111 protein-coding genes, 2 tRNA genes, 4 rRNA genes, 1 pseudogene and 3 riboswitches (1 of these 121 cut by a window edge) are annotated in these 111,023 nt (G+C 47.9%); of the genes and pseudogenes, 21 read left to right on the plus strand and 97 right to left on the minus strand.

Features of this window, described 5'->3' with window-relative positions; all coding sequences use genetic code 11:
• From ACYQ2N_RS04765 to ACYQ2N_RS04820, 12 genes are all read right to left on the minus strand, one after another.
• Window positions 1-67, minus strand: the beginning of a protein-coding gene (locus ACYQ2N_RS04765; RefSeq protein WP_459997843.1) for a DUF1292 domain-containing protein. The gene continues 251 nt to the left of window position 1, outside the view; the window shows 67 of its 318 coding nt (coding positions 1-67); it begins with the start codon at window positions 65-67; the stop codon falls past the left edge of the window.
• A gap of 78 nt (window positions 68-145) precedes the next feature.
• The gene (ruvX, locus tag ACYQ2N_RS04770; RefSeq protein WP_459997844.1) at window positions 146-613 is read right to left on the minus strand and encodes a Holliday junction resolvase RuvX; all 468 of its coding nucleotides are present in this window, start codon (window positions 611-613) and stop codon (window positions 146-148) included.
• A 52-nt stretch (window positions 614-665) separates the two neighbouring features.
• Window positions 666-1,607 carry an aldo/keto reductase gene (locus ACYQ2N_RS04775; protein ID WP_459997845.1) on the minus strand — a complete coding sequence of 314 codons (942 nt, stop codon included), beginning with the start codon at window positions 1,605-1,607 and terminating at the stop codon, window positions 666-668.
• 112 nt (window positions 1,608-1,719) lie between these two features.
• Window positions 1,720-1,968, minus strand: a complete 249-nt coding sequence (locus tag ACYQ2N_RS04780) for an IreB family regulatory phosphoprotein (protein WP_459997846.1) — start codon at window positions 1,966-1,968, stop codon at window positions 1,720-1,722.
• 322 nt (window positions 1,969-2,290) lie between these two features.
• The gene (gene alaS, locus ACYQ2N_RS04785) at window positions 2,291-4,921 is read right to left on the minus strand and encodes an alanine--tRNA ligase (RefSeq protein ID WP_459997848.1); all 2,631 of its coding nucleotides are present in this window, start codon (window positions 4,919-4,921) and stop codon (window positions 2,291-2,293) included.
• A gap of 456 nt (window positions 4,922-5,377) precedes the next feature.
• A complete protein-coding gene (locus ACYQ2N_RS04790) occupies window positions 5,378-6,409 on the minus strand; it encodes an AI-2E family transporter (RefSeq protein ID WP_459997850.1) in 1,032 nt (343 codons plus the stop codon).
• Window positions 6,410-6,514: 105 nt separating this feature from the next.
• Window positions 6,515-6,709 (minus strand): hypothetical protein, encoded by a 195-nt coding sequence (locus ACYQ2N_RS04795; protein ID WP_459997852.1) that lies wholly within the window; start codon window positions 6,707-6,709, stop codon window positions 6,515-6,517.
• Window positions 6,706-7,200, minus strand: a complete 495-nt coding sequence (locus ACYQ2N_RS04800; RefSeq protein ID WP_459997853.1) for a PRC-barrel domain-containing protein — start codon at window positions 7,198-7,200, stop codon at window positions 6,706-6,708. The genes ACYQ2N_RS04795 and ACYQ2N_RS04800 overlap by 4 nt, the downstream gene beginning before the upstream one ends.
• Before the next feature lie 92 nt (window positions 7,201-7,292).
• Window positions 7,293-8,402: a tRNA 2-thiouridine(34) synthase MnmA gene (mnmA, locus tag ACYQ2N_RS04805; protein ID WP_459997855.1), complete on the minus strand. Its 1,110-nt coding sequence runs from the start codon at window positions 8,400-8,402 to the stop codon at window positions 7,293-7,295.
• Window positions 8,403-8,408: 6 nt separating this feature from the next.
• Window positions 8,409-8,786: a Fe-S cluster assembly scaffold protein NifU gene (gene nifU / locus ACYQ2N_RS04810; RefSeq protein WP_459997856.1), complete on the minus strand. Its 378-nt coding sequence runs from the start codon at window positions 8,784-8,786 to the stop codon at window positions 8,409-8,411.
• Window positions 8,787-8,800: 14 nt separating this feature from the next.
• Window positions 8,801-9,985, minus strand: coding sequence for a cysteine desulfurase NifS (nifS, locus tag ACYQ2N_RS04815; RefSeq protein WP_459997857.1), 1,185 nt, complete (start codon window positions 9,983-9,985; stop codon window positions 8,801-8,803).
• A gap of 71 nt (window positions 9,986-10,056) precedes the next feature.
• Entirely contained in the window at window positions 10,057-10,509 is a 453-nt protein-coding gene (locus ACYQ2N_RS04820) for an RrF2 family transcriptional regulator (RefSeq protein WP_459997859.1), read from the minus strand.
• A 262-nt stretch (window positions 10,510-10,771) separates the two neighbouring features.
• Here ACYQ2N_RS04820 and ACYQ2N_RS04825 point away from each other — a divergent pair, with 262 nt between their 5' ends.
• Window positions 10,772-12,076 carry a replication-associated recombination protein A gene (locus tag ACYQ2N_RS04825; RefSeq protein ID WP_459997860.1) on the plus strand — a complete coding sequence of 435 codons (1,305 nt, stop codon included), beginning with the start codon at window positions 10,772-10,774 and terminating at the stop codon, window positions 12,074-12,076.
• Window positions 12,077-12,082: 6 nt separating this feature from the next.
• Here the strand turns inward: ACYQ2N_RS04825 and ltaE are convergent, their stop codons facing one another.
• The 6 genes and pseudogenes from ltaE to ACYQ2N_RS04855 all read right to left on the minus strand — a co-directional run.
• On the minus strand, window positions 12,083-13,123 hold the full coding sequence (gene ltaE / locus ACYQ2N_RS04830) for a low-specificity L-threonine aldolase (protein WP_459997861.1): 1,041 nt from the start codon (window positions 13,121-13,123) through the stop codon (window positions 12,083-12,085).
• 207 nt (window positions 13,124-13,330) lie between these two features.
• On the minus strand, window positions 13,331-13,660 hold the full coding sequence (gene trxA, locus ACYQ2N_RS04835) for a thioredoxin (RefSeq protein ID WP_459997862.1): 330 nt from the start codon (window positions 13,658-13,660) through the stop codon (window positions 13,331-13,333).
• Window positions 13,661-13,697: 37 nt separating this feature from the next.
• Window positions 13,698-13,976 (minus strand): metal-sensitive transcriptional regulator, encoded by a 279-nt coding sequence (locus ACYQ2N_RS04840; protein ID WP_459997864.1) that lies wholly within the window; start codon window positions 13,974-13,976, stop codon window positions 13,698-13,700.
• A gap of 99 nt (window positions 13,977-14,075) precedes the next feature.
• Complete coding sequence (gene aspS / locus ACYQ2N_RS04845) at window positions 14,076-15,857, minus strand: aspartate--tRNA ligase (protein WP_459997865.1); 1,782 nt, start codon at window positions 15,855-15,857, stop codon at window positions 14,076-14,078.
• On the minus strand, window positions 15,854-17,131 hold the full coding sequence (hisS, locus tag ACYQ2N_RS04850; protein WP_459997867.1) for a histidine--tRNA ligase: 1,278 nt from the start codon (window positions 17,129-17,131) through the stop codon (window positions 15,854-15,856). The genes aspS and hisS overlap by 4 nt, the downstream gene beginning before the upstream one ends.
• Window positions 17,132-17,547: 416 nt before the next feature.
• Window positions 17,548-17,634 (minus strand): annotated as a pseudogene (locus tag ACYQ2N_RS04855) (prolipoprotein diacylglyceryl transferase); the annotation flags it as partial.
• Window positions 17,635-18,167: 533 nt separating this feature from the next.
• Between ACYQ2N_RS04855 and ACYQ2N_RS04860 the strand changes: the two are divergent.
• The 12 genes from ACYQ2N_RS04860 (at window position 18,168) to ACYQ2N_RS04915 (ending at window position 27,081) form a co-directional block, all read left to right on the plus strand.
• Entirely contained in the window at window positions 18,168-18,545 is a 378-nt protein-coding gene (locus tag ACYQ2N_RS04860; RefSeq protein WP_459997869.1) for a BlaI/MecI/CopY family transcriptional regulator, read from the plus strand.
• A gap of 144 nt (window positions 18,546-18,689) precedes the next feature.
• Complete coding sequence (locus ACYQ2N_RS04865) at window positions 18,690-19,679, plus strand: hypothetical protein (RefSeq protein WP_459997870.1); 990 nt, start codon at window positions 18,690-18,692, stop codon at window positions 19,677-19,679.
• Between the two features lie 53 nt (window positions 19,680-19,732).
• Window positions 19,733-20,173 (plus strand): cytochrome c maturation protein CcmE, encoded by a 441-nt coding sequence (locus ACYQ2N_RS04870; protein WP_459997872.1) that lies wholly within the window; start codon window positions 19,733-19,735, stop codon window positions 20,171-20,173.
• A gap of 28 nt (window positions 20,174-20,201) precedes the next feature.
• On the plus strand, window positions 20,202-22,223 hold the full coding sequence (locus ACYQ2N_RS04875; protein WP_459997874.1) for a heme lyase CcmF/NrfE family subunit: 2,022 nt from the start codon (window positions 20,202-20,204) through the stop codon (window positions 22,221-22,223).
• Complete coding sequence (locus ACYQ2N_RS04880) at window positions 22,220-22,696, plus strand: cytochrome c-type biogenesis protein (RefSeq protein WP_459997876.1); 477 nt, start codon at window positions 22,220-22,222, stop codon at window positions 22,694-22,696. The genes ACYQ2N_RS04875 and ACYQ2N_RS04880 overlap by 4 nt, the downstream gene beginning before the upstream one ends.
• A 15-nt stretch (window positions 22,697-22,711) precedes the next feature.
• Complete coding sequence (locus ACYQ2N_RS04885) at window positions 22,712-23,131, plus strand: hypothetical protein (protein WP_459997878.1); 420 nt, start codon at window positions 22,712-22,714, stop codon at window positions 23,129-23,131.
• A 25-nt stretch (window positions 23,132-23,156) separates the two neighbouring features.
• Entirely contained in the window at window positions 23,157-24,185 is a 1,029-nt protein-coding gene (locus ACYQ2N_RS04890; protein WP_459997880.1) for a hypothetical protein, read from the plus strand.
• A complete protein-coding gene (locus ACYQ2N_RS04895) occupies window positions 24,182-24,883 on the plus strand; it encodes an ABC transporter ATP-binding protein (RefSeq protein ID WP_459997882.1) in 702 nt (233 codons plus the stop codon). The genes ACYQ2N_RS04890 and ACYQ2N_RS04895 overlap by 4 nt, the downstream gene beginning before the upstream one ends.
• Window positions 24,884-25,558: a heme exporter protein CcmB gene (locus ACYQ2N_RS04900; protein ID WP_459997885.1), complete on the plus strand. Its 675-nt coding sequence runs from the start codon at window positions 24,884-24,886 to the stop codon at window positions 25,556-25,558.
• Window positions 25,559-25,563: 5 nt separating this feature from the next.
• Entirely contained in the window at window positions 25,564-26,259 is a 696-nt protein-coding gene (locus ACYQ2N_RS04905) for a cytochrome c biogenesis protein (protein ID WP_459997887.1), read from the plus strand.
• 53 nt (window positions 26,260-26,312) lie between these two features.
• Window positions 26,313-26,468 (plus strand): CcmD family protein, encoded by a 156-nt coding sequence (locus tag ACYQ2N_RS04910; RefSeq protein WP_459997888.1) that lies wholly within the window; start codon window positions 26,313-26,315, stop codon window positions 26,466-26,468.
• A gap of 1 nt (window position 26,469) precedes the next feature.
• Entirely contained in the window at window positions 26,470-27,081 is a 612-nt protein-coding gene (locus ACYQ2N_RS04915; RefSeq protein WP_459997889.1) for a hypothetical protein, read from the plus strand.
• 92 nt (window positions 27,082-27,173) lie between these two features.
• Here ACYQ2N_RS04915 and ACYQ2N_RS04920 read toward each other — a convergent pair whose 3' ends face one another.
• Window positions 27,174-28,856, minus strand: coding sequence for an IS1634 family transposase (locus ACYQ2N_RS04920; protein ID WP_459997890.1), 1,683 nt, complete (start codon window positions 28,854-28,856; stop codon window positions 27,174-27,176).
• Between the two features lie 121 nt (window positions 28,857-28,977).
• Here ACYQ2N_RS04920 and ACYQ2N_RS04925 point away from each other — a divergent pair, with 121 nt between their 5' ends.
• Window positions 28,978-29,622 carry a Fe-S-containing protein gene (locus tag ACYQ2N_RS04925; protein WP_459997892.1) on the plus strand — a complete coding sequence of 215 codons (645 nt, stop codon included), beginning with the start codon at window positions 28,978-28,980 and terminating at the stop codon, window positions 29,620-29,622.
• A 114-nt stretch (window positions 29,623-29,736) separates the two neighbouring features.
• Here ACYQ2N_RS04925 and ACYQ2N_RS04930 read toward each other — a convergent pair whose 3' ends face one another.
• The 29 genes from ACYQ2N_RS04930 to ACYQ2N_RS05070 all read right to left on the minus strand — a co-directional run bounded on the left by ACYQ2N_RS04930 (window position 29,737) and on the right by ACYQ2N_RS05070 (window position 56,605).
• Window positions 29,737-30,645 carry a M56 family metallopeptidase gene (locus ACYQ2N_RS04930; RefSeq protein WP_459997894.1) on the minus strand — a complete coding sequence of 303 codons (909 nt, stop codon included), beginning with the start codon at window positions 30,643-30,645 and terminating at the stop codon, window positions 29,737-29,739.
• Window positions 30,646-31,183: 538 nt separating this feature from the next.
• On the minus strand, window positions 31,184-31,678 hold the full coding sequence (locus tag ACYQ2N_RS04935; protein WP_459997895.1) for a transposase family protein: 495 nt from the start codon (window positions 31,676-31,678) through the stop codon (window positions 31,184-31,186).
• 42 nt (window positions 31,679-31,720) lie between these two features.
• Window positions 31,721-31,909, minus strand: coding sequence for a hypothetical protein (locus tag ACYQ2N_RS04940; protein WP_459997897.1), 189 nt, complete (start codon window positions 31,907-31,909; stop codon window positions 31,721-31,723).
• Window positions 31,910-31,940: 31 nt separating this feature from the next.
• Entirely contained in the window at window positions 31,941-32,582 is a 642-nt protein-coding gene (locus ACYQ2N_RS04945) for a Druantia anti-phage system protein DruA (protein WP_459997898.1), read from the minus strand.
• Between the two features lie 197 nt (window positions 32,583-32,779).
• Window positions 32,780-33,496 (minus strand): GGDEF domain-containing protein, encoded by a 717-nt coding sequence (locus ACYQ2N_RS04950; RefSeq protein ID WP_459997899.1) that lies wholly within the window; start codon window positions 33,494-33,496, stop codon window positions 32,780-32,782.
• A 181-nt stretch (window positions 33,497-33,677) separates the two neighbouring features.
• A complete protein-coding gene (gene lgt, locus ACYQ2N_RS04955; protein ID WP_459997901.1) occupies window positions 33,678-34,472 on the minus strand; it encodes a prolipoprotein diacylglyceryl transferase in 795 nt (264 codons plus the stop codon).
• Window positions 34,473-34,567: 95 nt separating this feature from the next.
• Window positions 34,568-35,467, minus strand: a complete 900-nt coding sequence (locus ACYQ2N_RS04960; RefSeq protein ID WP_459997903.1) for a C40 family peptidase — start codon at window positions 35,465-35,467, stop codon at window positions 34,568-34,570.
• Window positions 35,468-35,470: 3 nt separating this feature from the next.
• A riboswitch (cyclic di-AMP (ydaO/yuaA leader) is annotated at window positions 35,471-35,608 on the minus strand.
• Between the two features lie 126 nt (window positions 35,609-35,734).
• Window positions 35,735-36,388, minus strand: a complete 654-nt coding sequence (locus ACYQ2N_RS04965; protein ID WP_459997904.1) for a hypothetical protein — start codon at window positions 36,386-36,388, stop codon at window positions 35,735-35,737.
• Window positions 36,366-36,479 (minus strand): transporter substrate-binding domain-containing protein, encoded by a 114-nt coding sequence (locus ACYQ2N_RS04970; protein WP_459997905.1) that lies wholly within the window; start codon window positions 36,477-36,479, stop codon window positions 36,366-36,368. Before ACYQ2N_RS04970 ends, ACYQ2N_RS04965 begins: the two co-directional genes overlap by 23 nt.
• A 214-nt stretch (window positions 36,480-36,693) precedes the next feature.
• The gene (locus tag ACYQ2N_RS04975; protein WP_459997906.1) at window positions 36,694-38,211 is read right to left on the minus strand and encodes a B12-binding domain-containing radical SAM protein; all 1,518 of its coding nucleotides are present in this window, start codon (window positions 38,209-38,211) and stop codon (window positions 36,694-36,696) included.
• Window positions 38,212-38,248: 37 nt separating this feature from the next.
• Window positions 38,249-39,586, minus strand: a complete 1,338-nt coding sequence (bzaD, locus tag ACYQ2N_RS04980) for a B12 lower ligand biosynthesis radical SAM protein BzaD (RefSeq protein WP_459997907.1) — start codon at window positions 39,584-39,586, stop codon at window positions 38,249-38,251.
• 6 nt (window positions 39,587-39,592) lie between these two features.
• Window positions 39,593-41,146 (minus strand): DUF2284 domain-containing protein, encoded by a 1,554-nt coding sequence (locus ACYQ2N_RS04985; protein WP_459997909.1) that lies wholly within the window; start codon window positions 41,144-41,146, stop codon window positions 39,593-39,595.
• Entirely contained in the window at window positions 41,146-42,228 is a 1,083-nt protein-coding gene (cobT, locus tag ACYQ2N_RS04990) for a nicotinate-nucleotide--dimethylbenzimidazole phosphoribosyltransferase (protein WP_459997910.1), read from the minus strand. The genes ACYQ2N_RS04985 and cobT overlap by 1 nt, the downstream gene beginning before the upstream one ends.
• 280 nt (window positions 42,229-42,508) lie before the next feature.
• The gene (gene cobS, locus ACYQ2N_RS04995; protein WP_459997912.1) at window positions 42,509-43,243 is read right to left on the minus strand and encodes an adenosylcobinamide-GDP ribazoletransferase; all 735 of its coding nucleotides are present in this window, start codon (window positions 43,241-43,243) and stop codon (window positions 42,509-42,511) included.
• Between the two features lie 60 nt (window positions 43,244-43,303).
• Complete coding sequence (bzaB, locus tag ACYQ2N_RS05000; protein ID WP_459997914.1) at window positions 43,304-44,581, minus strand: B12 lower ligand biosynthesis ThiC-like protein BzaB; 1,278 nt, start codon at window positions 44,579-44,581, stop codon at window positions 43,304-43,306.
• 82 nt (window positions 44,582-44,663) lie between these two features.
• Complete coding sequence (gene thiC, locus ACYQ2N_RS05005; protein ID WP_459997915.1) at window positions 44,664-45,962, minus strand: phosphomethylpyrimidine synthase ThiC; 1,299 nt, start codon at window positions 45,960-45,962, stop codon at window positions 44,664-44,666.
• A 97-nt stretch (window positions 45,963-46,059) separates the two neighbouring features.
• A riboswitch (cobalamin riboswitch) is annotated at window positions 46,060-46,230 on the minus strand.
• A 26-nt stretch (window positions 46,231-46,256) separates the two neighbouring features.
• The gene (locus tag ACYQ2N_RS05010; protein WP_459997916.1) at window positions 46,257-47,000 is read right to left on the minus strand and encodes a hypothetical protein; all 744 of its coding nucleotides are present in this window, start codon (window positions 46,998-47,000) and stop codon (window positions 46,257-46,259) included.
• A complete protein-coding gene (locus tag ACYQ2N_RS05015; RefSeq protein WP_459997918.1) occupies window positions 46,997-47,731 on the minus strand; it encodes a hypothetical protein in 735 nt (244 codons plus the stop codon). Before ACYQ2N_RS05015 ends, ACYQ2N_RS05010 begins: the two co-directional genes overlap by 4 nt.
• Window positions 47,712-48,614 (minus strand): ATP-binding cassette domain-containing protein, encoded by a 903-nt coding sequence (locus tag ACYQ2N_RS05020; protein WP_459997919.1) that lies wholly within the window; start codon window positions 48,612-48,614, stop codon window positions 47,712-47,714. Before ACYQ2N_RS05020 ends, ACYQ2N_RS05015 begins: the two co-directional genes overlap by 20 nt.
• Entirely contained in the window at window positions 48,611-49,006 is a 396-nt protein-coding gene (locus tag ACYQ2N_RS05025; RefSeq protein ID WP_459997920.1) for a GntR family transcriptional regulator, read from the minus strand. The genes ACYQ2N_RS05020 and ACYQ2N_RS05025 overlap by 4 nt, the downstream gene beginning before the upstream one ends.
• Before the next feature lie 274 nt (window positions 49,007-49,280).
• A complete protein-coding gene (locus ACYQ2N_RS05030; protein WP_459997922.1) occupies window positions 49,281-49,532 on the minus strand; it encodes a helix-turn-helix transcriptional regulator in 252 nt (83 codons plus the stop codon).
• A 1-nt stretch (window position 49,533) separates the two neighbouring features.
• The gene (locus ACYQ2N_RS05035; protein ID WP_459997923.1) at window positions 49,534-49,845 is read right to left on the minus strand and encodes a type II toxin-antitoxin system MqsA family antitoxin; all 312 of its coding nucleotides are present in this window, start codon (window positions 49,843-49,845) and stop codon (window positions 49,534-49,536) included.
• 145 nt (window positions 49,846-49,990) lie between these two features.
• Entirely contained in the window at window positions 49,991-50,254 is a 264-nt protein-coding gene (locus ACYQ2N_RS05040) for a DUF4258 domain-containing protein (protein ID WP_488199453.1), read from the minus strand.
• A gap of 348 nt (window positions 50,255-50,602) precedes the next feature.
• Window positions 50,603-50,950: a cupin domain-containing protein gene (locus tag ACYQ2N_RS05045; RefSeq protein WP_459997926.1), complete on the minus strand. Its 348-nt coding sequence runs from the start codon at window positions 50,948-50,950 to the stop codon at window positions 50,603-50,605.
• A 219-nt stretch (window positions 50,951-51,169) separates the two neighbouring features.
• Window positions 51,170-52,645 carry a peptidoglycan DD-metalloendopeptidase family protein gene (locus ACYQ2N_RS05050; RefSeq protein WP_459997927.1) on the minus strand — a complete coding sequence of 492 codons (1,476 nt, stop codon included), beginning with the start codon at window positions 52,643-52,645 and terminating at the stop codon, window positions 51,170-51,172.
• A gap of 416 nt (window positions 52,646-53,061) precedes the next feature.
• Window positions 53,062-53,280 carry a hypothetical protein gene (locus ACYQ2N_RS05055; protein ID WP_459997928.1) on the minus strand — a complete coding sequence of 73 codons (219 nt, stop codon included), beginning with the start codon at window positions 53,278-53,280 and terminating at the stop codon, window positions 53,062-53,064.
• Window positions 53,281-53,298: 18 nt separating this feature from the next.
• The gene (locus tag ACYQ2N_RS05060; protein WP_459997996.1) at window positions 53,299-55,869 is read right to left on the minus strand and encodes a heavy metal translocating P-type ATPase; all 2,571 of its coding nucleotides are present in this window, start codon (window positions 55,867-55,869) and stop codon (window positions 53,299-53,301) included.
• Between the two features lie 69 nt (window positions 55,870-55,938).
• On the minus strand, window positions 55,939-56,277 hold the full coding sequence (locus ACYQ2N_RS05065) for a metal-sensitive transcriptional regulator (protein ID WP_459997930.1): 339 nt from the start codon (window positions 56,275-56,277) through the stop codon (window positions 55,939-55,941).
• Window positions 56,278-56,371: 94 nt separating this feature from the next.
• Entirely contained in the window at window positions 56,372-56,605 is a 234-nt protein-coding gene (locus ACYQ2N_RS05070) for a CopZ family metallochaperone (protein ID WP_459997997.1), read from the minus strand.
• A 339-nt stretch (window positions 56,606-56,944) separates the two neighbouring features.
• Here ACYQ2N_RS05070 and ACYQ2N_RS05075 point away from each other — a divergent pair, with 339 nt between their 5' ends.
• The gene (locus tag ACYQ2N_RS05075; protein ID WP_459997931.1) at window positions 56,945-57,667 is read left to right on the plus strand and encodes a cytochrome c biogenesis CcdA family protein; all 723 of its coding nucleotides are present in this window, start codon (window positions 56,945-56,947) and stop codon (window positions 57,665-57,667) included.
• A gap of 36 nt (window positions 57,668-57,703) precedes the next feature.
• Here ACYQ2N_RS05075 and ACYQ2N_RS05080 read toward each other — a convergent pair whose 3' ends face one another.
• A complete protein-coding gene (locus ACYQ2N_RS05080; RefSeq protein WP_459997932.1) occupies window positions 57,704-58,567 on the minus strand; it encodes a M23 family metallopeptidase in 864 nt (287 codons plus the stop codon).
• A 301-nt stretch (window positions 58,568-58,868) separates the two neighbouring features.
• On the opposite strand from ACYQ2N_RS05080, the gene ACYQ2N_RS05085 reads away from it, so the two are divergent.
• Complete coding sequence (locus ACYQ2N_RS05085) at window positions 58,869-59,228, plus strand: transposase (RefSeq protein ID WP_459997934.1); 360 nt, start codon at window positions 58,869-58,871, stop codon at window positions 59,226-59,228.
• Window positions 59,229-59,427: 199 nt separating this feature from the next.
• On the opposite strand, the gene ACYQ2N_RS05090 is transcribed toward ACYQ2N_RS05085, so the two are convergent.
• The 3 genes from ACYQ2N_RS05090 to ACYQ2N_RS05100 form a co-directional block, all read right to left on the minus strand.
• Window positions 59,428-60,441: a HoxN/HupN/NixA family nickel/cobalt transporter gene (locus ACYQ2N_RS05090; RefSeq protein WP_459997935.1), complete on the minus strand. Its 1,014-nt coding sequence runs from the start codon at window positions 60,439-60,441 to the stop codon at window positions 59,428-59,430.
• A 126-nt stretch (window positions 60,442-60,567) separates the two neighbouring features.
• A riboswitch (cobalamin riboswitch) is annotated at window positions 60,568-60,758 on the minus strand.
• 37 nt (window positions 60,759-60,795) lie between these two features.
• A complete protein-coding gene (locus ACYQ2N_RS05095) occupies window positions 60,796-60,963 on the minus strand; it encodes a cytochrome b5-like heme/steroid binding domain-containing protein (protein WP_459997937.1) in 168 nt (55 codons plus the stop codon).
• Window positions 60,964-61,204: 241 nt separating this feature from the next.
• A complete protein-coding gene (locus tag ACYQ2N_RS05100; RefSeq protein WP_459997938.1) occupies window positions 61,205-61,369 on the minus strand; it encodes a hypothetical protein in 165 nt (54 codons plus the stop codon).
• A gap of 334 nt (window positions 61,370-61,703) precedes the next feature.
• On the opposite strand from ACYQ2N_RS05100, the gene ACYQ2N_RS05105 reads away from it, so the two are divergent.
• Entirely contained in the window at window positions 61,704-62,096 is a 393-nt protein-coding gene (locus tag ACYQ2N_RS05105; protein WP_459998004.1) for a hypothetical protein, read from the plus strand.
• Window positions 62,097-62,263: 167 nt separating this feature from the next.
• Here ACYQ2N_RS05105 and ACYQ2N_RS05110 read toward each other — a convergent pair whose 3' ends face one another.
• From ACYQ2N_RS05110 to ACYQ2N_RS05160, 11 genes are all read right to left on the minus strand, one after another.
• The gene (locus ACYQ2N_RS05110; protein ID WP_459997940.1) at window positions 62,264-63,229 is read right to left on the minus strand and encodes a DUF1186 domain-containing protein; all 966 of its coding nucleotides are present in this window, start codon (window positions 63,227-63,229) and stop codon (window positions 62,264-62,266) included.
• Between the two features lie 129 nt (window positions 63,230-63,358).
• A complete protein-coding gene (locus ACYQ2N_RS05115; protein WP_459997941.1) occupies window positions 63,359-63,631 on the minus strand; it encodes a hypothetical protein in 273 nt (90 codons plus the stop codon).
• A 126-nt stretch (window positions 63,632-63,757) separates the two neighbouring features.
• Window positions 63,758-64,510 carry a cytochrome c biogenesis CcdA family protein gene (locus ACYQ2N_RS05120; RefSeq protein WP_459997942.1) on the minus strand — a complete coding sequence of 251 codons (753 nt, stop codon included), beginning with the start codon at window positions 64,508-64,510 and terminating at the stop codon, window positions 63,758-63,760.
• A gap of 16 nt (window positions 64,511-64,526) precedes the next feature.
• Window positions 64,527-65,015 (minus strand): hypothetical protein, encoded by a 489-nt coding sequence (locus ACYQ2N_RS05125; protein WP_459997944.1) that lies wholly within the window; start codon window positions 65,013-65,015, stop codon window positions 64,527-64,529.
• A 96-nt stretch (window positions 65,016-65,111) separates the two neighbouring features.
• The gene (locus ACYQ2N_RS05130; protein WP_459997945.1) at window positions 65,112-65,525 is read right to left on the minus strand and encodes a helix-turn-helix domain-containing protein; all 414 of its coding nucleotides are present in this window, start codon (window positions 65,523-65,525) and stop codon (window positions 65,112-65,114) included.
• A gap of 218 nt (window positions 65,526-65,743) precedes the next feature.
• Entirely contained in the window at window positions 65,744-68,449 is a 2,706-nt protein-coding gene (locus ACYQ2N_RS05135) for an FAD-binding and (Fe-S)-binding domain-containing protein (RefSeq protein ID WP_459997946.1), read from the minus strand.
• A gap of 392 nt (window positions 68,450-68,841) precedes the next feature.
• Window positions 68,842-69,612, minus strand: coding sequence for a helix-turn-helix domain-containing protein (locus tag ACYQ2N_RS05140; RefSeq protein WP_459997947.1), 771 nt, complete (start codon window positions 69,610-69,612; stop codon window positions 68,842-68,844).
• Window positions 69,613-69,795: 183 nt separating this feature from the next.
• Window positions 69,796-70,071, minus strand: coding sequence for a heavy-metal-associated domain-containing protein (locus ACYQ2N_RS05145; RefSeq protein WP_459997949.1), 276 nt, complete (start codon window positions 70,069-70,071; stop codon window positions 69,796-69,798).
• 22 nt (window positions 70,072-70,093) lie between these two features.
• Window positions 70,094-71,083, minus strand: a complete 990-nt coding sequence (locus ACYQ2N_RS05150) for a peptidase (RefSeq protein WP_459997951.1) — start codon at window positions 71,081-71,083, stop codon at window positions 70,094-70,096.
• A 126-nt stretch (window positions 71,084-71,209) separates the two neighbouring features.
• Window positions 71,210-71,881 carry a hypothetical protein gene (locus tag ACYQ2N_RS05155; protein ID WP_459997953.1) on the minus strand — a complete coding sequence of 224 codons (672 nt, stop codon included), beginning with the start codon at window positions 71,879-71,881 and terminating at the stop codon, window positions 71,210-71,212.
• 30 nt (window positions 71,882-71,911) lie between these two features.
• Window positions 71,912-72,619 (minus strand): PspA/IM30 family protein, encoded by a 708-nt coding sequence (locus tag ACYQ2N_RS05160; protein ID WP_459997955.1) that lies wholly within the window; start codon window positions 72,617-72,619, stop codon window positions 71,912-71,914.
• Between the two features lie 437 nt (window positions 72,620-73,056).
• Here ACYQ2N_RS05160 and ACYQ2N_RS05165 point away from each other — a divergent pair, with 437 nt between their 5' ends.
• From ACYQ2N_RS05165 to ACYQ2N_RS05175, 3 genes are all read left to right on the plus strand, one after another.
• On the plus strand, window positions 73,057-73,311 hold the full coding sequence (locus ACYQ2N_RS05165; RefSeq protein WP_459997956.1) for a hypothetical protein: 255 nt from the start codon (window positions 73,057-73,059) through the stop codon (window positions 73,309-73,311).
• A 127-nt stretch (window positions 73,312-73,438) separates the two neighbouring features.
• Window positions 73,439-73,843, plus strand: a complete 405-nt coding sequence (gene tnpA / locus ACYQ2N_RS05170; RefSeq protein ID WP_459997998.1) for an IS200/IS605 family transposase — start codon at window positions 73,439-73,441, stop codon at window positions 73,841-73,843.
• Between the two features lie 29 nt (window positions 73,844-73,872).
• Window positions 73,873-74,679 carry an RNA-guided endonuclease InsQ/TnpB family protein gene (locus tag ACYQ2N_RS05175; RefSeq protein WP_459997957.1) on the plus strand — a complete coding sequence of 269 codons (807 nt, stop codon included), beginning with the start codon at window positions 73,873-73,875 and terminating at the stop codon, window positions 74,677-74,679.
• A gap of 179 nt (window positions 74,680-74,858) precedes the next feature.
• On the opposite strand, the gene ACYQ2N_RS05180 is transcribed toward ACYQ2N_RS05175, so the two are convergent.
• The 28 genes from ACYQ2N_RS05180 to ACYQ2N_RS05315 all read right to left on the minus strand — a co-directional run bounded on the left by ACYQ2N_RS05180 (window position 74,859) and on the right by ACYQ2N_RS05315 (window position 103,902).
• Window positions 74,859-76,679 carry a CHASE2 domain-containing protein gene (locus tag ACYQ2N_RS05180; RefSeq protein ID WP_459998000.1) on the minus strand — a complete coding sequence of 607 codons (1,821 nt, stop codon included), beginning with the start codon at window positions 76,677-76,679 and terminating at the stop codon, window positions 74,859-74,861.
• Window positions 76,680-76,737: 58 nt separating this feature from the next.
• Complete coding sequence (gene hemZ / locus ACYQ2N_RS05185) at window positions 76,738-78,339, minus strand: coproporphyrinogen dehydrogenase HemZ (RefSeq protein ID WP_459997958.1); 1,602 nt, start codon at window positions 78,337-78,339, stop codon at window positions 76,738-76,740.
• 91 nt (window positions 78,340-78,430) lie between these two features.
• Entirely contained in the window at window positions 78,431-79,048 is a 618-nt protein-coding gene (locus ACYQ2N_RS05190; protein ID WP_459997960.1) for an MBL fold metallo-hydrolase, read from the minus strand.
• An 11-nt stretch (window positions 79,049-79,059) separates the two neighbouring features.
• Window positions 79,060-79,509, minus strand: coding sequence for a D-aminoacyl-tRNA deacylase (dtd, locus tag ACYQ2N_RS05195; protein ID WP_459997961.1), 450 nt, complete (start codon window positions 79,507-79,509; stop codon window positions 79,060-79,062).
• A gap of 1 nt (window position 79,510) precedes the next feature.
• Window positions 79,511-81,691: a RelA/SpoT family protein gene (locus ACYQ2N_RS05200; RefSeq protein ID WP_459997963.1), complete on the minus strand. Its 2,181-nt coding sequence runs from the start codon at window positions 81,689-81,691 to the stop codon at window positions 79,511-79,513.
• A 31-nt stretch (window positions 81,692-81,722) separates the two neighbouring features.
• On the minus strand, window positions 81,723-82,235 hold the full coding sequence (locus tag ACYQ2N_RS05205; protein WP_459997964.1) for an adenine phosphoribosyltransferase: 513 nt from the start codon (window positions 82,233-82,235) through the stop codon (window positions 81,723-81,725).
• 155 nt (window positions 82,236-82,390) lie between these two features.
• Window positions 82,391-84,487 carry a single-stranded-DNA-specific exonuclease RecJ gene (gene recJ / locus ACYQ2N_RS05210; protein ID WP_459997965.1) on the minus strand — a complete coding sequence of 699 codons (2,097 nt, stop codon included), beginning with the start codon at window positions 84,485-84,487 and terminating at the stop codon, window positions 82,391-82,393.
• Window positions 84,488-84,547: 60 nt separating this feature from the next.
• Window positions 84,548-84,868 (minus strand): LapA family protein, encoded by a 321-nt coding sequence (locus ACYQ2N_RS05215; protein WP_459997966.1) that lies wholly within the window; start codon window positions 84,866-84,868, stop codon window positions 84,548-84,550.
• Between the two features lie 51 nt (window positions 84,869-84,919).
• Window positions 84,920-85,876 carry a cation diffusion facilitator family transporter gene (locus tag ACYQ2N_RS05220; protein WP_459997967.1) on the minus strand — a complete coding sequence of 319 codons (957 nt, stop codon included), beginning with the start codon at window positions 85,874-85,876 and terminating at the stop codon, window positions 84,920-84,922.
• A gap of 228 nt (window positions 85,877-86,104) precedes the next feature.
• Window positions 86,105-86,551, minus strand: coding sequence for a hypothetical protein (locus ACYQ2N_RS05225; RefSeq protein ID WP_459997968.1), 447 nt, complete (start codon window positions 86,549-86,551; stop codon window positions 86,105-86,107).
• Window positions 86,552-87,166: 615 nt separating this feature from the next.
• Window positions 87,167-87,292, minus strand: a complete 126-nt coding sequence (locus ACYQ2N_RS05230) for a hypothetical protein (protein ID WP_459997969.1) — start codon at window positions 87,290-87,292, stop codon at window positions 87,167-87,169.
• A gap of 303 nt (window positions 87,293-87,595) precedes the next feature.
• Entirely contained in the window at window positions 87,596-88,246 is a 651-nt protein-coding gene (locus ACYQ2N_RS05235; protein ID WP_459997970.1) for a DUF1638 domain-containing protein, read from the minus strand.
• Window positions 88,247-88,412: 166 nt separating this feature from the next.
• Window positions 88,413-88,907: an acetolactate synthase small subunit gene (gene ilvN, locus ACYQ2N_RS05240; protein WP_459997971.1), complete on the minus strand. Its 495-nt coding sequence runs from the start codon at window positions 88,905-88,907 to the stop codon at window positions 88,413-88,415.
• Between the two features lie 2 nt (window positions 88,908-88,909).
• Window positions 88,910-90,604, minus strand: coding sequence for a biosynthetic-type acetolactate synthase large subunit (gene ilvB / locus ACYQ2N_RS05245; protein WP_459997972.1), 1,695 nt, complete (start codon window positions 90,602-90,604; stop codon window positions 88,910-88,912).
• A 281-nt stretch (window positions 90,605-90,885) separates the two neighbouring features.
• A complete protein-coding gene (secF, locus tag ACYQ2N_RS05250; protein ID WP_459997974.1) occupies window positions 90,886-91,866 on the minus strand; it encodes a protein translocase subunit SecF in 981 nt (326 codons plus the stop codon).
• Window positions 91,866-93,098 carry a protein translocase subunit SecD gene (gene secD, locus ACYQ2N_RS05255; RefSeq protein WP_459997975.1) on the minus strand — a complete coding sequence of 411 codons (1,233 nt, stop codon included), beginning with the start codon at window positions 93,096-93,098 and terminating at the stop codon, window positions 91,866-91,868. The genes secF and secD overlap by 1 nt, the downstream gene beginning before the upstream one ends.
• Window positions 93,099-93,258: 160 nt before the next feature.
• Window positions 93,259-93,921 (minus strand): HD domain-containing protein, encoded by a 663-nt coding sequence (locus tag ACYQ2N_RS05260; protein WP_459997976.1) that lies wholly within the window; start codon window positions 93,919-93,921, stop codon window positions 93,259-93,261.
• Complete coding sequence (locus ACYQ2N_RS05265) at window positions 93,914-94,681, minus strand: EcsC family protein (RefSeq protein ID WP_459997977.1); 768 nt, start codon at window positions 94,679-94,681, stop codon at window positions 93,914-93,916. Before ACYQ2N_RS05265 ends, ACYQ2N_RS05260 begins: the two co-directional genes overlap by 8 nt.
• Window positions 94,682-94,869: 188 nt before the next feature.
• Window positions 94,870-95,229 (minus strand): preprotein translocase subunit YajC, encoded by a 360-nt coding sequence (gene yajC / locus ACYQ2N_RS05270; protein WP_459997978.1) that lies wholly within the window; start codon window positions 95,227-95,229, stop codon window positions 94,870-94,872.
• 124 nt (window positions 95,230-95,353) lie between these two features.
• Window positions 95,354-96,508: a tRNA guanosine(34) transglycosylase Tgt gene (gene tgt, locus ACYQ2N_RS05275; protein ID WP_459997979.1), complete on the minus strand. Its 1,155-nt coding sequence runs from the start codon at window positions 96,506-96,508 to the stop codon at window positions 95,354-95,356.
• 99 nt (window positions 96,509-96,607) lie between these two features.
• Window positions 96,608-97,633 carry a tRNA preQ1(34) S-adenosylmethionine ribosyltransferase-isomerase QueA gene (gene queA, locus ACYQ2N_RS05280; RefSeq protein WP_459997980.1) on the minus strand — a complete coding sequence of 342 codons (1,026 nt, stop codon included), beginning with the start codon at window positions 97,631-97,633 and terminating at the stop codon, window positions 96,608-96,610.
• 103 nt (window positions 97,634-97,736) lie between these two features.
• On the minus strand, window positions 97,737-99,101 hold the full coding sequence (locus tag ACYQ2N_RS05285; protein ID WP_459998002.1) for a SpoIID/LytB domain-containing protein: 1,365 nt from the start codon (window positions 99,099-99,101) through the stop codon (window positions 97,737-97,739).
• A gap of 144 nt (window positions 99,102-99,245) precedes the next feature.
• A complete protein-coding gene (gene ruvB / locus ACYQ2N_RS05290) occupies window positions 99,246-100,271 on the minus strand; it encodes a Holliday junction branch migration DNA helicase RuvB (RefSeq protein WP_459997982.1) in 1,026 nt (341 codons plus the stop codon).
• A 73-nt stretch (window positions 100,272-100,344) separates the two neighbouring features.
• Window positions 100,345-100,950 (minus strand): Holliday junction branch migration protein RuvA, encoded by a 606-nt coding sequence (ruvA, locus tag ACYQ2N_RS05295; protein ID WP_459997984.1) that lies wholly within the window; start codon window positions 100,948-100,950, stop codon window positions 100,345-100,347.
• Complete coding sequence (ruvC, locus tag ACYQ2N_RS05300) at window positions 100,947-101,444, minus strand: crossover junction endodeoxyribonuclease RuvC (protein ID WP_459997986.1); 498 nt, start codon at window positions 101,442-101,444, stop codon at window positions 100,947-100,949. The genes ruvA and ruvC overlap by 4 nt, the downstream gene beginning before the upstream one ends.
• A 145-nt stretch (window positions 101,445-101,589) precedes the next feature.
• A complete protein-coding gene (locus ACYQ2N_RS05305; RefSeq protein WP_459997988.1) occupies window positions 101,590-102,345 on the minus strand; it encodes a YebC/PmpR family DNA-binding transcriptional regulator in 756 nt (251 codons plus the stop codon).
• Between the two features lie 81 nt (window positions 102,346-102,426).
• Window positions 102,427-103,341: a cysteine synthase A gene (gene cysK, locus ACYQ2N_RS05310; protein WP_459997990.1), complete on the minus strand. Its 915-nt coding sequence runs from the start codon at window positions 103,339-103,341 to the stop codon at window positions 102,427-102,429.
• Between the two features lie 135 nt (window positions 103,342-103,476).
• Complete coding sequence (locus ACYQ2N_RS05315) at window positions 103,477-103,902, minus strand: DUF3842 family protein (RefSeq protein WP_459997992.1); 426 nt, start codon at window positions 103,900-103,902, stop codon at window positions 103,477-103,479.
• 510 nt (window positions 103,903-104,412) lie between these two features.
• On the opposite strand from ACYQ2N_RS05315, the gene ACYQ2N_RS05320 reads away from it, so the two are divergent.
• On the plus strand, window positions 104,413-104,631 hold the full coding sequence (locus ACYQ2N_RS05320; protein ID WP_459997994.1) for an alpha/beta-type small acid-soluble spore protein: 219 nt from the start codon (window positions 104,413-104,415) through the stop codon (window positions 104,629-104,631).
• A 185-nt stretch (window positions 104,632-104,816) separates the two neighbouring features.
• Here ACYQ2N_RS05320 and rrf (ACYQ2N_RS05325) read toward each other — a convergent pair.
• The 6 genes from rrf (ACYQ2N_RS05325) to ACYQ2N_RS05350 form a co-directional block, all read right to left on the minus strand.
• Window positions 104,817-104,936: ribosomal RNA gene (gene rrf / locus ACYQ2N_RS05325) — 5S ribosomal RNA — on the minus strand.
• A gap of 181 nt (window positions 104,937-105,117) precedes the next feature.
• Window positions 105,118-105,234: ribosomal RNA gene (rrf, locus tag ACYQ2N_RS05330) — 5S ribosomal RNA — on the minus strand.
• Between the two features lie 111 nt (window positions 105,235-105,345).
• Window positions 105,346-108,254 (minus strand): 23S ribosomal RNA (locus ACYQ2N_RS05335).
• A gap of 417 nt (window positions 108,255-108,671) precedes the next feature.
• Window positions 108,672-108,747, minus strand: a tRNA-Ala gene (locus ACYQ2N_RS05340).
• Window positions 108,748-108,835: 88 nt separating this feature from the next.
• Window positions 108,836-108,912: transfer RNA gene (locus ACYQ2N_RS05345), tRNA-Ile, on the minus strand.
• A 375-nt stretch (window positions 108,913-109,287) separates the two neighbouring features.
• Window positions 109,288-110,854 (minus strand): 16S ribosomal RNA (locus ACYQ2N_RS05350).
• Together the 16S, 23S and 5S rRNA genes with 2 tRNA genes alongside form the textbook arrangement of a ribosomal RNA operon.
• Window positions 110,855-111,023 lie beyond the last annotated feature (169 nt).

A 111,023-nucleotide genomic window follows, 5' to 3' on the forward strand; every position in this document is an offset into this window, starting at 1 on the left:
TATCGAATTCTTCCGCCTCGTGGTCATGCTCGTGCTCGTGCTCGTGGTCGTGATCGTGCTCAGTCATTCGTTTCACCTCTTATAAAAGATAATGTCATTTTACTACCCGCAGGTAATGTTTGTCAAATCGCCGGAGTTGGTGGGTTTACTGGAGATTTTCGTCATCAGGGAGTAACGTGTCCATTTTCATCCTGTTCTTTGTTTCCTCTGCCTGTCGGCGGTCTAAGTAACCCTGCAGGATCACGACCGCAGCCATCTTGTCCACGACCTTTTTGCGTTTAGCCCGTGACAAGTCAGCTTCCAGGAGGGAGCGCTGCGCGGCCACCGTACTGAGACGTTCATCCCAAAACTCTACCGGCAGTCCGAAGCGTTCACGCAGAACTTGGGCAAACTCCTCTGTCAATAGGGCGCGCGGACCGATCGTGCCATTCATATTTTTAGGATAGCCCAGCACAATCTCGCTGACCTCATATGACTTAATTATGTCCTCAAGCTGCTCAAGCTCGGCGCGGGAGCGTCGAATGGTCGTTACCCCTTGAGCCGTCCAGAGCAAGGAGTCGCTCACAGCCACCCCAATCGTACGTTCCCCATAATCCAGACCCATTATACGCAAGCTTCTACAACCTCCACACATCGCTTCTTACTCAGGCTTTTTTTCAAGCTTCTTACACAATCTTTAAGCAAAAATGCGGGCAAACCCGGCCACAGTATCCGCAGAGCACACACTCAGCTGCTTTGACTTTGGCCTGCCCCTCCAGATATAAAGCCCCTTGTGGGCAAACCTCGACACAGCGGCCACAGCCTTGGCACCAGTCTGCTATATAAAGCTTACGCTCCCGTTTGTGCACAACCTGACTAAGCTCCGGCGGAACATCTTGGCCGGCAAGCAGGAGCAAATTAAAATCTACTTCTGCTTTGCTCGACATCCCCAAAGCCATGGCCTGGACTCCTTTGACCTGGCGGATAAAATCAAATGCCTGAACCGGGTCATGAGCAAGGTGTCCGCCGCCCAGAACCTTCATGGCATAAATGCCGATCCCCAGCTCGGCTGCAAAAGAGATAGCATTAAGCATATCCTCAAGTGTGCCATCAATGATCCCGATTCCCTGGTAATTAAGAATTGGATGAATAACATCCAAGCCCGGCTGGAGAGCCCCTGCCCGCACGCCACCCGCCGCATGGGTAGAAATCCCTAGGTAGCGCACTATCCCTTGGGCTTTGGCCTCCAACAGTTCGTCCCAGGCCGCCTGATGCCCGCGCAGAGTTAAGGCGCTTTCCTGTTCATGCAGCAGGAAAAAGTCCAAGACATCCCGATTCAAGCCCCTGCGCGCCTTCTCCAGGCTCGCGCGCATCTCAGCCGCCGTCACCGCATAAGACTTACTAGCCACCATTACCTCTGGATTCCCGGCAATAGCCTTGGCCAACTGAGGATAATTATCGTAAATTTCCGCTGTGTCGACCCAGTTTATCCCCTGCTCAATGGCATAGCGCAAAATTTCCGTGCCCTCACCGGCTGTAACACGCCCTTGAAGAGGGGAGATGGCTAAACTGCCAAAGCACACTTCGGACACAAGCGGTCCTTTCAAACCTAATTTAACCTGACGCATACTCTTTCCTTTTCCTGCCTGCTTGTAAGCTACGATTTAGATTCCGCTGATTCCCTGTTCTCGAACTGAGGAGCCCTTTCTCATTAACTGAGAAAGGGCTCTTGGCAAGTCCTTATTTTTCGAGGTAAGAACGGACAAGTTCTTCCAAAAGCTCATAGCGTTCAAGCTTACGGATTAAAGTGCGGGCTTGCTTATGGCTGGTAATATACACGGGATCACCGGACATGAGATAGCCTACCAACTGGTTGATTGGGTCATAACCTTTTTCCTGCAAAGCCGCATAAACCTGTTGTAAAATTTCCCGGGCGGGAACATCCTCCCCCTGGGTCTTAAACATCATGGTATGATCCAAGCCGTCCATTAAGCCACTCCCCTTTCGCAATCCCCAACTCACATTAGAATTATATTCCATGTCCAGCCCAGCGAATACTGAATGCAATAACTTTCCTCATACTACCAAGAGTATTCTCCAAAGCCGTCGCATTTTCCTCCTTAAAGCCATGCGTTCGCAATTTCCAAGTGAATCCCTTCGCAGCGATAAATCAAGGTGCGACTTTGACTCGGGAAAGCAGACGCCATCAACGGAAAACGCATACCCTTAACGCTTTGGCGTCTGCCCGCAGTCAAACAAAGCACATTCCTTTGTCACGCTGCATTGGTGAGCGGGAAATTCGAACGCTACCCTACTTACCCATAAGCTTGCGCACGATTGCCGGAACCTGATCCAGAGCCTCTCCGAGCTTAGCCGGGTCTTTGCCGCCGGCCTGAGCCATATCCGGCCGACCACCACCGCCGCCGCCGGTAATTTTCGCCACTTCCTTAATAATCTGCCCGGCATGCAGCCCGCTTAAACCTGCAGGGCTAACAGCAGTGACCCAGTTCACTTTCCCTTCGGCCACAGCCCCTAAGACCAAGACTCCATGCTTAAGCTTGGCGCGCAGAAGATCAGCCATCTGGCGCAAGCCTTCCATGTCTGCAGCGTGCACCTGGGCCGCCAAGAGCGAAACCCCTTCTACCTCTGTCACTTTTCCGAGCAGACTGTCCACTTCGGATTTGGCCGCCTTGGAATTCAGCTGCTGGATCTCACGCTCCAAATCTTTTACTTGCGCCAGCAACCCTATCACCCGTTTAGGCAGATCGTTAGGATGAACTTTCAGCAGGGCAGCTGTTACTTCAAGCTGGTCGGTTAGAGAACGCACCAATTCCAAGGTTTCCAGCCCTGCGACAGCCTCAATCCGGCGCAGCCCTGCGCCAATCCCTCCTTCGGTAAGAATCTTAACCAGTCCTATCTCCCCGGTGGCGCGCACATGCGTACCACCGCACAGTTCTTTGCTGTAATCTCCCATACCTACAACCCGCACAACATCCCCGTATTTCTCCCCGAACAGGGCCGTAGCCCCGCCTGCTTTCGCCTCTTCCAAGCTCATTTCCTGGGTTTGCACTTTGAAGTTAGCCAAGACAGCTTTGTTTATTTCCTTTTCGACCTTCTCCAGTTCTTCCGGAGTAAGAGGAGAAAAATGGGTAAAGTCAAAACGCAGGCGCTCCGGAGTTACGAGCGACCCGGCCTGCTGCACATGTGTACCCAAAACTGAGCGCAGAGCAGCCTGCAGCAAGTGAGTGGCACTGTGGTGGCGAGCTGTGGCCTCGCGGTCAGTGGTATCGACAACAGCCTCTACCGCTTCACCGGAATGAAGAACCCCTTGCGTCACCAGGATACGATGATAGACTGTGCCTGTGACCCCTTTCTTTACCTCCAAGACTTTCCCTTCCGCGCGCGCACTTTTAATTACCCCGGAGTCTGAGACCTGACCGCCGCTTTCTGCATAAAAAGGAGTCTGGGACAGGAAACAGAGCACTTCCTCTCCTTCGCCGGCATCGCTAATTTCTTCCCCGCCGGCAAAAATCCCTTCGATTCGGGCCTCAGCCGTGAGTTCCCCGTAGCCCACAAACAGGGTTGCTCCCAGTTTCTTTGCCCTCTCCGCTAAAGCCGGACTTTCATTGACCGCCCGCATTTGCTGGGACTGTTCTTTCGCTTTACGCCGGTGTTCTGCAGCCGCTTCTTGGAAAGTGAGCATGTCAACGCTTAATCCTTGTTCGACCAACATTTCCTCCGTAAGTTCTACCGGGAAACCGTAAGTTTCATAGAGATAAAAAGCATCAGTTCCGGATAAGATCCCGTTCCCCTGAGCTACAAGTTCACGCACCTTTTCCTGGAGAATCAGTGTCCCCTGTTCAAGCGTCGCTTGAAAGTTTTTCTCCTCCAAGCGCAGATGATTTAGAATAAAATTCTCATTCTCTTTAAGCTCAGGATAATGATGGGCATAGTCTCTCTGAATGACTTTAAACACGATTTCTAAAAATGGTTTCTCTATTCCCAGGAGGCGGGCATAACGCACCGCCCGGCGCAGAATCCGGCGCAGAACATAACCACGCCCTTCGTTATCAGGCCTAATCCCGTCTCCCAGCATAAAAGATACAGCCCTGGTATGGTCGGCAATCACCTTCAAAGCCAAGTCGTTCTTGGGATTTTCTTTATAGCGGACTCCCGCGATGTCTGCAACCTTGTCGATAATTGGGCGGAAAAGGTCCGTATCGAAATTAGACTCTACCCCTTGCATCACTGAAGCAATCCGCTCCAACCCCATCCCGGTGTCAATGTTTTGCTTTGGCAGCGGAGTAAGGGTGCCTTCTTCATCCCGGTTGTACTGCATGAACACAAGATTCCAGATCTCAAGGAACCGGTCACAGTCGCACCCCACACCACAGTCAGGGCTGCCACAGCCGCGGCTTTCTCCTAAATCCACATAGATTTCAGAGCAGGGTCCACACGGTCCGGTCGGACCTGCCGCCCAAAAGTTGGTTTCATCATCAACGATCCGCTCCGGGTTTACTCCTGCTTTCTCAGTCCAGAGCTTTCTGGCCTCATCATCTTCCGGATACACGGAAACCCACAGTTTCTCTGTCGGAAGCTTCAGCACTTGGGTCACATATTCCCAGGCCCAGCTAATTGCCCCTTCTTTAAAATAATCTCCAAACGAGAAATTCCCAAGCATCTCAAAGAAAGTATGGTGGCGGGCAGTCTTGCCCACAATTTCCAAATCAGGAGTCCTTACGCACTTCTGCGATGTAGTGGCGCGGGGAAACGGCGGTTCCACTCTTCTTTGGAAATAAGGTTTGAAAGGAACCATCCCTGCCACTGTAAGCAAAAGCGTAGGGTCATCTTTCGGAATCAAAGAAGCGCTGGGCAGCATCTTATGCCCTTTGCTTTCAAAGAATTTAAGAAACATAGTGCGTAGTTCGTTGCCAGTGTACATGATGTGTTCCTCCTATGCTATGTATTCATGACGGGCTGCAGCCCGCCTATTTGACCACTTCCGGCCTACCAGCCGGTGGCAAGCCAAAATAGAAAAACCCCTCCCTAAAAGCAGGGACGGGATTACCGCGGTACCACCCTGGTTACCGTTCCTGAGACGCATAATATTCACGACTGTCTCAGGTCAGGTCAACTCAGCCGACAGCGTACTGCTGTTACCCTCAACACTCAAATCGTGCCAGACAACAGGAGGCTGCCCCTGCACTTAACGCGTGCCACGGCAAGTTTTGCTTGCCCTCAGAACTAGCTTTCATATCAAGAGTTGAGCCCCTCACACCCACCGGAGCCTCGCTGCACACAACCCCAAAATACTACTCATTTCCTCATCGGTTTTTAACAATTTTTCTCAAGTATATACGAAATCCGACTTTCTTGTCAACACGCAGCCATTTCGCCATTAAATCTCCGGTGCCACCAAGCGCAGGTAAAAATGCCGGATCACCACTCTTAGTACCGCTGCCACAGGTACTGCTATGAGCATTCCCCAAACCCCGGCAATCTCCCCTCCTGCGAGCAAGGCAAAAATAATCCACAGGGGATGAAGCCCGACACTTTCTCCCATGATTTTAGGGGAAATTACATTTGATTCCAACTGCTGTACAATTAGAATAACAAGCAATACCTTTAACGCCATCCAGGGAGAGTTAATCAAGCCTAAAGCCACCGATGGCACCGCTCCGATCACCGGCCCAAAATACGGAATTAGGTCAGAAACTCCACAAATCACTCCAATCAGAAGGGCATATTCCATCCCCAGCAATTTAACCCCGATACCTGTCAGAACCCCGACGATCACCGCAACCACCAAATTCCCGCGCACAAAACGTCTGATCACGTGGCTTATATCCCGCCACACCCGCTGCCATTCCAAACGCCAGCGTTGCTGAACCAGCCGGGCAAATCCTGCTTCCAGCCGATGCCAATCCGCCAGAAAATAAATCGCTAAGACCGGGGAGAGTATGAATAAGCTCAGGGAAGCCAAAAACTCAGGCAGATGGCTTAGAAAATATTGCAACTTCTCAGCCAGGTAGTCCTCCCCCCGCCCGAGGTGCTGATCAAAAACCGTGACCACTCGATTCGGCAAGCCTGTACTGCGGAAGGCCTTGCGCAGATCCTGAACCTGCTTATCCAGGGACTGCATGAATTGGGGGAGGACCACTGATAATTTAGCAAGCTCATTATAAAGGAGTGGGAGTACCAGAAAAATAACAAGCGCTAAGGCAGCGAGAATCCCGACAAAAACTACAGCAATCGCCGTACGCCTGCTTAAGTGATGGCGTTCAAGCCAGTTCACCAGCGGGCAGAGCAGATACGCCAAGACAAAGGCCGCGATGAAAGGGCCTAGAATTTCGCGCACCCTAAAGAGCAGAAACACTCCTAACACCATTAGGACTGCAAAGAAAATCCAGCGCCAGCTCTCTTTCTTCATACTTATCCGCCCCCGTTCTCTACCAAGAAAAAAGCGCGCCAAGCGCGCTCAAGTTCAATTCATCTGATTTTCTGTGCCCACCAAGGAAGGTCTGATGCATTTTCCTCATTCTACAGCCGTCTGTGTAATTCCCGGATCCATAATCGGCTCATCCCAAGCAACGAGAGAACCGTCTTCAGCCAGGTCGTAAATTACAACCCGGTCTTCCTGGGTAGTGAATTCAACATAACAATCCCAGCAGTAAAACTGCTCCACACCGACCTTGCCAATGGCACGGCCTCCGCACACTGGACAGTTCATGACAGTGAACCCCCTTTGTTATCTTCTTCCCAGGGGGATACCTGGTCATCAACGATCAAGATATCTTTCCCGTCCACCATAACTTGTTGCTCCAGAATAGCTCCCCTACCGTGGATGAGATCCGCAAAAAGCCCATCCGAGACTTCAAATCCTACAATGTGTTGTGCCGAATCATCGAGGAAAACATCTTCAATCGTTCCCCTTGAGTCCCCACCTTGGGTGTAAACCTGGTTACCTACCTTCTCAGACCACTTGGTGCCGCTTAACTCGTCGACAGTGTAGTCATTGACAGTCAGAGCGTCTTTACCCACGGCAGCCACGGTTAGGCGCGGAATTCCTTTATTATTCTGGAAAAAGTGCGCACCTTCCAGCAGAAAGCCGGTCACCTCATCAGTTTCTTCGTTAAAGGTGAGATCTTGCACCCATCCTACCTGTTCTCCGGTCTTCAAGTCAAGAACCGGCAACCCCACGATTTCCCGCGTACGCCGCATACTCCTCCTCCTTGTAAAAGCCTTTTCTTAAACTAAAGCATGCCCAGACATTCAAATATTCATGCATAATATGGAAAAAAATCTTCTTTAGCTTATCTTACAACTCCCCTCGGATCAGAAACAATCTTCCCGCCCCCTATCACAATATCTCCTTGATAAAAGACTATCGCTTGGCCAGGGGTCACCGCCCGCTGGGGGGAATCAAAAACTACTTTTAAGGGTTGAGTTAAACCCGGCGGGTACACAACCGCCGGAGCCGGGTGGGCTTTATAGCGGATTTTACCTTCCACTTCAAGCGGCTCTACGAGATCCTCGATCGCAATCCAGTTCAAATCCGTTACCCAGAGCGTGTCCGTGTAAACTTCCGGGTCTTCCCCCAACACCACTTCATTACGCTCCGGATTAAGGCCAATAACAAACATCGGCTTGCCAAAGGTTACGCCCAGCCCTTTGCGCTGCCCGATCGTGTAGTTAATAAGCCCGCGGTGCTGCCCCAAGATACGCCCCTCTTTGTCCACAAAATTCCCGGGTACTGTTTTTTGCCCCACCCGTTCCTGGACGAAGGAAGCATAGTCATCATCCGGAACAAAGCAAATCTCCTGGCTGTCAGGCTTGTCAGCCACGGCTAAAAGCCCTCTTTCCCTCGCCATTTCGCGCACATGTTCCTTCGTATACTCGGCCAGTGGAAAAAGGGTGTGGGCAAGCTGTTCCTGAGTCAGCATATACAGAGCATACGTCTGGTCTTTAGACTCATCCGCACCTTTGCTTAAGAGAAAGCGCCCTGAGTCCGGATCCCGTAAGACCTGGGCATAGTGTCCGGTCGCTATGTACTCGGCCCCCAGCCCGCGCGCCTTCCTTAGCAATTCCCCAAACTTGACATAGCGGTTGCAAGCCAAGCAGGGATTGGGCGTAAATCCGGTTAAGTAAGACTCAGTAAAATAGTCCACTACTGTTTCTTCGAAGTAAGAGCGAAAGTTAAGGACATAATGGGGAATACCTAGCTGGAAAGCCACCCTGCGCGCATCATCAATCGCTGAGATGGAGCAGCAGCCCCCCTCGACTTCGGGCCCGGCCGACTTCCAGATTTGCAACGTAACCCCGATCACATCATATCCTTCTTTTTTAAGCAAAGCGGCGGCCATGGAACTGTCCACACCGCCGCTCATTCCCACTACTACTTTAGGTTTGTCCGACAGGGTCATACAAATCTATCCCTTTTGCTTTTCTTTTTCATGGTAATCTTTAATCGCTTCGTGAAGAGCATCGGCTGCGAGATTAGAACAGTGCAATTTATTGGCAGGCAGGCCGTCCAAGGCCTCAGCAACCGCAGCATTCGTAATTGTCAAAGCTTCCTCGATCGTTTTTCCTTTGACCATTTCTGTCACCATGCTGCTGGTAGCAACAGCTGCACCACAGCCGAAAGTTTTAAACTTAACATCCTTAATAGTGTTGCCTTCAATATCCAAGTAGATACGCATAATATCGCCGCATTTGGCGTTCCCTACTTCCCCTACGCCATCAGCGTCCGGAATCTCACCCACATTGCGCGGATTCATGAAATGATCCATTACTTTAGCTGAGTACATCTCTTTTCACCCCTCTACAGTGCTTGTTTAGCTTTAGCCTGATCATAAAGCGGAGACATCATGCGCAGACGCTCAACTATTTTTGGCAGCTGCTCTAAGACATAATCCACATCTGCTTCCGTATTCTGCCTGCCTAAAGAAAACCGCAGGGAGCCGTGGGCAATCTCATGAGGCATGCCCATGGCCAACAAAACGTGGGAGGGATCAAGCGAGCCGGAAGTACAGGCTGAACCGCTCGAAGCCGCGATTCCTAGCATGTCAAGGCTTAAAAGCAGGGATTCCCCTTCCACAAATTGAATACTGACATTAACATTGTTCGGCAGGCGGGAGTCGCCTTGGGGGCCGTTCACTTTTACATAGTCTATCCTCTCAAGTATCCCTTGCAAAAGCCTGTCCCGCAGGACTTTTAGTTCTGCGGTCTCTGCCGCCAGCCGCTGGCCGGCTAACTCACACGCCTTGCCAAAGCCAATGATGCCGGGCGCATTTTCCGTCCCTGAACGGCGTTTTTTCTCCTGCCCGCCTCCGTGAAAGAGGGGAGCAAGCCGTACGCCTTTACGAATATAAAGCGCGCCTACACCCTTCGGTCCATAGATTTTGTGACTCGAGATCGTCATAAGATCAGCATTTATTTCTTTGACATTTATCGAAATCTTACCTAGAGACTGTACGGCATCCACGTGGAACAGAACGTTATGCTCTTTAGCAAGCTTCCCGATTTCCGCCACCGGCTGAATTGTTCCAACTTCATTGTTGGCGTGCATCACGCTTATGAGGATAGTATCCGGTCGTATTGCCTTAGCCACATCTTCAACCGAGATGATCCCGTCCTCATTCACGGGAAGTATTGTCAGTTCAAAACCGTTCTTGGCTAAATATTCACAGGTGTCGAGGACCGCGTGGTGCTCTACCGCACTGGTTATGATATGTTTTCCTTTCTTGCGGTAAGTGTCCGCAGCACCCAAGATAGCCATATTGTCTGCCTCGGTGCCACCGCTGGTAAACGTTATTTCCTCAGGCTTAGCTCCAATAAGCTCTGCCACCTGACACCGCGCCTCTTCCACGGCATGCCTGACCTCTTGGCCGAAACTATGGATACTGGAAGGATTTCCGTACTTCTCGGTATAATAGGTCATAATTAAAGATGCAACTTCCGGGTCAACGGGTGTAGTCGCACTATGGTCCATATATACACGCCGCATCTTCATTCCTCCTTCGAATTCCGGTATACTAATTTGGTAATTAAAACCCCTCATTGCCTAACACCCGAGTGTTAGATATAGTACATATAAAGCCTGCGGTCGGCTTCCTTCTGTTCTGAGTCCTTAACCATATCTTCGAGCGTAATAGAATCAAGCACCTCCGCAATGGAATCGCGGACCTTCTCCCACACTGACCTAGTCACGCAATAGTCCGCCTTGGAGCAACATTCCGGATCTTCTTCCGCGACACAGTCCACAGGCGCAATCGGCCCCTCCAAGACGCGGATTACATCCCCAATTCTAATCTTGCCTGCTTCCCGTCCCAGAACATAACCGCCTTGGGCTCCGCGTACACTCTTAACCAAGCCGGCCTTGCGCAAACCGGAAATAAGCTGTTCTAAATAGTGTTCGGAAATCTCCTGGCGCTCAGCAATACTTTTAAGGGAAATCGGCCCTTCCCCGAAATGCTGGGCTAAATCAAACATGGCCTTCAGTCCGTAACGACCTTTGGTCGAGAGCTTCAACACCCTCACCTCTTTTCCGTTACTTTATTTTTCTCTTACTTTAATGATAGATAATTTTTATATTGATATCTTATTAAAGTAGTCGGGATTTGTCAAGGCAATTCTTATCAATATGCTATAATATGTTCGGACAAGCATCTTCCTATGCTGCCTATCTAACTTTTACATAACAATGTTCAGGCTAGCGCAAATCCTTTTGCATATGAGACAAAGTTTATTGCTGTTTTATTAAATCTAAACTCTTACGAAAGGAATGCTTACTATGGATCTGTTTTCAAGCAGTTTTGACCAAAACCAGGTGGCCCCTCTGGCGGAACGTATGCGCCCGCGCACTCTGGACGAATATATCGGACAAAGCCATATTCTTGGACCGGGCAAGCTTTTACGGAGGGCTGTGGAGGCAGACCGCGTCACTTCTCTCATCCTGTACGGACCGCCCGGAACAGGAAAAACATCCTTGGCTTATGTCATTTCGCAGCAAACAGCTTCGCGTTTTGTCAAAATTAACGCCGTCGCGGCCGGAGTAAAAGAAATCCGGGAAATAATCCAGGAAGCCACGGACCAGCTGCACCTATATGGCAAACGCACCTTGGTTTTCTGTGATGAGGTTCACCGCTTTAACAAAGGCCAGCAAGACGCCCTGCTTCCTGCTGTGGAAAACGGGACCATAACTTTTATCGGGGCTACTACGGAAAACCCTTTTTTCGAACTCAATTCCGCACTCCTCAGCCGCTCGACTCTTTTCCGGTTAGAAACTTTATCTGCGGATGAAATCCGGCGCGGGCTCGAACTTGCCCTGTACGACCAGGAAAGAGGCCTTGGGAATTATCATGTTGAAATCCTGCCCGAGGCCTGGGAGCACTGGATGAATTACGCCAACGGGGATCTGCGCCGCGCCCTTAATGCCCTGGAACTAGCAGTGCTTACCACTTTACCCGTTGACGGCACCCGCCGCATTGATCTCAAGGTTGCCGAGGAATCGATTCAACAACGGGCTTTGCGCTACGACAAAAGCGGAGATTATCACTATGACATAATCTCCGCCTTCATTAAAAGTATGCGCGGCTCTGATCCGGATGCCGCTCTGTATTGGCTCGCAGTCCTGCTGGAGTCCGGAGAAGATCCCCGTTTTATCATGCGCCGGATTTTAGTCCATGCTTCTGAAGATGTCGGCCTCGCCGACCCGCAGGCGATGCTGCAAGCCCAGGCGGCTGCCATCGCTTTAGAGTGGCTCGGCCTGCCGGAGGCACGCATCCCGATGGCCCAGGCTGTCCTTGCCATCACCACTGCTCCCAAGAGTAACAGTGCGATTGTGGGCATCGACAGTGCCCTCGAATATGTCCGCACCCATCCTAGCGGAGAAGTCCCCCTCCACCTGCGCGACTCCCATTACCCGGGGGGCCAGAAACTTGGACATGGCAAAGGATATCTCTATCCCCATCCCTACCCGGGACATTGGGTTGCACAGGATTACCTCCCATCTGATGTTAAAGGCCAGGTCTTTTTTACCCCTTCCGGGATGGGAAAGGATCAATTCCAGAACCCTGGGGGAAAGCCGAAACTCTGACACTCTCTATTCTGACATTATCTCCTTCAAAGCTTTTATAAGTTTGACGGCATCCTCTTCTCCCACATCCTCATGCGTCACAAAGCGTACTTTTTGTGGTCCGAAATCAGTTGCCAAGATTCCGTGTTCACGCAGCTTATTTAGTAGGGCTTGCGCAGTGCCCCAGGCCGGATCCACAGACGCAACCACAATATTTGTTTGAAGCCGCTCCAAGTCTACTTCAAGCGCGGGCATTTGTGGCAATTCCCGCCCGATATTACGGGCCAAAGCGTGGTCTTCAGCCAAACGGTCCACCATCTTTTCCAGGGCTATGATCCCTGCTGCCGCCAGGACTCCCGCCTGGCGCATACCGCCCCCCAGCATTTTGCGCCATTTGCGTGCCCGCGCGACAAACTCCTTGCTCCCGGCTACCATGGACCCGACCGGAGCCCCCAACCCTTTGGATAGGCAAAACTGCACGGAATCTACCGGAGCAGTTAGCTCCCTGACGTCGACCCCTTGGGCGACAGCGGCGTTAAAGATGCGGGCACCGTCCACATGTACCCTAAGTCCCGCTTCTTTGGCAGCAGCGGCAACCTCAGCTACTTGAACAGGCGTCCAGTATGTCCCACCGGCCCGGTTATGCGTGTTTTCCAGGCACAGCAAAGAAGTCCTGGGAAAATGGATGTTGTCTCCGCGCAAGGCCTCGTGCACAGCTTCGGCGCTGAAAATTCCCCCTTCACTTTCTAAGAGCCTGGGAATCAACCCGCCCAAAGCGGACATGCCCCCGACTTCGTAATAATATATATGCGACTCCTTTTCGAGCAGCACTTCGTCCCCTTTTTGCGTATGGGCCAACACCGCCACCAGGTTGCCCTGCGTGCCGCTGGTCACGAACAGAGCCGCTTCTTTTCCTACTTTTGCCGCTGCTAAGGCTTCCAGGCGGTTAACGCTCGGATCCTCCCCGTAAACATCATCCCCGACTTCCGCTTGTGCCATCGCTTCCCGCATTTCAGCCGTTGGCAGCGTCACCGTGTCACTGCGAAAGTTGATCCAATTTTGCTCCATCTCCGGTTCCCCTTTCTGTATTCCTCTGTTGCCATAAATGCAGTGCTAGCTTTTTGTTAATTGTACTACTTTTTTGGGTTTAACCCCAGTGTCGAACATTGTTTTTATGTCTCTATCTCTTAATGACTTAAATAAGGCGATGCCAGAAGCGGCACCGCCTTAAACAGCATATTAACATATTTTTTATTAAGACTATAGCAACTCTATTTAAGCGTGGGCATTGAGCATTTTAGCAAGTTCGGCTTTCGGACGGAAGCCGATGATCTTGTCTACCATCTTGCCACCTTTGAAGATGCCGAGGGTAGGAATGCTCATAATTCCGTACTGACTGGCTACCGGGCCGTGCTCATCCACATTAAGCTTACCGACGACGATTTTGTCCACATATTCATCAGCCAATTCTGCCACGATCGGAGCTACCATGCGGCAGGGGCTGCACCATTCAGCCCAAAAATCCACCAGTACCGGTTTGTCACAATTCAGAACGTCTTGATTCCAATTTGCTGTCGTAAAAGTTTTAATGTTTGCTCCTGCCATGCAAAATCCCTCCTTAGTTATACCGTAACGTCAATTATTACTTGACAAACTTGGTCAGTACCCCAATCAGTTCTTCAATTGCGCCTTCCTTATTTTGAACATCCACCGCATTTGTTAAACATTGACGGGAGTGGTTTTCGAACACAATCGTGCCCACTTTATGAACGGCAGCCCGCACTGCTGCCACTTGAACCAGGACATCCACACAGTTCTTGTCACTTTCCACCATGCGCTGCAGCCCTTTAACCTGTCCCTCAATTTTTTTCAGGCGCCGGATAAGATCGTCTTTGGAGTCTGTATACGGTGTAGTATCCATAAATATCCCTCCGATACCCTTAGGGGGTAACTCCTTTATCATTATACTGGTAAAGTTTTCTGCTGTCAAACAGTTCTTTTACTTTTCCTACTCGTACTATTATTTTGTGCTAACCGTTACAATATCCGTCTTGATGTGTAATTCTTTTAGTTGTTTGAGTGCCACGGCTGAGGGTGCCTGCGTGAGCAAGTCGGTCGCACTCTGAGTTTTGGGAAAAGCGATGACATCCCGGATGCTTTCCCTTTCTGTCAGCAGCATCACCAGGCGGTCCAGGCCAAAAGCAATCCCGCCATGGGGAGGAGTTCCATACTCAAAGGCTTCCAACAAGAACCCGAATTTAGAGTTGGCCTCCTCTTCCGACATCCCAAGTAAACTGAACATTTGCTCCTGAACTTCCCGGCGGTAAATCCGGATGCTGCCGCCGCCAAGTTCAACCCCGTTTAAGATAAGGTCATAAGCCTTGGCCCTGGACCTTAACGGTTCAGAATCAAGCAGCGGCAAGTCCTCATCCATGGGAGCAGTAAATGGATGATGAATCGCTACATAACGTTTTTCCGCCTCATCATATTCAAGCAAAGGAAACTCTGTGACCCAAAGGAAATTACGCACCCCTTCCGGAATTAAGTTCAAGCGTTTGCCGAGTTCGAGGCGCAAATGGCCCAAGGCATCAGCGACGATCCCGTCCTTATCCGCGACAAAGAACAGGATGTCCCCGGTTTCCCCCCGCATCTGTTTAATCAGCCTTTGCATTTCCTCATCCGCAAAGAATTTGGTTATGGGTGATTTGAGACCTTCCTCGGCAATGACAATATAGGCCAAGCCCTTGGCCCCGTACTGGCTGACAAACTTCACCAAGCCGTCTAATTCCCGGCGCGGCATGTCGGCGCAGCCTTTGGCGCAAATCCCTTTGACCCTGCCGCCTTTGGCAATGACATCGGCAAAGACCTTGAAATTGCAGTCTTTTACTACTTCCTCGACATCGATGAGCTCCATGCCAAAACGGGTATCCGGCTTATCTGAGCCGAACCGCTCCATCGCCTCCCGGTAAGTTAAGCGGGGAAACGGGATCTGAACACTGATGCCCGCCGCTCCGGAAAATATCTCTTTAATAAGCTCTTCCATAAGCGGGAGGATGTCCTCCACCTCGACAAAAGACATCTCCACATCTAGCTGGGTAAACTCCGGCTGCCGATCCGCTCTTAAATCCTCATCCCTGAAACAGCGTGCAATTTGGAAGTACTTCTCCATCCCGGAAACCATTAAGAGCTGTTTAAAAAGCTGGGGAGACTGGGGCAGAGCATAAAACTCCCCGGGATGCACCCGGCTCGGAACCAGGTAATCCCTGGCTCCTTCAGGCGTTGATTTCGTAAGCATGGGAGTCTCGATCTCCCAGAATCCCTGCTTGTCTAGGAAGGTGCGCATAATTTGCGTCACTTGGTGCCGGGTTTTGAATACTTCCTGCATTTCCGGCCTGCGCAAATCCAGGTAGCGATGTTTAAGGCGCAGCATTTCATCCACATCAACCTCGTCCTGAATATAGAAAGGAGGGGTTTTGGAGGAGTTCAAAACCTGGAGGGACTCTGCATAGACTTCGATTCCCCCGGTGGGCAGGCTGGAATTTTCCGTTCCTTCCGGACGGGCACTGACCTTGCCGTAAATGGATACCACATATTCGTTGCGCAAACCCTCAGCTTTGGCAAAATCCGCGCCGATATCCGGATCAAATACGACCTGAACTAAGCCTGAACGGTCCCTTAAATCGACGAAGATGAGGCCGCCGTGATCGCGCCGCCGCTGAACCCAGCCCAAGAGACGGACTTTTTGTCCTAAATCTTCAATTCTTAAAGATCCACCTTCTACTCTTTCCTGCAGCATTGTCATGCTTTTACACCCTCTCCGAATTTATCTTTAAGCACGGATACAACTTGACTTAGGGCAACTTCTTCCTGTTCTCCGACCCTTAAATTCCTAAGGATCGCCCTGCCTTTACTGAGTTCTTCTTCCCCTAAGATCAAGGCAAATTTAACACCTTCACGGTCAGCCGCTTTGAGCTGGGCCTTAAGACTGCGCCCTAACAGGTCGATACTCGCAGGAATCCCGGCTTCCCGCAGCGCATTCACTAAGGCAAACCCATGTCTCTGGGCTTGTTGTCCGAGAGCGATAATCATTGCATACCCCGCTTTTTCGAATTCCGGCATCTTCTGTTGCACTTCAATCGCTGCTAACGCCCGCTCCATACCCATGGCAAAGCCGATTCCCGGTGTTGCCGGTCCCCCGATCTCCTCCACCAGCCCGTCATAGCGGCCACCGCCGCAAATGGCGCTCTGAGCCCCAATTTCCTCCACCAAGACTTCAAAAGCGGTCTTGCGGTAATAATCGAGGCCGCGCACCAGGCGGGGATCTACTTTATAAACAACGCCGGCTGCCTCCAGCAGTTCCTTGAGTTGTTCAAAGTGGCTCTTGCAATCATCGCAGAGCATGTCCAAGGTCGTAGGAGCCCCTTTGGTAATCTCCTGGCAGGACGGGTTTTTGCAATCCAAAATCCGCATGGGATTGCGTTCCAGCCGATCCTGGCAGTCCCGGCAGAGTTCATGACTGCGGGGCTTCAGAAACTCTAACAGCTTGTCTTTATGTTGAGCCCGGCAAGTCGGGCAGCCGACAGAATTAATATGCACTTCCAGCCCTGTAAGCCCTAAGCGCTGATACAGGGTCCACACCAGGCTGATAACCTCCGCATCGACCACAGGCTTGTCCGCCCCTAAAACCTCAATTCCGAACTGGTGGAATTGGCGAAAGCGCCCAGCCTGAGGCCTTTCATAGCGAAACATCGGCCCGATATAATAAAGCTTTACCGGCTGAGGCCAGGCATAAAGCTTATTTTCCGCATAGGCACGGCAAACCGCAGCCGTCAGCTCCGGGCGCAGCGTAATCGAGCGCTCCCCTTTGTCCAGAAAAGTGTACATCTCTTTGTTTACAATGTCTGTCGTTTCTCCCACTCCGCGCTGGAAAAGTTCAGTAGCCTCGAAGAGAGGAGTGCGGATTTCTTCATAGCCGTATTCACGGCAAACTGCACGAATTGTGTCCTCAAGGTACTGCCACTTTTCAACCGTTCCCGGCAGTATGTCCTGAGTCCCTTTTGGGCGCTGAATTGCCATACCTGTTCCCCCTTATCAAAGAGTAATAAAAGTTATTAGTTACGTGCTTAGTGTTTTACACACTTCATATTATAAAAGGGCTCTGGGAAAAACATTAAAAAAAGTCCCCTCCCTTGCCTATTGCAAGGGACGAGAACTTCTCGTGGTGCCACCCTCATTGACGGATACTTTCCGTCCACTCTTACGGTTGTTAACGAAACCACCCGGACTAAAATCCCCTCCTCAGGCTGTCCCGCGCTGCGTCTCCCAGGCCGGTCTCAGTTAGTCGGCCTTCCCTGGAGAGAGATGATGCATTGCCTTGTCCCAAGGGTTAATAGGTCATTTAGTTATACCTTATCATGTATTTTTCATAATATCAAAGGAGAGGAAAGCTGTCAACACGCATGCACGCATATAAACCCGCACAATGTCTGACGACTGCTCCACTGGGCGGCAGTCCACTGGAACAAATAGCGCGGTCCGTCCCCTCGGAGGAACTCCAGCGCAAACCTGCCGCTGGAATACTCCAACGAAGGTTTTTCGAGGCTCAATCACACAGCTTTCGCACTCGCTGTCTACGCTTCACGCTAGAAATCGCTTCCTACCGCGCAAAACTCGCTTCCGGCTGTTGACCAAACTTTACCGGGCAGGGTACTTCCTCCCTGCTAGGTTCCTACTAAAGGTTTCAGCCTAAAGGCATTCCCCTTTACCAGACTTATCCTAGCGCAATGACGCTTACGACCCAAGTGATTCTTAATTGCGCTCTGCAGAAGGTGCGTGTAACTCTAGTGCTTCCCTCGCCATCATAAATGCTTCTTCCAAATGAATCTCCTTCGGTAATACACAAGACCATTTGCATTAAACCCTTTCAAATTCAATTTTTATTAGTTTAGTTGATAATTGACATGAAGAGAGTTATAATACAATTACTACATTGCGTAGTACCATAGCATGTAGTATTACAGGTAATCGTATTCGTGTTAGGAGCGCAACTGCAGAAGAGAGGTGATTGTTCATGACTCCCTTTGGTTTTGATTTTAGAACCAGGAAACAAGGCTTGGAAAAAGTATTGGGACCGTTAGAAAGTGAGATCATGGACCTTATCTGGTCCAAAGGTCGGGTGACCGTACGAGAAATTCATGAGGCATTGTTAGCTAATTCGGACAAAAGTATTGCTTACACGACAGTAATGACAACAATGACTCGCTTGGCAAAGAAAGATATTCTCAAAGCTTTCACAGAGGGAAATGCTTATTCTTACGAAGCGGCCTACCCTAAAGAAGAATTTCTGAATACGGTTGTAGGTGAAGTAGTTGACGGGTTGATTGATGATTTTTCCGAACCGGCTGTAGCGCATTTTATCGAGAAAATCAAGTCAGTCGATCCGATCAAACTAAAGCAGCTTGAGGATCTCATTCATAAACAGAAAGACTAATAACTTCACTAATCTATAGACGCTTACGATTACTAAAGATTTTACCAGTGTTCATAAAGAAGAGAATTCTCTTTTGTAGATTAGTAAATCTTATCACATTAATAATAGTCATATAAAAATTATTGCAGAAAGAGGTGAGAGCCTATGATAAAGTCTCTAATAAAAATAAAGTCCGTCTCGATTATCCTCGTACTAACCCTTCTCCTCCCCATTGTGTCTCCATCATCCGTTCTCGCAGAAACCTCCGGACTTAAGGCAGTGGATTTCAATGTCATGGTTAAACCTGAGTACGACGATCCAAGAACACTGGTCATTTATGAAGGCAACTTCATCAATTCGGGAACAGAGATTATCAAGAAAAACACCCCTATTTCTTTTATTATCCCAAAGGATGCCACTGTTGGCATGGCGTGTGAGCTCAACGCCCAAGGTGGGCATGAGTGTCAACCTTACACGACGAAGGACCTTGGAGATAACAAAGTCCAACTCAGTTGGAATATTACTAAAGATCTTCAACCCAATCAAAAGTACCCTATTTTCCTCGAATTTTATTACGACAATAAAGCTGTAGCACCGAACAAAACATTCGATTATACCTTCACCCCGACTTACAATTTGGATAGTTTAAATCTCACCGTAACTGCTCCAAAGGCCTCTTCAAGCTTTGCGATTTCTCCTTCTGCTCCAACAACTCAACGCGATCAGGAGGGGCTAAACAACTACCTTTATAATTTCACGAATAAAGTTTCAGGCGATGCCGTAACGCTCAAGGTGAGTTATACCAAAAATGATAACAAACCCACGTTTGACAAACCTCAGACAGGCAACACCGACTCATCTACGGGTAGCAAGAGTACAAGTCCCCTAAACAATCCAGCGCTTTTAGTAGGCATGCTTATCTTTATAGGACTATTGGGTGTTTTGTTAGTGTACGGTTTGAAAAAGCCGGGCAAACCTCCCGTACCACCCAAAGGAAAATCGGACAAGAATCTATCGAACTCCAAGGGCACAAACACAAATAAAAATAAGAACAGTATTGCTACTCAGAAGAAAAAAATTCGTCAGATGCTTCTGGACGGCAAAATTAACGAAGAGACCTACAAAGAATTACTGCAGGATCTGAAAGAGGAGTAGGACTTATTCCTGGTCTGGAGGTGGTTTTTCTGAAAAACAAAAATGTAAAGATCATGTTAGGGATGGGCCTTATTGTCCTGGCTATTGCTTATCTTATCTTCTCTAGTATGCAAACGGCTACTGCAGCTTATTACATGACCGTTGAAGAGGCCTTAAACGGAAGTATCGAAGCAGGTAAATACTACCGCGTCGAAGGAAAAATCAATCTGGATGAGGTTAGCTATAATACAGCTAAAACCCCGGTTGAACTTAAATTCCAAATTTATGACGAAAAAGACGCGAGCAAGAAAATTACTGTGATTTTCAACGATGTCAAACCCGACAATTTCCAAGATGCAACGGCAGCTATCGTTCAAGGAAAATTTAATTCGGATGGGACTTTCCAAGCAGACACCCTAAACCTTAAATGCCCATCCAAATATGAACAGGAAAACCCCTCTCAAAATGAAGGAGTCATTACAAAATTCTTAAGATCCCTAGGGCTTAAACGCTAATTAAACCGCAAAGAAGGAGCGCTTATGAATGGCTGAAGCCGGTTATTTTTCCCTTGTCCTCGCCCTCATGCTAAGCCTCTATAGCATCATCGTCTTTATCATCGCTGCCCGGCGAGATAATCCCATTTTCCTGGCGAGCGCCAAAGGGGCTTCCCTTGGTGTTGCATTTTTCAGCTCAGTTGCTACAGTCATCTTGCTTTATTTTTTGATGACAGGGGAATATTCGATCAAATACGTTCATGACTATACCAGTAATGACCTCCCTATATTTTATCGTTTCGCTGCCTGGTGGGCTGGTAATGCCGGTTCCCTACTTCTCTGGCTTTTCTTACTCTCCTGGTATACCGTAATGGTTGCTTTCTCCAAAAAAGCTCAAAACCTCACACCCTACGCCAGCACAATCCTGCTTTTTAACTCCGCCTTTTTCCTCTTTATCTTGACTTTTCTCGTTAATCCTTTTGAAAGAGTTCCTGGCTGGTATCCGGGAGCTATTATTCCTGACGGAGCCGGGATGAATCCCCTGCTGCAAAATCCGGGTATGGTCTTTCATCCGGTGACTACCTACTTAGGATATGTTGGTTTTGCTGTTCCTTTCGCTTATGGCATGACCGCCCTCCTAACCAAAACTACCAATGATCAATGGATCAAGGTAACAAGACACTGGACCATTATCGCTTGGCTGTTCTTAACCCTAGGTAACCTCTGGGGTGCCCAGTGGGCTTATGCGGAATTAGGTTGGGGTGGGTACTGGGGTTGGGACCCTGTGGAAAACGCCTCTTTCATACCTTGGCTCACCGGCTCAGCCTTTCTACACTCAGTCATGATTCAAGAACGAAAAAATATGCTTAAAACTTGGAATGTCGTCCTTATAAGTGTTACTTACGTGCTCACACTTTTCGGAACCTTCCTTGTACGCAGCGGGGTTCTTACCTCGGTGCATGCATTTGGGAACAATGCTCTAGGGAGGTACTTCCTTATCTTTACTCTTCTTATGTTCTTCTTTTCTCTCGGCCTAATCATCCTCCGACGTGATTTATTGGTACAGGATGGAAGCTTTGAGTCTTTCCTCTCCAAAGAGAGTAGTTTTCTCATTAACAATCTGATTCTTATCGGCCTCGCAGTCGCCGTCTTCTTCGGAACCATCTATCCCTTAGTTTCCGAAGCAGTCCGGGGTGTTAAGGTATCTGTTGGCGCAAGCTTTTTTAACCCCGTCAGTGCCCCGTTAGGCATCGCCCTTTTCCTGCTCATGGGTATATGTCCTCTAATCGCCTGGCGGAAAGCTTCGCCAAAGAACCTGATCGATAACTTCCTGTGGCCGCTCCTCACCGCTCTTCTTTGCGCAGCACTTCTCTTTTTCCTCGGTGTTAGAAAGGGCTACGCTTTGCTCGGGTATGCCACAGCTACCTTTACGATCAGCACAATTATCCTGGAAATCCTCCGCGGTACCAAAATTCGGCACAAGCTATCGGGCGAGGGCTATCCCAAGGCTTTCCTCGGTCTGATGCTTAGAAATCGCAGAAGACATGGCGGATATATCATTCACCTAGGGTTGGTACTCATGCTCATCGCTATCGTAGGCTCACATACCGCCAACCTGGACATCACCAAAACCCTAAAACCCGGAGAGAGCCTGGATGTGGGAAAATACCACCTTACCTTCAACCAATTAGGGGAAAAATCGATCGGCACCTCCCGAGATGCTGTATTTGCTGATATCTCAGTTTTTGATAAAACGAAGGGCACACTTCTCGGTAGCGTGGAACCGCAAAAAGTGTTCTACCCAACCAACGAGCAGCCCATGACCGAAGTCGGTCTCCGTTCGACCCTGAGAGAGGATCTCTACATCATCTTGTCCACTTGGGAGCAAGATGGTTCGGCGACCTTCAAAATCATTATTAATCCGCTCGTGAGTTGGCTTTGGATCGGGGGATATGTCCTGATCTTTGGTGCAATTTTTGCCCTTTGGCCCGGACGCGGCAGCCAGACCGGTTCCAAATATTTAAGCACGATGAACCTATCCCAACACTTAGAAGGAGGCCGGGGATTATGAGCAAGTTTTTCCCTCTTTTGACCTTAGTCATGATGCTTCTTGCTCCTCAATCCCTCTCAGCTCAGGAAAGCTGGGAAACCCGACCCATTCCTACAGATGTTGAGGTAGGTGTTATCTGTGTCCTTGATGGCTGCATGATGAATCTCAATGTTTGCGAAACCCCAGCTGCCGAAAAACTGCGCCTCAACATCCGCGAGAAAATGTTTAAAGACGGTCTCAGCAAAGAACAAACGTATGCTTACCTTGTCCAAACGTATGGTGAAAAGGTTCTCGCAGCCCCTCCTAAGAGAGGCTTTAACTGGACGGTTTGGCTTGCTCCCTTTGTTGTGACAATCGGCGGAGGAGCTTTAATCTATCTGGGTCTCGAAAAATGGGTCCTTTCCTCCAGGGATAATGAGGAAGAAACGAACCCCGTGCCCATTGACCCCCAATACGAAAAGAAACTTGAGGAAGAAATCAAAAAGTACCTTTAATGAGGAGGATAGGCCTTGAATATCTTTATCATGATCCTGCTGACTCTGATCGCGCTGGTCCTGGTAAGCTACCCATTTATCCGGGGTACCCGAACCGCTAAACCCTTATTCGCCGGTCCTGATAACCCCAACATACCCGATCGGGAGATCATTCTTGGTACTTTAGGCGAGATTGAATTCGATTATCATATGAACAAACTCTCCCCGGATGATTACCAGAACCTTAAAAATATTTATTCCGGAGCAGCCATTCGGATTTTACAATCCGAAGAATCAATGAATCCTGCTAAGCAGGCGAATGCTGACATCGAAGCTGAGATTGAAGCTGAAATTGAAGCCGAATTACAAGCTCTTGGTAGCCAGTGTTCATTTTGCCATGCGCATTTGAAACCGGGTCAAGAACATTGTCATAACTGCGGTGAAAGACAATTTTGACTCTACGAAGAAAGGCGGGCCAGCGATGGGCAGATTGATTTTGACTCTATTTCTGATTTTCTCCTTTACGTTCGCCCCGATTTCTGCTGCAAATGCTGCCAGCCAGACCGGGGATTCCCAGCAAATCGAACTTCTTCAAGATCATATGATTATCTATCCTCAAGACGAAGGTATCGGAATTCAAGAAATTCTCCAATTAAAAAACACAGGGTCAGAGCCTTTCAAAGGCAACTCGCTTAAAGACTCTACGGGTCAAGAAAAAACAGGTTGGCTTTTTCCCTTGCCCAAGGGTTTTACCCAAGCTGAAATTGATAGCTTATCCGATAATGAATTTTCGATCATCAGCGAAGGGGTTCAGATCTATAAACCTATACCCCCAGGCGAAACTCAAATGATTATCCTTTACCGTATCCCATCCGCCTACCCGATCTCTTTCTCGAAGAAAGTTCCTTTTCCGACCCAGTCTTTTTTCCTGATCTCCCCTGACGCTTACCCTGTACAATCAGATACCCTGAAAACAGGGGACACGTTCCAATTCGACGGAACTTCGTATATTCAACTGGCGAGCGAAAATGTGGCAACAGGCACCCGCCTGAACTTCACCGTGGTTAAAGGGACAAGTTCTCTCACTCAAAATGGGAGTCGACTCGCGAATGGGTATAAAGTTACAGGTCATCCGAGTACCCATGTTGCGTTGTTCAATTCCGAACCGCTGGTCTATACAAATCCCCATATCTGGGCAATCTATCTTTTCGTCATGCTGGGTTTAGCTGTTGCAGCCTCCATACTCTTCTTCCGCCAAAAACGGAAGGGAAAAACCGAATTAAACTCAGTCGCCAATTCCGGAGTCGATCAGGAGGATCTTCTCTTCTTGAAACTGAAGCTTAAGCAAGATCGTCTCTTAGGGCGCCTCGAAGCTTTAGATGAAGATTATCAGTCCGGCAAAATTCCTGCCGACGAATATGAAGGAATTCGGAGCAACTATAAAAAGCTCCTCGTCCAGGTTAAACTTCAACTGAGGGAACTAGCCGAGGGTGAGGAGGCCAATTCATGATCGTTGCTCAAGGCCTCACGAAACGTATTGGCTCTAAACAAATCCTAAAAAGCATTGATCTCGAGATCAGACCTGGCGAGTTTGTCAGTTGTTTTGGACCCAATGGGGCCGGCAAAAGTACCACTATAAAGATTCTGGCCCTTCTCAGTAAACCATCAAACGGCGAGTTGTGGATAGCAGGTCAGAAAGCGGATACCTCCAACCCCGTTTTGCGTCGCAAAATTGGGGTGATTTCCCACAATTCTCTTCTGTATAACAACTTAACAGCACGTGAAAACCTTCTCTTCTATGGGCAAATGTACGAGGTAACAAATGTGAATAACCGGATCGCGGAACTGTTAGATGATGTCGGTTTAACTTATGCAGCCAACGACCTCGTCGGCACCTTTTCCCGCGGTATGCAACAAAGGCTTTCCATCGCCCGCTCGCTGATTCACGACCCGCCCATCCTGCTTATGGATGAACCTTATACCGGTCTGGACGAAATGGCAAAACATATCCTTAACACCATCCTGGGTAAACTCTCCGCCAGCAAGCATACGGTTTTCCTCATCACCCACGACTTTGATCAAGGCCTCGAACAAAGTGATCAGGCTCTCATCCTTGTCAGTGGCAAGATCGTTTTCCGCTGCCAACCTCAAAACACGACCCGGGAAGAATTCAGACAGCAATACTTAGCTTTCGCAGGGGGCTATTAAATGAAGGTTGTTCACAAACTTTACCTCCTGCTATGGAAGGAACTGAAAAACGAGTCCCGGGCCAAAGAAGTCCTCACTTCCATGCTCGTTTTTTCCCTGCTCGTTGTGACCACTTTTGGTTTTGCCTTGGAATTACCGCGGGAGGAAGTGGGCAAAATCCTGCCCGGTCTCATCTGGGTCACCTTGATATTTGCTGGACTCCTGGGGCTCAACCGATCCTTTGTAGCAGAAAAACAAAATGATTGTCTTTTAGGGCTGATGCTATGTCCTATTGACCGTAGTCTCATCTATTTTGCCAAAACCATCACCAACCTGGTTCTGATGGGAATCGTCGAGTTTGTCGCCATCCCCCTATTTTTTATCATGTTCAATTACCCCCTGCCCCAAAGCCCAGGCCTGTTCGTGCTTATCTTGGCTTTAGGCACCTATTGCTTTATCTCTGCCGGTACTTTTCTCGCAGCCTTAGCCGCCGGAACACGCACGAGCGAAATTTTACTGCCCGTTCTTCTCATTCCCTTAATCATTCCTGTACTTCTCAGTGCTGTTCTCATCACACAACAATCCCTCGGTTTGACCGTAACCGGTGTAAGTCTTTACCTTAAACTCCTCGTCACTTATGCAGTGGTCTTTACCGCCCTGCCAGCCCTTTTGTTCGACTATCTGCTGGAGGTGTAGCCAATATGACTAAACTCAAGAATCGCCTGCCGGAAAAACTCCTCTCTTGGTTAACTTTTTTCTCAGTATGGATTGCTCTTTACCTCGCTCTGGTTTATGCTCCTACGGAAAAAACGATGGGTGATATTCAAAGAATCTTTTATTTTCATGTGGCTTCAGCTTGGTTAGGTATGTTTGCCTTTCTCGTCGTCTTTGTGGCAAGTATCCTCTACCTGATAACGAAAGAATTCAAATGGGATATCTTTGCCAATACTTCCGCTGAAATTGGAGTTGTCTTTACCACCATCGTCTTAATCACCGGTCCCTTATGGGCCAGGCCGATCTGGCAAACCTGGTGGAGTTGGGATCCCCGGCTTACGACGACGTTAATCATGTGGTTCCTCTATTTGGCCTATGGTCGCATCCGCAAAGCAATCCCAGATGAAGAAAAGCGTGCCCGCTATGCCGCAATTTATGGGATTCTCGCCTTTATTGACGTCCCGATCGTCTTTTTTGCTATCCGTTGGTGGCGAACCATGCACCCTGGCGCCTTAATCAGCAGTAGTGGAATCGGTTTAGCCCCGGATATGAAACCTGCATTTTTCCTAAGCTTGATCTCTTTTACTCTGCTCTATTTCTACTTGATGAGTAAAAGTTATCGAATCGAGCGTCTCAGCATAGAACTCAAAACCTTACGTGAGCGTATCATTGGTGATCGGTAAAGAAAACTTACTTCAACTCATCGGATAAAAACCATAAAACGGAGGGGAGTTACTTGGATAGCTTATTCTATCTATTTATAGCCTACACTTTCATTTGGGCTCTCATCTTCTGGTATACCCGGCGCTTAGACAACCGCCTCAAAACAACTCAGGAAGAACTCACATTATTGAAAAAATCTTTACAAGACCGCTTCCCCACCGGAGGTTGATATGGAGAAAAAAGCTTTAAAACTTCTCGGGGCTGTCGCCGTGATATTGACGCTTCTCATAATCGCTTATACTATGACGGCAGCACTCAACGGAAACCGCTCAAGTAAACCTCAGGTTCAAGCAGCAACGGCTCAAAGTTCTACAAACAATCAAGCCTCTCCTGACAAAACTCAGCAAGCCAGCCAGCCTCTTGATTCTGAAACCGAGAAGTTATTTCCCTCTCAGCTGGCCGAAATGAACAGAATAGAGTTAATAGCAGGTGAGCAAGCACTTAAATCCGTATCGCTGCTCCATGGGAAGGATATCCCCATGCAGCGGGCTTATGTTGCAAACTATCAAGGCCAGGGAGACAAACAAATGACCATCTGGTACTCTGAAACCGGCAATCTCCAAGATGCCCAGCTTCTCTTCCAATCCATGGACCAGAAAATGCCCAACTCAGATGCCTTCAAGGATTATAAAACGGTTAAACTCGATAATCAGGAATACAAATTCGTCACGGGTATGGGTCAAGATCACTATTATTGGCTCAAAGGCAACCGCGTGCTCTGGATTGCTGTTCAAGGAAGCGATAGCCTGAATGTCCTGAAGGAAATCATTCCCTTGTATTAAACCTTAAAAATTCAGTTGACCTCTGGAGCTCTTGTTCCGCGAGTTCAGATTCACTCATTTTAATTTAAGACATGGTAAATCCTTACAATGTCTTACTGGATGCTTTCAGCAGGCTTTAGGTAAATTGATGGGTCAAAACCTGCCCACTGCACCATGTCCAAAGCCTGGCGATTCAAATTGCTCGGGAAATATCGTTGCCCTTGCACAACGACAACTTCTATTGTGGCTAGCACCTCCAGAATTGTTGCTATTGATGGAGTGTCAGTCTTCTTATTTCCCGGTAACTGGACAAATTCATTTCGTTCCTTAAGACTCTGTCGTACCCGATACTCAAGGTAAGATGCCAACATGAGCACCAAAATAAACACATATCCCAGCGCATGGATTCGTTTCTTGCTCTTTAGAAAAACCGGCCCTAGGTACACCGGACTTTTCAAAAACCGAAACTTCGTTTCGATCAAGATTTGACGCTTGTATTCAGCTAAAATGGCTGCCGGAGTATATTTCTGTTGATCCCGTATGGAGTAAATGAGCACGAAGGTTGATTCCAATTGGCGCAGCCGTTCAAAAAGATCAGGATTCAAGTCTCCTATTGTGCAGTTAACTCGGTAACTAACCGTCTCGATCGGTTGTTCACCTTTCTTCGGGCGTCCCTTATGTGCATAGGTTGTGACAGTCTGGCACTCCACTGTTCCAGAAAATGAGTAGCTTAGCTTAGCAACCTCTTTGGCAAAAGCTTGGAGAGCGCTCTGGGCATCCGGTTCACAGGCAAAAGCTGTGGAAGTTAGGTTTTTCGCCTTGCGTTCCAATTCTTCTTTCTGTTTGCTTATCCTCTTAATCAAGGTTTTCTCCTTGCTGGCTTCCAGCATGCTAGAGTGAACGACCAGGAAGTTGTATGCTCGATCATCCAGTTTTCTTTGTACCGGAAATACCCGATAGCGAGCTGCCTGGTTGGCATTACTACTCGCTAGCATCCCGATGTCCTGCCAATCGTCTTGGTCCCATGCCAACTGTTTTAATTCCCTGGCTAAGCCAAAGGTTTCGGGAAACCTAGAGATAAACTGCACCTCCTGTCCGGCTAAGCGCTTTAAGCCTCCGGTAGAAATCAGGGCACAATCGGCGATAAAGATGACGTCTTTGAATCCTTGCTTGGTGAAAAGCTCCTGTATCTTGAGAGCAGCATCCGGATTCCACTCTACGTCAGCTTTATTGCCGGCTAATAATTCACCCATTATGACTAATCCATGTTCCTGAACAGCGGCACCAAGTTTGAACTGTTTCAGATCGGGGCGCAGATCCTTACTAAACCCGTGATTAATCTCAAATTCATCATGGGCCTGACCGGTATACGCCCCCTGGACGGACTTTGATGTCGTATCAAAATGAACAACATTTATGCCAAGGGAGTGTGCCTGGAGTAAGGATAGGGAAACTGTACTGACCAATTGTTCCATCGATACCTCGGCAAGCTTATCCAAGGCGTGGCCATAAGCATCATCATTAAGTTGTTCAACACTGAGTTCAACATCAGCGAATAAACTTGGCAAGTCTTGTTGGGCCCAGAATTGTTCGATCTTCCACAGGGGTTTGCGGCCACAAAGAATACAAATCACCAAGGTTTCAATGAGCAAACCGGGAGAAATCTTTGAATTAGCTTCTTTCCAGTGAACCATTTGGTTTACCGTCTGAGCGATTTTTGCCGTACGGCACAGGGCCGCAGCGACAGGAACACTTGATGCTCGTATGGTGCGGATATCAGCGAATGAATTCGTCATAATGTTACCTCCATGAAAATTTAGAGATAACATTCGACACGAAATAGCTGAAATCCTTTAAATGGAATAAAATAACTTTTCCCAAAATTTAACTTGCGGAATGTGAGCTGGAGGTGAATCCATGGCTAACTTAGAAGAAAAAAGAGCCCGTTTAGCGCTCAAAAACCAACGTAGCCAGAAACGTAAAAAAATCGTCCTTAGCTCCCTAGTAGGACTGCTAATTTTAGGAATTGCCGTGATCATACTCTCTACCCGAGAGAGTATTCCGGGCTTTGATGACAAATATTCAATCGGACGAAGCATGAAATATAAAGATAATGTGAAGATAGAAATGACGGAAATCAAACCGGAAATAGAGAATGGGCAAATTAAAATTCCCCTTGCCAGCTTAGAAAAAAGCTCAATTATCTATGCCATGTATGACCCTGACCGCGAAATCGGGAACGGTCAAAAGGGCTTACCCCTCATGGCCTACCTCACCCCTGCTGGAAGAGTAATGGTTGCCTCTAGTTTTTGTGAGCCCTGCTATTCCCGCAAATTCCATATTGAGGGGGATGTTTTGGTCTGCAATGTCTGCTACACCCGTTGGGCTTTAGCCGATCTGACAGGTTTAAGTGGCGGTTGTGTCAAATACCCCCCACAAGAAGTAAAATATACCGTCAATAAAGAAAAAGGAGAAATCGTAGTTAATGAAACTGATTTAAAGAACTGGAAACCACGCGATTATGATACCTTGACAACACAGGATATGAATAAAATCAATTAGGTAGAAACAACAAAGAAACAGGTAAACTTAGTTAACCTGCCCAACCCTCATTTTCATTTTTGTTTCAGTGCAAATGCCCAACTTTTCCTATACGTACAAGGCGCATCCAAGAACCTATAGATATGTAAGATGACAAAGATAAGTCGAATGACACGATACGGAGACAAAAGATTGATTATAGGTTATCGTCATATACACAGCTGCGAGTAGAAAAGCAACATATACTCCCAAAATAGTCCAATCCTGTAGCTTTAGTGTGGGCTCAGGCAACCATTTATGGTTTAAACAATGTTCGATTCTTGCCTCCAAGACGTACGTCACGCCCACGGCGAATCGTGGAGGTGTGAATTCGAATTTTATAAGTTTCAATAAGGCTGAGGCTAGGAATTGCTGGTCTACACCTAAACTTCTTTGTGCATATTTGTCTGCCTGCAGTTCCATGGTTACAGAAAAACTTTGCATTAACCGGGTAATTACGCCTAATGCAGAAACTTTATTAAACAAAGCCCTTAGCAAAAAAATCTTAAAGGGGTCCTTCTTCATAACATGACATTTTTCATGGAGCAAGACAGCCTTTAATTCCTTGGGTTCAAGCATTTCTACTAGACAGTCTGAGATCACTATCCTTGGTTTAAATAATCCAAAGGTAAAAGCAATGGGATAAGCTTCGGTAACGAATAGTAGCTTATTTAAAACACCAATCTCCTCAGCTGTTTCCTTCAAGCCTTTAGGCAATTTTTCTTTTCGGATTATCCTTTTCATAAAATCTTGGAAAACTCTTTTCTGATGCATACCAAACCCTATTACATGCTTTAACCAAAGCAGGAAAAGGATACCCGCTAATAAGCCTACCCCCTTATAAACTGTAGGTAAAGCCACAAGTTGGGTGCATTGACGTATAAATTTAGCCATCGGAGCGATTGTGAGAAAGGAACTGAAGATTCCTAAAAAGAGCAGAGAAGATATCCCAAAGAAACCTAAAAGCAGAAAAGTTCTATTGTTAAGCTGGGATAGCCTAGACAATAACATCTCCTCCTTTCATACTTATACACCATTCCAAGCAAAAGTTGATTCGGGTATTCCCAAATAGCGAACGATCTTCGGTTGGCTGTCGTTGAGCGGTTCGAGCAACCTCCGTATCGTTTTACCATTATCGATATAACATTGATACAAAATATTGTAAAATATCCGTAGTATCATCAATTGTGTTTGTTGTTTTTTGATCATGTTTCCGGTGCCAACGACCGTTTCATTTTCTTCCTTTGTTGGCGCAGAAAATGGATCAAGCCCCGGATTCCCTTTTCCCTTACCCAGTTCATAATTTCAACCCCACGCATCACTAAATTGTTGAGTAGATGAGCTAAACGTATGAGATAGTGATACCCTTTCATGGCTTGCCAATCATAGGAATAGGTATGTTCATATTCGTAACCCTGGTGCTTTTCGACAAGAAAGTTGTTTTCTAGGCTCCAGCGATACCGAGCTTCTAAATTGCAGTAGTTATGCACGTTGTTTTTTGTGAGAGCTTGGCTGGAAAGCCAAGCATGTCGGGACTGCTTCGTTATGATCTCTCCTTTTGAATTGAGTTCTTGCCAGCTTTCATGAGTGGTAACGTCAACCCTTCCAGAGTATAGACATAGTATTCATATTGATCCTCCGTTCCGGGAAGCCGTTTCTGCAGACACTCTTCACTCCAGCGATAGGGACGGCTCATTTTTCTGGTCCCATCGATTGCGATCAGATAATGCTTGGTAACTAAATATCGCCGTAGTTTTTTCCCACGCAGCAATTTCCGTAGGATATGGATAATAGCCTCTTCAAGCCTTTCTACTTCGATGTTTTGGAGTAAACGTTCTAAGGTGTCGGCGTGAGGCAATGTTTCTAGTTCCGGGAAAAGAGCCTTCAGATTTTCCGTAAAAATGGGTTCGGTCATGATCCGGTTGGCTTCACGGCGTGACCCGATCTGGTAAACAAAGAGCAAAAGACCGTACAGGAGAACCACGGTGAGTTTGTGTTTGACCGAGCCCGGTCGACGGGGATCCTCAATTTGGGCCAAGTCCTTTAGTAATCCTGGGAGCAGGGGACGCAGTATTTTAAGCTATGCTTCGATCATTTCCTGTCGGGCCGCTAGTTCTTCTTCAGGACTGTTGAGATAGCTCTTATGGTTGGGTAATGCAGGTGTTTCTTTGGGCTTAAGCCCTTGTTCCACTTGGTTTTGGTGAAGAACCCTGTAGAGAGCGTTCCGTTGTTGACGACAACTCGGTATCTTTGTTTTCATTTTATTCATGAGAATCTCCCCCCCTTCCCAGGCTTAACCCTTAAGGCCTGGCGAAAGTCTTTAACGAGGGCGGAGAGGAAAGGTATTCTCTATAACGGTCCATCCTTCCCCGACCTATGGTTTCTCCAATGTTTTGCCAGTTCGCTGCCAGATAACAGGTGCCCCGGTATTTTTCCCGATCCACAAATGTTTCAAGGAGAACCGGTTGATAACCATAACGTGCCTGCCAGTCCGAGCGAATCCGCTTGACGGACAGAGACAAAGCACGACTTGCCAGATTCTTAATATTGACCCAAGGGAAAATGAGAAAGCGGGTATTGTTGATAACCAGATGCAGTTTTTGACTACGGTCGGCCTGAGTCCATCCAATCCAGTTAGGAGCCTCTGGATTCGTCTTTGCCCCTGGGATAACGGGTTTCTCTAGACCCTTTATCGTCTTTCTTAACTCCGGTAGCTTGAGAAAGCCCAGTGTTTCTAATTTAGTGAGTAACTTACTGCATGACTCGACTTTAAGTCGACCGTTTGGAGAAAACCACTCTAAATTCTCACAAACGGTTAACGCAAGCTCCTTTCGACTGAGGGACTGAAACATCCGTACGGTTTCCTGAATCTCCTCTAATTCCTGAAAGGTAAACTCTCGACCACAGAGTAGAACTGGCGCTGATTCAAACAGGTCAAACATAGTGGAGTCTCTCCTTTATCTACATATACCCACACTATTGTCCCATATTTGAAAAAGAATGTTCAGCCCTATTTGCGACAAAATTTCTTCATTCTGTTCACCTGAAGTCTTGGTATATCTTAGTTCTTAGATTTGTGCTTCAGCACTGCACGCCCGCATGCCCGCATGCAACGCCTACACAACGTCAGTCAGTTCCATTAACACAAAACGGTACAGTTTTTTCCTTTCCGTTTAGCCTCCAAGAGTGCCTTATCGGAGGCATTAATTACTCTCGGAATATCATTTCCGTCTTCCGGGCAACAGGCCAGACCCATAGATACCGTTATTGTTCCATATGGTGAATTATCCAGTTGACTTACTTCATCCCTCATCTTTTCCGCAATTCTTTCTGCGTTCTTCTTGTCGCAGTCTTTCAGCAACACTACGATTTCCTCGCCACCGTAACGGTATACTTTGTCTCCAACACGAAGATTTGAGCTAATCGTTTGACCAACCTTTCTCAGAACTTCATCCCCGGCCTCGTGCCCGAATTTGTTGTTAAACGAACGAAAGTCATCTATATCCAGAAACAGTACGGAACATACCGCGTCAGAACAGACATTCAATATATCTTGATCGAAAGCCCTCCTGTTTAACAATCCGGTTAAGTTATCTGTTCGGACATCTTGACGTAAACTGTGGTTATTTATGTGCAAGCGGGTGTACTTGCGGTAAAAAACTTCCGCCACTAAATAGCTGGCTATACCAAAGAGTACACCTAAGATAAGACAATGCAAGAAAACATTATCAAACAAGGGCTGAGCAATTAAATGGAACGCTACCGCAAAACTAACTCCGATAGTGAGCATACTGACGAATAGGCCAATGTGAATCATGACCAAGGCTCCTTTATTCTCGGGTATTTGTAAGTTCACAAACGTCTTCCTTATTCTAGCCCTTTTTTTTCCAAACACAAGACAATATCTGGTGAATCTTACTTTCCCACTGCCCTACGTCCTATAAAATTTTTTTATAATACTATAAAGTTAGAGTGCTTATAAATCCAGCGAACCGCTGCACGAATAAAAAGGCTAAGGAGCCACCCTTAGCCTTCGTTCACGAATTGATCTGGACTGCCTTCTCTTTAGGAAGACGCAATTTGGTTATAATGAACGCTACGATAGCAACAGCAATCATTCCGGCACTGCTCCACTGGGCGGCAGTCCACTGGAACAAGTAGCGCGGTCCGTCCCCTCGGAGAAACTCCAGCGCAAAGCGGCCGCTGGAATAGAGCACGATATACGTGAGAAACAAAACTCCGCGCGGCCATGGTCGCCAACGCGACATCATCAGGATCAAGGCGAACACCACCATGTTCCACTGCCCTTCCCAGACCTCGGCCGGCCACAGCGGTTGATTGCCATAGGCGGCATAGGCCGGTGTCCCAGGTGGATAGACCAAGCCAAACGCCGAGCCGGTGGGTGACCCGTAAGCGTCCCCGTTTAAGAAGCAGGCAATCCGCCCCACAGCCTGGCCAAAAATTAGGCCAGGCGCAGCCACGTCAGCCAAACGCCAAAAATCCAGCTTACGCATGCGCGTATAAATCCACCCCGTAAGGAAAGCTCCTGTCAGAGCCCCCTGAATGGCTAAACCCCCGTGCCAGAGCATCACAATTTCCTGTAAATTCTCCCTGTAATAAGCCCAGTCGTAAAACAGAACCTGCCACAGCCGTGCCCCCAGAATCGCCCCGATTAAGGCATAAAGCACCAAATCCACCAGGTGCATCCGGTATTCTTTTTCTTTAGACGCTAGGAAATAGGCCACACCCAGTCCCAGCACAATCGCCAAGGCAACAATAACTCCGTAAGAACGCAGGGAAAAGCCGCCGACAGTAAAGAGAATCGGAGCCATGTTTGCACTACCTCCTTCATGTAAATAATGAACTCAGTTTCCGGTCCAGGTTGCGGAAACTTAAGTTATCAAACAAATCAGTAGCTTTTCTTTTGCTACAGGACTCTTCTGGCCCCTAAATAGTGTTTAGACCAGTAACTTTCAGAAAGGCTGTGAATTGCCACACCGTCACTCGAAGCCCCTATAGTGCGGCCTCCCCCGATATAGATCCTGACATCTGAAGCCCCGCGAGCATAAGTAGAGAAGAACACCACGTCCCCAACTTGCAGCTGGTCACGCGCAACCGGGGTTCCTACCTTATATTGTTCGAAAGAGGTTCGGGGCAATTTGACACCTGAAGCGGCAAAGACATATTGCACAAAACCGGAACAATCAAACCCTTTAGGAGTCGTCCCACCCCAGAGATAGGGTACGCCGCGCAGGCTGAGAGCCCGTTCGATAATACTGCTGACTTGTGAACCTCCACGGGAGAGTTGGGCCGGATTTGAGGCCTTCGCCGTTTGCACCTGCTTGGCGGGCGCAGAATTTTTCTTCGTGCTCCCGGAAGAGGCTGGTTTTGCTTGTTGCTTTGGCCCGCTAACCGAAGCTTGTACAGATGCAGGTGTTTGAGAAGTTGAAACTGTTTTAGAAGCTGAACTATTGGTACTCGTATCCGACCCTAACTGAGCCGAGGTAGGTTTGGTTTCCAGCTCTACCGGGATGGCGCTTTTTAGTGCAAGAGTGGTTACGGCTAGACCCCTGCCCTGTGCAGGGTTTGCTGCGACATTAAGCGGTGCGGTTGTTAAGCTTTCCTGTAGAGATAGTATCCCTGGATACGTTTGTGTTTGCAAACTGTCCTTACTATTGGTATTGGTTCTAATGATGTTCGTGGCTTGAATGCCTGAAACTGCTGACGGTACCGCGGCTTGGGAAGGCGACAGACTTGTGAGGCTGCTCGAAATCAGCACGGCAGCAAACGCTGTTGCGCCCACCCACTTTTGCTTGTTTGAAAACAAAATTCCTCCACCTTTCTTAGCTTACGAGGTTAGTTGACGGATTCGGGCAGGAAGGTGTAAGCCCTACACGTTAGACGTGATTCACCCCAAAAAAAATATCCCCCGTTCTAAGGATTACCTTAGATTCAGCGCTATTTTGTTTGGATCAAATTAGCCTTGCGGCTTTTCCTAGTTTAACAGCCTGATGCGACTATGAGATGAACAAGTTATGAATTTCTGATGAATTTCTGAAGAATTCCGGTAACTTCTGATGAATTTGAGAGGTTACTAACTCATGCTAAGCCTGCGTTCAAGGTAAACTTGAACCCGAGTCATAAGCAGCACCATGATCCAGTAAAAAAGAGCCAACTCTAAAAACAACGGCATAAACACAAACCTGGCCGAACTTATTTCTTCAATGCTGCGGGTAAGTTCAGGCACAGTGACCACTGAGGCCAGCGAGGTGGATGCCCAAAGCAAAACCGGCTTCCCACTGGCCTTTATCCACCGCCCCGATCGCGCTCTGATCGTTTCCGAGATATAAGCTCCAAAATGGAAAATAAGGCCACTGAAAGCTGCGGTAAAGGGGTCAGGATCTTTCATGCCTGCAAGCGCTTTGTTAACCGCCTCAACCAGACTGGAATTCCCCTTGCGCAATGCAAAAGCATTCTGCGAAGTGTTAAATACCGGCCCTGCTGCTTTGAGACCGGAGTTCGGGTTTTTCAAAAGATACTCGGCCACAAACAAACGGTCATTGATCGCAGCATCGATCCGCCCGGCTTTAAGATCCCCAAAAATCTCGTTCGCCCCGGGGTAATGCACGATGATTGCCCCGGCGTCAGTGGCCATCGCGTCATAATTGCTTCCTTGGCTTGTACCTACCTTTTTGCCTTTTAAGTCCTCAAGTTTGTATTCAGCTTTACCCCCCCATTCTCTTGGCAACTTCATTCATCACGTCGATATCATAACCAGTCAATCTACCTTGATTGTCCTTAAAGGTAAAAGGTGGATAAGTGCCTTCAGTCCCTACCAAAATAGTACCGCGTTTTTGAATCTGAGCAAGTAAATCATAAGCAAAAAACGTAAGTGTATTTTAACTTTATTCAATATTTGCTGAATCAAATTAACAAAAATAACTTGTTAACGGTCGTTGCAAGGATTAGTTCACAGATTATAAGACGAAAGGGACTGCCCAGAAATTTGAATTCTTCTGGGACAGCCCCATGCGTGATTCCTTAAACATACACCTACGCTATAACGCCGTATCCCGGCAACATTTCTCTTATTTTTTTGATGACTTCATTTACCAATGAATCTATTTGCTGATCCGTCAAAAGTTCGCCGGCTTCCAGCGTCTTTAAGCTATTCTCAAAAGTTTCCAGCAAAAAGCTGTTGGCTTGCTGGTATTTTTCCCTGGCGCCTATGGGTTCAATCAATTTTTCGCTCCAGATCTCAGCCATATAGTCAAAAATGAAATTCGTAATTTCTCTCATTATTTTGGCTAAAACCGCTACCTTGGGGACGGCAATCGAGGTCGTGCCTTCATAAGTCAAAGAGGGATCGGTTTGCAGGCGGCCTTCCTGCTCAAGTCTATGGTAAGCCGGGGTTCCTTTCAAAATAATCTGGTGGTGATATAATACATTAGCCGTGATCGACAGATTTTTGAGCAGGTCATTGCGCTTAAGAAATTCATAGTTTGTGCGAACATCACCCAATGATGAATCGGGCTCAAACATGATAAACCCGACATTGGGTTCAATTCCGTGTTGGCGAAGAATCCGGATGGCCCTCTCATTTTGGGCTACGGTGGTCATTTTGTTCAACCTTTTGAGAGATTCATCCCTCCCGCTTTCCAGGCCAATCAGGATATCACGGAGACCCGCATCGACCAGCGCAGCGATCGTTTCTTCATGGATATCATTGACCCGGGCTTCGATGCCAAAGCGAATATTTCTGGATTTCAGGAGAGAAGCCAAACGTAATGCTCTTTCCTGGCCTCTGGGCCCGGGGCCGAAAAAGTTGGGATCGGTAAAATAGAAATCTCTTTTCCCCGTTTCAGCAATAATACTATCTATTTCCGCTACAATATTCTCTGGACTTCGCGCCCGCCAGCGCGACCCCTGGCCATAAAACGGGTTAATGTAGCAAAAAGTGCACCCGCCATAACATCCCCTGCTTCCCAGCAGGTTGACTTCAGTCATCCGGAGCATGGCTTCCGTGCGTACGGGAAAAGGAAGTTCATCCAGGTTTTCTGCCAATTCACGCCTCCGGGAAACAATTTTGACGGATTCGTCTCTCAGAGCCAGGCCAGGAATGAGTTCAGGATTAATTAAAGCATATGAAGATGTAGCTGCATGATTAATCCCGCCGGAAACTGCTTCGGCAATTTCAGCAAACGTAAATTCCGGTTCGCCCAGGATGACTGAATCAACAGCCTGACATTTCGCCAAAATATCTTCCGCAGCAATCGTGGGATAAAACCCGTAAACCGTAATATATGAAGCAAACTCCTTTGTCTTTACCTGTTCCAAAAAGGCGTAGAGAGCCGTATCGTTCTGCCAGTGATAGACCATGTGTACACCCAGAATATCCGGTTGGAAAGCACTGATCCTGTTGTCAAGCTCCCGGTAGGAAAGCCTGTCCAGAAATCCCTCAACAATCTCAACCTCGTGTCCTTTGCTCTTTAGCATACCGGCAACATAACCGGAATGCAGGCAGGAAGAAAGTGGTGTATTGGCGATATCGTTACACCGTTCTGCACTCACGTTCCGAGGGTGCTCCAATAATAGTATCTTCATCGTACTACTCTTCATGATCCTGCCTCACTTCCTGCCACATGAACACATTTTGGCATAGATGGAGTGTTTCTAACCGGTATCTTAGGGTATCAAAAGGTTTCGGGTTGTAATAAACCGGATAGAGTAAGTCGGTTTCATCATCTATAACTCCCTGCGTCCTGGCTATGGCCTCTATCGGTGTGCCGGGTAAAATACGGATATTGTTTAAAATAATTGTGCCCAGGTTTTTTTTCACGCTGTACACTTCATAGAGCCTATCCAGGAGACGGATTCCTTTGTCAACGGTTTTTTCTGTTTCCCCGGGTACATTCACCATAAAATGAAATACGCTAAGCACGTCAGTACGGGCGGTAAGAGCGGCCGCTTTTAAAATGTCCGCTTCACTGAGGTGTTTGCCAAGGATATCCAGGGATTCCTGGCACAAACCATCAGGAGAGAAGGAAAAACATTCACACCCGGCCTGTTCAAACAGGGCCACATTTTGTTCATTCAGTTGGTCTTCCCGCATAAAACCATCCCAGCGGACTTTAAGTTTACGGCGCAATATCTCCCGGCAAATTTCTTCCAGGTGGCCATGGGGCATATTCAGAACCGGATCGGTAAAATGAAAACTCTCAATGCCATATTCCTTGTGCAGGAGTTCCATTTCATCCACTACTGCCGCCGGCGGGCGGCAGCGCAATTTCTTGCCCTGGAGTTTCGGATAAACACAATAGGAACAGTTGATCGGGCATCCCCGTTTGGTCTCTATGCCGATGGTAGGAACATAGTTGTTAATCCCCGCGTAGAGCGAAGGATCGAGCAGCCTCCGGTCCGGCGGGATATAGCTTGCCATGTCAAAATCTTTGGCCGGCGGTATCACTCTGATGCCGGAGCCGTCCCGCAGGCAGAGCCCCGGCAGCGGGGATGGACTGTCTATGGAAGAGAGAAGAGCCGGAAAGGACGATTCTGCTTCGCCAACAATACCGTAGTCAATTTCCGGCAACTCCCGCAGCAGGCGCTCCGGAAAAAGAGAAAACCCGGTACCGCCGGCAATCAGCCAGGCCTGGGGCCAGACAGCTGAAATCAGGCGAACCGTGACCATAAACGGTGGGATTAGTGAACTGGTTTTGTTGGCCAAAGGATCGATATTGCGCAGCGATAACCCTACGACTTCCGGCTGGAACGTTAACAGTTTCTCCTTCAGAGCACCGAAAGGGTCTGTGGCCAGATTCATATCCAGGAGCGCAACCTCATGACCATAGCCCTGAAGGCGACCAGCCAGGGAGACAATCCCGATGGGATAGACTTTTTCCTGAGAAATTCCTTCCACTGAAGGAGTTTGGATCATTAAAACACGCACGCTAATTCACTCCAATAGCACGAGTGCAAAATATTTAACGTAATCACCTTGCTGAGGTAAAGTTCTGAGGCTGAGCCCCGCTCGCCGCACTGTCTCATAGACGTCGATACCCGCTCCCTCCATCGAGGGCCGGCCATCCCGTGTATTGCGGCATGTCCCGTCAGTCGTGCAAGTCTCACATATGGCACACGGTCCGGCCCAATAAGCAAAAGCTTTGTGAAAACCTGCGGCAAAAGCTGCTTTTTCAGCCTGCAATACCTGGCGCTGGAAGGTTCTGGCCGGAGGCTCCCCTTCCAAGAGCAGTGCCTGGGTAAAGTCTTGCAGAACTTCTCTTGTTTTCCCCGGAGAAGGGCTATTGGGCGGGCAGTGAGGTTTTCCGTACCGCTCACAGCCAAACCGGCACTTAAGCTCTGCCCAATCAGGGATATGAATGTTTTCTGTAGAAATAAGAGCAACTTCCCTGAATCCCAGGTCCTTAATCCTCGCTTGCAAGCGGGACTTGGCATCGAGACGGAGAGTTCCGAAGTTCCCGTCCTTTTTCGCGGCAAAGATCACAGCCGTATCGGTTGCCAGGGGAATAAGCTCCGTCGTGAAAAGTTTTAGCCGGGCCAGTTCTTGCCGGACCCAGGTTTGGGAAAAGATTTTGCCGTTATAGGTATTGATGAACATATTCAAATCAAACAGAGCGGCCTTCTCAGGGTAATGTTCGGGAAAAAAATCGTGGATGAGCAAGAGTCCTTCCGGTTTGAGACAATGGGCAGCCCTCTCCAGGACAGCAGGAATCTCTTCCTCCGAATAAGCGTGAATGATATTGGAGAGAATGACCAGGTCAAACGCCTCGTGTTGAACGGGCCAAGGTTCCAAAATGTTAGCGGGACAATAAGTTATGCGCTCTCCAAATCCTCTCTTGTCCATAAACTCCCGGGTAAAGTCCAAAACGTGAGACAAGTCAAGAACTGTTGCCGTCAGAGATGGAAAACGTTCCAGAAAACCAGCGGCCATTGCTCCGGAACCCGCCCCGACATCAAGGATCTTTCCGGCAAGGGGTAAACCTTCCAAAAATGGAACAATCTCTTCAACTTTTGTCCGGGCTACATTGTCCATCGCGCTGATATATTTCCGGCTACGCCGGGCTAATTGCTCAGGATCTTCCTCTGGTGAAGCGTAATTAATCCTTTCACCGGCTTCCAGGCACTTCGTAAGATCCTGCCAGCCGGAAAAGAGCTGCTTGCGCCACAGGATCGAATCTCCCTGGTAATTGCTCTTGCCTGTGACGAGATACTCACTGGATAGTTTGGTATTAAAATAATATGTGCCATCACCGGTCAGCAACCCCATAGCGCAGAGGGCATGGAGAAAGCGCCCAAGCCCCCGGGGGTGGAGCTTAAGTGCTTCTGCCAGTTCGTCAGCGGTTTTTCCACATGTTTCGAGAATTGTAAAAACCTCAAGTTCAACTGCCGTAAACAGGGCCTCGGAAAACCAATACCCTATCGCCAGATCTTCCAGGTACTGGGGGCCGGCCTCCTGAGGATTATGGTTAAAATAGGGCAACCCCCTCATTATTCCTTCACCCCGGACTCATCCCGGGAAACGCCTGCATCCTCAAAAGTGAGCATCTTAGCGATCACTTGAGCGGCGGCTTCCACCAGGTTCATGGCCAGAGCGGCACCGGTACCTTCACCCAGCCGCAGGTTCAGGTTCAAAAGGGGTTTGAGGCCCAGTTCCTTGAGCATGAACCGGTGCCCAGACTCCATGGATTGGTGGGCAGCGATCATATAGTCCAGGGCATGAGGCGCTAACTTTTTGGCCAGCAGGGCTCCGGCCGAAGAGATAAATCCGTCCACCACCACCGGTACTTTATAATAAGCCGCTCCCAGAATAATCCCGGCAATCCCGCCGATTTCAAAGCCACCTACTTTAGCCAGCACATTCACCGGATCGCCGGCATCAGGTTTATTAACGGTCAAAGCCTTTTCAATCACTCTGACCTTGTTCTCCAGGGCTGCATCTGCGATGCCTGTTCCCCTGCCGGCGACCTCATGGACCGGAAGTCCCGAAAAGACAGCAAGAATAGCACTGCTGGGTGTGGTATTGCCGATACCCATATCTCCGGTGGCCAGGAGTTCAACCCCTTCCCCCACCAAGTCGCCAACCAGGTTAATGCCGCTCTCTAAGGCTTGCTCCGCCTGGGCACGGGTCATGGCCGGCCCCTGGCTTATATTGCGGGTCCCATCAGCTATTTTGCGGGAGATAATTTTTCCTTTCTGAACCAATTCACTTAGGTCGGCGGCAACTCCCATATCGACCACCAGCACACGGGCCCCTGCCACCCCGGCGAGAACGTTGATAGCTGCTCCGCCTGCCACAAAATTGGCCACCATCTGTGGGGTAACTTCCTGAGGAAAAGCACTTACTCCTTCGGCCACAACTCCGTGGTCTCCGGCCATAGTCACTATTGTTTTCTGCCGGACAGATGGTTTAAGACTCTGTTTGATGGCAGCCAGTTGTTCCGCCAGGTTTAAGAGTTCCCCCAGGCTTCCCTGGGGAATGGCCAAATTGTTCAGGTAGTCTCTGGCCTTTAACCGCCATTCAGCGCTTAAAGGTTCAATTCCTTTGATAGCTTCCGCCAGTGTTAAGCCCATTTTTATCTAACCTCCCAGGTAATAAGTATTTCTAATTAGTTAAGAACGTAAGTCTCCGGTGACGATGACATCCGGTGGATGTCATCGCCGAGAGCGAAACTCCAAAGAAAACTTATCGCCCGAGGATGACTTACGCCGTTCGGCCAAACCAAAGAGAAGTTCTTCCGGCCGAACGGAGCATGAGTCAGTAGTCAGAATAAGAGAACCATATTCTCGGGTCATACTGAATACTGAATTCTGAATTCTGAATTCTGACTTCTGAATACCTATAAAGTTAGAATTATTTTAAGATAATCTGCAGAGTGAGCAAAGCTAAGACCTCGGCCCATTCATTGAGCGCTCCCAGAGTATCTCCGGTCATGCCGCCGATCTTGCCAGAGATATAATATGCCAATCCGGCTGTGCCGATCAACACACTCCCTGCCAAAATGCTGCCCTGCCAGCCCAGCAAGAGAACAATAGGAACTAAAACAGTCAAGGAAGCCCAAACCAGTTCCCGTGCTCTGACATGTTCCGTAAAACTTCCAGTACCCCCGCCGGTACGGGCATAGGGATATAGGGTTGCACCGTACACCTGGGCCCAGCGGCCAAGAGCCAGAACCAAAACTAATGCCCATCCCTTAGATGCCAGGGGCAATTGACCCAAGAGCACGAACTTGGCCAATATTGCGAGCGTTCCGGCTATTACTCCGTGGGAGCCAACCCGGCTGTCCTTCATGATGGCTAAAATGCCTTCGAGCGGCCTGCCGCTGAACAGGCCGTCGGCACTGTCCATCAAGGCATCCCCGTGCAGGTTCCCGGTGATGATCACTAGGAACGCAATGGTTATCAGGTCGACAGTGGCGGCAGTGAAAACATAGGACAGTAAAGTGTGAATACCTCCCGCAATTGCCCCCAGCAGCAACCCAACGAGCGGGAAATAAGCCATAGCCCGGGCCAGGTCCTTTTCTTCAATGGGACCGCGAACCGTTATCGGTATTTTGGTGAGAAATTGGATGGCAAGTAAGAATTCCAAGGCGCATGTCTCCTAACTTAGATTAGGCCTGTCCGCTTCAATAGTAATTAGGGAAGGAAGTTATGCAATCCCGTAATATTTAGCCGCCACCTGGGCGGCGCAATCCGGTCCGCATACAGCACACTGGTGGTCATCCCCGGCCGCCAGAGCGGATTTTGTCTTTTCCGGATCGACGGAAGCATTGATTTGGCTGTCAATATCAAGGGCTACCCTGGCCCGCGCCATTTGCATATCTTGCTCCCAGGCGTGTTTGTTTCCCCGGGCGAGATCTGCGGCATGGGCAGCAATCCGGGCGGCGATAACCCCTTCTTTTACATCCTCTTCCGTTGGTAATCCCAAATGCTCGGCCGGAGTGACATAGCACAGGAAGTCGGCCCCGGCTGCACCGGCGATCGCCCCGCCGATGGCAGACGTGATATGGTCATATCCCGGTGCCACATCCGTAGACAGTGTGCCTAAAATAAAGTACGGCGCACCATTGCATAAACGTTTCTGAAGTTGAATGGTTGCCTCGACGTGGTGCATGGGCACGTGTCCCGGTCCTTCCACCATGATCTGAACCCCGGCTGCCTGGGTCCTGGCAACTAACTCCCCGGCAACGATAAGTCCCTGAACTTGAGCCGCATCCAACGAGTCAGCGGTAGAACCAGGACGAATGGCATCTCCCAGGCTTAAGGTGACATCGTATTTTTTCAGGATCTCCAGTAAGCGGTCAAACTGTTCGTACAGGGGGTTTTCCTTGTTGTTATGGAGCATCCAGGCAGTAAGAAATGAACCGCCGCGGCTGACCACATCGGTGACACGTCCGCTTCCCTGCAGCCGTTTAAGAACATCAAAGTTATAAGCGCTATGAATGGCCATGAAGTCAACGCCGTCCGCAGCTTGTTTCTCAATCGTCTCAAACATATCCTCTGCCGTCATGGCGACAATGCTGCCCCGTTTTTCAATAGCTTCAATTGTGGCCTGGTAAATAGGTACACTGCCAACAGCAATGTTGGCTTTTTCCAGGCTCAGACGCCTCATGCCGTCAATATTCCCTCCGGTGCTTAAATCCATAAGAGCATCACATCCTGCCTCTTCAACAAAGGCCAGTTTTCTCTCTTCCATGGACAGATCCTCACGGTTGCTGGAGGTGCCAATCAACGCATTGACTTTGATGCGCAGACCTTGTCCGATGCCACAGTAATTAAAATCTCTCCGGTTAATATTTCGGGGAATGACGATCCTGCCGGAGGCCACTCCCTCCCGGATAAAATTGACGTCAACATTTTCCCGTTTAGCGACCGCTTCCATTTCCGGAGTAATTTTACCCGCCCGGGCTGCTAATACCTGCGTCATTAATATCACCCTTTCCTATAATTGATGTTCGAAACGATATTTCCCGGTGACTATAAGTGCCACGCTAGAGCTATGGGAGTTATTAGCAAGTTACTTTGGATGTCCCTAAATATTGTGACACGATGTCCATGGCGCAGTACTTACCGCACATGGCGCAGCCGGCCACGGTATCATCACTCCTGGTCTTTCTCATATACCCGGCGCGTTCAGGATCTATGGCCAAATCAATCTGTTTTTTCCAATCCAAAGCTTTCCTGGCCCGGGAAAGCTCCAGATCCCACTCTGCCGCCCCGGGTAAACCTTTAGCTAAGTCGGCGGCATGGGCAGCGATCCGGGCAGCTACCACGCCTTCATGAACTTGATTAACATCAGGAAGACCGATGTGTTCGGCAGGCGTGACATAGCATAAGAACTCAGCCCCGGCCCAGGCGCTGATTGCACCCCCTATGGCTGCACTAATGTGGTCGTAACCGGCAGCAATATCCGTGACTACCGGTCCGAACACAAAGTAGGGAGCCCCTTTGCACAGGCTCTTTTGCAGGGTCACAGTCGCTTTTAACTGGTTCAAAGGAACGTGACCCGGTCCTTTGACCATGACTTGAACACCCGCTTCCCTGGCCCGCCTTACCAGTTCACCAATAACCACCAACTCCTGAACTTGAGCGCCGTCCAGGGAATCAGCCAAACAGCCCGGCCGCATCCCGTCGGCAATGCTGACTGTTACGTCATACTTGCGGGCAATTTCCAGAACTCGGTCGTAGTATTCATACAGTGGGTTTTCCTGCCGGTTATGTAACATCCAGCCGATTAAATGCGAGCCTCCGTAACTTACCAGAGGATCAAGCCTCTTTTCCTGTTTGGCCCGTTCCACAATGCTCATGGTCGTACCACAGTGCAGGGCCAGGAAGTCCACACCGTCGGCGGCCTGCCGTTCAATGACCTCGAATAATTCTTCAACTTCCATTTTTACGGATGTACCATACTTTTGGGCAGTTTCAGCCACCGCTTGGTAATAAGGCAGTGTTCCCACCGGCATACTTGCAGCTGCCAAACTTTCCTTGCGCATAGCATCAATATCTCCGCTTACGCTCAAATCCATGATCGCATCCGTTCCAGCTCCTACGGCCGCTTTAATCTTGGCAAGTTCACCATCCATACTTCCTTTGCTGCCGTACAAACCAATGCTGGCGCTGACTTTGGTTCTAAGACCTTTGCCAATGCCTGTTGGAATCATGTTTGGGTGCTGTGTGTTCCGAGGTATGACAATGGTCCCTTCAGCGACTCCTTGTCTTACCAATTCAGGAGCAACCCCTTCCCGGGCAGCTACCTGTTCCATTTCGGGTGTGATTATGCCTGTTAAGGCACGGCTTAATTGAGTCATAACAATCTCCTCCTCTTGTTGTAAAATAAAAAATCCACACCAAAACAAGGGCGTGGATTTTACCTTCATCCTCACCTAACCGGCCTTACCTTCGAGGCGGTATAGATCATTACAGGCAGGTCTCCTGGCTCAGGCTCATCGCTTACTCGCCCCTTCCCCCTAGTGGAGTGGTTATGGCGACAGCTTACCTTTACAGTGGCGGGTCCGTCCGGGAATTTCACCCAGTTCCCTATTCTCCCATGCGGGCACCTGTAACATTTGAAATATTATATTGCTAATTAGATTTTAACTAACTTAGTCCCGTTGGTCAAGTACCATTTGGACATTAGCCGCTCCACTGTCAATTTCCAAACTTTTAGGAACAAGAAGATATATGACCTTCCACCCAACATTCACCGAAGCCGACATGCCTTGGATTGTTTGATTAACCTGTTTGAATTGATTGATTGTAAAGTCTGCATTAAAGCGGCTGAATTCCAGTTGCTGCTGACTTGGGGCTTGAACCGATAACATCCCATTCTGCACAGAAATAATTGGGGGTAAAACCAAGTTCGTAAAATTCATACCCCCAGCCACATGGGGTGCGACATAGGTACTCACTTCGATTTCACTGTCATCGACGTCTTTTCTGGCGATGAGAATTTGATAACCCATGGTCGGCGCTTCCTTCAAAGTCAGTTTGTTCGTATCCACTTTGAATTTTTGACTGCTGTTTTTATAAACCCCTGGCAGTTGATCGAGATTTCCTTCAGGAGGAAAGCGATAATCATATACACCAGTCATATCGCCTTCCGTTCTTGCATCTGCTAAGTTTTTACCTTCACTAACTTGCATGAATCCTTGGTCCGGCAGCAGATAGTAAATAGGGACGAGTACAATGAGCAACGCAAGGTATAACCCCGCGAACCGCGCATTATTTCTCCAGGTCGTAAAATAGTTCACACGGGGTCTAATTGCCTTCACCAGCAAGAGGCCAAACCCAAAAATGATTAGCAATAACAAAGGCAGAAGAACAATATTTCTTGGCATGACATTCATTGTCTGACCTCCATTCTGTTCGAAAGAAGAATACTCATTCCAAAAAGAATGATGGATGCGCTCAGGATTTTGAGCGTAAAAAATAATAATAAATGTTCTGATGTGAAAAAGTTAAAGATCGCTATCAAGGAATCGGTATAAGATCTTAATAATCCGATCAATACTGCCGGGATAAGGATAACAAAAACCTTATGAACCTCTATTATCACCCTGATTAAATACCCGCTAGCGGCAAGGAGGATCAGATAGAGACTGGTGACGAAAGCCCCAAGCAATAGATCGGCAGGGACTGTCAAAAATCCGTCACGCATGAACATGGCTCTATCAAGCGTAAAATACATGATCATCCGCTGCAGCACACCCATCAGGGTTGAGCTAATGCCCGCCCAGACAGCGCACGTGATTAAAAAGCCGATATTTGATAGGTTACTTGAGATTCGATTCGCGACCAGAGAAAATTCCATATCTTTATACTGTTTGGTGGTTAATGAGCCGGCAATTACAATAATCCAAGCAAAGGAAAAAAAGATTATGATATTGGCGGAATACGTTTTAACCGACACGGATAATCCATCTGTGCCAGAGCCCACACTTCCATTGGGACCCAGGGAGAAAAGCAAGGCAACAATCTGCGTAATGATTAGCCCATACACTAAACCCGAATAGCCCTTCAGCTTGAAAAGATACTGCTTCAACGTAAGCGAGCGCAGGTTAATCTCGTTTAAAGACATCATCGATCCCTCCCTTGGTTTTTCCAGTCAGATAAATGCAGAGGTCATTAATCGTTACCGATACGGATTCGATTCCGCTTTGTCTTGCTCTTTCATAATCTCCCGGGGCTAAATCCCGTTTTATCACGACATATAAGCTGCCTGGCGCAAATTCCTCTTTATAGATGATTTCCCGGCCTTCAATAAAACGAAGCACCGCCTGAGCATTTCCTCTAAGGCCTATTGCAAATTCCTTCATCTCAATCAGCGGGAGCTGTAAACGCTTTCTTCCCTGATCAAGCAAGAGAACGTCTTCAAGAATTCCCTCTAGCTCTCCTAACAAATGGCTTGAAAGGATTACTGTGCGTGGGTGTTCGATGTAATCTTTGAGCAGCGCCCGGTAAAAGTCCTTTCTGACTGCGGAATCCATTCCCGTTGTCGGCTCGTCAAACAGAGTCAGAGCACACCGGGAGGCGATGCCGATTATGGTATTGAAAGTACTCTTACTCCCCTTGGATAAGCGGCTGTGGCGTTGTTGCGGATTCAAGGAAAAATAGTCGAACAAGCCTTGTGCCAGTCGGCTATCCCAATTCTGATAAAATGGAGCCACTTCGACCAAGATGTCAGCAAGGGTCAAGGAATCCGGAAAGGACATATTATCGTCTACAAAAATCGTATGGGCGCTAACCTCTAAACTATTGAATGGATTATGCGCAAACACCTTGAGTTCACCGCTTGTAGGTCTTAAATATCCGGCAATCATCTTTAACAATGTTGTTTTGCCAGCACCATTTCTCCCTATTAAACCTGTAATTTTGTTTTCCTCAATGTCAAAAGATAAGTCATCGATTGCACTTAGCTTGCCATATGTCTTGGCCAAATTCCTGCACTCGACCACATTCATGGCTGTTCCCCCTTCCATTCTTGGCTGGCCTGCTCAATCATCTGGATTAATTCATTTTCGCTCACATTCAAACGCTTGGCTTCAATAACAAGCTCCCTGATCATGTGGGCAAGCATCTGGTTACGGCGCTTGGTTAAAATAAACTCTTGCGCATTGGGGGACACAAACATACCCAGTCCCCGTTTTTTATAGACAATGTTCTCATCGGCTAAAAGGTTAAGCCCTTTTGCCGCCGTGGCCGGGTTAATATTAAACATATCTGCCAACTGATATTGCGAGTAGATCCGCTCGTCTTCTTTAAGGTTGGCGCTAAGTATTTCGGCCTCAAGCCATTCCGCAATTTGAAGATAGATGGGTTTGATGCTATCGGGATTAAAGATCACGGCTTTCACCTCCGGAACCCTAGGTCATTACTAAAATTGGGTAGGTAAGTTGGCAGGTAGGGTATTATATTGGGTAGTTTAGTGAAGTAATAATATGATGTCATCGGCTCAGTTAGTGAATTAGGGTATGTAATTACACCAGGTATGTTAGTGCATTAGTCATGTAATGTACTATGGTATATTTTATTCCACCTTCGGCGATTTGTAAATACTCTGCCAAGAGAAAAAGCTTTCCGCCAAACTCATTTTAGAATCCGCGAAAAGCTTAGTCTCAATAATTAATCTACTCGATATCCAAATAATACAAACGCTCAAGAGTTATTTTTTCAAGATATTTACCTGTACGTTCGTGATATATCTCTACTAAGGCCAGTTTTATCAGTAAGCACGTTTTTATATTTGGAACAAACTCACCCCGCTCAAGGCGGCTATAGTATGCCTTTTGCACACCAATCCTGTATGCGACTTCATTTTGAGTAATGCCTAAATGGTTCCTTACTTCTTTCAAATTATTCTTTAGCTTTATTTCTTTCATCTTACATTAGGGCGTAATTATTATTATTTAGCTCTTCAAAGTCACTATTTGGAATCCGATTTAATTCCTTATAGTCTACTACCTCTGAACCCGTTGACTGATTTTCTTTAAACCCTTCTAACATGTTACCAATAATTGATACAATCTCATCATCGATATAAACTTCTCCACAAAACTTACACACATCGGCGGGAACATTTTTAACGTAATATAGTTTGCCTTTTATCCTGCGTTCGATTGTTTCATAACTTTTCACCAAGTCTCTACCGCAAAAAACGCATTTCATTACAATTCCTCCCTCAAACTTTTCCAAACCTGGACTCCCTAAATAAGTCCCGCATATTTCTCTACAGACCCCAACCAACTTCGCATTGGCTTACAGATCTAAACTTTATTGTGTCCTTCTAAAATAATTATTATATTTATCTGATAGGTTTCGGAGGAAAAGATCCCCCGCCTTAATTATCAAAGTTACGAACTCTTGTTTTTCCATCAGTTTCAAACTTTTCGGAATCTGTAGCCAAGTATGCCGTCTTTACAAGAACATATTCGTCATTGTACAGAACTACAATATGGGTATGTGGCTTGCCAGGAACATTAAGGTGAAAAACTAATTTTGGAGACTTAAATCCATATGACCAATAAATTTCGATCAATTCGAGTGAATCAATCGAGTTTTTGATGTCCTCGGTTGACAGACCGTCAGCATCTAACTCGGTCAAAGAATGGTTGCTCCATTTGACTGTCTTATTACTTGGACCCAATTCGTAAAATTTTTTCTTCACCTCCAGCTGGCATTTCTCTTTGACTAATTCAAGTAATTCCAGTAAAGTTACCCCCTTCCTTCTACTTATCTGTCTTAAGAATAATGTAGGTATACTTATTTGTCAATATAATGTATACATATTTGTATCTGTAGATAATGTCTATACTAAACATGCGTGGACTCTATCAATATCCAAATTTCCCAATCTAACAAAGTTTCCCATAAAAAAACGGACAAAATAACTAAAAAAAGTTGGCCATTTAGCACTGTCTAACTAACGGCCAACTCTTCGTTATTTAATTTATCATTCCGCCTTTGGCTGCTTGATCACCGTGAGCAGCATTTTGAAGGGCTTGCGTGCTTCCAAGCTATGCGGAATATCTGATGGCATAATCACCGTTTCGCCCGCTTTAACAGTTAGCGTTTTCTCACCTATCGTAATTTCCGCTTCCCCGTCGAGAATCTGCACCATCGCATCCCCAGAGGTTGTATGCGTACTTATTCCTTCCCCTTCATCCAGGGAAAATAACGTGATGTTTACCGCAGGAATCTGAGCAACCGTCATGCTTACCACTTGACCCTGCTGATAGGAAATGAGTCCTTTGAGATTGAGCGCCTGAGAGAATTCAATATTTTTCATGATATTAACCATATTACAGCCCCCTTTTAAACACTTAATTCTTATGAGTCTATTCTAATCTTCTTAACCGATAGTGTATGTGATTCGAATCACTATTATTTAATCTTTACCTGAAAATGCCGACCCAGCATACAGCAATATTATTGTTGCATGATCTTAATTTCTCCTTCCCTATAAGATATTGTATACTTTTGCCGGAATCTTTGCGTCCAAGTGAATTAGCCCCTTTCATTAAGGCAAATAGTTAAGAGGATTCAAATTTGTACCGTTTAGAATGACTTCAAAATCCAGATGGGAACCGGTTGAGTTGCCGGTAGACCCTACCAAAGCAATTTTCTGTCCTTGCTTAACACTTTGCCCTGGTGTAACGAGCAATTTCGAGGCATGTGAATAGCGCGTGGAAATCCCGTTTCCATTGTCAAGCAGAACGCTAAGACCGTAAGCACCGTTCCAGCCCGCTGAAATCACTTTCCCGGCTGCTGCTGCCACAATTGGGTCACCGGTATAACCGTCAATATCAATTCCATTGTGGAAGCCTCGGGATCGCCAACCAAAATAGGAAGTGATCGAGCCGCGCAGGGGCCAGATAAAACCGGTATTCTTCCCGGTTCCACGCGCAATAGTGGAACTGTCTCCCTTGGCCACACTGACAATCGCTTTTGGTCCTTGAGCGATAACTTGATCGACCGGTTCTTTTAATGTCTTTTCGGCTAAAACACTTTTCTCGGTAATTTTGCCATTCGTTTGTACAAAGCTGTAAGTTACCTCCTTACTTCCGTCACTTCCTTGCTCTCTGATCTTAGTTTGTCCGCTCGCTAAATTATAGTCGTTCTTAGTTATGACATCGAAGGGAATCGTTTCCGTGACCGAATATTCTCCCTTGCTTATGACATTAATATACGGTGTGACTGCAACCAAACTGATCTTTTGACCCGGCTTGAGGACTGTATCTTCAGCTATATCAGGATTGCTGCCAAGTACTTCTTGAGTAAGCATGTTGTTCTTGCGCGCAATAAGCCACCAGGAATCATTGTCCTCGACCGTATACTCTTTGACGCTTTCTTTTCCTTTTTCTAACATGGCAAGAACTTGATCCGGGAATTGGATATTTCCTGGTTCTGTCTCCATCTTTTCAACCGTAACATTTTCCTGGAATTCCACAGAAGTTACTTTGCTCGAGTCACTAGGTTGGGCATAATAGCTTTTCAAATCTGCAAGCACTTTGTCTGCATTGCCCTGGGAAGGTAAGACAGCTACCGTTTCACCCGCAACTTGTATGGCGTATCCTTCAACATAAGGGTTTAACTTATCTCTTAATTCTTCTTTACTCAGGCTCTCTTTAAGCAAGGTGCTATCATCTACCCAAACGCTTCGGTAGTCAATCTTGTGCTTCGTTTTGGCTATCTGTCCTATGGCTTGACCAGAATCCTCAAGAACTGACTGGACCAGACTTTTTCCGTCAGCCACACTCGAAACCAAGCCAGCCTGTTGCCCATCTATAACTATGTAAGCGGCAAAAGCATAATTAGTAAAGTAATAGAGCGAACCACTTATGGTTAAGGTTAAGGCTAAAGCCAATAATCCTCCTCTAACCTTCCAAGATTTAAGGTTCATGTTCCGGAAAAGCCTTTTGGCGGTTTCGCTAATGTTTCCTGCTTTTAAAGTTAGCATCTTTTTAACTTCATCAATTATGTTTGTCCTTTTCATTTTCAGCCTCCTGAAGTATTGCGTATTATGGCACAAAGCAACTGCAACTTAATAGCAACCTTAAAGTTGTTACCGACAAATATTTTAGTATATAGATGTGAAGAAGTTATGAATGTCCAAAAAAAAGATACAAAAAACCCGGTGTTCTCTTCAAGTGAGTACCGGGTTTTTGAAAAACAGTTACCTATTTGCCTATTTCAAGGGGGAGAGGCGATACTGTCCGGTGGACAGTATCGCCTCTAGGGTAATGCGGAGTAAACTCCTCAAAGCCCGCTAATGCCCGCCGCTGCAGTGGGCAACTGCCCTCAGCATCCATTGTCTCTTAAGCATCATTACCCCTCCTCTCTTCTTTCTTATCTTAATCTACCGACCGCAGCCGGTAGAAAATCAACTCCAAACAATTATGCGCTCCCCATTTAGCCCATGACCTTTTTCTTCACCACTGGAATGATGATGGGCATAGTGACAATCATAGCCAGGATGAATACCCAAATCATACCGCCGATCCTAGCAACAGTCGTATAGGTATTTCCATTCACTAAGGTAAACACCAGAAACAGAATGGCTATTGCCAGGGAGAGTACGGTGTAAATTAGCGCTGCCTGTCTGGCTGCTTTTGCTTCCAACTCGTTCATAAGAAGACCTCCTTCCGCTTAACGTGCCGGTTGCGGCTGATGTACCGGGTGTATGCCATTTTTTTCCTGCTCTTTCCGGAAATATGGTTGATAGCGTTTTAAGAGCAGTGTATTCATGGTCACGGATAGCGAACTCATGGCCATGAAGAAGGAAGCCAATTCCGGGCTCACCAGAAGCCCTGTGAAAGGATAAAGGATACCGGCAGCCAGGGGAATCCCGGTGACATTGTACACGAAAGCCCAGACCAGATTCTGTTTAATCTTGCGCATAGTAGCTCGCCCGATTTCGATGGCCCCGACCACATCACGGATATCGTCCTTGATGAGGATAATGTCTCCGGTTTCTTTGGCTACGTCAGTACCGGAGCCAATAGCGATCCCAACTTGGGCTTGGGCTAAGGCCGGGGCATCGTTGATTCCGTCCCCCACCATCGCTACCTTCAGACCCTTCTCTTGCAGCTTTTTCACTTCGGCGGCCTTATCCTGGGGCAGTACTTCCGCCATTACTGTCTTAATCCCAACTTGCTTGGCTATGGCTTCAGCCGTCCGCCGGTTGTCCCCGGTAATCATGGCTACCCGCACACCCATCTGGTACAAGCGTTCGACCGCAACTTTAGCATTTTCCTTCAGAGTATCGGCGACCGCGATGATCCCGGCGGCCTTACCGTCAATGGCCATCAGCATGGCGGTCTTGCCCTCGCTCTCGAGTTGCTCCATCTTTGCGCTCAAGTTCCCGATATCGATGTTTTGCTGCTGCATCAAGCGGCGGTTTCCTAACAAAATCGCCTGACTTTGATAGGCCGCCCGCACACCGTGTCCAGGTATCGCTTCGAAATTCTCTATCTCTTCGATCGTTAAGCCTTCCTCCTTGGCCCCCCGCACGATCGCTTCCCCCAGAGGATGCTCAGACGGCTTTTCGGCCATCGCCGCCAACCTGAGCACATCATTGCGGACAAAACCCGACGTCACATACACATCAGTCACAGAGGGTTCCCCTTTGGTCAGGGTTCCGGTCTTATCGAAAACAACCGCGTTCAGCTTGCTGCTGGCTTCCACGGCATCGGCCCCTTTGAACAGGATACCATTCTCCGCCCCTTTGCCTGTTCCAGCCATAATTGCACTGGGAGTGGCCAAGCCAAGGGCGCACGGGCAAGAAATGATCAAGGTCGTAACCGACAGGAGCAGGGCGAACCCGAACACCCCAACTTCGGCTAAACTGTAAGGAGAGAGAATAAACTGACTCGTCGGGGAAAAGTACGAAGCATAACCGATAAAGAACCAGAAGAAGAAGACAATCAAAGCGAGCACGTGAACTCCGGCGATGAAATGGCCGGCCACAAAATCCGCCAGTTTTTGGATGGGTGCCTTGGAAGCCTGGGCATCTTCCACCATTTTAATGATTTGAGCGAGAGCGGTTTCACTGCCGACCCGCGTGGCTCTAAACTTAAATGATCCAGTCTTGTTGATGGTGGCACCGGTGACCTGAGAACCGGGACGTTTTTCCACCGGCATGCTTTCCCCGGTAATCATCGCTTCATCGACGGCTGAATACCCTTCGGTCACTTCGCCATCCACCGGAATACTTTCCCCGGGCCGCACAACTACAATATCCCCGATTTCCACTTCATCGGCGGCAAGCTCCATTTCTTCACCATTGCGGATAACCCGGGCCGTTTTCGCCTGCAAGCTCATCAGTTTGCGGATAGACTCCGAGGTCCGGCCGCGGGTGAGCGCTTCCAGATAACGGCCTAAGACAATGAAAGCCGTGAGTAAAGCCGCTGATTCGAAAAAGGTGGCACCCCGCCCGCCGAAACCGGCGTTAGGCCAAAAGGTGTTGATGGTGGCAATGATGTAGGCAGCGCCAATCCCCGTTGCATAGAGGAGATTCATATCTGTAGCCCCTCGCTTAAGGCCGTTCCAGCTGTGCTTAAAAAACTGCCAGCCGGGGATAAAGGCAATAGGGGTAGTCAAAGCCCACAGGACGTACACATTGCCCAAAAACTCGGGTACGAAATAGGGGAAGATCCACATGTCCCGGAACATCCCGACCATTACCAAGAGAGCGAGCGGCCAGGCAATCCACATATTGCGGGTCTGGTACCTGAGCTCCTTTTGCCGTGCCTCTTTCTCCCGATCCAGGGCATCTTGGCCGCTAAGCTTTTCCGAAGCTTCATAGCCTAGAGCATTGATCTCTTTCTTGATCCGGGTTTTATCCACCGCTCCCGGATAAAATCTCACTTTGGCGGATTCAGCCGGTAAATTGACCACAACAGACGTTATTCCCGGCAGCCCCTTGACAGCCTTCTCGACTTTAGCAACGCAAGCCGCGCAGGTCATGCCGCGTACGGTAAGCAGGATCTCCTCCTCCGGCACCTCGTAGCCGATGTCTTGAATAGCTTTCACCATTTGGGGAACTCCGGCCTGATCACTTGCATAAGCCACAGCCGCCTTGCCCGAAAGCAAATTGACCTGCACTTCCTGCACACCGGCAAGGTTCTTCAGGACTTTTTCCACTTTCGCCACACAAGCGGCACAGGTCATTCCCTGTACGGGCAAACTTACTTGCGCTAAATTCTCGCTTCTTGTCATTTCACTCACAATATTCACCTCCACTTGGAAATCTACGTGATTCCCTCGCTACTTAATATTTACTTGAGATTATCTGATCATGCGAAACACCGTTTTTAAGACTTCGTCCACTACTTGTATATCGCCGGTTTCTAACCGTTCCCTCACGCATGATTTCATGTGCTTTTCCAGAAGTAACTTGGATACCCCGTCGAGGGCAGACCGGGCGGAAGAAATCTGATTTAAGACGTCATCACAATACACTTGACGTTCGATCATTCCTCTAATACCCCGGACTTGACCCTCGATCCGGTTCATCCGGGCGATGAGCTGTACAATCGTCTTGTCTTCATGATGACTCTTGCGATTACCATTTTCCTCTGCTATATCTGGGTAATCACATGAGACATTTATAACCGGTTTGTTCATTAGCTCACCACCATTCAGAGAAAATAGTATAGGAGTCTACCCTATGTTTCCCGGCAAAAAAAACAGAACACCCCTTCATCTGATCCCTTTTAAGTTAATCAACCACAGAATAGCCGGCATCTTCCACCGCTTTGACCAGCACATCCTTTGCTGCCGAACCGCTTACGACCGCCTCTTTGCGCATCAAGTCCACACTGGCGCTTTCGACGCCCTGTACACTATTTAAAGCCTTTTCCACAGACATCTTGCAGTGCATGCATGTCATTCCTTGCACCCGCAGCACTATTTTCTGCCCGGAATGACTTGTACCCTGCACATGACCACCCATCTCTGCCTGAGGGTGTTCACCATGTTCCATCTGACTGCGCCCCATATGCTCTTTCCTAGCTTTACGTCCAAATCCAAACATTTCTTATTCCCCCTTAATTAACAATCATTATGACTATTTTATTTGGCAATATTTTAATTATTGCTTTCAAATATAGGATACTCCCCTATACTATTTTTTTCAAGCGTTAATTCGCTTAGGTTATGAATTTCAGATGAATTTCCGATGAATTTTTCATGAATTTGCCCCGGTAATGTAAAAAAGTTCGAATTCCTGGAGTCTAAGCAACCCTGGTTTGTCATAATAATTTTTGAAACCATGACAAAGGGAGGCTTTATTATGGAGGAAATTATCCAGTATCTAAGTTCGAGCTTGGCTCAAGGTTCCTTGCTTTCCATATTGATTATGTTTGGGGCAGGACTAGCCCTTTCCATTAATCCATGTATGGGAGCCATGGCACCGTTAGTCATCGGGGGCAATAGGCAAAGCGGGCTTAAAAGGTCCTTTTTATTTATGGGTGGGTTCACCACCACCTTAATGCTCTTAGGGGTGGTGACCGCAAGCTTAGGTAAGGTGTTGACCCTGCCAGGATGGTTTTGGACCTCCTTCCTCGGGTTTTTATATCTGATCGCTGGCCTAATTCTGTTAGGGGTTAGACTTCCCATTGCAATCCACGGGTTTCAGGTTTTCAGACATAAACCACCTCAGTTGTTCCGATTTATCATCAACCGGGAAGGGCTAAACCCCGGGGCGATGGGAGCAGTTTTTGCTCTGGCTCCCTCCCCGTGTACGATACCGGTAATCTTGGCCGTAAGTGCCTTTGTAATGGCCGGCGGGCATCCGTTGTTCGGGGCATTGGCTTTAGGGTTTTTTGGCCTGGGTCACAGTCTGCCGTTGGGGTTCGCTTTCTCGCCCTGGGTACGTAAGTTGTTCAAGCCTAATCGCTTTACTCGCTATTTGCGTCCGGCTTTGGGAATGTTCTTAGTCGCTGCCGCAGTATATTTCCTGGTCGCGGGACCAGACTTCTTTGACCATAATTCTATGGCAGTCCATGATCATTGAGTAAGGTGGATCCCCGCACTCGGCGAAAACCGGAAGTTAACGATAATACGGTAACGGATCGACCGGCTTGCCGTTAATCCTCACCCCAAAATCAAGGTGAGGCCCGGTACTCCAGCCGGTGGAGCCGACATAACCCACAACCTGTCCGGCCTGAACGCGTTGACCCACGCTTACCCCCAATTTGGACTGGTGACCATAAGTATTCGTTGTTTCGCCCCCAATATCCACTACCGTAAAATATCCGTAGATGTTGTCCCAGCCGGCAAATATCACTTCTCCGAAGGCAGCAGCCAAAATCGCCGTGCCGGTTGGAGCCGGTATGTCAATCCCTAAATGCTGTCCCTGTTTCTTTGTTACAGGGTTTGTACGCCAACCAAATGGACTGCTGATTTCATAATAACCGGGTAGGGGCCAAGTCGTGATCGAGCTTTTGACTCCTGACTTGTTCGCGACCTGAAGTTGGCGTATTTTCGCCTGCCATGCCTGTTCCTGGGCGGCAAGCTTTTCGATCTCTTCCCACTCTTCCTGTTGTTCCTTCTTAACACGGGTTAGCAAGGCCTGCTGTTGCTGGAGCTTATTGTTGAGAGCGGCCCTGGCAGCTTGTGCCTGAGCCTCCAACTGAACAGCCTGGTCTTGAGTTGCCTGGAGCACCTTGGTTCGTTCGTTAACATCCTGGATAGCTGAACGCGTTTGCTCCAGCAAATTCTGGTCGTTTTGGACTAGCCTTGACAGGTATTCAAAACGTGTAATTAAGTCACCAAGGTCAGTCGCCTGAAAAAGAATCTCCAAGTAACTGATGGGAGCAACTTCATAAATCGCACGCAGCCTTGCTCCAAGTACCTGCCGCCGCTCATCCACTTCCTTTTGCTTGGCAGCGAGTTCCTTTTGGGCAGCCAGCAATTGCGCCCGCGCCTTCCTTGTAGCCTCTTGTTTTTCCTTTAAATCTCTTTGGGCCTGGAGCGTCTGCGCGTCTAACTGAGCCAGTTGGGCTTTGATCTTGTCGGCTGTAAAAGTAAGGGGTGATAGCCTAAGCTAGTTATAAATCAGCAAGATGACATTCGTTTGAAGGTAGAATATCCAGCGAACAAGCTGAAAAAATTTCCCTATGTCTGGAACACTATAATGATGTTGAAACGTGTATCGCAAAGCTTGAATCAACTGTTATTTCGCTATCTGAACAATTCAGCAAAGAGATTAAGTTGTGGCCACGACACCAGGCATTAAAGATTTTTCTGCTATTGCAATCATCTCGGAAATTGGTGCTGACATGTCGGTATTTCCAACTGCTAAACACCTTTGCTCTTGGGCTGGCCTTACCCCTCAAAACAACGAGAGTGCAGGTAAGAAAAAATCTGTTCGTATTAGCCGTGCCGGTATTTATATCAAGCCTTTGCTGGTTCAATGCGCTAATGCAGTAATAAAGGATAAGAATTTTCCGCACTTTCGTTATCGCTATGAAGCGATCAAACGCCGCCGTGGCCACAAACGGGCTGTCATAGCTGTAGCAAGAATGATGCTTACGGCTATCTACCACATTACTAAAAAACAAGTCTCCTTTTGATCATTAGCTTTACGAGAAAACTCAGGTCAAACCGGATAATCAGCTAAACAAAGTAGCGCGAGCCGTTATTCTTTTACAGCGTTTTTAATTACATGGCGAGTCATCTTCTGGAAGTAGAGCAGTCGGGCGGAACAATAACGGTCGACAGTACACTAGGAAAGGGAACAACTTTTTCGTTTTACCTGCCGGCGTAAAACCATCAGGCATTTTCAAGCCTTAATATTTTCCACAGCAAATAGGAAATGACCCATGCCACAATGAAAAGTCCTACTAATATATAGCCCATACCCCCAAAGTTCAAATGCTGTATCCATCCCCAAATTCCACTGTTTAGTCCTAGCTTTGCGGTAATTATCTGGGCCAATTCAATTAGACCGATAAACAGTGCTGCGATTACGGAAAGACCGGTAACCGATAAATTATAATAAATCTTGCGTAACGGAGTGGAAAAGGCCCAATGGTAGGCAGTTGTCATAAAAACTCCATCCGCAGTGTCCATCAAGCTCATACCGGCAGCAAATATAATTGGAAGGGACAGTACTACGGTAAAAGGCATCGCTTGAGTCCCAACATTCGCTGAAATAGCTAACAAGGCAACTTCAGATGCAGTATCAAAACTTAACCCGAACAAAAAGCCAAGCGGGTATACATGCCAACTCTTGTTAATAAAACGATACACTGGTTTTAAGAAACGTGATATCAAGCCACGGTTTAGAAGCTGCTGATCAAGATTTTCCTCATCATACTCCCCTTGACGCATCTTTACGAAGAACCGGTAAATATCGAACCAAATGTAAAGATTAAAAAGCCCAATGAGAAGAAGAAAACTTCCGGCGACCATAGTACCGATGAGTCCTGCGACAGCTTTTAATTGAGGGATGTTCTGTTGGGCCCAATGCATTGAAAAAGCCGTAATGATTGCCATAATACAGACAACCGTAGAATGACCAAGCGAAAAGAAAAATCCTACTCCTGTCGGATCCTCTTTTTGCTGTATCAGTTTGCGCACTGTGTTATCGATAGCGGCAATATGGTCAGCATCAAAAGCATGGCGTAACCCTAGGGTATAGGCCAAGAAAGCAAATCCCAGCAATGGAGGAAATTGCTTGACATTCAAAAACAGCAAAATCATGCCTAAAAGGTGTATACCTGCAACTGATATTCCGTAACGGATCCATTTAGGGCGGCTAGTTTTTTGGGGTATTTCTTTCAAAATTGTTCCTCCTTACAACTGCTTAAAACAACAAAAAACCCTCCACCAACGAAAGGGTTTTCAAAGCTTAACCGGTATCAATCAAGAGCAGTGACACAGGCATACCTCCCTAACATCCCGTAGGTCGTCGTGTGTTTGGTATGAGCAGGTCTCCTGGCTTAAGATCCTCATCAACTTACGTCTTCCCGGATAATATTCCAGTGACAGAGTGTAAGTTAACTCCCTCTAACAGTGGCGGGCACCGCATCAGCTTTTACTGATTTCCCTTTTCAATTCTTTTCCCTCAGGAAAGAATCACTCATCCCTAGTATTTAGTTGATTTAATGATACATGATTTTAGAAAGCTTGTACAGTCTATTGTGTACTCTTTAAAGTCCCTACCTTAGAAATCTTACCCCAGAACTCCGGTGTCTGGTGATTCGGTGGAGCCTTTTCCAGCAGGCCCGTTAGATCCTGTCCTGCCACGAGCTGTTGGCCCATAGGAGTATGCTTGCCCAATTTCCATAGCTTAGAGTTGGTCACGTCATACGTCCTGAGCAGCATTTTGTCCGCTTACTGCATTGCCGGGAGTACCAGGCTGTGTTTGCGGTGTTTGAGTTGTTGTTTGCGTCGCTTGGGTTCCAGTACACCCGTTTACAAAAAGAGAGCAAATAAGAGTATTACCATAATAAATAGTCGCTTCATGCTGTTTCTCTCCTTGTACTACCCTAAATACTCCCAAAATTTCATTTGCGCGCAGTCCAATAAAGCTGCTTTGCCAACTCTATGCCAGCTCCACGATTCTCCCGTGCTCCAGTCTCACCCGGCGCTGGGCCAGTTCCCCAACTTCCGGATCATGGGTGACCATTACAATCGTATGTCCTTCCCGGTGAAGTTCTCGAAAAAGTTCAATGACGATTTGTTCGGTCTGGTCTTTCAGCAGTTTCATTTGATTCCTGCTGCTTCGCAGCTCGCACCTCAAGGTTATTTTATCATAAACGGAAATTTACTTCAGATGGAGTAGAGCTGCTCTCTGTTTTGTCGACTATTCCGATTCACGCAGGCGTTCAACAATAGACTGCCTGTTTGTACCTCTGTAGTAAGGGGGATCACCATGGATACCATAATAAGCAGCGGGGAGGAAAGGAGCATTGGCAGTATGGTAAAGCGATAGCGGAAAAACCACAAATTGACGGCTAAGGACTGAATCACACCATAGGAGAATAACGCACCCACCACAAATGTAATAAAAATATTTGTCCATATCAAAACCGTTGGTGAGCGTGAAAACAGAATTGAGCAAAATTAGGCTGAGAGACATGGAAGTGATAACGATGGCCGTTTTCTTTTTATTTCGGGCCAGGTTGGAGACAGACATTTTAGAGATAGTCCCCGTATTTTCTTTACCGCAGGACTTTTTGTTACGTCTTTCCTTGCCTAATCCCTGCTCTGTATACCTCACAGCCTCAACCGGTGAAACAGCTCCGGCAATTTTCCCCGGCTTTCGGGAGCTGATCCATACGGTGAGAAGTGAAAAAAGAGCCGCTCCCGTAAAAACGGATATCCCGTACCACGGAGATTTCAAAAATGTTGTAGATAATGAGATAACCTTGAATATAATCAGGCAGAGTAGTGATGAGCATTATGGCCAGAATGACCATCCTCAATACGGATAATCCGGTCCGCAAATTGGGCAATTTCCTCGTTATGGGTAATCATCACAATAGTCTGGCTAAATTTTCGGTCCATCTTTTCTGTATGGTGTAAATATCTCAAGCTGTTCTGTAGGTTTACCATATGAGATTTCTAAATCGGAAATGCGGTCTATGTTTGCCTCATATTTTTATTTTTCTTTCCCAAGACAACATTTTTTATATTTCTTTCCGCTTCCACAGGGGCATGGATCATTTCGTCCAACAAAGTTTTCCCGTCTGTAAGGAACATTCACCGAAAAAATTCTATTTTCCTCGTATTCGTCATGGAAAATCCTCTTAAACATCTCATCCTCATGCTCATCATTATAATCTTTATCAAATAGATATTCCTCCTCATCGTCCTCTTCATCTGTAAATTTCCCAACCCATTCTTCCAACGAATTAACATCCTCTTCAGATATAAAGGAATAATCCTCATCTTCCTTAAGTTCATCCAGAACCTCTTTCATAGATCTATTAACCTGTTTATTCATAAACGGAATGTCAGCAAGAATCTCTACTACTTTGTCATCTGCTACCGCTTTTAATATGTCGTCTGTCAGTCCTAAAGGATGTATTAACGAACAGCACCTGGGAAGAATGTCCCACACATAGCTGTAGTCTACCTCTAGCTTTCCATTAAAAAGTTGTTTGAAATAGAACACCAGCTGTTCTCTCGATACCACTCCATGATTCAATAGGATCAGAAGAGATTCTAAGGCCTCTGTTCTAACAAATTCATCCAATGAAGAATTCTCAATAATGCCTTTAATCGGTTCAATATTTCCATCACAGACCGAAGCAAGAATATTTTTGAAATCCTCGGTGACCGAATCCCCCAGTAAGTCAAATATTTGCTCATCCGGCAGAGATGCAATCTTTATCATACTTTCATATGCTTTTTCCTCTCGAAAGTAAGCCAGTATGTAAATGGCTGGAAAATGAATCAGATACTTATTGTCTTTTGATAGATTTTCTACATCACTTATAGTATATTCCAATATCTCAAGCAGCTCTGGGATCGCTTTCTCTTTATTGGCCAAGGCATATTTTACAGCCTCTGTCGGGTAATGATCCTCGAACCTCTCATATCCCTTAAATATTCTTAAATTCATTTTCCGTAGCCCCCTTTTACCATAATTATAGCACTGCCGGTACTTCTTGGCTGAAAATTTTTGTCTTTACGGCTTTATATTGATAATCTCTTGTTTTTTGCTTGTTAACCGTTAAACCGAGTATGATGATCACAACCATGATAGCAATGATCTATTATTAAACAAAATTATAGTGCCATCGACCCTAACGTCAATGGCACTATCGCAAGTGATAACAATTAGTTCGTTGATACTTTGCGTTGCATAAAGATCTTGCCCACATAGCTTCTTACTGTATCGTGCTATCTTGCCCACCGCGTCCAGCATAACCATCGTCATGACCTTTATGCCCATCATGACCATCATGTCTATGACCATCACGTCCATCGTGTCGGCCATGGCCGCCGTGGCTGCCGTGCCCACCGCAGCAGCCCCCCGCACCGGATCGGTGCATAAAGAGCATTACCACAAACATCAAAATTACCCACCAATATTGACTAAGAAATCCTACCATAGATTTCCACCTCCTCAAGATTTAACTTAATTCTGTTACATGCCGATAGGCAGACGGGGCATAAAACGAGCCAGGAAACCGGTTACTTCCGTAAGCTGGTTGGTATAGAGGATGTAGGCGATATAGAGCATAAGCAAGCCTGCAAGCCTCTCGGCAATCACTTGCTTGGTGCGGAAGCGTTTCAAGCCCTGCGTAACTTTATTAAAGGACAGACCTGCCAAGGTATACGGAATAGCCAACCCGACAGAGAAGAAGAACATCACAATCATGCCGCTTAGAGGATTTTGGGTAGCCCCGGCTAAGGCCAGAATTGTGAAAAGAGTAGGGGCAATGCAGTGCGAGCAGGCAACTGCAAACAACAAACCCACAACAAAGGATGCCGACGCACTTCGAGTGGAATTGGTCCTAACCTTTTCAAAGAATGCGGGCTCCCAATGCAAGCGGCTCAGAAAAGGCAAGTCGAACAGACCCAGCATCTTGAGAGCCAGAATTAAGACAACCGAACCTCCCAGAATACTAAGAACCCATTGCCAGCGGTTCAGCCAAGATGCAAATTCTCCTGCTAAAGCCCCGGCTGCAATGAAGACCACGGCAAAACCGGCCACAAAGGCAAAGGTGTTCTTCACTACCCTGCGCCGGAGAACGGCATCGTGCGTCGCTTCTTTAAGTTCAGAAACAGTTAAACCGGTTATGAGGGAAAAATACACTCCCAGCATCGGAATAATACATGGCGAAAGGAAGGAAAGAACCCCGGCCGCAAACGCTATGACGATTACAGTTGCACTCAATTGCCTCTCTCCTTCTCTAATACTCCCAGGAAAACGTCCGGGCCGGTGTATCGCCCAGATTCTCCACAATCAAGGACACTCGGCTGCCATTTTTGAGCTTTGTCAGTTCCGAACCTTGGGCAATAATCTCAGCCGAGACATGATGCCCTCCCCCGCTATTGTTGGCTGCCTTAATGCTCACCGGGACATCAATACTATCAACTTGAAGCCGGACATTGCGGGAGAAGTCAAAACTATCGAGGTCTAAAGCATGGTTATTTAATTCTATTAAAAATTTTTGCGTCCCTGATTGTGCATCTTGTTTCTCCCACCTAATTCCGACTTGGATTCCTCCTTGGTCATCGACCACCGGATTCGTCTGAGAAAGAGAGGGTGACGGTTGCGCAGCGCCTGTATTAGACGTAGTATTCGGTGTGGTACTGCCCGGTTTCGCGGCTGCAAGTCCCCACCAAACCCCAACAATTGCTACCATGACCAGAGATGCAACTATTACCTTAACTTTCACATCTTATGCCTCCAATTTTCAAGTTCAGTTACAGTATTGTAACCGGAGAACTTTTCCGTTCAGGCTCAAGAATGCCGTGCTCCGGGCAACAGTGGTTCACTGCACACCGTTATAAGCAAACTTCTTGAATGTAAGATAAAATCTCACATAAAGCTCTTGCTTTGTCTCGGAATTAAATGGGGTGCCCGCAATTTCTTTCAATATTCGCTGCAGCAAAACATTGCTCTCCAATTCTTCGCGGGCAATTAAAGGAACTTTGCCAACCATCTCAAAAAGTTTGTTCTCATCCAAACCGTAAAACTCAGCCAGGTCGCGCATCAGGTTGTCGTCAGGCATTTTGCGGCCATGTTCTATTTCCGAGAGATAGGAAGAATTCGTCCCCACCCGGCTACTTACTTGGGCCAGCGAGAGATCACGGTGTAAGCGCAATTCATTGAGATACTGTCCCAATCTTTTCAAGCCCTCCACAGGCTGTTCATCGGTGGACTTTTGCTGGCGCAGGTTAATCATTAAGCTTTCTCCTTCCATCTTAATCCTATATATAGGGTAGCCTCCTATGCTATCTATAGATAATGTACAATTTCCGCTTGAATAAGCCGTGAATAATTTATGAATTTTTGATGAAGAAAGAAAACACAACCTCACACCACTTTTGCTATGGTGCGAGGTTGTGTTAAATATTATAATCACTACCTTATTAAGCCGGATACTGCCCTTTCGGCTCCGACCTACTTACTCGCCTCAGCGGGCACAACTATCGGGGCTAAAACGCTGTCTTTAAGAAGCTCAACACACTGGGCCATATACGCGCCGACTTTCTCTGAGGGATCTGTGGTTGCAATTCCGAGCGCTTTAGCTACCAGTTCAGTCAAATCCATTTGCTGAACTTCAGTGCCCATAGCATGGCAAGTCGCGTTAAACTGAGAGCCGCAGCCGGCACAGTTGGTCACAAGATACTCCGCTCCGGTCACCACCGCTTCCTCGACCCGTTTCATCCCGCTGTGCGCAACCGAAGGCAGGGAATCAAAGGCCGAAACAAGGCCGCAGCACAATCCTTCCTCTTTGATGTGCTCCATTTCCCTAAGTTCAATCCCGGGAATCGCCCGGATCACGCTGCGCGGCTCGTCATAGTGCCCAAACCAGCGCCCGACATGGCAAGAATCGTGATAAGTTATGCTGTGATTGAGGGGCGCGGAAAACTTCAGACGGCCGTCAGCAATAAGTTCGCTCAAGTAGACAACGATATGCTTAAAGCGGATATTGCATTCCAGCCCCATCTCCAAGGCCATTTGCGGATAGTTTTCGTTGAATGTGGCATAACAGCCCGGGCAGGAGAAGATAATGGTGTCTATCCCTGCTTCGTTAAACATCTCCAGATTGCTCCGGACCAAAGCCTGGAAGTCTTTCTTGTATCCACCCAAAGTCAGATAGAGTCCGCAGCAGCGCTCCCGCTCCCCAAAGTGCACAAAAGGAATGTTTAATTGATTAAGAATCCGAGTTGCATTTTGGGCCATGTTGTCCATAATTGTCCCTGCCCAACAGCCGGACCAGTACGCGATCTTACCGTGAGTCTGGGTGGGAACATCCAGCCATTTAAGCCTCTCCTCTGCCGGGACGCCCCAGAAATTGCCGGTGGTGAGCACATTGTTGCGAATAATGTTCAAACCCGTGTTTTGGAGTTTGTTCTTATTAAACTCATAGCGCAAAGACATCCAGTGATGGGCATTGTGAGCCCTAATCTGACAGACGCTGTCACATTTCTTGCACGTGGTGCACGGGTAGAGCGTGCGGCCTACTTCATCATCGAGGGGAATCTTACCCTTGATATATTGGTTAAGGATGAAATACTTGCCGCGGGGAGAATTGCTTTCCCAGGGAACGGCGTCAAAGACAGTACACACATTGCGGCAATAACCGCACATAGCACAGGAAAAGGTATCGTCCGTAAGATGCTCATCAAGCGGAGAACTAAAATTGTCGGACTGCCATTTGCTGAGCAGACGCCCGGCCAAACCAATCAAGCCGCTGCCCGCATTAGCAACTTTCATAGCTGTCGTCAGCATTTTGGTGGGAGACTGCTTGTCCAGGGAAGGAGGAATGATTTTGCCCGGATTCATAATTCCCTGTGCATCGACCGCTTGCTTATAACTCCAAATTTCTTGCAAACCCTTCTCCCCATAATAGGTTTTAGCCCGATCCGTAAAATACATTCCGACCGCAAAGACCTTGCCGCCGAGTTTTTCCCCCGTGTCGATCACATCAAGGGCACAGGCGTAGGCCAAGGGGAATCCGAGTTTTCGCTCATCAGCGAGCATAAAGCCCAGAATAGAAATATGGTCAGGCCCGACCATTGTGCCCTCAAGAGCGAATTCTCCCTTGAACTTCCGCTCTACTTCCCCAACAAAGTTGGCCACTTCTTTCACCGGCACAACCACTTCGCTGGCCACGAGGGTGGGGCCGAGCTTCTTAAAGCGCATCGGGTAGAATTTGTCCGCCCACTCCTCTATGCCTAATTTCTCCCGCATGATTTTCCCGTTGTGAGCAGAGGTAAGCCGGAGAATATGGTTTTCCACCGCTGAACGACGGGGCTTTGGAAACACCATGGTCACAAGATATTCGTCTTCAGGCAGAACATAGTGCTCCAATGCCTTCTGCTTCAAGCCCGTGAAAGCTGGGGTTGCCAAACTCACATTCCAGACTTGGACCCGTTCCCGCGATAAGTCATTCAGGAAACCGGACGCGCTCTGTAAGTCCGGAAAGGCAGAAAGAATGACACTTTCCTCATCCTTTTCCCGCGCTTTGACCGTGATCCGGACAATCATGCCGGTAATTCCACACAGGCTGTACACCTTACGCAGGTCTGAGCCGGAAAAAGTTTTGATTTCGCCGTCAGGCAAAACCACATCGACAGAAGCTATATTCTGACCACAATCCCCATATTCATAGCTGCCATACCCACTACCTCCTTGCGCAACCCAACCACCCACAGTCGAGCTGTTGGAACTGGACGGAAAGGCACGCAAAGCCAAACCACGCTCGCTAAGTTCTTTTTCCAAGTTGATCCAAATAACTCCGGGTTCGACGGTCGCGGTCTGATTGACTGAATCAATCTCTAAGATTTTGTTCATGCGGACGAAATCAACCACAATTCCAGCTTTAGCAGGAACACTACCGCCAAATCCCGCACTGCCCGCCCCGCGGGGGACTAGCGGGATTTGTTCTTCTTTGGCTATCTTCACCAGGGCAGCTACTTCTTCAGCACTAACTGGCTGCAACACACCATCCGGCGTACATTGAATCATAGACCGGATTTGTTCCGGCATAATGCCCATATCATGGGAATAAACAATGCGTTCAACTTTGTTGAAACGAACCCGGTCATCGAAAATGTTTTTGATTCTGCCCATCTGTGCAGTTGTCAGGTTGTTTTTCATAAACTTCTCTCCTCTCGTTGTTACAGGTAATACTCCTGCCTTGAGCTGCAAATTCGCTGTGCCTCCAAGCCAAGTTAGAATAATCCTAAACTAAGACCCCACCCCCTTGTGTTAGGTATCACAAGCACAAATGAGTAAATGCTGGTTTATTAGTATTTCTCCATTATTAAACTCTGGTTCAAAAAAATATTCATTCTCTTTGGCACAGCAAGATTTGCAGTTTTGTGATTTCGGGATTATTTGAACCATGGTTCAAATAATATGAACCTATCTTTAATCCTCGCTTATTAGTTCGACACTGTTACGAAATACCCTGCTACTGTTTTAATAAATTAAAACCTTTTTTTATTAATTGCATAACAAAAATAATATAGCTGCCTTTGTTAAGACAGCTACTCTAAAAGAGCCCGATTGCGCTTATAGAACTGAATGTAATTTAGAATAAATTTCAAATCCCCCGCTTCCAGATCCCGAACCGCCCTCAGCACCGCCTGCACCCGTGGGTCCCCAAGCAATACCAAAACCTCTGAGTTTAGGGATGATACCAGGTTCTCCACGTCTTCCTGTTCCAAAAGAAAATAGCAAACTGAGACGCCCAACGCTTTGGCGACATTTTCTAAGGTATCAAGGGAAGGCTCGGCCTGATCATTTTCGATTTGGCTTACCATTCCCGGGCTGATCCCAGCTTTATCTGCCAATGCCGCACCCGTAAACCCTCTTTTCTCCCGCTCCCGGCGCACTCTTTCCCCGATGGACACAATATCAGCCGACTTCTCAAGAAAATAGCGCACAGTCACGCTCAGGGCCTCAGCCAAACGGTCAAGAGTCTCGAGATCAGGCTCCTGGCTTCCTTCTTCATAAGCTTCAATCTGCTTCACCGGTATTCCGGATAGTTCGCTGAGTTCCTCAATACTTAAGCTCCTTCCCCGGCGGATAAAGCGGATTTTCTCTCCATATACCGTCTCAGTCCCGCTCCCGAAAAGGTATGTCGGGGAAATGTTTAGGACATCAGAGAGTTTTTTAACCATGCTAACAGAGGGTTTTTTTACTTCACGTTCAATGGCACTTAAGAAAGAACAAGATACCCCTAATTGATCGGAGAGCACCTGTAAAGTGAATCCTCTCTGTTTGCGAAAATCGCGTATCGTTTTACCCAAACCCATGCTGCGTTCACCCTGTCTCTAAGTTTAATCGTTCCATTCACCATGACTATATCACATCGTTATCAGAAAAGGTAGAACCCCTGTCTATATGCAACCCTCTCTATTTTCGATGCATTCTAAATGCTAAAAGGACACTCATCCTCGCTTACGATGGGTGTCCTTTACAGAAACGCAGCTGATTATTTAGACTAAACCTGTTACGAAATATCCGGAATCATCGACAGCCTGGATCAGCAAAGCTCTGTCAACCAGCCCCATCACTACCGCTTGCTGTCGCATCAAGTTCACTTGAGCCCCTGTCACTCCGGGAACGCCGAGCAATGCCCTCTCTACCGCTGCCCTGCAATGTCCGCAAGTCATTCCCTTAATCCTCAGCACTATTCTGTCCCGGCTGAAAAGCGCGGAATTCTTCCTTAGATTATGTCCGCCATACGACTGTCCATAGCTGCTCCTGGGCATTGATCTCACTCCTTTGCACTGATCATTTCACTTCAACCGTGCTGACAATTGGTCCGTGCCATGTTTCGAACCAGACTTGCCCGCTGTAACCATTGACGTTCAGTTCCGCATAGTCTTTGCTGTCTTTCAAGACCATGAATTCATAGTAACCAGGAGCCTTCTCCGGGCCTTCGAGACTATATCCTTGACCCATCAATTGCACATAGTCTTGAGCCGTTTTTGTCGCCTGTTCGGCATTTACAGTAGGTGTCTCACTGTTGCCCCAATTCATATGGCCGTATTCGGTATTCCACATAAGATTAGGACCCATTTCCGCGTAAATATAGCCGCCGTTTTTAGCAATTACAAACTCATAGGCTATAGCGCCGGTACTTGCATCTTTCACTTCTGCTTCATAGGAATCCGCAAATTCATGGAGTTCGTCAACTGCCAAGCCCGGGCTTACTTTTTGTAGATATGCTTTAGCCAGAGCTTGAGCTTGCTCGGATGTAGCTACTTGCCCGTTGCTAAGATTAACCCCTAAGCTCAGGGCATTATACCCTCCGCCCATCATGCCGTTTCCCGTCCCAGATCCTGAACCTCCCATCATACCATAGCTAGCACCGTTAGCGCCGCCAAAGCCTCCTCCCATCATGCCATAGCCGTCGAACCCATAAGGCCCGCCTATAGAACTGAACGGAGAAGGAGCATTAGGCGTGCTTGAAATCACAGCCTTTCCTGTTGAAGATGTATTTCCTTTTGGTACAGGATTTTGGGTATTTGAAGGTACAGCTTGAGTGGAATCAGCAAGAGCCTGTCCCGGCTGCGCAGCCTCATTCTTTTGTTGTTCAGTGTCAGAAACTTGAGCACCTACCGATACACCTGCCTGGTTCTCATAAGCTGCAGCCTGCGTTTTGACCTTTAGGCTTTGGCCCAAGGAAAAGTTTGCTCCGGACGCCAAGGTTAAAGCACCGCCTGATAGCACCAGGACTCCGGCTAAAAGCATTCCCAGCGTCCATTTACTTCTTTTCATTCTTTTCATCCTCCAATTCTTTGCTTACAATTCAAAATTTCTTATCGTCTAAAAAAAGCCTAAATTTTCTCGCGATACTTCATCGAAGCGACTAAATCAATTCTAATAATCTTATCCGTGCTTCTCTTAATCGGAAAGCAGGGTTGCCAGCCTTTCTCTTTGACCTACAGCTTTTAATTCCAAAAGCTTAGCATCAATAGTTATTTCTGCCTGCTCCAATCTCTCCAAGTCTTCCTTCAGTTCTTTCAGCCTAACTTCTAAAGCTGCTGTCTGCTCCGCCAGTTCCTGCCGTTGTTTGAGATACGAGCGTGCTCTTGTTTCGTCCGAATCAACTGTTTGTTTGGCCAACTCTTCAGCCAGTGACATGTGCTGCGTCAACACTGATAGAGAATTGTTAAAATCAGCAATGACGTTATTCGCCTCTCCTTTTGCTTTGCCGATTTCCCTTTGTTTACGTTCCAGACTTTCGATTTCCGCACGGATATCGTAGGGTATACGCCCAGCAGAACCGTTATCTCCTCTATATGTTCTCCTAACCGCCTGACCACGGCTGCGCATTTCATCTAAGTCGAACCGAGTAAAAGACCCTCTGTCCAACCGATCCAGAGCATCGTAGTACTGATTTTGCGTAATTTCTCCGCTGGCGTAGCTATTACGAATGTCAATGCGCAGATTTCCATATTCCTGGTTTCTTGTTCTTGGCTCATAGTATTCGCGGTCGCGGCCCGGGTAAGGATCAAAAAACCCTCCGCCACAACCAAAACCGAACACGCTGCCCCAACCTCTGCCTCCGCACATCTTATCTCCCTCCCCTTGTGCCATTGTTAATCATGCGTTTGATGCCTTTGCGGCCTTAAGCCTTGCCAACTCAAGCTCTACTTGGGAATCAATACTCATTCGTTTAAGCTTACGCTCAATTTCGTCTTTGCTATCAGCGAACACATCGCTAATAATTCCTTGCTCTTCCAGCTCGTCAACCGCCAGCACCTTAGCCTGCATATCCTGAATCCGGGCTTCTGCCCTTTCCACGGTTCTTGCGATACTCTCAGACTCCGAACCAATCGTGGTTACCAGTTCCTTAACTTTAAGCTGAGCCTTGGAAGCTGCATAAGTTGCTTTTAACTCTTCTTTTTTGCTGCGGAAAGTGCGGATCTTGTTACGCAGCTCATCCTGCCTTTTAGAAATCGTTTGCAGTTGCTCAGCCATTTTCTCTATTTGCGAAGCCAGCTCAACGGCACGGCTTTCAGCATCCACTTTGCGCAGAAGCGCTTCTTTGGCAAGATCCTCTTGCCCTAATTCCAAAGCTTTCTCCGCTTGTTCTTCGTACTTGTGGGCAGTTTCCAGGGCCGTATCCCGCTCAAGTTCAACTCTTTTCTTGGCAGTACCTAGCTCAACCGCATTGTGGGCCATGGCTCGGATGTTGTCCTCCATTTTGGTCAAGCTGTAGTCAAGCATTTCTTTGGGATCTTCAAGCGTGTCAATTCCTTTCTCCAATTTAGCTTCAAAAATATTTTTCAAGCGACTTATTATCCCCATTTGTAATTCCTCCTTTTTTAATTGCTCACTTAAGCTTACGCCCTTAGTATAAACTTGCCGTTTGAGCAACTCATGAAAAAAGTATGAATTTGTTATGAAGGTTCCAAAATTAAAAAGCGCCCAGTATCCAAATGGGGATTCCTGAACGCAATGTTACAACAAAGATTTTCCACAGCCGCTTCTGTGCCTTATTGATCCAAACTGTGAATTTCATTCGTTGGTAAAGCAAAGCAAATTGATACGTCGGTTATTACTGAGATCCGACTTTCCTGTCCTTGTTGGATCTGAATCTAGTGCATATAATCTGTATCGGTTGTCGCTGTATTGCAGGGAAAAATCCCCTCTCTGTCGAAGGGATCTATGAAGTCTAAAAGCAGTGTTAAGACGGCATCTAAAATAAATGTCCCGATAGCAAGGATGAGAGAAAGGTATGAAGCATGAATTATCTCTGGCCGGTTTTATCAGCGATTATCGTTGTCCCTTTGGCTTACTTTGCGGGATACAAGCTCAAAAGGTTGGTTCCCAAGGACAAATGGTTTGCTGTCGGATTCTTTAGCATGGTCGGGCTGTTTTCTCTTTTTCTACTAATATCAATGGTTTTCGATACTAACTTTTTTACGCGCACAGGAATCGGCTCAGCCCTAGGCATCGGTTTCATGCTGGGAATGGCCGGGAGGCCGGAAAAACAGTAAGCCTAGTTCATTCGTTGTTACAGAAACGTAGCCGAAAGCCCACGGTTTTAATCGTGGGATGAAGGCGACTCCCGTTTTGTCTCCTTTCATATATTTTGTTGCAGTATTCTCATGTAACTGATGCAATATTCATACGGGACAAGAATATAGACGAACAACCACCACCGTTTCTTTAATTAACTATCATTTTGTTTTTTGTCCACGCTACAGGCGAAAGGTATTGGTTAAGGACGTCGATAGAAGGTTTAGGGAAATCCTACAAGAAATATGCGATGAACATTCTTTAATGATTGTGGCGTTAGAAGTAATGCCAGACCATGTTCATCTTTTTCTCAACGCCCTGCCTTCTATCAGTCCATCAGACATTATGGCAAAAGTGAAGGGAGTGACATCGAGAAAACTGCGGCAGGAATTCAAGCACCTGCGACATTTGCCCAGTCTGTGGACTCGTTCTTTCTTTTGCTCTACTGCTGGCAATGTATCTAGCGAAACCATTCAGCGATATATTGCTGAACAAAAGACAAGGGGGTGAGAATGTGAAGCGCAAGAAGAAAAAGTATGATGAGTCGGGCCAACTCATCGAGGGACGAACCGTATCAACTGCTCACCACCAGGGCCAAGATTATGAATCTGAGCGACCAGGATGCTCTACTCTTAGGGCTTGCCGGGTATGCCGCCACGAAAATGTGGAATGTAGCGAACCATGAACGTAAGGCTGTTTGGCAGGAAACCGAAAAAATTCCGGGGTTTCCTGACCAGTGCAAAACACTGAAAACCAACCGCTGGTATAAGCTCTTGCCCAGTCAGACAGCTCAGGAAGTCTTAGCAGAACTGGACGATTCCTACCGCTCTTGGTATAGCCATCGCAAGAACGGTGACTTGTCTGCCAAACCGCCGGGGTTTCGGAAGAAGGATGCGCTCAGTACACTAACTTTTAAGCAGAATGCCTATGGTATGGTTGACGAGAATAAGGTTCTCCTGAAGCTGCCCAAGACGTATGCCCGGCAGGCCGTAACATTGGAATACCAACTGCCGCCGGGCACCACATTGAGCAAAGTCCAGCAAGTCAAGTTAAATATTCGTCAAGATAAGGATTGGGGTGCTCAGCAAAACCAAGAACTGCATGCCTGGCCTTATCGCAAGATCATTCAGATGTTGACCTATAAAGCGGCGCTTAAAGGCATTCTGGCCGAAAAGGTTTCCGAACACTACACCAGCACAACCTGCCCGGTATGCGGTAAGAGAGTTAAAGCAGCACGGGTCGAGCGCGGCCTGTTCGTGCATTGCGGAAAAGCCTTCAATGCGGATGTCGTCGGAGCGTTCAATATCCTGCAAAGGTATCTTCGAGACAGCGGGCTTCTGTTGTGAGAAGTAGTGGGCGGACTGGCACGCCCAGTGGTCAACTTGTTTGTGTGGAGAAAAACCACATTGAAAGGCCGTAAACAAGGGACGTTCAGGTCGGTTGCTTAAAGCAACTCCTGAGCAGCCACGAATTAAAGACCTCCTCAACTGTTGGGGAACCCTACCCCTTCAGGGGTAGGAGGATGTCAGAAGGCCCGTTCAAGCTGTTCATCGTTCAGGACACTCACCGCTTTGTATATTTTTATCGGAATTGTCTTGCCTTTCATATAGGCTTCTTTCACATATTCATAGACGAATTTATCTTTGGTCCGCTCATAAGTCTCTTCCGAAACATAGATCTCTCTTCTCCCGGCGTTTGACTCCAGCCTGGCGGCAGTGTTGACATTGTCCCCGATCGCCGTGTAATCAAGCCTTAAGTAAGAGCCGATGTTGCCAATAACTGCCTGGCCGCAATTCACTCCGATGCCGATGGCAAGTTCTACTTCATATTTGGCCAAAATCTCGTGCGCGATTTCTTCCATGTCTTTTTGGATGTCCAAGGCCGTTTTGACCGCGTGGTATTCATGGTCGGGCAGCTCCAGGGGAGCATTAAATATGACCATGGCCGCATCCCCAATAAACTTGTCGATGGTCCCTTTGTTTTTCAGGACATTCTTCGTCACCATGTTGAACAAATTATTGAGGACATCCACGACTTCTTCCGGGTTTAATTTTTCGGACATCGGAGTGAAGCCTCTAATGTCTAAGAAGAGGATGGAGATGTCTTTAAGGATACCCCCGAGTTTGATGTCGATCTGTTCTTTCACGATTTGACTGACTAAGTCCGGGGAAATGTACCTTCCAAACTGGCGCGTAATATGCTCTTTCTCTTTCATGGTGCGATAGGCCTTGATACTGACATTGACCAAGTAAGTAACAAATAAAGCGAGAATGATATAGACTACATCGAAAAAGATGCCTGTGCCTGAAAACAGAAGATATTGTCCCAATGCTAACAACACCATTATTCCCAGCGTCAGCATTGCACTCAAGGTAGAATTAAACTTCCAGGCGAGGAAAATTACAAGTGCAATGGCGATTAAGTTTAGAAAGAAAATAAAGGGCATGGAAACGTAGGTTATGTATTCTCCGCTCAATAACTGCGAGATGATGTTCGCGTGTACATACACTAATTTCATATTGCGTTCGACCGGGGTGATGGATTCGTCATATCCAGGACCTGTAAAGCCGATGAGTACGATCTTGTCTTTAAAAGTATCCGGGCTGTATGCCCCTTCCGCGACCTTAGCAAATGAAAGGGTGGTGAAATCCTTAGAATTCCCGTCATACTTGATATACATCTGGGTCTGCGGGTGCTTGTTAAGATAACCACTGGCATCTTTACCATATAGCTCACTCACGGTGTAAGCCATGGAGTACATGGGTTTATCCTGGTCATTAATCATCAACCAGGATTTGCGGATTTTGCCGTCAGAATCCGCTAATCTGTTGATATGACCCGTCTTAGTATTAGCGGCAAAAATAGGAAGCGGCCTGGTAAAATTCCTGGCTGTTACAAGCTCGTTGCTTTTGGTAGGGCTACTTGGCATCTCTCCGTAACTCGGCAGGACGATGTTATTGTATTTGGCAAATTCGTTCGCCAAAGCAGTATCACTCGTTTTATCCTTGCTTTCCGTATCAAAGATAATATCAAAGGCAATGACTTTGGCACCTGAATTCTCAAGGTTCTGAATTAACGGAATATAAAGCTTGCGATCCCAGGGAAAAATTCCGTACTTTTGCATGGAAGCGTCATCAATACCAACGATGACAATCTTATCATCGGGATTATGCGACATGGATAACTTAAGATTCATATCATACGTGAATTTAGAGAGCGGAAAGAGCAAATTCAGGGCAAAAACGATCAGGATAAAGATTAAACTAACAATATTAGGAATTAAAACAATCCTTGGAGATTTAAGCTTAAGTTTGATACAGACTCCCCCTTTCTTTCCCCATATTATACCATAGGTTCAATTTAGCAGAACTACTAATGATCATAACGGGTAAACTTTCTTCAGATTAAGTTGCGAGAACCACTGCTTCGAAAGCCTGCACCCTCTTGGCATGTCCATCCTGCCATCTAGCGGCATAGCTTTTCCAGTCTGAGGGGTGCTGATAATTCGTTAAACTATAGTCATCCGGGTTAACAACTTTGCTGGATGCGCCCGCTCCCAGGCCGATTACACTTTGGCGCTCCTCCATGATTGCAATGTTGTAGCGGCACTCCCTGCCGGGCTGGGCATACCCGATATTTTCTAGGTTCCCGGCTATGTGCTTTTGCCGGTATAGGTAATATGGCCGCAGTCCCCAGTCCTGCACAACATTTCGAGTTAAGTTCTGCATTTCCTCAATAACAGCGGCTGAAGCGTGACGGTAACCCTGCTCCCATTCGCGCGACCCCCGTTTGAGAGCGAGGGTATGCACGGTTAGGTTATCGGGCGCGAGAGGGTTTATGAGTTCGAGGGTTCTCTCAACTTCTGCTACTCCCTCTCCCGGAAGCCCCAAAATCAGGTCCATGTTTATCACCCAGGCGGAAGTTTCGCGAGCCAACTCATAAGCAGCGAGAACATCTTCCACCCGGTGTGCCCGGCCAATGCGCTTGAGGGTCTGGGCGTGCATCGTTTGGGGATTAACGCTGAGGCGGTTTACCCCTGCTTCCCGCATGAGCGCAAACTTCGCGGGCGTGAGCGTGTCCGGGCGTCCCGCTTCCACGGTAAATTCCAAGCCAGGTGCCAGCGTCAGATACTTTTTTATCTCCTGCAAAAGTATCTTTAACTCCTCGACAGTTAAGACGGTGGGGGTACCGCCCCCTAGGTAGAGAGAATCAGCGGCCAAGCCAAGCCGGGCCATCATTTCGCCCACCTGAAGAATCTCTGCGCAAAGCGCATGCAAATAAGCAGCCAGAGCCTGCCGCTCCCGGTCAATGGCGTACGCCGGGAAAGAACAGTAAGAGCAACGCGTCGGGCAAAAAGGAATCCCCAGATAAAGGGCAATGTGTTTGGGGTTAGCCGCAAAGTCATTTAGGTACGGCCGCTGAACTGCGACAATCTCCTGCAGCAACTCGGCCTTATCCGGACGCATGACATAACGCTCAGTCAGCATCTTCAACTGCTGCCCAGGCGGAAGCTCTTGATCATCCATCTTATGTACGATTTTGCTCGGGCGAATTCCGGTCAAAATCCCCCACGGCAGTTCCTTTGCACACACTTGGCTGAGCAAACGTATGAGTGCATGTTTAACGAGGAGCTTGCGCGAAGATTCTTTACCGATATTCGTATGAGCTAAAATTTTAGTGATGTCTTCTGACGCTATCGGAATTGTTTCGGTACGTTTAGAATCTAAAATGTTTGCATCCTCCACCTGTTTCCCTACCCGCCAGAAAGCAAAGAGGGGGCCGTCCCCCTCCATCTCGATCCTTATTACCCCCGCCAAACCGGCTGCTTCTGCTCTTTTTCCTGGTACTCCAAGATTATCTGTTCTTATTCGGTTCGAAACAGGGTCTGCTTCCTCGAACTTAACCGTAGCCTCCGGGAAAAAGGCTTTGACCAAAGCCCGTGCGCCCTGCAACTCGTCTAGCGAGAAAGTTGAACTTAGTAAGATAATTTCAGTTATCTCATGCATGCAGGGGACACCTCCACTACCGATAGCAAATTTAACAATATGCTTATGCCTTTTATGTTAACAGAATCTCTCTTTACTTAACCAGCTTGAGCTACACCAAAAACGGATTGTTCCTCTTCTCCGTGCCGATCGTCGTAGCTTCCCCATGCCCGGGATACACAGGCGTGTCATCCGGCAGAACCAATAGTTTCTGCTCTACTCCCTGCAGCAATTGTTCGAGTGAACCGCCCGGAAAATCAGTGCGCCCGATCGAACCCGCAAACAGGGTATCCCCACTGATGACACCGTCCGCAGTGAGAAAAGACACACTTCCGCGTGAATGCCCAGGGGTGGTGAGGACCGTTATTTTCTCATCCCCCACCTTTAATTCCTGTCCATCATGGAGCAGCATATCAGCCGGCTGCATCTTGATCACAGGGGCGAAATAGGACGAAAGGTTCTGGCGTTCGTCCGTGAGCATGTCGGCATCAGCAGAGTGAATCCCAACTTTGGCTCCCAAAAGTTCCTTAAGCTCATCCACCGCCCCGATATGATCCGCATGTCCGTGGGTAAGCAGGATGTACTCAACTTTAAGTTCCTTTTCCAGAACCCAGCGGTAAATTTTTTTTCCTTCCGCGCCCGGATCAATCACTGCCGCTTTTTTCGTCTTCAGGCAGTAAGCCAGATAACAATTTGCTCCCATAACCCCTACCGGACGTCCCTCAATCATATCCTTACCTCCTAAAACTTCTTCTCACTGTCCAACAGCAGAGTAACCGGGCCGTTGTTTACGAGCGCTACTTCCATATCTGCCTGGAATACTCCTGTCTCAACTTTGAGTCCCTTTGCCCTCATGGCAGCCACCGCCTGTGCGAACAAAGCGCAGGCCTGCTCAGGCGGGGCCGCAGTGGAGAAACTGGGGCGTTTTCCTTTACGACAGTCCCCATAGAGTGTAAATTGGGATACTAACAGAACTTCTCCCTGAACATCTGCGAGCGAAAGGTTCATTTTCCCCTCCGCATCTTCAAAAACGCGTAAGCCTACAATTTTCTCAACCATCCAGCTTACATCCGCCTCTGTGTCATTTTCTCCTACCCCGAGCAAGACCAAAAAACCGGCAGAGATCTGTCCCACTATCTCTTCGTCCACTCTTACTGCTGCTTTCTTAACTCTTTGTACCACACTGCGCACTTTATTTCCCTCCGGTATGCACCCTGTCAACTTCGGCCACATCTTTGACCCTGCGGATCTTCTGCAAGACATGATTAAGGTGGTCGAGATTGCTTATCTCTATGCTTAGTTGGATATAGGCGGCTTTGTCTTTGCCCACGCGGGCATTTATCCCTAAGATCGCGGTGCGCGTATCCATAACCGCATTAATCACATCCGTTACCAAGCGGGCCCGATCCAGCCCGAGAATCTGAATGTCGACCGGGTAAGCAGCCTGAGTCTGTTCATCCCACATGACTTCGACCAAACGGTGATGTTCCTCTTCGATATGAGACTGGACATTGTCGCAATCGCTGCGGTGAATAGATACTCCTCTCCCCCTGGTTATATACCCGACAATTTCATCCCCGGGCAAGGGGTTGCAGCAGCGGGAAAAGCGCACCAGGACATTGTCAACCCCTTTAACGCGCACACCGTGAGAGGCTTTGCCATATGAACTTAAATTCTTGCCATCTCCTTGTTGCAGAGCTGCCAGCTGTTGCTTTTCGCGTACTTCCTTCGTTACCTCGTCTTTTAAGCGCCCTAAGACCCTGTTGGCACTAAGGGTGCCATCCCCAATCGCGGAATACAGATCTTCAACTGTCGTATAATTATTGTTCTTGGCCAGTTCGGACAGGTATTCTGGTTTGAGCACCCCCGCCGGTTCTAGTCCCAGCTTCTTTACTTCCCGCTCCAAGCTTTCCCGGCCCCGGTTGATATTCTCTTCGCGCTGCTCTTTCTTAAACCAGGCTCTAATCCGGTTTTTTGCCTGGGAAGTCTTCACAAAAGACATCCAGTCCCTGCTCGGCCCGGCAGCCTGTTTGGACGTTAAGACTTCAACAATATCCCCATTGTGCAGTTTCGTATCTAACGGAACAATTCGGCCGTTAATCTTAGCCCCGATACAGCGGTGCCCTACATCCGTGTGCACCCGGTAGGCAAAGTCGATGGGGCAGGATTCAGCAGGAAGCTCCACCACATCCCCTTTGGGGGTGAAAACAAAAACCGTATCCGCAAATAAATCAATTTTCAGAGACTCCATGAATTCCCCGGCATCACGGGAATCATACTGCCATTCCAAGAGCTGGCGCAGCCATGAGAGCTTCTGATCAAAATTTCCGGCAGGAGATTTGCCCCCTTCTTTGTATTTCCAGTGGGCAGCAATCCCGTATTCAGCCGTGCGATGCATCTCCCAGGTGCGGATTTGAATTTCAAACGGTTCTCCATGCGCCCCGATTAGAGTGGTGTGCAGGGATTGATACATATTGGGCTTGGGCATTGCAATATAGTCCTTGAAACGACCGGGAATCGGCTTCCATAAAGTATGAATGATCCCTAAGGCTCCATAGCAGTCATTGACAGAGTCTACGATTACTCTGACTGCAGTTAAATCATAAATCTCATTCAATTCTTTATTTTGCGTATCCATTTTGCGATAAATGCTGTAGAAATGTTTCGGCCTTCCGGAAATGTCGGCGTGAATCCCCACCTCATCAAGGCGCAAACGCAGCTGTTCAATGACCTCATTGATTTGCGCTTCCCGTTCCCGCCGTTTAAGCGCGATTCCCTCAACCAAATCGTAATACTCCTGCGGCTTGAGGTAACGGAATGCTAAATCCTCAAGTTCCCACTTAAACCGGAAAATTCCCAAGCGGTTAGCCAAAGGGGCAAAAATCTCCAAGGTTTCCTGGGCAATTTCCCGTTGTTTTTGCGGGGAGTGGTACTTCAGAGTCCGCATATTATGCAGCCTGTCCGCTAGTTTAATGAGAATAACCCTGATGTCTTTGGCCATCGCTAAGAACATCTTGCGCAAATTCTCGACCTGTAACTCTACTTTACTCTTATACTCAATCCGACCGAGTTTGGTAACCCCATCCACCAGCATTGCAACTTCCGAACCAAATTCCCGCTCGACATCAGCCAAGGAATAGGCTGTGTCTTCGACCACATCATGCAAAAGCGCCGCCGCGATCGTACTCTCATCAAGTTCAAACCCCGCCAGTATCATCGCAACCTCGAGAGGATGTTGAATATAATTCTCTCCAGAGATGCGATGTTGCCCCCAATGCGCTTTCTCAGCAAATTTATAGGCCTCGGTGATGATATTGAGATGTGACGCAGGAAGGTTTTGAGGCAATTTCGCCATCAGCTCCTCCAGAGACATGCCTTAGCTCCTCTCTCACTTGGGTATGGTATTAATATTGAACTAAAGAAAACACAGGGTAATCTTTAAGCTTATCTCTTCCTTCCAAAAAAGTCAGCTCGATAAGATAAGCCATCCCCACAACTTGAGCACCTGTCTTCTCCACTAATTTCGCTGTCGCCAGCGTGGTACCGCCGGTAGCCAGCAAGTCATCCACAATCACAACCCTCTGCCCAGGATACAGAGCGTCGGCATGCACTTCCAAAGTATCGACTCCGTATTCCAGGTCATACGTTTGGCTGACAGTCCGCGCGGGAAGCTTTCCGGGCTTGCGCACAGGCACGAAACCAAGACCCAGAGCGTATGCCACGGGTGCCCCGAACAAAAACCCCCTGGCTTCCGGGCCGATAATAATATCGGGTTGCCACGGTTTAAGCACTGTGATCAGATCATCAATAGCAGTCTGAAAAGCTTTCCCGTCTTTGAGCAGGGTAGTAATGTCTTTGAAAGAGATGCCGACCTTGGGGAAATCTTCGATTACACGGATGTGCTTTTTATAGTCCATTCTCTTCCCGTCCTTCCCTTAATAAAGGAAACTTACTTCAGGTGGAGTTTTAACTCCATCTGAAGTTTAGTTGAACTTATCCAGGGGCTTAGTGCCACTTATCTCCCACTTTAGAAGCGGAAGTCTTAGTGGCACTTAGCCATCGGATAAAATGGTTAGCACCTTTTGCCACTAAGATAGCGCAGGGAAGATTCCAAAGGGAGTTTGCCCTGTACCGGCATCAGTTCCAGCATAACCCTGGTGCTTCCACCCGCACAGCGCACAAACCCTAATTCTTCGAAAATCTGCAGTGCTTCCCGCTGCTCCTCCTGAACATCCCAGATAAAGGGGTTTTCAACGTTGGCTGCGGCTTGGAGCGAGCGATAAACTTTGGCCAGTTCCTCCCGCTCCAGGGAAGCGCAGCGCTTACGCGTGGAATCAATGTCTGTCCTAAATTCTGCTAAGGCGATGTTCCCGGTCGCCGATGGCAAAGCAATCGCATCCGCTTCAAGCCCCGCTGCAATCTCTCTAGCAGCCAACTCACCAGCCTGCCTAGGCAATCTATCAAGTTCAGGGAACTCCTTTTGCCAAAGCGCGTTTTCCTCGATATCCTTAACGACTACCTGAACTTTTTCATGTCCCTGATACGAGTTTAATTCCAGATTAAAAGCTATATCCGCGGCAGGCTTGTCCGCTAATTCTCTTAAGCGGCTGCCCTGGCGAAAAACAATCCCCCCCAGATTCCCTGCTTCACCCAGATAGAGCTTTAAGTGCTTCCCTTCCTGGCCCACCGTATCAATCCGGTGCACAGGCATCCTTTGCACGGCTAAAACAGGGGAAGGATTGCCAAATCCGTACGGTGCCAGATGTTCTAATTCCTGTTCAAGTGCCACTGTAAGCACTGCGGGCTCAACCACGCAATCTATGGTTAAAACTTCTTGAAAAACCTCCTCCGGTAATGCTGTGGCCTGCTCATTCAACTCTGCGCGCAAACGCCCAATATCTCCGACAGCCAGCGAAAACCCGGCAGCCTGACGGTGGCCGCCGAATTTATGTAGCAATTGAGCTTGCGTCCTTAGCTCCTCCAGCACATGATAGCCCGGTATTCCTCTGGCTGATCCCTTGGCTTCCTCCCCTTCTTCCCCCATGATAAACACCGGTCGGTAGTATCGTTCAACCAGGCGGGAAGCCACGATTCCTATCACTCCGTGATGCCACCCTTGACCGGACACTACAATGACACGGGGCAGCGGGCTTTGTTCTATCTGCTCGATGGCTTTGGCCACGATCTCCTGTTCGAGGCGCTGGCGCGCCAGGTTCTCTTGGGTTAGCTCCCGGGCCAGTTCATAAGCCCGCTCCTCTTTTCCGGTGAGCAGCAGTTCCAGTCCTTTGCGGGCGCTGTCAAGGCGACCGGCCGCGTTAATCCGGGGCGCTACCATAAAAGCGATCTGTCCCGCTTTCAACTCCTTGCCTTTGAGCCCGCATTCCGCCAACAAAACTTCCAACCCTAAGTGCGGAGATTCCTGCATTTGCTTAAGACCATGTTTAACTAAGACCCTATTCTCGCCCACCAGGGGTACAACATCAGCAATCGTACCCAAAGCCACCAAGTCCAAGAGTTCTCTCTCCGCACCAGGTTTATCTGATTCCTCAAGCAAGCCCTGCACCAGCTTGAAAGCTACCCCGACACCGGCTAGCTCAGTAAAGGGATAGTTGGGATCGCATTTAGGATTTATCACAGCCAGCGCAGCAGGCAGAATCTCAGGCGGCTCGTGGTGGTCCGTGATTATTACATCAATTCCGTGAGCAGTGGCCAATTCAATTTCCTCAGTGGCCGTAATCCCGCAGTCCACCGTTACCAACACTTTAACTTCTGCCTGCACAGCCCGGCCAATGGCCTCCTTATTAAGCCCGTACCCTTCATCATGCCTGCTAGGGATATAGGTGACAGCCTTGAAGCCCAAGTCGATCAGGGTTTTATAAACTAATGCCGTACTCGTAACCCCGTCCACATCATAATCTCCGTAGACAAGCACCTTCTCCCCGCGCTCACGCGCCCAAGTCAAACGCCCGACGGCTTTCCGCATATCTTTGAACAGAAAAGGAGAAGACAGGCTCAATAGGCTTGGCTTCAAGAAAGAAACCGCCTCCCGGGGAGTATTTACCCCGCGCTTTGCTAAGATATCAGCCAGAACGGGAGAAATTCCGAGAGTATCGGCAAGTTCCTGGGCAATAGATCTGTCAGAACGGGAAATTCTCCAAATTTTGCGCAACTTCATTTCCTCCAGACCTATTCATTATAAGGCAAAGAGGTAAGGGACGGCAACAGGGAGTCAGTGCTTCAGCACTGACTCCCTGTTGCCCGCTGTATCTTTAGCGCTCTCGGCGGCTTCGCTACCGGCATCTAACGAAGATCCCTTCACCACGTCCCCATTAACTTTTTCTTTTCCCACGGCTTTTCTACGCTTAAATTCACGCCCAAGGGCGAGCAAAAAAACGATCAAAGCTCCAGCTACTGCTGAAGCAAAAATCACTAAGACCAACGGCACCTCTTTGACCGCCCAGAATATGTTGATAGGCACAGGCGCTGCGTTCTGGACGGCAAAAATCGCGACCAGAAGCGCAAATATTAAGGAAAACATTAAAATGTACAAATTCCCAACCCCCCTTTGTTCGCACTGGCTAATTACCGCTTGTTCCTTTGCTTAATTATTGCGGCTGCTGCGGTGAACGGGATCTTCACAGCCGTAAGTTCCGTCGCATTTGCGTTTCATCCCTTCACACTGGGCGCACGATGTTTGACGGTCAGTGCACGGCTCGGAATGAATCAGGACATGCGCTTCGTGCAATTCCTCCTTGATCTCCCGTTCAATGCGGTTGCACAGGTCATGAACTTGGGCTACCGAATTATCTTTTGGCACAACCAAGTGGAGGTCAATATGGCGTTCAGCCCCGGCTTTACGCGTACGCAGCTTATGAAATTCCACAAATTCATGCTCATGTTTATTAATAATAGAAGTTATAATTTCCGTTTCCGCCGCAGGCAGGCTCGTATCAACAAGTGGCATGAATGCTTCCCGTGTCAGATTAAAAGCAGTCTTAATAATCAGCAACGCAACCACAATCGCAACCACGGGGTCAAGAATGCTCCAGCCTGTGACCTGTATAAGGATGAGCCCCACAAAAACTCCTGCTGACGTGTAGACATCAGTGCGCAAGTGCATGCTGTCCGCTTCCAAGGCAACTGAATCCGTCTTTTTCGCCACCCGCATCAGCATAGTAGAAACAATTAAGTTTAACACAGCGGAAATTCCCATAATCACGAGACCCCAGCCGACACTTTCCACCTGGACTCTGTTCGTTATTTTATGGATAGCCTCCACCATAATCCAAGTGGCCGCCACGAATATCAGCAACGCCTCCACAGTCCCTGATACATTCTCGATCTTGCCGTGTCCGTAAGCGTGCCTGTCATCAGCCGGTTTGCCGGATTCGCGCACCGCGAAAAAAGCAATCAGGGCCGCGAACAGGTCGATCCCGGAATGTATACCTTCAGAAAGTATGCTAACCGAACCGCTGGCGAAGCCGATGGTCACTTTGCCGACTGTTAAAAATGCGTTTGAAATAACCGACATTGAAGCGACTCGGGCCTTCGCCTCCATCTTAAACACTCCTATCTGCATTTTGCCAGTACTAAAAACCTTTTTTGCGTAAAAACCTGGTTTTTAACGTAAAAAAAGAACTTCCAACTAACAAAGGAAGTCCCACGGATCCGCTCCGCTGCCCGGCAGTAGGGCCCAGCCGTTTCAGCCTGACACATTCTATTCTATGTATAAGATACCAAAAATGCAACGTTAGTGCAAGTCAGAACTTATACTTAGTCCAGCTGTTCAAAAAGTAAGAAAATTACCGTATACAATCAAAGCTACGCTAAGAAAAAGGCGCCACAGAGAGGGTGCCAAACCCCATAATACTTGCTTTCTATTCTGCGCAGAAATAAGACCGGTCCCAAAAATAAGCACCCAGATCAGAACTGCCACTATCGGAGTGATAAAAGCAGCAAAAACAACCAAACTGACTATGCCTCCGACAAAGCCGCTTACAATATTGCTCCTGCTGGCTTTCCGGCTGAGCAAAATTAATACCAGAATTCCAAGAAATGCCCCCAGGAGCAGGGGTAGTTCCCAGCGCCAAAAATCCTGCCCCTCGTGCACGAAAAGGTTAATGCCGGTAAGTAACGCAACTGCTGCGACCGTCCCCCGTATCCCGGCAACAAAAGTCATCCCGGCGCACAGCAATACCAGTGCCTCCATCAAAATCATCGGCCCCAGCCCCAAGAAACCCCCTCCTAGCATTTTTGTTGCTAGTATATCCCAAGCACCTTGGCCCTAATCAATATTCCCTTAATAAACCATCAGAGGAACACCTACCCATGGCAATTCATACTGTGTATTAGGCAGACGTTCCGTGCTGCTGGATAATGAGAGTAAAAGGAGGAGCAAAAGCATGTGGGGTCGTTGGTTTTGGGGCTGGCCCTGGTGGGGCTTCGGCTGGGGCTGGCCTTGGTGGGGTTGGCGTCGCTGGTGGTGGTAGACCGCCATTCTTAATCTCATTTTCTCTAAAATCTTGCCATCTTAATCTTCCTCAAATCAAATATCAATATCTGCGCGAAATGGGGCTGCTCAAGCATGTTTGCTTGCGAGCAGCCCCACACTTATCCTCTTGGCCAGGCTCACGACTATGTTAAAGGCGGCCCTGAGGCCGCCCTTGAGAGTTCTTTAGAAGACAATACCCAGCGCAATGAGGAGAAGAATGATTACAACAACGATCGCGATTCCTGCTCCCCAACCTGTGCCTACACCTGCTCCGAATGCCATGAAATATTCCTCCTTTTTATTCGTAAGATTTATTCTAAGATTGTGGCCAAACCTTCCGTGATTAAGAAGCTTAAATTAGAAGATTACACCCAAGGCAATCAAGATCAGAATTGCTATTGCGATGATGCCGACACCGACACCCCACCCAGCTCCAACTCCAACTCCGCCATAAGCGCCTGCTCCGTATCCAAATCCGTACATATCTTTCCCTCCTTAAATTTTTACTCGCTTAGAAAACAATACCCATTGCAATAAGCAAGAGGATTATAACCACCACTATCGCAATTCCCGGTAAGAAGTTCGGCCCGCAGCCGTCAACTGCCGGTCCTGCAAACGCCATACTGCCTCCTCCTTTCTACCTGGAAGTATCTGGGTCTATTACAAAATATGCCCTTGAACTGAAAGTGCTAATAGTTTTTGAAAAAATAGCAAAAAAAGACCCGCTCTCTTACGAGAACGAGCCAGGTTTTCCTTTGGGCTGCGTGGCAGAAAAATGTGCTTTTCTTAGCGGTCTTCCTCTGCCATGGCACTGACCAAAACCTCTTTTAAGCGCTCTAACCCTACGGGTTCTGCCACCAGCGGAATTGAGGCCCAATCCGAAAAATCCAGTATCTCTTCCACATGTTCTAAGGCGTATTCGTCAAAGAAATTAATCGGATCAAGCATGAGACCGCCGTCTGTATACTGTCCAAAGTTCTCGTTGGCGTTGGCTTTGTCCCAACCTTTGAACTCTAAATCCCGATACTTAAGCCACCCGGGAGTGCACCACCAGATTTTGCGCCCTTGCGCAATCCGCTCCCGCTCCTCTACCGTAGCCACCATATCGATGCAGTTTTCTACCTGGGTACGGGCAATATAGTACCCTTCCTCTCTCAGCTCGTCAATCACGCTGTCAATCGTGCGGTAGGAATCACGCATGTTAATATAACAGTACTTGCCGCCATAAACCACAATAATTTTCTTGGCTTGCTTTTTTGCCAGTTCCAGTTGCTTTTGCAACTGGTTTTCTAATTCCTCCGGAACTTGATGCAATCCCGGGGTTGTGTATAATAATTTAGCCTCAAGAAAGCCGGTTTCTTTAAGATAGTTTAGTTCCGGAATCATAGTCCCACATGCAACAATAGCGTAATCTTTAAATGACACTTTTTGCCCCACGTCTAATCCCCCTACCTTTATTTGAAGCGAATTTTCACTTCTTTTAATTCAGAGTTTAATACCCTATACGGGTATGTGTCAATGAGAAATCTCAGAAAATTTCTGCTTGTAAAGAAAAGCCCTCCGGAGCTAACCGAAGGGGTAAAAAATCTTGCGCAAATTCAAACTATAGCTCCTTAGCCGGAATCGGACCGCGGGAGAGGGCTACTTTCCCGGTACGCACAATTTCAATAATTCCGTAGTCTTTTAGGACTTCACACAAAGCATCTATCTTATTTTCTTCCCCTGTAAGTTCAATCACCATTGTTTCCCGGTTCACATCCACGATTTTGGCACGGAAAATGTCCACGATATCCACAACATTCGAACGGTTTTCCGAGCTTGCTTTGACCTTGATCAAGGCCAACTCCCGGTGAATAGAATCCCCCACTGTAAGCTTGGTGATCTTGATGATATCTACGAGCTTGGACAACTGGTTAACCACCTGCTCCAACTCAATTTCGTCAGCTTCTACGACGATGGTAATCCGGGTCGTATCAGGCTCTTCAGTGTAGCCGGCAGCTATGCTCTCGATATTGAAAGCTCTGCGGCTGATTAGCCCGGAAATGTGGGTCAAAACGCCCGGCCTGTTTTCTACTAAAACTGCTAACGTATGTTTCATTGCTATTCACCCCCCATGATAATCTGGTCCAGACGAGCTCCAGGTGGAACCATGGGTAAAACATGTTCTGTTGCTGGAACCAAGACATCGATAAAGACCGGACCAGAAATCTCTAAGGCTTTCTTCAAGGTTTCCTCTAATTCCTCCGGTTTGCTGACCCGCAAGCCGGTGGCACCCATGGCCTCAGCAAGCTTGACAAAGTCAGTGTGCCCTTTTAAGCTGGTGTGGGCTAAACGTCCCTCATAAAACATGCGCTGCCACTGCGCCACCATGCCCAGGACTTGGTTGTTCATAATAATGACTTTAATCGGTAAGTTATTATTAGCGGCAGTTGCGATTTCTTGGCAATTCATCATGATACCACCATCTCCGGCAAAGAGAAAGACCGTTTTATTAGGCTTGCCCATTTGTGCCCCAATCGCAGAGGGGAGTCCGTACCCCATGGTGCCGAGGCCGCCTGAAGTCAGGAAAGAACGGGGATTCTTAAAGCGGTAATACTGGGCGGTCCACATTTGATGTTGGCCTACATCTGTTACGATAACAGCGTCTCCGTCAGTAAGCTCACTTACTTTTTCAATAACAGTCTGAGGCATGATGACATCGGATCGCTGTGCATAGGCAAGGGGATTTTCCTCAGACCAAGCTTGAACTTGCTGGCTCCAATTCTCAATCTTGGCTCTCCAGTCCTCCGATTTTCGATTGGCAGCCTTTGTCAGTAGAGCAGGAATGGACCAGCGCAAATCACCGACCACGCGAATATCGCTTAAGACATTCTTGTTAATCTCTGCCGGATCAATGTCAAAGTGAACCACCTTGGCTTTAGACGCAAATTCCGCTAACAAACCGGTCACTCTGTCGTCAAAGCGCACTCCGACTCCGATCAGCAGGTCACATTCTGTAGTGGCAATATTGGCGGCATAAGTGCCGTGCATACCCACCATGCCCAAATGTTGAGGATGGTCATCCGGCACAGTTCCCAATCCCATCAGGCTGGAAGTTACCGGAAAGCCGGTCAAGTCAAGCAGTTCCGTCACTTCGCGTGCCATATTGGCAAGGGTTACTCCGCCTCCAATAAAGACGAGCGGCCTGTGGGCCTCTGTCATGGCCTCCCATGCCTGGTCGATGGCGGTCTGATCCCCTTCGAAAATTGGCCGGTAGCCCCGCAGGTTGACACTTTCAGGGTATTCATATTCCAAAGTCGCCGCGAATACATCCTTGGCAACATCAACCACAACCGGACCCGGACGCCCGGTACGGGCAATGTAGAAAGCTTCTTTAATAACTCGCGGCAGATCTTCCACTTTTTTAACCAGGTAATTATGCTTAGTAATGGGCGTGGTGATCCCCCGAATGTCGGCTTCCTGGAAAGAATCCCGCCCAATTAAAGAAACAGCCACCTGTCCGGTAAAGGCGACAATCGGAATCGAATCCATATATGCGGTCGCGATTCCTGTCACTAAATTAGTAGCCCCTGGACCGGATGTAGCCATGCAAACTCCAACTTTGCCGGTCGCCCGTGCATAGCCGTCCGCAGCATGAACCGCCCCTTGCTCATGGCGGGTGAGGATATGATGGAAGTCTGCCTTATACAAAGCATCATAAAGGGTGAGCACTGCTCCCCCCGGATAACCGAAAACCACTTCAACATTTTCCCTTTTTAAACTTTCAATAATTGCTTCTGCACCCGTAATTCTCACACGATGCCCCCCTCTTCGCTTATGTTCCTATTATAGTACACACAAGCAAAACTTGTCACTATACAAATATACACCGGGATGTATTTTGCTGCGATTCGTAGAACTTGTTCACTGAACTACCCTTAGATTTTCACTTTAAATACTAAAAAACTCACCCCAAGCGAGGCCTGGGGTAGTTTTAAGCAGCATTTTGATTGAGTTAACGAGTCAGAGACCTAAATCTTATGCAAAGAAATCAATTGGAAATAAGCTATTTTTCTTCTGATTTAGTAAAGACTCTGTTAAGCTTTAGCCCTGGCCACTTTCCCGCCTTTGCCAAAGAACTTTCTAATCTCAACCAAGATTTGGCTGGCATTAAAGATTGAAGAGTAAGCTCCACTGAAAACTCCGATCAGCATCGCCAGAGCAAAGACCTTCGTTGATTCTCCGCCTAAAATAAAGATAGCGAGCAACGCAATGATCACAGTTGCCACTGTCTTAACTGAACGGCCCATAGTCTGCCAAATTGATTTGTCAACCATATCCTCATAGCTTTCTCCACGCTTTAAGCGAGTTTCATTTTCACGAATGCGGTCAAAAATTACGACCGTGTCATTAATGGAATAACCAAAAACGGTTAAAATGGCCGCCACAAACGTAGAATCAATCTGGATCTGAAAGATAGAGAAAATCCCGACGGTTACCAGCACATCATGCAGCAGAGCGATAATTCCTGAGATCGCAAAGGCAAATTGGAAGCGGAAAGATATATAGGCAAGCATTAAAGCTGAAGCAATAATCAAAGCCCAAAACGCGTTGCGGGTAAGTTCTTGGCCTATGGCCGCCCCCACTTTGTCTTCCTTCAAAGAACCGCGGTCAAAATCTCCGACTTTTTGTTGAATCGCTGTTAAAAGTTGGTTGCGTTGATCCTCTTCCAGCGCATCAGTCCTGATCAAGGCCACAGTATCCCCATTTGACAGTTGCACACTCCCCTCCAAGCCAACGGATTTCAAAGTATCCGTAAGCACCGTCTGGGTAACAGGTTTGTTAAATTTCATGTCGAGCATAGTGCCGCCTTTGAAGTCAATGCCCAGGTTCAAGCCCTGCAGAAAGAGGGAGATTATCCCCGGAATAATGACAGCGAGCGAGATGGCGAACCACCAATACCTTTTTTTTACAATATTAAAATAGAGGCGATGCAGCTTGCGCACTTGCTCATAGCTTTCAGCCTTGGCCGCGGGAGTTTGGGAAGTGCCGACAGCCCCGTTCTTTTTCTCAGCCATTATGCTTCCCTCCTAACGCCAAACCAGAATGAACTCATGCGTGGGCTAATGCCTACAATCCAGCGCAGGACCATTCTCGTAAATGTGATCGCCGTAAATAAGCTGGCGATAATGCCAATGCCAAGCGTTATCGCAAACCCTTTGATCGACCCTGTTCCCAGGAAGAACAAAGTCGCAGCCGCAAACATGGTGGTAATATTGGAGTCAAAGACTGTGATGAAGGCCCGGCTAAACCCGGCTTCAACCGCTGCCCGCAGGGATTTACCCAGACGCAACTCTTCTTTAATGCGTTCGTATACGATAATGTTTAAATCCACCGCCATGCCGATGGACAAGACGAAGCCGGCAATTCCCGGCAAAGTGAGTACCGCTCTAAACAGCCACAACGCCCACAGCATCAGCAATGCAAAAACAACGAGCGTGAAGTTGGCAACCAGGCCGGGTAGCCTATAAAAGGCCAACATAAAGAGCAAAATAAACACTAGGCCGTAAATACCAGCCTTAATGCTTTTGTTCAGGGAATCAACACCCAGCGATGCTCCCACTTGCCGTTTCTCAGCAATGCTCATGCTTACCGGCAACGAGCCGGAGCGGAAAAGCACGGCATAGTTGGCTGCATCCTCAAGCGAGGAATACCCAGTAATCTCTGCTTGCCCGTTAGTAATCGGTTCGTTAACATTAGGATTTTGCAGCATTTTATCATCGAGGTATATACTAATATTTTGTTTAACAAATTTAGTCGTTAAATCCGCAAATTTCTTGGTTCCTTCAGGTGAGAAAGTTAAATTAACCACATATTCTCCCCGTTGGTTTTGCCCGGCGCGGGCGTCTTTCAATTCTTCGCCCTGCAACACCACATTTCCTTGTGGATCACGAAACGTAAGTTTGGCCGTGGTTTTTAACACCGACACAGCTTTGTCCGGGTCTTGAATTCCGGCTAAATCAACGATTATACGGTTTTTAGCATAATCGGCCTGAATGTACGGCTCGGAAACCCCTAAATCATTTACACGTTTGGAGATAATGGCTTTGGCTTTATCCATTTCGTCCTTAGTGATTGCCTTGCCGTCTGTGCCCGGCTCGGCCTGAAGCACTAAGTGGACGCCACCGCGCAAGTCAAGTCCCAGCGGGATACCTTTAGTGGTATCTGTGAGGGGTTGAATCGAAAATGCCACGGCTAAGGCTACGAGCAGCACAAGTGCTGCGAGCTTGATGATGTTTCCCCGTCTCATCTATGTTCCTCCCTTTTAACTATAATGGGACTTGCCCATGCCAAAGTTAATTATAAGGCTTGGCTTGTCCAAGTGTCAATTTACAAAAGTTTCACCTATAACTTAATCGTTTCCCAACGAACTTCTTTATTTACGGATAATGGCCTGTGTTTTCATTTTCTCACAGAAGCTTGACACTATTAATCCAAAGCTCAAAGTTAGCTCCTAAAAACTCAGCAGCTTTTCTGCATAATAACATGCGCGCCAGAAAAATTTCAAAATAATCCATAACCGGACAAATTTTCGTATCAATTGTTAATTCGAGGGCGATTCTGTCTTTGTCATAAACGCGCAAAAAAGAATGTTCAACAGCGTAATTCACCCGGTCGTGGATGTCAAAAGTTGCAAGATCGGGGTTGCGCACTCGTGAACGGTGAACATCCGATTTATCGGCCAGAATGAGAGCGGCGGACACAGCACTTACCGGATGCCCATCACTTTCATCATGGTTGCCTATCGCCCCGATCACCACGGCAATTTCTTCCGGAGGCAACGCGTGCCTTTCCAGAATTTGAGCCGCCAGCACTGCACCAGCCTGAGCGTGCCCGTTTCTGTTTACTACATTTCCGATATCATGTAGATATGAGGCGATAGCCGCTAACTCCTGCTCTCTTTCCGCATGTTCAAGTTTTTGTAAGATGTTGGTTGAGATATGGGCAACTAAACCCACATGCCTATACCCGTGCTCAGTGTAACCCAGAGCTTCCAGGTGGCGGCTCCCTCCTTCGATATATCCTTGTACCAGAGGATCTACCTTGATATCTGCTATGGTTACTCTACTCATGCGATCTTTCCTCCGTTTGCAGCCGGCGCATGCGATAGCAGTTCATTCCGACCTGTCCCAGTTCTTCTAACAGGCCGTAATTGGCCCACGCGCCTACAACCGCTCCTACCCCGGGCAGCATCTGCAAAGTCTTGCGCAGGTCAATCGTGTCACGGTACTCACGCTGAAACTTTTCCCAATCAATCTGTTCCAGGTATTCCGTTCCAGATGGCCATTTCCTCACTGTCCCGTTCCAGTCGGCTAGGGCAGTGTACAAAGTCGGCTTCTGTTCCTGACTGGAGAAGGCCAGTTGAAAAACATAAAGTAAAAAAAGACGTTCACGATAGTCTTGGGTAGTATAACCGTAAACATGGGCCAGCTCAAACAGAAATTTCATTTTAATAGCGATCAATGCCGGAAAATCAGCCATGCCCAGGACAAGACCGCCAGCACCCGTCCCTGCCCCCTCGGCCGCCGCAATTTTTTTGTAATTGGAAATAAGCTCATAGGCTTTACGGTCGCGGTCTTCCAAACTTAGCCCCTGTGCGGGCGCACTTTTCGGAACGAAATCAAGACCGAAAAGTACGGTCTTGACAAGGCCTTTGACTGTAGCCGTCAACACGGCGTGCACCTTATCCGGGATCACATCATTTACCTTCGTCTGCACTTTTTTCGATACCCGTTCCCAGATGCCGGGGCGCTTTAATACTTTCTTGGCCCAAGCTTCAAGTTCCCTGCGTACTTTTTCCTCGTATGTATATTTTTCCATTTGGGATGCCATGCATGTTACCTGCCTAATCAGAAATTTTCTTCTTAACTAGATTGCCCCGGCCTAATTGAAAAGCAAGCGGCTCAAACCACTTGCTTACCATTCTACCCGCAGAACAATCTTGCTTGCTTATACTTTGCTTTTACTGGAGCTTATGCTTATGCTTGTACTTATCCTTCTGCATTCTCAGCTGCTTATTCTTATGCTTGTTCTTCCTGTCCTACTTTATTGTTGTCAACATCGCTCTGATTATTCTTGTCATCATTGTCTTTCTTTTTATCCTCGGCTACGATTTCCCGGTTTTCCACACTGGCTATCCCGGCTTTGGCGACTTCGATTTCCACTTTGTCGGCAATTTGCAGGATCACGGACTTGTCTTTAACTTTAATGATTTTGCCGTAAATCCCGCCTGCAGTAATAACTTTGTCCTTGACTTTCAAGCTGCTTAACAGGGCCTGCCGCTGTTTCTGCTGCTTTTGTTGGGGCCGGATCATGAGAAAGTACATGATACCGAAAAACACTGCAAAATAAAGGACTAAGGAAACGGTTGAATTAGGCATTAAGATTATCCTCCTTTTTTCTTCTCCCAAATTACTCAACTATTCAGCATACCTTGGTCAAAATCCTGCTAGGATGTGAGAAATCATTATTTTCTCAGGTCATCATCATCCCTCCCGGCCACCCCTAACAGCTACCCACGCTCCCTGCTGCCTGGGTGCGCCTGGTGTACCCGTACTCCGCAAAGAACTTCTCCCTGTATTCCGGCAGCCTGTCTTCTGCAATGGCCTCGCGAATTTCTCGCATTAAATTCTGCAGGAAGCGCAAGTTGTGAATAGTCATCAAGCGCAAACCCAAGATCTCATCTGTTTTGAGCAAGTGACGGACATAAGCACGCGAATAATTACGGCAGGTATAGCAATCACACGTAGGATCAATGGGAGAGAAATCCCTGGCCGCTTCTGCATTGCGCACCACCAGCTTGCCAAAACGGGTCATAGCCGTGCCATTGCGTGCAATGCGCGTGGGCAGCACACAATCAAACATATCTATCCCCCGCATGACCCCTTCAATCAGGGCATCCGGCGAGCCCACCCCCATTAAATAACGGGGCTTGTCTCTGGGCAGAAGGGGAACAGTATACTCCAAGACTTCATACATTATTTCTTTTGGTTCCCCCACGCTTAAGCCGCCTACAGCATACCCCGGCAAATCAAGCTCAGTTATTTCAGCTGCGCTCTGCTCGCGCAAGTCTTTGTACACTCCACCCTGCACAATTCCAAACAACCCCTGGCGGTCGGTAGTAGTCAGCGTATCACGGCAGCGCTTGGTCCAGCGTGTTGTCCGCTCCAGGGAATCTTTAGCGTATTCATGACTGCAGGGGTAAGGTGCGCATTCATCAAAGGCCATCACAATATCGGAACCCAGAGCCATCTGAACCTCGGTCGCAATTTCCGGGCTTAGAAATCTGCGTGAGCCGTCTAAATGGGAGCGGAATTCCACCCCTTCTTCCTTAATCTTTCTAAGGTCACCCAGGCTAAAGACCTGAAACCCGCCACTGTCCGTGAGAATAGCTCCGTCCCAGTGCATGAAAGCATGAAGCCCCCCTGCCTCTTTAACCAAATCAGCCCCGGGACGCAAAAAAAGATGATAGGTATTGCTTAAAATAATACCGGCCCCCAATTCTTTAAGTTCCTCGGGCGTTATGGTCTTGACCGTTGCCTGTGTCCCTACGGGCATAAAGACCGGGGTCTCAATCACCCCGTGGGGAGTATGTAATTTTCCTAAACGCGCGCGCGTGCGCTTATCTTCTTTAAGTATTTCCAAATGAACCGCAGGCAAACCCTTCACATCCCATCATAAACTTCAATATTATCTAAACTCAATATAAATTGCAATATCAATCTCTTCTAAATAACAAAATTCAACGGGTAGTTATTCCTAAACTATTAGCATTGAATCCCCGAAGCTATAAAAACGGTAGTGCTCCCGAACTGCCGTTTCATATGCGTGCAAGAGAAATTCTCTCCCGGCAAAAGCGCTCACAAGCATGACCAAGGTTGATTTCGGAAAATGAAAGTTGGTAATTAAAGCATCCACTATTTTGAATTGGTAAGACGGATAAATAAAAATGTCAGTCCAGCCTTCCGCAGGCTTAACTCGGCTCTCGGAATCCCCAATAGACTCTAAAGTACGGGTGACTGTGGTACCCACGGCAATTACTCTTCTGCCCTCAGCCTTAGCCCGGTTGATTTGCTCTGCTACTTCCGGCAGTACGCGGAAATATTCTGAGTGCATAACATGTTCCTCGATTTCTTCCGCTTTGACCGGTCTAAAAGTGCCAAGCCCAACGTGAAGCAGGATTTCGGCAGTTTCAATTCCCCGTTCCTTAAGCTGTGCCAGCAATTGTGGAGTAAAATGAAGCCCGGCAGTGGGGGCGGCCGCGGAACCGCTTTCTTTGGCATATACAGTCTGGTAGCGCTCCTGATCTTCCAACTGTTCTTTAATGTAAGGAGGTAAAGGCATGCGCCCAAGCCTATCCAATAATTCTTCGAAGACGCCATCGTAACTGAAGCGAACTTTACGGTTGCCATCAGGCAATACTTCGATAACCTCTGCCGTGAGCAACCCCTCGCCAATTAGTACTTTATGCCCGGTTTTAAGACGTTTGGCAGGCTTAATTAAGACCTCCCAGATATCACGTTCTTCTCGGCGCAAGAGCAGAACCTCTATCTTCGCGTCTGTTTCTTGTTTAACCCCGATCAAACGGGCGGGTAAAACTCTGGTGTTGTTGAGAACGAGCAAATCTCCGGCCTTAAGCAAGCCGGGCAAATCATGAAAAACTCGATGGGCCACCCTCTTCTGTTCTCTGTTTAAGACCATTAGTCGGGATGAGTCCCGCGGTTCTAGCGGCTTCTGCGCGATTAATTCTTCCGGAAGGTGAAAATCGAAATCCGAAGTTCTCAATAGACAGTCTCCTATCCTCAAGCTATCCTCAAGCTATCGCATGGCAATGCACGCTCGCAAATGTTTATTCCCTATGGAATGGATTCCAATTTAGAATGTTGATCTAATTATCTTCCTTCTTAACTATAAGTGCGTGATCATAGTAATAATTTAGGATATCCCTATAGTTATAGCCCAATTGCGCCATCCGGTACGCACCCCATTGAGACATGCCCACACCATGACCCCAGCCGCGGCCGTCAATCACATATACGCCATATGCTTGGCTCTGAGGAGCAACTCCCTGATTAGAGCTTATAATGCGGTCTAACAAGGGGCCGGGTCTTAGAGCCCCGTCATTATTCAGGCTGAATCTTATATCCCCGGTAAACCAATTGCTGAATCCTTTATCCCCGGTGAACCAATTAAGGAATAGCCTGTTGGTACTTGCTTCCTGGACCCGTGACCTTCGAAAATCCACATTAAACAAGCTGCCAAGGAAAGCCTCTTCTTGAATAGGCTGGCCAAATGGATAAAAAGCCTTAACAAATTCCCGTCCGGAAACACTCTGGACCCGGCCCAACCAGTCTACCATCTTCACCATTTTTACCCTACCTGAGGGCAGCTTGTCAAGAGTCAATTGCCTAACCGGTCCCAAGCCGAAGGTCTTGCCCAAAGCAGGAGCAGAAATTAGAAAGTACCAGCGGTCTACCGCCCCGCCGACTCCCTGAGAATAAGGGTCAGGATGGGAAGAATAATGCGGGTCCGTATTTCCCCAGACATTTTTAGCATCCTCGGTATAGCCGCCGTTATGCGAAGAATAAAGGGCATCAATAGGCTGCTTGGAAGAAGCATCAATCAAAATCTCCCCGGCAGTTGCTTCCACGGCTGCTGACGCCACCCCTTCTACCGTCTTCCCTAAATAAGCCTGATCAGTATCGGGAGAATCAGTGATCGCTTTATTATTTTGCGTATGCTTAGCCATGAAGGTGCGGGCAGCCACACTCTGAGCCTTCAGAGCCTCAAAAGCACCTTCTGCCCATTCGTTACTCATCTCTATAGGAACGACACCTTTAAGATAATCTTCCTCCTCGACAGTGTTCACAAGCTGCCAATGAGCCCCCTGCCAAGCGAGAGTAAGGCTCCCGCGGTAGACCACCTCCGTGCCGGAGGGTTGTTTAATTCTGAATGTCCCTGGGCCGTTAGCTCTTAATTCCAGGATCTCACTTTCTAAAATCGCATAATCTCCATGGTTAAAGCGCGCAACAGGGCTTAGGCCCCCCCACCCGACCTGCAGCACAGAGCCTGAAGTCATTTTGCTGACAGCGGAAAACCCTTTGAGTTCATAACTGCCGGTGTTGACTGAGATTTCCAGCCAGCCGGCTTGAGCGAATTTCCACACCAGATTTACATTTATTTCTTTCGCTTGGACCGGTTTTACCCCCGCCCATAATACAAGAACTGCCACCAACACCAGCAGCAAAGGCACCCTGCTCACTTTTAGGCACACGCAGACACACCTCACTCTGTGAACAGATTGCCCCTTTTTCAACCCTTATATTCTGTTTGACTCTCTCCATTTTCTCTTAAGTTAAGCTCTCCTATCTCAGGGCTATACCGATTTATGACCGGGTTATTCAAATTCGAATAATCTTCCATCCTGGCTCTGAGGCAAGGGAACCCCTAAATGTTCATAAGCCTTAAGGGTTGCCATGCGCCCACGCGGGGTCCGCTGCAAAAAGCCCATCTGGAGCAAGAATGGTTCTACCACATCTTCGATAGTTTCCGCTTCTTCCCCAATGGTGGCCGCCAATGTCTCCAGCCCAACCGGTCCGCCCGCAAAAGTGTGAATAATTGTATTCACAGTTTTGCGGTCGATCTGATCCAGCCCCTTTGGGTCAACTTCCAAACGATCTAAGGCCTCCCGAGCCAACTGACGGCTCACTGCCCCATTTTCCCAAACTTGCGCATAGTCTCTCACCCGTTTAAGCAGGCGATTTGCTATGCGCGGGGTTCCCCGGGAACGGCAGGCTATTTCATTGGCTCCCTCTTCCGTAATCGGCAAGCGCAAAATATTGGCCGTACGCAAGATGATAGTCAACAAGTCTTCTACCTTATAAAACTCCAGGCGGCTAATTACTCCAAAACGATCCCGTAAAGGAGAAGTTAACTGCCCGGCGCGTGTAGTTGCCCCCACTAATGTGAACGGAGAGAGGGCTAACCGGATGGAACGGGCGCTCGGACCCTTGCCGATTACAATATCTAAACAGGTATCCTCCATTGCTGAATACAGAACCTCTTCAGCAGTCCGGCTTAAACGGTGGATTTCGTCAATAAAAAGAACATCGCGCGGCTCCAACGTTGTAAGAATCGCTGCCAGATCCCCGGGTCGTTCAATCGCAGGCCCTGAGGTGGTGCGAATGTGCACTCCCATTTCTGCAGCAATAATATTGGCAAGCGTGGTCTTCCCCAAACCCGGAGGACCGTATAAAAGGACATGATCCAGAGCTTCCCCTCGGCTCAAAGCTGCCTGAATAAAAACTTTGAGGTTTTCCTTTACCTTGCCTTGTCCGATATATTCACTAAGACGGTGAGGCCTGAGAACTTCCCCTTCCTGGTCTAACACTTGTTCCTGAGGAGCTACCAAACGTTCTTCCATCTCATTCTCCTCTCATTAAAACTTGGCAATCTTGCAAGCTGGTATTCGTAAATTTATTCAGTTAATTTACCTTTTAATGTGACTTTGAAATGCTTAAACACCGCAAAGCCAGCTTTAGCTGTTGCTCTGTACTTAAACCCTGCACTTCTTCTCCACCCTGCTCCTGGACCTGAGCCAGAGCCCAGCGTGCTTCATCTAAACTAAACCCTAAAGCGAGCATGCTGTCAAGAGCCTCAGAACCCCCGGCTCCAGGCTCTGCCGTAAGTCGCACCCCTGAACTGGCCTTAAACTTTTCCTTAAGTTCAAGGACCGCTCTTTGTGCAGTCTTTTTGCCCAGCCCTGGAACTTTTGTCAGCAAGTTTACATTTTCCTGAGCAATCGCACTTTCAACTTGTTCTACCGTAAAAGTAGAGAGAATGGATAAAGCAGTTTTCGGCCCAATCCCGTTTACCGACAGCATTGCCAGAAACAGTTGCTTCTCAGCCAGGGTCGCAAAACCAAACAGCAAGAACTCCTCTTCCTTGGGAATCAGATGAGTATAGAGAGTCAGCTCCTGCCCCGTTCTTGCTTTGCTTAATAAGACATAGGGAACTAACAGAATATATCCCACTCCATTTACATCTAACACCAGGCGCTCAGTGGCTGCTTCCCATACTTTACCGCGCAGCATCCCAATCACTGTGATCCCCCCAGCTTCTTCTGCATTGTTGAACTATGGGCGTGGCAAATAGCAATTGCCAAGGCATCGGCAGTGTCATCCGGCTTGGGGATGGCAGCCAATCCAAGTAATGCTTTCACCATGTGCTGGACCTGCTGTTTCTCAGCTTTGCCGTATCCGACTACCGCCTGTTTTACTTGGAGCGGGGTGTACTCATAAATAGGAATTCCATGCTGGGCCGCTGCCAAGAGCACAATTCCCCGGGCATGCCCCACCGCTAGGGCGGTTGTAGTATTACGGTTAAAAAAAAGCTGTTCTACTGCCAATTCCTCCGGACGCTTGCTGCTCAAAAGTAAATCCAGTTCCCGATATAAATGCAGTAAGCGTTCCGCGAAAGGAGTATTGGCATCAGTACGCCAGGATGAATACTCTATTGCCCTTAATAAATTTCCCTTTTTCTCGATCAGCCCATAGCCCATGATAGCTGTTCCCGGATCTATCCCTAAAATAATCATCATCGTCCCCCGTTCTATTATCTAGTAGTTCGACGGCAGGGGGATGATTCCTCTTTACTCTTGGCACGGGACATGCTAAACCCTCCTGTGACAGATTGTTAGTCTCAGGAGGGTAACTTTAATAATTTTTCGGCTAACCGCCAGTTTACAAATCAGCCTCAGATAAAGAATCGGCTAAGTCAAAATTGGTATATACATTTTGGATGTCATCGTGCTCCTCAAGGGTTTCGATCAGCCGGATAATCTTTTGCGCTTGCTCCGCATCCGCAATCTCTACGGTGTTTTGCGGGATCAGGCTTACTGCCGCTTCAAAAATCGGAACTCCCTGGTCGAGCAGTACCTGCCTTACACTTTCCATGTCCGAAGGAGCGGTATATACCTGAAAGCTTTCGTCTTCGCTGACCATATCCTCCGCTCCAGCCTCAAGAACGCTCAGGATTAAGTCGTCCTCGCTAATCTTTAAGTCCTCACGCGCAACAGTCAACTGCCCTTTCTCATCAAACATCCAGCTCACACAGCCTGTTTCCCCAAGATTACCGCCGTTCTTGGAGAATATGTGACGCACCTCTCCAGCCGTCCTGTTGCGGTTATCCGTTAATATTGTCGCCATTACTGCAACCCCACCAGGTCCGTACCCCTCATAGCGCAGTTCTTCATAATTAGCGCCTTCACCGTCGCCTGCACCTTTTTGAATAGCCCTCTGAATATTGTCATTAGGCATGTTCGCCGCTTTGGCATTATCTATGGCAATTTTCAAACGGAAATTATTCCCCGGATCAGCACCTCCGGCACGTGCGGCCACAATAAGTTCACGGCCAAGCTTAGTGAAGATCTTCCCTTTTTGCGCATCCACTTTGGCTTTTTTATGCTTAATATTTGCCCACTTAGAATGTCCTGACACTATGACTCCCCCTTGTGTTAGTCCACAAGTTATTGTAGCACAGGGGTTTTTCCTTTGTAAAGTTGAAGGACAGTCTAAAAATTAGTTAAAAAGTTCAGTGCTCAGATAGCGCTCTCCCGTATCCGGAGCAATGGCGACAACTTTTTTGCCAGGACCCAGTTTGCGCGCTACTTGGAGGGCCGCAGCCACAGCAGCTCCGGACGAGATCCCCACCAAGAGCCCTTCCTCCCGTGGCAGTTTCCGCGCTATTGTCATCGCCTCCTCATTGGAGATTGTAATAACCTCATCAATAAGATCCCGCCGTAAAACTTCAGGTACAAACCCAGCTCCGATGCCCTGGATTTTGTGGGGACCGGGATTCCCTCCGGATAAAACGGGGGACGCTGCTGGCTCTACACCATATATTTTCAGAGTCGGCTTTTGCCTTTTGAAAACCTCTGCAATTCCGGTAATTGTGCCTCCTGTCCCTATTCCCGCCACTAGCGCATCAAGATCGGGAACCTGCCGTAAAATCTCAGGTGCAGTACCTTCTCTGTGCGTAGCAGGGTTGGCAGGGTTTTCGAACTGCTGAGGCATAAAATATCCAGGGTTAACTTGCACCAAGCGTTTAGCTTCTTCTATTGCCCCTTTCATGCCAGCCGCCCCGGGTGTAAGCACAATCTCCGCTCCATAAGCAGTCATCAATAGCCGCCGTTCCATGCTCATCGTCTCCGGCATCACAATGATTAGACGGTAACCGCGTGCAGCGGCAATCATTGCCAGGCCAATTCCTGTATTCCCGCTCGTGGGCTCTACAATAGTTCCATCCTCTTTGAGCAACCCCCGCTCTTCTGCATCCTTGATCATGCCCCAGGCAATCCGGTCTTTAACACTCCCGCCTGGGTTAAAGTACTCGAGTTTCACATAAACATCAGCCATATTGTGCTCAGCCATGCGCTTCAACCTAACCATGGGAGTTTGGCCAATTAAATCAATAATAGAATCTGCTACTTTCATTTTTATTACCCCCTATTCCAATCGAATTAGTATGAATTAATAATAAGACATTTTAAGCCGTGTGTCAAACTTATAATGATCATAAACCTCATTCGCACTTGTCAAACTGCAACTCGTCACTAATACACCCCCTTGCTAAATGGAAGATGCATCCTGCGTAGAACGCCGCTCTATATCAGACACTAAAGCTTCAACTTGATGAGGCAACGGGGCTTTAGGAACCCCAACAATTTGAACATTTTCCCTTTGAATTGGGAGCAAAAGTTTATCCGCGGAGCTGGTAGAAATTGCTGCCGCCATCGGTGCTGTCACTTCTCCCAAAAGACCGTTAACCATCATAATAGCGATCGACCCGACGATCAAATCCACTCTATTGACATTAAAGCAGATCGCTGATTCTCCGGATGCTCCCTCAGTTGCACCTGCCCTTAACATCGCCCCAGTGGCCAAGGCATTGGTACCCAGAGCTAAAATTTCAAGATTGGGAATGCGCTTGCGCAATTGTTCCACGATATGTCTACCAATGCCGCCTCCTTGCCCATCAATTACTGCTACGCGCATCTCACCACTCCTTTCATCGTCTATTTATAAATCAACATTTGAGGGTGCATAAGTGCAACTAAGCCGCTTTCTTTATAACCCAGTTTAACCTATTCGACTAAGCAATTCCAGTTTTAGCCGCCATAATTTTCTATAGGCTACATCTATTAATAAATTTAATATTCTGAATTTCAAAAAAGGGGTAGCCAAACTTTGAGAAATAGGTTACAATCTAGTTGTGAAAAGCACCAACTTTCACAACTAGTGTTAGTATACACTGGTTACCTTCTCATCTCACTCCTCCTCAATCTAACCCCTCTGCTCTATGCCCGCCAGTAGGTGGGCTACTTTTTTTAACTTTTAGGAGTAATACCCAAAATCTTTTAACCAGATTTAGCAAAATAAGTTTTAACTATACTTTGACTGAAAAGTTTTTACAGACATATTTCCGATTAGCCTGCACAAACTATAATTGTACTTGGAATTCTTCCTAAATTTCAAAATCCAAAATTAGCAGAGGAGGATGGTCTTATGAGCCGCAATAAACCGGAAGTTCCTGAATCCGAAGCCCAATTGGACAAATTAAAATGGGAAGTGGCCCAAGAGCTTAATTTGGACGATGACATCCAGGAGCGGGGATTTGAAAACATGACTACCCGCGAAGTTGGCAAAATCGGGGGTAACATGGTAAAGAAAATGGTAGAGTATGCCGAGGAAAAGATGGCTTACGGTGAAGATATCAGACAGTAAGGTTCAAGAGCGGTCAGGTGAAGCCTGGTCGCTCTATTAGTAGTGTAGAACCCCTCCCCCAGATAGATTCAAATATTCTCCAAATACGAACGAAGAGTACTTATCTCCAAGAGATAAGTACTCTTCATGTGTTACCTGGGCCGCTCTCGGACATCGTGTCCTTCGCGGCACTCCTGACCTCCTGTCAGTCGCAACGACCTACTTTCCCAGGACTCTGCAGTCCAAGTATCATCGGCCCTGAAGGTCTTAACTTCCGAGTTCGGGATACGAAAGGATACAGTGTATCCTTTCGCCACACTGCTACCTACAAACGAATACTTTCGCCGTGTGATGATAGTGTCCGGTGGACATTATCGCCGAGGGCGCTTCTCCATATTTAACTTACCGCCCGAGGATCGATCGGGTGGAACCGACTCCATAGTATAAAGCTTTTTACGCAGTAACAAGTAAAGAGACTATCTTCAAAAGATAGTCTCTTCACTTGTTACCTGGCAACGACCTACTTTCCCAGGATTCTGCAATCCAAGTATCATCGGCCCTGGAGGTCTTAACTTCCGTGTTCGAGAAGGGAACGGGTGGAACCCCTCCGGCATTGTCACCAGATTTAGTTTGAGAGTTGTTCTCTCAAAACTGCACAGATCTTTTTTGTCAAAGGATCATTTACTCACTTTAGTTTGAGCCCAAGTGAGCCTAACCTCTTGTGTGGCTTAATTTTAGGTCAAGCCCTCGACCGATTAGTACCAGTCAGCTCCACACGTCACCGTGCTTCCACATCTGGCCTATCAACCTGATCATCATTCAGGGGTCTTACCAGCTTATGCTGTGGGAAATCTCATCTTGAGGCCGGTTTCGCGCTTAGATGCTTTCAGCGCTTATCCGATCCGGATATAGCTACCCAGCGGTGCCTCTGGCGAGACAACTGGTACACCAGTGATCCGTCCATCCCGGTCCTCTCGTACTAGGGACAGATCCTCTCAAATTTCCTGCGCCTGCGACGGATAGGGACCGAACTGTCTCACGACGTTCTGAACCCAGCTCACGTACCGCTTTAATGGGCGAACAGCCCAACCCTTGGGACCTACTACAGCCCCAGGATGCGATGAGCCGACATCGAGGTGCCAAACCTCCCCGTCGATATGGACTCTTGGGGGAGATAAGCCTGTTATCCCCAGGGTAGCTTTTATCCGTTGAGCGATGGCCCTTCCACTCGGTACCACCGGATCACTAAGCCCGACTTTCGTCCCTGCTCGACTTGTAAGTCTCGCAGTCAAGCTCCCTTCTGCCTTTACACTCTGCGAATGATTTCCAACCATTCTGAGGGAACCTTTGGGCGCCTCCGTTACTCTTTAGGAGGCGACCGCCCCAGTCAAACTGCCCACCTGACACTGTCCTCAACCCCGATTCAGGGGCCTAAGTTAGAACTTCAGTACGAAAAGAGTGGTATCCCACCGGCGACTCCACCAAGGCTGGCGCCCTAGCTTCTTAGTCTCCCACCTATCCTGTACATTCCTTACCAAAATCCAATGTCAAGCTACAGTAAAGCTCCATGGGGTCTTTCTGTCCTGTCGCAGGTAACCCGCATCTTCACGGGTATTACAATTTCGCCGAGTCCCTCGTTGAGACAGTGTCCAGATCGTTACGCCTTTCGTGCGGGTCAGAACTTACCTGACAAGGAATTTCGCTACCTTAGGACCGTTATAGTTACGGCCGCCGTTTACTGGGGCTTCAATTCAAAGCTTCGCTTGCGCTAACCTCTCCTCTTAACCTTCCAGCACCGGGCAGGCGTCAGCCCCTATACTTCTTCTTTCGAATTTGCAGGGACCTGTGTTTTTGTTAAACAGTCGCCTGGACCTCTTCTCTGCGACTCCTATTCCTAGGAGCACCCCTTCTCCCGAAGTTACGGGGTCATTTTGCCGAGTTCCTTAACGAGGGTTTTCTCGCGCGCCTTAGGATTCTCTCCTTACCTACCTGTGTCGGTTTACGGTACGGGCACTCTCTCGCTCGCTAGAGGCTTTTCTTGACAGCTTGGAGTCAGTTACTTCGCTACTTAATTTCGCTCCCCTTAACCTCTCAGGACTTAGCGAGGCGGATTTGCCTACCTCACTCCCTACTGGCTTGGACGTGCTCAACCAACGGCACGCTTAACTTATCCTTCTGTGTCACCCCTTCACTCAAACGCTTAAGAGTGGTACTGGAATTTCAACCAGTTGTCCATCACCTACGCTTATCGCCTCGGCTTAGGTCCCGACTTACCCTGGGCGGACGAGCCTTCCCCAGGAATCCTTAGGTTTTCGGCGGGAGGGATTCTCACCCTCCTTTTCGCATACTCATACCGGCATTCTCTCTTCCAAGCGCTCCACCATTCTTTACAGAATAACTTCGCTGCACTTGGAATGCTCCCCTACCCCTGCCACTATAAGTGGCAAGCCATAGCTTCGGTGATACGCTTGAGCCCCGTTACATTTTCGGCGCAGAACCACTCGACCAGTGAGCTATTACGCACTCTTTGAATGGTGGCTGCTTCTAAGCCAACATCCTGGTTGTCTGGGCAATTCCACATCCTTTTCCACTTAGCGTATACTTTGGGACCTTAGCTGATGGTCTGGGCTGTTTCCCTCTCGACTATGAAGCTTATCCCCCACAGTCTGACTCCCAATCTAAATTATTTGGCATTCGGAGTTTGATAAGGTTCGGTAACCTGGTAAGGCCCCTAGCCTATTCAGTGCTCTACCGCCAATAATCATCAATTGAGGCTAGCCCTAAAGCTATTTCGGGGAGAACCAGCTATCTCCGTGTTCGATTGGCATTTCACCCCTACCCACAGCTCATCCCCTGCCTTTTCAACGACAGTGAGTTCGGGCCTCCATCCGGTTTTACCCGGACTTCACCCTGGCCATGGGTAGATCACACGGTTTCGGGTCTACAGCATGTAACTCGTCGCCCTATTCAGACTCGCTTTCGCTTCGGCTCCGGCTTCTCGCCTTAACCTCGCTACATACCGTAACTCGCCGGTTCATTCTACAAAAGGCACGCCATCACTCCAAAGAGCTCTGACTGCTTGTAAGCGTACGGTTTCAGGTTCTTTTTCACTCCCCTCCCGGGGTGCTTTTCACCTTTCCCTCACGGTACTGGTTCACTATCGGTCGCTAAGGAGTATTTAGCCTTGGGAGGTGGTCCTCCCTGCTTCCCACGGGGTTTCTCGTGTCCCGCGGTACTCAGGATACTTTCACAGCAAGTCTATCTTTCACCTACAGGAGTGTTACCTTCTCTGCTGGGCCTTTCCAGACCGCTTCGATTAGATTTCCTTGCTTAATAGAAAGTCCTACAACCCCGGCTTCCGAAGAATCCGGTTTGGGCTCTTCCCTCTTCGCTCGCCGCTACTACGGGAATCGATTATTCTTTCTCTTCCTCCGGGTACTTAGATGTTTCAGTTCCCCGGGTTGTCCTCTCTAACCTATGTATTCAGTTAGAGATAGCTGGATATGACTCCAACTGGGTTGCCCCATTCGGGTATCCACGGATCAAAGCCTGCTTGCGACTCCCCGTGGCGTTTCGCCGTTGACCGCGCCCTTCTTCGACTCTTAGCGCCTAGGCATCCACCGTACGCCCTTATTAGCTTGACCTATTTTCGCCAACACTTTAAGGTTCGTTTTTTTATGAATCCTTTGACAAAAAGATCTCTCTGTGCAGTTTTCAAAGAACACAATGTTGGATTGTTAGTTTAACATTTCTGTTTTAACGTTGCAATCCTCACCGCAAATGTATTTTTTGACAGTTTGCGGTTTCGGCGATAATCATCCTCAGCCGTATGGTTATACTTAGTAGTTATCGGCTTCGGTGATAGTCATCCTCAGGCGATAAGTGATTCTATAGAGCAGGCGCCTTCGGCGATAGTGTCCACTGGACACTATCGTCACTGGAGACTATCATCACTGGAGACTATCGTCATAATTTTTGCTTGAGTTTCCAGGTTTTTTCTTAGTCCCTGACTTTCTATCCGGATGTCCTTTTTACCATCAAACAAGCTCGAACTTCGATTTTGGTGGAGGTAAGCGGGATCGAACCGCTGACCCCCTGCTTGCAAGGCAGGTGCTCTCCCAGCTGAGCTATACCCCCATATCCAGATATCTGATATCAGATGCCGGATGTCAGATTGAGCTAAGCTTTTATCTGGTATCTGGCCTCTGATTTCTGGCTTCTGAATTGGTGGGCCTAGGTGGACTCGAACCACCGACCTCACGCTTATCAGGCGTGCGCTCTAACCAACTGAGCTATAGGCCCGGATCGATATTCGATATTCGATGTTGGTGGTTCGATTGAAAGCATTGCTTTCAAAGAACTAGAACCCCGGACTTCGCATTCGCTTTCTGAGTTTCCAGCTTTTAGTTCTCAGCGTTTGTCCTAATGTCCTTTCGGACATTAGGCCTCGCACTTCGATAATCTGGTCCCTCAAAACTAAACAACAAGACTTAAGCAGATTGCCAAAGCAATCACGCCGCCAATGGTTTTGCCGTTTCCGGCTTGAAGTCTGTTACAACTTCATTAAACTCTCATCCAGTTTTCTTTCCTTAGTCCGAAAACTAAGGGGCAGAACTTCGATTTGAGTCTCGACCATAGGATTAGTTTAGCAATAGCTTGCTAAACATGTCTCCTTAGAAAGGAGGTGATCCAGCCGCACCTTCCGATACGGCTACCTTGTTACGACTTCACCCCAATCATCTACCCCACCTTCGACGGCTGCCTCTCTTGCGAGTTAGCCCACCGGCTTCGGGTGTTGCAAACTTTCGTGGTGTGACGGGCGGTGTGTACAAGGCCCGGGAACGTATTCACCGCAGTGTGCTGACCTGCGATTACTAGCGATTCCGACTTCATGCTCTCGAGTTGCAGAGAACAATCCGAACTGAGACCGGCTTTCTCGGATTTGCTTCACCTCGCGGCTTCGCGTCCGTCTGTACCGGCCATTGTAGCACGTGTGTAGCCCAGAACATAAGGGGCATGATGATTTGACGTCATCCCCACCTTCCTCCGGTTTGTCACCGGCAGTCTCTCTAGAGTGCTCATCTTTCATGTTAGCAACTAAAGATAGGGGTTGCGCTCGTTGCGGGACTTAACCCAACATCTCACGACACGAGCTGACGACAACCATGCACCACCTGTCTCACAGTTCCCTTTCGGGCACTCCCATGTTTCCACGGGATCCTGTGGATGTCAAGCCCTGGTAAGGTTCTTCGCGTTGCGTCGAATTAAACCACATGCTCCACCGCTTGTGCGGGCCCCCGTCAATTCCTTTGAGTTTCAACCTTGCGGCCGTACTCCCCAGGCGGAGTGCTTATTGTGTTAACTGCGGCACAGAAGGGGTCGATACCCTCTACACCTAGCACTCATCGTTTACGGCGTGGACTACCAGGGTATCTAATCCTGTTTGCTCCCCACGCTTTCGCGCCTCAGCGTCAGTTACAGTCCAGAAAGCCGCCTTCGCCACTGGTGTTCCTCCACATATCTACGCATTTCACCGCTACACGTGGAATTCCGCTTTCCTCTCCTGTCCTCAAGATAACCAGTTTCCGGTGCAATCCAGAGGTTGAGCCTCTGCCTTTCACACCAGACTTAATTACCCGCCTACGCGCCCTTTACGCCCAATGATTCCGGACAACGCTTGCCCCCTACGTATTACCGCGGCTGCTGGCACGTAGTTAGCCGGGGCTTCCTCCTTGGGTACCGTCATGTAGCTACAATGTTTTCATAACTACCGTTCGTCCCCAAAGACAGTACTTTACAACCCGAAGGCCTTCATCATACACGCGGCGTTGCTCCGTCAGACTTTCGTCCATTGCGGAAGATTCCCCACTGCTGCCTCCCGTAGGAGTCTGGGCCGTGTCTCAGTCCCAGTGTGGCCGTTCACCCTCTCAGGCCGGCTACTGATCGTTGCCTTGGTAGGCCTTTACCCCACCAACTAGCTAATCAGACGCGGGTCCATCCATAAACGGTAGCATGTTCAGAGGCCACCTTTCCTTAAAGCCCGATGCCGAGCCTTAAGCTTATCCGGTATTAGCCCTCGTTTCCAAGGGTTGTCCCGGTCTTATGGGTAGGTTACCCACGCGTTACTCACCCGTCCGCCACTAAAAATCTTTCTAAGCAAGCTTATTAAGATTCTCCGTTCGACTTGCATGTGTTAGGCACGCCGCCAGCGTTCGTCCTGAGCCAGGATCAAACTCTCCATAAAAGTTTTATCTTACTTCTTTAAAAGTTTGTCTTGTCAACCTACTTCTTTAGAAGTTCGATTCTTCTTAAGAGATTTTGATCGCTCAAAATCAATTTCTCAGTTACGGCTGATTGCTCAGCTAAACTGACGAGTTACATTGGCGTCTTGTTGTTTAGTTTTCAAAGATCAG

Source organism: Paradesulfitobacterium aromaticivorans (assembly GCF_054657415.1).

Coding starts and splice junctions, on each gene's coding strand:
- ACYQ2N_RS05205 (WP_459997964.1), bottom strand. CDS start 82,235: ATGGACTATAAAAAGCACATCCGTGTAATCGAAGATTTCCCCAAGGTC.
- ilvN (WP_459997971.1), bottom strand. CDS start 88,907: ATGAAACATACGTTAGCAGTTTTAGTAGAAAACAGGCCGGGCGTTTTG.
- ACYQ2N_RS05190 (WP_459997960.1), bottom strand. CDS start 79,048: ATGATTGAGGGACGTCCGGTAGGGGTTATGGGAGCAAATTGTTATCTG.
- ACYQ2N_RS05055 (WP_459997928.1), bottom strand. CDS start 53,280: ATGAACGAGTTGGAAGCAAAAGCAGCCAGACAGGCAGCGCTAATTTAC.
- hemZ (WP_459997958.1), bottom strand. CDS start 78,339: ATGCATGAGATAACTGAAATTATCTTACTAAGTTCAACTTTCTCGCTA.
- ACYQ2N_RS05045 (WP_459997926.1), bottom strand. CDS start 50,950: ATGGTTAATATCATGAAAAATATTGAATTCTCTCAGGCGCTCAATCTC.
- lgt (WP_459997901.1), bottom strand. CDS start 34,472: ATGGCTCCGATTCTCTTTACTGTCGGCGGCTTTTCCCTGCGTTCTTAC.
- ACYQ2N_RS05130 (WP_459997945.1), bottom strand. CDS start 65,525: ATGATTAACCTGCGCCAGCAAAAGTCCACCGATGAACAGCCTGTGGAG.
- ACYQ2N_RS05220 (WP_459997967.1), bottom strand. CDS start 85,876: ATGGAGGCGAAGGCCCGAGTCGCTTCAATGTCGGTTATTTCAAACGCA.
- aspS (WP_459997865.1), bottom strand. CDS start 15,857: ATGACAATGCTGCAGGAAAGAGTAGAAGGTGGATCTTTAAGAATTGAA.
- ruvC (WP_459997986.1), bottom strand. CDS start 101,444: ATGATTATTTTAGGGATAGATCCGGGAACAGCTATCATGGGCTATGGG.
- ACYQ2N_RS05135 (WP_459997946.1), bottom strand. CDS start 68,449: ATGAAAAACAACCTGACAACTGCACAGATGGGCAGAATCAAAAACATT.
- bzaB (WP_459997914.1), bottom strand. CDS start 44,581: ATGACGCAGGTATTAGCAGCCCGGGCGGGTAAAATTACTCCGGAAATG.
- ACYQ2N_RS04790 (WP_459997850.1), bottom strand. CDS start 6,409: ATGAAGAAAGAGAGCTGGCGCTGGATTTTCTTTGCAGTCCTAATGGTG.
- ACYQ2N_RS05075 (WP_459997931.1), top strand. CDS start 56,945: ATGGAGGAAATTATCCAGTATCTAAGTTCGAGCTTGGCTCAAGGTTCC.
- ACYQ2N_RS05060 (WP_459997996.1), bottom strand. CDS start 55,869: ATGACAAGAAGCGAGAATTTAGCGCAAGTAAGTTTGCCCGTACAGGGA.
- ACYQ2N_RS04915 (WP_459997889.1), top strand. CDS start 26,470: ATGGAGAAAAAAGCTTTAAAACTTCTCGGGGCTGTCGCCGTGATATTG.
- hisS (WP_459997867.1), bottom strand. CDS start 17,131: ATGGCAATTCAGCGCCCAAAAGGGACTCAGGACATACTGCCGGGAACG.
- ACYQ2N_RS05155 (WP_459997953.1), bottom strand. CDS start 71,881: ATGTGCGGAGGCAGAGGTTGGGGCAGCGTGTTCGGTTTTGGTTGTGGC.
- ACYQ2N_RS04840 (WP_459997864.1), bottom strand. CDS start 13,976: ATGGATACTACACCGTATACAGACTCCAAAGACGATCTTATCCGGCGC.
- ACYQ2N_RS05100 (WP_459997938.1), bottom strand. CDS start 61,369: ATGAAACTGCTGAAAGACCAGACCGAACAAATCGTCATTGAACTTTTT.
- mnmA (WP_459997855.1), bottom strand. CDS start 8,402: ATGACCCTGTCGGACAAACCTAAAGTAGTAGTGGGAATGAGCGGCGGT.
- ACYQ2N_RS05265 (WP_459997977.1), bottom strand. CDS start 94,681: ATGGCATCCCAAATGGAAAAATATACATACGAGGAAAAAGTACGCAGG.
- ACYQ2N_RS05175 (WP_459997957.1), top strand. CDS start 73,873: ATGAGTCGGGCCAACTCATCGAGGGACGAACCGTATCAACTGCTCACC.
- ACYQ2N_RS04795 (WP_459997852.1), bottom strand. CDS start 6,709: ATGAACTGTCCAGTGTGCGGAGGCCGTGCCATTGGCAAGGTCGGTGTG.
- ACYQ2N_RS05015 (WP_459997918.1), bottom strand. CDS start 47,731: ATGTCTTTAAACGAGATTAACCTGCGCTCGCTTACGTTGAAGCAGTAT.
- ltaE (WP_459997861.1), bottom strand. CDS start 13,123: ATGGAGCAAAATTGGATCAACTTTCGCAGTGACACGGTGACGCTGCCA.
- ACYQ2N_RS04780 (WP_459997846.1), bottom strand. CDS start 1,968: ATGGACGGCTTGGATCATACCATGATGTTTAAGACCCAGGGGGAGGAT.
- ACYQ2N_RS05260 (WP_459997976.1), bottom strand. CDS start 93,921: ATGAGTAGAGTAACCATAGCAGATATCAAGGTAGATCCTCTGGTACAA.
- secF (WP_459997974.1), bottom strand. CDS start 91,866: ATGGCTGAGAAAAAGAACGGGGCTGTCGGCACTTCCCAAACTCCCGCG.
- ACYQ2N_RS05150 (WP_459997951.1), bottom strand. CDS start 71,083: ATGAAAAGAAGTAAATGGACGCTGGGAATGCTTTTAGCCGGAGTCCTG.
- ACYQ2N_RS05030 (WP_459997922.1), bottom strand. CDS start 49,532: ATGAAAGAAATAAAGCTAAAGAATAATTTGAAAGAAGTAAGGAACCAT.
- thiC (WP_459997915.1), bottom strand. CDS start 45,962: ATGACTCAATTAAGCCGTGCCTTAACAGGCATAATCACACCCGAAATG.
- ACYQ2N_RS05010 (WP_459997916.1), bottom strand. CDS start 47,000: ATGAATGTCATGCCAAGAAATATTGTTCTTCTGCCTTTGTTATTGCTA.
- ACYQ2N_RS05320 (WP_459997994.1), top strand. CDS start 104,413: ATGAGCCGCAATAAACCGGAAGTTCCTGAATCCGAAGCCCAATTGGAC.
- ACYQ2N_RS04945 (WP_459997898.1), bottom strand. CDS start 32,582: ATGTTTGACCTGTTTGAATCAGCGCCAGTTCTACTCTGTGGTCGAGAG.
- ACYQ2N_RS05140 (WP_459997947.1), bottom strand. CDS start 69,612: ATGGGTTTGGGTAAAACGATACGCGATTTTCGCAAACAGAGAGGATTC.
- ACYQ2N_RS05315 (WP_459997992.1), bottom strand. CDS start 103,902: ATGCGCGTAGCAGTAATTGATGGGCAAGGAGGCGGCATTGGTAGACAT.
- ACYQ2N_RS05070 (WP_459997997.1), bottom strand. CDS start 56,605: ATGGGTGGTCATGTGCAGGGTACAAGTCATTCCGGGCAGAAAATAGTG.
- ACYQ2N_RS05165 (WP_459997956.1), top strand. CDS start 73,057: ATGAATTATCTCTGGCCGGTTTTATCAGCGATTATCGTTGTCCCTTTG.
- ACYQ2N_RS04890 (WP_459997880.1), top strand. CDS start 23,157: ATGGGCAGATTGATTTTGACTCTATTTCTGATTTTCTCCTTTACGTTC.
- yajC (WP_459997978.1), bottom strand. CDS start 95,229: ATGCCTAATTCAACCGTTTCCTTAGTCCTTTATTTTGCAGTGTTTTTC.
- ACYQ2N_RS04905 (WP_459997887.1), top strand. CDS start 25,564: ATGACTAAACTCAAGAATCGCCTGCCGGAAAAACTCCTCTCTTGGTTA.
- ACYQ2N_RS04825 (WP_459997860.1), top strand. CDS start 10,772: ATGGATCTGTTTTCAAGCAGTTTTGACCAAAACCAGGTGGCCCCTCTG.
- cysK (WP_459997990.1), bottom strand. CDS start 103,341: ATGAAAGTAGCAGATTCTATTATTGATTTAATTGGCCAAACTCCCATG.
- ruvB (WP_459997982.1), bottom strand. CDS start 100,271: ATGGAAGAACGTTTGGTAGCTCCTCAGGAACAAGTGTTAGACCAGGAA.
- ACYQ2N_RS04800 (WP_459997853.1), bottom strand. CDS start 7,200: ATGCGGCGTACGCGGGAAATCGTGGGGTTGCCGGTTCTTGACTTGAAG.
- ACYQ2N_RS04870 (WP_459997872.1), top strand. CDS start 19,733: ATGTTAGGGATGGGCCTTATTGTCCTGGCTATTGCTTATCTTATCTTC.
- ACYQ2N_RS05145 (WP_459997949.1), bottom strand. CDS start 70,071: ATGCCCAGGAGCAGCTATGGACAGTCGTATGGCGGACATAATCTAAGG.
- ACYQ2N_RS04865 (WP_459997870.1), top strand. CDS start 18,690: ATGATAAAGTCTCTAATAAAAATAAAGTCCGTCTCGATTATCCTCGTA.
- ACYQ2N_RS05050 (WP_459997927.1), bottom strand. CDS start 52,645: ATGAAAAGGACAAACATAATTGATGAAGTTAAAAAGATGCTAACTTTA.
- nifU (WP_459997856.1), bottom strand. CDS start 8,786: ATGTACTCAGCTAAAGTAATGGATCATTTCATGAATCCGCGCAATGTG.
- ACYQ2N_RS04900 (WP_459997885.1), top strand. CDS start 24,884: ATGAAGGTTGTTCACAAACTTTACCTCCTGCTATGGAAGGAACTGAAA.
- ACYQ2N_RS05110 (WP_459997940.1), bottom strand. CDS start 63,229: ATGAATTTAAGAATATTTAAGGGATATGAGAGGTTCGAGGATCATTAC.
- ACYQ2N_RS04940 (WP_459997897.1), bottom strand. CDS start 31,909: ATGAATAAAATGAAAACAAAGATACCGAGTTGTCGTCAACAACGGAAC.
- ACYQ2N_RS04775 (WP_459997845.1), bottom strand. CDS start 1,607: ATGCGTCAGGTTAAATTAGGTTTGAAAGGACCGCTTGTGTCCGAAGTG.
- ACYQ2N_RS05065 (WP_459997930.1), bottom strand. CDS start 56,277: ATGAACAAACCGGTTATAAATGTCTCATGTGATTACCCAGATATAGCA.
- ACYQ2N_RS05200 (WP_459997963.1), bottom strand. CDS start 81,691: ATGTCTCTGGAGGAGCTGATGGCGAAATTGCCTCAAAACCTTCCTGCG.
- cobT (WP_459997910.1), bottom strand. CDS start 42,228: ATGGGCTTAACACTGGCGGAAGCTATCAAAGGAATTGAACCTTTAAGC.
- alaS (WP_459997848.1), bottom strand. CDS start 4,921: ATGTACACTGGCAACGAACTACGCACTATGTTTCTTAAATTCTTTGAA.
- ACYQ2N_RS04895 (WP_459997882.1), top strand. CDS start 24,182: ATGATCGTTGCTCAAGGCCTCACGAAACGTATTGGCTCTAAACAAATC.
- ACYQ2N_RS05160 (WP_459997955.1), bottom strand. CDS start 72,619: ATGGGGATAATAAGTCGCTTGAAAAATATTTTTGAAGCTAAATTGGAG.
- secD (WP_459997975.1), bottom strand. CDS start 93,098: ATGAGACGGGGAAACATCATCAAGCTCGCAGCACTTGTGCTGCTCGTA.
- ACYQ2N_RS04875 (WP_459997874.1), top strand. CDS start 20,202: ATGGCTGAAGCCGGTTATTTTTCCCTTGTCCTCGCCCTCATGCTAAGC.
- ACYQ2N_RS05020 (WP_459997919.1), bottom strand. CDS start 48,614: ATGAATGTGGTCGAGTGCAGGAATTTGGCCAAGACATATGGCAAGCTA.
- ACYQ2N_RS04985 (WP_459997909.1), bottom strand. CDS start 41,146: ATGAGGGGGTTGCCCTATTTTAACCATAATCCTCAGGAGGCCGGCCCC.
- nifS (WP_459997857.1), bottom strand. CDS start 9,985: ATGCGGCGTGTATATATGGACCATAGTGCGACTACACCCGTTGACCCG.
- ACYQ2N_RS04880 (WP_459997876.1), top strand. CDS start 22,220: ATGAGCAAGTTTTTCCCTCTTTTGACCTTAGTCATGATGCTTCTTGCT.
- ACYQ2N_RS05230 (WP_459997969.1), bottom strand. CDS start 87,292: ATGTACGGATTTGGATACGGAGCAGGCGCTTATGGCGGAGTTGGAGTT.
- trxA (WP_459997862.1), bottom strand. CDS start 13,660: ATGGCAGGAGCAAACATTAAAACTTTTACGACAGCAAATTGGAATCAA.
- ACYQ2N_RS04920 (WP_459997890.1), bottom strand. CDS start 28,856: ATGACGAATTCATTCGCTGATATCCGCACCATACGAGCATCAAGTGTT.
- ACYQ2N_RS04925 (WP_459997892.1), top strand. CDS start 28,978: ATGGCTAACTTAGAAGAAAAAAGAGCCCGTTTAGCGCTCAAAAACCAA.